We start from the raw sequence: 112,569 nt of genomic DNA, 5'->3' as shown, positions 1-112,569 counted from the left end.
ATCACGATCGATCACGTGCTGGTGGATCAGCGGGTCGGGGTGCGCGAGGTCAGCGTGCGCGACGTGCCGGGCACCGACCACCGGGCCGTGCTGGCCGAGCTCATCGTGCCCTGACCAGGGCCCTGGTGTTGTCCCAGCCTTCGAGGCCGGGGTCGAGGCGCTCGACGTCCTGGGGCGTGCGCAGGCGGTGCCAGCCCGGGGTGGTGGCGACCCTGCGCGGGCCTGGCGCCTGGGCGCGCAGCTCCTTGACCACGTCGTGCGCGTCGAGGTCGGGGTCCGCCCAGGCAGGTACCGGGAGCGCGCAGGCCATGGCCACGGCGCCGCCGTTCTCCGCCGGGCAGATCGTGATCTCCGCCCTGCCGAGCTCCCTGAACAGCTTGCCGATGAGCAGGGGCGGCATGTCGGGGGCGTCGGCGCTGACGACGGCGGCCTGATCGGCGTCGAGGCGGGTGAGGATGTGCCTGAGCGGCTCGTCCTCGGCGATGGTGATCACCTCGGTGCCGGGCCAGACGATGGTGTCAAGGCCGGGGACGCTGGTGATCAGGACAGGGGTGACGAGCTCCAGGCCCGCGACGATCTCGTACGTGTCCTCCGCCACCGCCTCCAGGAAGTCTCCCGGATCGACGCCGGGGGGCGCGGCCTGCGCCATGCTCTGTCGTACCAGGACCGCGGCGATGCGCGTCAACACTCCTCCGGTGCCATGTGGGCCGCGGCGGAGAATCCCTCCAGGAACCCGCGGGCCCGCTCCGCCTTCGGATACTGTTCTACCAGCGCCCAGAACTTGGCCCCGTGGCTGGGCACCAGCAGGTGCACGAGCTCGTGGATGATCACGTAGTTGATGACCCATTCGGGCAGGCCCTTGAGCCTGGTGGAGATGCGGATCGTGCCGGTCTCGGGGGTGCACGAGCCCCACCGGTGCTGCTGGTTGTCGACCCAGCGCACGCTGACGGGGTCGGGCTCGCCGTTCAGGTACTTCGCCGACAGCTCCTTGGCCCGCTCCAGCAGCGCCTCGTCGGTCGGCCTTCGTCGGCGCTCCTTGGCGGCCAGCCGATCCAGCATCCGGCTCACCCATTCATCCGCGTCTTCGCCGCTCAGCCAGGCGGGCAGGAGCACGATCGTCTTGTCGCCGTCGCGGTATGCGGACACCGTACGCCGGCGACGAGAACTGCGACGAACCTCGACTGTCTCGGGGGGCACATATGCACGGTAGCCGAGACTCGCGAAATTCCACAGAGGGTGGACGTTGTTTCTGCTGGTCAGATGATTAAGAGCCGGTGAATTTGGGCATGCGCCTTTCCCGATGCGCGGACAGGCCCTCGATCATGTCGGCGGAGGCCATGGTCACGGGCTGGGCCAAGGATTCCCACCTCAGAGCGGCTTCCAGGTCTTGATGGCCTTGGCCGAGGGCTACTTTGGTGAGCCTCGTGGCAATGGGAGCGTTCTGGGCGATCTTCGTGGCGATGCCGGTCACTTCCGACATTAGGTCATTTTTGGGGAAACTTTGATTTACTAGGCCTTTATCTGCCGCTTCCTTCCCGGACACAGTGCGGCCCGCCAGCAGCATCTCGCGGGCCAGACCCGGCGCCCTCCTCGGCAGCAGGTACGTGGCCGCCATGCCCGGGTGCAGGCCCAGGGACGTGAACGGGGCCAGCAGCTTGGCGTCGTCGGCGGCGTACACGAGGTCGCAGGCCAGCGCCACGCACAGGCCCGCTCCCACCGCCGGGCCGTTGACGGCGGCGACGGTGGGGATCTCGAGCTCCGTGATCATCAACCAGGTGCGGTAGAAGGCCAGCATGCGCTCGCGCAGCGGGGGCACGGCCTCGGCGCCACGCTCGCCGATCCACGACAGGTCGCCGCCGGAGGAGAAGGCGGTTCCCGCGCCCGTGACGATCAGGCAGCGGGCGTCCCGGTCGGTGGCCAGGCCGGTCATGGTCTCGCGCCATTCGGCCGTCATGGTGTCGGTCATGGCGTTGCGCATGTCGGGGCGGTTGAGGGTGATCAGTACGACTCCGTCGTCTTTGCGATCAACTGAGAGCTCGTTCATGCGGGGAAGCGTAACGTGGACTCCTTCGCCTTCACCTTCGCCGGACGCGGAGTTGACGATCAATGGTCCGGTAATCACGTCGGCGACCGCTGATTCCCCATATGACCGGGTGGATCCGTCCTCGCTGATCATTACTCCGTCCACAGGGGCGAGCCTCGTTTCCGAAGTTATCCACAGCCGCCGCGGAACCCGCTCGGGATCTTGCTCGGGCATGGAAGCCTTTCCCGCCATGAGGCCACGTGTGAAGCCCACCCTGCGGCACATCCTCCGCGACGAGCGCACCCTGCAACTCGGCACGCATCCCCTCCGCGCGGTCATGCTGAGCGGCCTGACCCAACCCGTCCGGGAGTGGGTCGAGGGCCTCGACGGCACCCGCGACCTGGAGACCGTCCTGCGCGAGGCGGCCCTCGCGGGTCTTGACGAGTTCCGCGCCCGTTCCCTGCTCGACCAGCTCGCCGCCCAGGGCGCGCTCCACGACGCCGCCACCGGCCCTGGCTCCCTCCGCGACCTCCCCCTGGCGGAGCGAGACCGTCTCAGACCCGAGCTCAACGCCCTCGATCTCGGCTCCACCGCCCCCGACGGCATGATCGCCCTCTTCGAGCGCCGCAGGAGGTCACGCGTGCGGGTCTACGGCGCCGGCCGCATCGGGGCCCAGGTCGTCGCCCTGCTCGCCGCCGCCGGCGTGGGCCACATCCGGGTCCTCGACCCGGACGAGACGCGGCCGCAGGACATCACCCCTGGCGGCCTCACCTGGGCGGAGGTGGGCATGCCCCGCGAGGCCGGCGCCGTGGCGGTCGCCAGACGGCTCACGTCGGCCGGCCTGCCGCCCCTGGAGACCGACGAGCCCACCGCGGCCGAGTACAGGGAGGCCCTCGACGCGGCCGGCGTCCTGCCTGACCCCCTCCCCAACCCCACTGACGGCCCCGACACGCCCGGCTCTCCCCGGACCTCCACACCCCTCCGTCCCACCCGGACCAACAGCAGGCCATCCACCAGAGCCACGGGAACGGCCACGACCAGCGCCACACCTCCCCGGCCCACCTCCCTCCCACGCGCCACCGGTGGCGATGCCCGCACCAGCACCCCTCCACGACGCGACGCGGGCAACGGCAGCACCAGCACCAGCACCAGCACCGCGCCAGGCAATGCGGGCACCGGCACTCCTTCGCGCGATACGGGCACCGGAGCCTCCTCCAGCCCTCAGGCCGCCACGTCGCCGCGGCCGCGGAGCACCGGGACCGTTCCCCCACCAAGCGCGCGCGCTGGCACCCCTCCGCAAAACGCGGGCGGCGCCTCCAGCGCCCAGCCCGCCGGCTTGGCCGCGCGGCCGGGCACAGGCGCCACGTCCCCACGAAGCGCCCGAACAGCATCCGCACAAAACGCGCGCACGGCATCCACACAAAGCGCCCGCACGGCATCCACACAGAGCGCCCGCACCACTGCTCCTCCACGCGACACCAGCGGCACCCGCCCTGCCAGCCCTTCACGTCATGCCGGCAGAGGTGTCCCCTCCAGCGCCCAGTCCGCCGAACAGCGTGGGGAGAGGGAGCGGGGCGGGGTGGAGGAGCGGTGCCGGCCGACCGTCAAGGCGGTGGCCGGTGGGTCGTTTCTCGGGGACAAGTCGGACCGGCCCGACCTCGTCATCCTGGCCCCGGTCGGCCCGCTGGACATGTTGCTGGTCAACGACCTCGACTCCCTGCGCATCCCTCACCTCCTGGCGTCCGCCTTCGAAGGGCACGGGACCGTGGGCCCGCTGGTCCTGCCGGGCGACACGGCGTGCCTGCACTGTCTCGATCTGACGCGGCGCGATCGCGACCCGTACTGGCCGATCGTCACGGCCCGGCTGGGCGGGTATCCGCCGGGCGAGATCGCCTGTGACGTCGCCCTCGCGACCGTCGTCGCGGCGCAGGTGGTAGGCCATGCGCTTGCCTTTCTCGACGGCAAGGAGCCCGCTGTGACCAACGGCACAATGGACGTAACCCCTGATTGGCGCTGGAAAAGGCGCTCCTGGAAGGCCCACCCCCAATGTCGTTGTATGCGAAACAATCCATATTCGCTAAGAATGGTCATGGCACCTGACCGCGACTGACGTGCTCAGAACGACCACGAAGGGGGGAAGCGGTATCTCGCAGAGGTTCCGCGCATCAGTGTGAGCGATCTTCCGCGCCGTGCTGTCACGCGTTCGGCCAAACTGGCCACCCTTCCACTCAGCTTCGCCGGTCGCGCCGCCCTTGGCCTGGGCAAGCGCATCGGGGGCAAGTCTGCGGAAATGGTGGCCCAGGAGGTCCAGCAGCGCACCGCCGAGCAGGTCTTCAAGGTGCTCGGCGAGCTCAAGGGCGGCGCCATGAAGCTGGGGCAGGCGCTGTCCATCTTCGAGGCGGCGCTGCCGCAGGAGATCGCCGGCCCCTATCGCGCCACGCTGACCAAGCTCCAGGAGTCCGCCCCGCCGCTGCCCGTGTCGACGGTGCACAAGGTTCTGGCGCAGCAGCTGGGTGACGGCTGGCGGGAGCACTTCCTGTCGTTCGACGACCAGCCGACGGCGGCGGCCTCGATCGGCCAGGTGCACAAGGCCGTGTGGCACGACGGCAGGGAGGTGGCCGTCAAGATCCAGTATCCGGGGGCGGGCAAGGCCCTGCTCGGCGACTTCTCCCAGCTCGCCCGGCTGGGCAAGCTGTTCGGCGCGCTGCTTCCGGGGCTCGACATGAAGGCCCTGCTGAGCGAGCTGCGCGAGCGGATCGCGGAGGAGCTCGACTACCTGCGGGAGGCCGAGGCCCAGCACGCCTTCGCCCTCGAGTTCCACGAGGATCCCGACTTCCACGTCCCCGACGTGGTGGCCGCCAACGAGATGGTGCTGGTCACCGAGTGGATGGAAGGCACGCCGCTGTCGCGCATCATCTCCGACGGCACCAAGGAGCAGCGCGACCACGCCGGCCTGCTCTTCGTGCGTTTCCTTTTCTGCTCCCCCGCCCGGGTGGGCATGCTCCACGCAGACCCGCACCCCGGCAACTTCCGCATGCTCGCCAACGGCAAGCTGGGCGTGCTCGACTTCGGCGCTGTCAACCGGCTGCCCGGCGGCTATCCCAAGGCCTTCGGCCAGCTCACCCGCATCTTCAATCAGGGCGACATGGAGACCGTCATGGCGGGCCTGCGCGAGGAGGGGTTCATCCGCCAGGACTTCGAGATCGACCCCGACGCGCTGCGTGCCTTCCTCGCCCCGTACGTGGAGCCGACGGCGGTGGAGGAGTTCACGTTCAGCCGGGAGTGGCTCCAGGCTCAGGCGGCCAGCGTCGCCGACCTCCGCCCCACCAACGTGGTCCGGCAGCTCAACCTGCCACCGTCGTACGTCCTCATCCACCGCGTCCACGCGGCGGGCGTCGGTGTGCTCTGCCAGCTCGGCACCACGGCGCGCTTCCGGGACGAGGTGATCCGCTGGGTGCCAGGCTTCGCCGACGACCCAGACGACCAGCCACTGCCGATCGGCTGACAAGCCAAGTGGCGCCCCGGCCGAACGGCCAACCCAGCCAAGCGGCCGAACGGCCAAGCGGGCTGGGCGGCCAAGCGGGCTGGGCGGCTGAACGCCTGAGCGGCCGAGCGGCGGCCGAGCGGCGGCCGAGCGACCGAACGACTGAACACCTGAGCGGGCCGAGCGACTGAACGGCTGAACACCTGAGCGGGCCGAGCGACTGAACGGCTGAACGGCTGAACGCCGCCCTGAGCGGCCGAGCGGCCGAGCGGCCGAGCGGCTGAACAACGATCGGCCCCCGCCCGCTGCGCGGATGGACAAACGGTCGACACCTGCTCGCTGCGCAGCCGGACAAACGGTCAACACCTCGCCCACCGAGTGGGTGGGCACCGGCCGGCCCCCTCACGCTGCACGACCAGCAGCACCCCGTCCAACGAACGAGTGGGCACCGGTCGGCACCCGCGCGCTGGGCGGCCGGACAACCGGTCGACGTCCGCCTGCTGAGCGAGTCGGCACCGACCGGCACCCGTACGTTGGGCAGCGGCGTGCGGGGAAACTCGGCGGCAGGGCCGGAGTTGGTGGAAGGTACTGTTGAGCGACAACTACACTGTGTAATTATACGCGTGCAAACCGTTACTCTCTCTTGGGAGGATGCAGATGCACCGATCCGCGCGCCTGTTGACGGCCGCTGCCCTGATCACCGTAGGGGTGTTCGCGACCTCCCCCGCTGCGAGCGCCGTCGTGGACCCGGTCCGCGCCGGGGAGTGCCTGGCCTCTCGTGCGGGTGAGGTGACGACCACGGTTGATCCGTCCCTCAAGGGCGTGCCTGTCGAGCTGAGCGCTGTGCGTTGTCTCACTTCTCCCTGAGTGCATGACGCCGTCATGGAGTGCGCGCTCTCGTGGTTCCTGTCGTGATCGCGAGTCGGCCGCACGCGTGATCGGCGGTTTGGCAGAGCTGTTCGCCGGCAGCGTCCCCATCAGGCTTTCGATCTTCCGCACGGGCCTCATGGGTGACAGGCGGTGGGCGGCTCGTTGGCTGGCTGGTAGGGCTCACGCTCGCACGTGTCCTACCAGCCAGCGCATTTTTCGCCGGCCGAGCTCGCCCTTGATCAGGTGAGGCCGGCGAGCAGGGCCCGGATGCCGTCGGTGAGGACGCGCTCGCCTTCCTCCGGCGAGTTCAGGAACCAGCCGGGCAGCGGGGTGCGGAGCGAGCAGGTGAGCTCGATGCTGACGAGGCCGTGGATCGTGGTCCACACGAGGTAGGCCGAGCGCTCCGGGTTCGAGGATCGGACGAGACCGGCTTGGGTGGCCGCCGTGGTGGCCTCGACGAGCAGGCCGAAGCAGCGGCGGAGAGCGTCGGTGCGTTGTTCCGGTGAAGGGTCGAAGTCGGGGAGCGGGCGCTCGAACATCAGCGCGTACAGGGCCGGGTCGGTCAGGGCGAACCGCCTGTAGCCGTACGCCACCGCCATGATCCTGGCCAGCGGGTCCGCGTGGCCGTTCAGGGAGCTGGTCATCGCCTCGTGGAGGAGGTGGGAGCCGTGCTCGTAGATGGCCTCCAGCAGGCCGGCTCGGCCGCCGAAGCAGGTGTAGATGCCCATGGTGGAGGTGGCGGCGGCGTCCGCGACGCGGCGGAGGGTCAGGTGGGGCGCGCCTTGTTCGCGCAGGATGCGCATGGCCGCGTCCAGGAGGTCCTGGCGCAGTGCGCCGAGTTCTTTCGGGGTGCTTACGGCTCTCGGCACCCTCTCACCATAGCGGGCGATAACGCGCATCATAACGAGCGTTATCGCCTAATGGACCGGGTGCGAAGTGGCTGGTGCCGGAGGGCGGACTTCCAGGATCGAGGGAAGGGGATTCGTCCATGAGTGTTCAACGGGTCGCGGCAGTGGCGGGGTTCGTCTGCGCTGGGCTGCTCGTCGTCAACGCCGCCCGGCGGGGCGGGGTGTTGCCCGAGACGGCGTTCACCCATGCCATCGCACCGTTCGCGGCGCTGACCGGCTTACTCGCGATCACCGGCATCTACCTGCTCGTCCGCGCCAACGCCGGGGCGCTCGGGCTCGTCGGGTACGTGCTCAACTCGGCCGGGCTGGCCGGGGCGTTCGCGGTCGAGTACACGCTGCACTTCGTCTTTCCCTACCTCGGGGGTGGCACCGTGAGCGGGCTGCTGGCCGGTGGGACCGGGCGGGCGTTTCTGGTCACGTCGGCCGTTCTGCTGGTGGGGGTGCTCACGTTCAGCGCGGCGGTGATCAGGAGCGGGGGCATGCCCGTGGTGGACGTGGTGCTCTACGCGGCGGGCATGGTGCCCGGGTCGCTGCGGAACCTGGTGCCGGAGCCGGTCTACCTGGCCGGGCTGGTGATGGCGGCGGTCGGGGTCGCGTGGATGGCGGTGCGGCTCTGGGGCGCGGAGGAGGAGCCGATGGTGGCGGTGGGCCGGCAACGAGGAGCGAGTCCCGCCGGCTGATGGCGCGGCAGGGTGCCGGGCTTCTCTGACGTGTTCGGCAGTCAGTCGCGTGCAACAGCCGACGCCATGAGGCACGGGCCATCGCGTGCAACAGCCGACGTCACGAGGCACGGGCCATCGCCTGCGACAACCCACGCCATGAGGCACGGGCCATCGCCTGCGACAACCCACGCCATGAGGCACGGGCCATCGCCTGCGACAACCCACGCCATGAAGCGGAGACTGTCGCGCGCGACAGCCCGGGCCGTGATGCGAGGGGCATCGGCCGCAACAGCCCGCGCCGTGAAGCAAGCGCCATCGCCAGCTACAGCTCACGTCGTTGGCGGGAAGCGGGCGCGTACGGCAGACCCCTTCGTGTGGCGGAGTCGGCGCGTTGTGCGACGGCGGCCCGGGCCGCGGGGTGTGTGGCGGGGACATGAGGGGAGGGGCAAGGGAAAGAGCCGGGCGCTGGTTGCGCCCGGCTCTCAGGAAGGATCTGGCCGGGAGATCCTGCGCCGGCGGCAGGATCTCCCGGGTCAGATCTGACGGCTCAAGGCCTGGCGAAGGCGGTCGTTCGCCCGCTTGACCTCCCGCCGCGCCCGCTGCACGCGCGAGACGCGCAGGATGAGGCGTTGCTCCTCCGCCTCTCGGTGGAGGGTTTGTATTCGGTCATTGACCAGGTCATGGATGAGATCCGGCACTGCTCTGCTCCTGCTCGGTCGAGTGATCATTCGCTTGTTCGCTTTCTGGTTCGTAGGTGCGGGATGGTGATGGTCAGGCAGCGACCGGGTGCTTACGAGGACGCCCACGCGGCCGCTTGCGGGGAACGACGGTCCCCCTGAGGATCAGCTCGCCGCCCCAGACCCCCCACGGCTCCTCGCGCTCGAGCGCGCGGGCCAGGCAGGCCTTCTGGATCGGGCAGCCGCCGCAGAGTGCCTTGGCGAACTCGACGTCCTCCGGCGACTCGGCGAACCACAGGTCAGGGTCGGTACGACAGGGGATCTTGGCTTCGTCGATCAGGTCCATGATCGTCTTCGCCCCCATCTGCTTTCTCCTTCGATCGATCTTTGATCTTTAGTCGGGCACCTCATAGGTGGTCGGAGGATCACGGACAAACAAGAAGGCCGCGGATCCTGTGTGCGGATCCGCGGCCTGGGGGGCTGCTGTTTGCCGGTCAGGTTATGACCGGAGCATCCCTCCAGGGTTGCGGACCGCACAGTCCACCCTTGGTGAGCTGGTTGGCCGGCAGTTCGATACGTCCCTTGTAGACAGGAGCGCCTTGCGCGGCGGCCACGCCGGCGTGGGCGTGCGCGTAGAAGGCGGCGGCCTGGCTACGGGCAGACTTCTCCTGCCGCAGCTTGGCTGGCCCATCGGCGAGCCTCACCGAGTCACGGCATGCGAAGGCGAGCCACTGCGTGGCCGACATCTGAATGCTGATCACCTGGACTCACCTCCACTCTCTGGGTCGTCGAACAGAGCTGTCCGACTCGCTTGACCATGACCCTAAACCGGGAACCCGGGAAGGGGCAACATATTTTCTACCTGCGATTTCGCCTATTTCGTGAGGCGAATCATGGCTTCCTGGACGACTGATACCACGAGGTCACCCGACGCGGTGTACATCTCACCCCGCGCGAGCCCCCGGGCCCCCGCCGACCACGGTGACTCCTGAGCATAGAGCAGCCAGTCGTCGGCCCTGAAGGGGCGGTGGAACCACATGGCGTGGTCGAGCGAGGCCCCCATGACGTTCGAGGCGCCCCAGGCCATGCCGTGGGCCAGCAGTATCGTGTCGACCAGCGTGAAGTCCGAGGCGTACGCGGCCAGCACCACGTGCAGGAGCGGGTCGTCGGGCAGGTCGGCGTGGTAGCGGAACCACACGTTCGTCTGCGGGCTGCGCAGCTCGGGGTTCTGGAACGCCTCCCACGTGAGCGGCGAGGCGTAGCGCGCGTCCACCGGCCGGGGGCGGGTGAACCACTCGCGCAGCTCCGGGTGGTCGCCGACGAGCTCGTACATCCGGTCCTGGAACGTCGGCAGCGTCTCCGGCTCGGGAACCGAGGGCATCACCGAGGCCTGGTGCGAGACCCCCTCCTCGAAGACGTGGAACGAGGCGGACATCGTGAAGATCGCCTTGCCGTGCTGGACGGCCACCACGCGCCGGGTGGTGAACGATCGCCCGTCACGCAGCCGCTCGACGTTGTAGACGATCGGGATGGACGGGTCGCCGGGGCGGATGAAGTAGGCGTGCAACGAGTGCACGTTCCGGTCCTTGGGGACCGTGCGGCCGGCCGCCACCAGGGCCTGCGCCGCCACCTGGCCGCCGAAGACACGCTGGATGCGCTCTTCCGGGCTCCTGCCGCGGAAGATGTCGAGCTCGATCTGCTCCAGGTCGAGCAGATCCAGGAGCTCCTTCAGCGCCGAGTTCACGTGTCCGTCCCCTTCGTGGTCACCGCTCCTCGGGACACGTTCCCCCTCATGGTTACCGGTCCCTGGGACAAGTTTGGCGTGTCGTCCATTCCACCCCATGAGGGGGGCTGGTTTGTCCGATGATGCCCTCGCCGGGTTTCGGCTCCGTTACGAACCCCGGCACAGGGACAGGACGGCCTCGCCGTACCGGTCGAGCTTGACCCTGCCGACCCCGGCGATCGACAGCAGCTCCTGCTCGGTGACCGGCGCGCGCTCGGCGATGGCCTGCAGCGTCACGTCGGTGAAGATGACGTACGGCGGCACCTTGCCCTCCTTGGCCGTGGCCGTGCGCCACGACTTCAGCCGTTCGAGCAGCGCCTCGTCGTAGTCGGCCGGGCAGGCCGAGCAGCGGCCCAGCTTCTGCTCGGCGGCGTTCACCAGCGTCTTCGCGCACACGCGGCAGCTCACCGGCGCGGCCACCTGGCGGCGCTCGCGGGCGGACGGCGCCATGCGCGGCGGGGACGAGGCGCGGCCGGTGAGCCCGTCGAGGAAGCGGGACGGGCGGCGGCTCTTGCGGCCTCCCGGCGCGCGGGCCAGGGCCCAGGAGATCGACAGGTGCTCCCTGGCACGCGTGATGCCGACGTAGAGCAGGCGGCGCTCCTCCTCGATCTGTTCGGGGGTCTCCGCGTAGATGATGGGCAGCATGCCGTCGGTGACCCCGACGAGGAAGACGGCGTCCCACTCCAGGCCCTTGGCGGCGTGCAGCGAGGCCAGCGTGACGCCCTCGACGGGCGGCGCGTGCTGCTCGGAGGCGCGGCGCTCCAGCTCGGCGACGTACGCGGGCAGGTCGGCCCCGTCCGCCGCCATGTCCTCGGCCAGGTCGGCCAGCGCCTTGAGCGACTCCCACTTCTCCCTGGCCTTGCCTCCGCCGGGAGGCGCGGGGGTCAGGCCGATGCCGCCCAGGATGTGGTGGACCTCGGAGGCGAGGGGCTCGCCGGAGGCGGAACGGGCCGCGCCGCGCAGCAGCACGACCGCCTGGCGGATCTCGGGGCGTTCGAAGAACCGCTCGGCGCCGCGCAACACGTATGGGATCTCCGCCTTGGTCAGGGCCTCCTCGTACGACTCCGACTGGGAGTTGACCCGGAACAGCACGGCGATCTCGCGCGACGGAACCCCCTTGTCGAGCAGCTTCCTGATGGCCCTGGCCACTCCGGCGGCCTCGGCGGGCTCGTCGTCGTACTCGGTGAAGGCCGGCTTGGGCCCGTCGGGCCGCTGGGCGACCAGCTCCAGGCGGTGCGGCGACCGGCCCTTGGCGATCACCAGGTTGGCCAGGTCGACGACCTGCGGGGTGGAGCGGTAGTCGCGGACGAGCTTGATGACGGAGGCGTTCGGATGCTCCACCCCGAACCCGGTCAGGTAGCGCGGGCTGGCGCCGGTGAAGGAGTAGATCGTCTGGTTGGGGTCGCCGACCACGCAGAGGTCGTCGCGGCCGCCGAGCCAGGTGTCGAGCAGCAGCTTCTGCAGCGGGTTGACGTCCTGGTACTCGTCGACCACGAAGTAGCGGTACTGCTGGCGGATCTGCGCCGCCACCTCCTGGTGCTCGGTCATCACGGCCGCGGTCAGCTCCAGGATGGTCTCGAAGTCGACGAGGTGGCGCTCGCGCCTGATCCGCTCGTAGGCCTCGTAGACGCGGCTGAGCTGCTCGGCCGGGATCGGTGGCGTGCGGTGGTACTTCGTGGCGGCCGCCACGTAGTCCTCCGGGCCGATCTGCGTGACCTTGGCCCACTCCACCTCGGAGGCGATGTCGCGCAGCTCCGAGCGCTCGGGGGTGAGCCGCAGGCTGCGGCACGCCTCACCCAGGACGGGCAGCTTGGACTCGATGACCGACGGAGCCGCGCCGCCGATCACGCGCGGCCAGAAGAAGGTGAGCTGGCGCAGCGCCGCGGCGTGGAACGTGCGGGCCTGCACCCCGGGCGCACCGAGCGCGCGCAGGCGCTGGCGCAGCTCTCCCGCCGCGCGCGTGGTGAACGTCACAGCCAGGACGCTCTGCGCGTCGACCACGCCGCTGCGCACCGCGTACGCGATGCGGTGGGTGATCGCCCTGGTCTTGCCCGTCCCCGCGCCGGCCAGCACGCACACCGGCCCGCGCACGGCCTCGGCGACAGCGCGCTGCTCGGGGTCGAGTCCGATCAGTACGTCGTCCGCGTCGTTCACCTGTGTATCCTCCCAGCCGCTGGCGGAGAACCACTTTATTCTGGCAACATGCGGGGCCGACGTATGTTCGTAAGCTAGTAGTCAACAAGATGCAAAGAACTGGTCTTTTCCCCCACAATGGGGCCCGACCATGTGCATGGGGGAAAGGAAGGCCGTGCGAACTGCGGTTTCCGTGAGCGCTCTGGCGCTCGCTGCCGTCGCGCTCACACCCGTCGCCGCGAGCGCGTCCATGGAGCCGGCCCCAGCTCCCACGGCGGACACCCCCGTAGACGCCGAGGGCACCAGCGGGTTGTCGGTGGAGACCGTCCAGTACGGCTCGCACAAGCGTCAGAGCATGGACATCTGGTGGACGCCCGACGGCCAGCAGCGGCCGGGGATCTTCCTCATTCACGGCGGCTGGTGGTCCAGCGGCGACAAGAAGTACATGAGGGAGATCACCCGCAGCTACGCCGAGCTGGGCTACACCGTCTTCAACCTCAACTACCGCCTGTCGGGCGACGCGGCGTGGCCCGCGCAGCGCACCGACGCGCTGGCCGCGATCGCCGCGGCGCGCAAGCACGCCGACCGGTACGCCTTCGACCCGAACAACTACGTGCTCATGGGTTTCTCCGCCGGCGGGCACATCGCGGCGGCCGTGGGCACGTACGGCGACGGCATCGGCGGGCTCAAGGGCGTGGTGGGGCTCTCGCCGATCATCTCGCCACTGCGCGCGTACTCCGACGGAGAGAAGGCCACCGACGCCAACAAGCGCAAGCTCCGCACGGCCGCGATCAAGCTGGCCGGCGGCTGCGCGCCCAAGGGCAAGTGCTCGCGGGTGTGGGCGAGCATGGAGGTGGCCTGGCACGCCAGCCGCAAGGACGCCCCGATGCTGACCATCCACTCCGAGAACGAGTTCGTGCCGCCGGTGCAGAGCCAGTTGCTCAAGCAGATGCTCGGGCAGGTGGGGGTTCAGGTGTCGGTGTTCACGCAGCCGGGCACCAACCACAGCTCGCCGCTCTACCGGGAGCCGGGCGTGGCCGAGCGGGTGCAGGCGTGGATCGCCGCCCGGATCGGGTAATCCGGGATTAGACGGGCACTGCGCGTTGTTGCACGGATCGCCTGTTTCCTGACCTTGGAGGGATGTCCCAAGATGGCGCTCACGGTCTACAGCACCACGTGGTGCGGCCCTTGTAAGCGGCTCAAGGCCCAGCTCACCCGCGAGGGCATCAGCTTCGACGACATCGACATCGAGCGTGACCCGTCGGCGGCGGAGTTCGTGATGAGCGTCAACAACGGCAACCAGGTCGTGCCGACCGTCGTGATCGAGACGCCCAAGGGGCGCGTCGTCCGGACGAACCCCTCCGCCCGCGAGGTCAAGGCTCTGCTCGAAGCCGCCTGAGGCTCACCAGTCGCCGGTCAGCTCGCCGCCGTACCAGGTCTCGATCAGGCGGCGGGCGATCGAGACGGGAGGCGGCAGGCGCAGCTCGCCCGACTCCAGCGCCCGCGCCAGCTCCTGCCTGGAGAACCAGCGCGCCTCGGCGATCTCCTCGGCGTCGGGGGTGAGCGTGGTGGTCACGGCCTCGGCGAAGAAGCCCAGCATGAGGCTGCGCGGGAACGGCCAGGGCTGGCTGCCGAGGTAGCGCGGGCTGGTGACGGCGATGCCGACCTCCTCGGCCACCTCGCGCACGACGGCCGCCTCCAGCGACTCCCCCGGTTCCACGAACCCCGCCAGGATCGACAGCCGCCCCTGCGGCCACTGCGGCCCGCGGGCCAGCAGGCAGCGGTCGGCCTCGTCGCGGACCAGCATGATCACGGCGGGGTCGACGCGCGGGAAGTGCTGGCTGGAGTCCTTCGGGCAGACCCGGATGTGACCGCCGGCCTGCACGTCGGTGCGCGAGCCGCAGCGGGGGCAGAACTCGTGGGTGGCGTGCCAGGCCTCCAGCGCGACGGCGTAGACCAGCAGGCCCGCGTCGCGGTCGCCGAGCAGGCCGCCGACCTGGCGCAGCCCGGCGGCCACCGGCTCGCCCTCGGGCGTGTCGCGCAGGGACATCGGGATCGTCACGCGGCCGTTGACGTCGCCCTTGGGCAGGCCGGGCAGCGGCGCGGCCACGGCGAAGTAGGCGACGCCCTCCTCGACCCCCAGGAGGTAGCGCTGCCCGGGGGGCGCGTCGGCGGGCGTGAACAGCACCGCCTGCACCTCGTCACCCACCCGCCGCACGAGCGTGTGACCGTTGTCGATGACCAGCACCTTGGTCGCGGGATCTGCCCAGGCCCGCTCCAGCCACCGATCGTCGGCGCGCAAGGCCGAGGATCGGTCGATGGTCCCCCGCGCAAGCAGTAGCGGGCCGATGAGTTGCTCTTCCGCGGTCTCCACTGGTGCCGCCCCCTCCTGAGTCCCCTGTCATCCTATGACCTCGCAGTTAGCCGGTGTTTACGGTATCCGCGCACCGTAGTGATCTCTGTGGGGCTAAGATTCGACGGTTAGGTTAGCCTTACCTGATTCTTCGGGGGTGCCTTCGCGTTGCGGCTCTACCTGACCGCGCTCAAACCAACCGATTCCGTGACGGACGGCTTCCTGCCGGCGGCGCGGGCGCTGGGGTGCGAGGTGACGATCCTCACCGACCGGCCGGAGCGACATCCGTCCGCGGTGCTGTGCGACGTACGGGACCCGCGCGCGCTGATCGACACGATCGAGCACCTCGGCAGGCCGGACGCGATCTTCTCCAACTCCGACCACCTGCAGACCGAGACCGCGCTGGCCGCCGCCTATTTCGGGCTGCCGGGCAAGGACTGGCGGGCGTGCGCGGCGGCGAAGAACAAGTTCCTGATGCGGCGCAGGCTGATGGAGGCGGGGGTCGAGCAGGTCTTCTCCGTACGGCTCGGGCCCGGCGATCCGGTGCCTACGCAGGTGCCGTACCCCGTGGTGCTCAAGCCCCGCGAGGGGGTGGCCAGCGAGGACGTCATGCTGGTCGAGAGCGGCCTGGAGCGGGCCGTGGCCGAGATCAGGCGGCGGCGGCCCGGCGAGGCGCTGGTCGTGGAGGAGTACCTCGAAGGGCCGCTGCGGACGCTGGAGACGCTGGGGGACGAGAGCGGGCCGCGGGTGCTCGGCGGGTTCGAGACGACGCTGGGGGCGTTGCCGTACTTCGTCGAGGAGCGGCTCGACTGGGCTCCTTCCGATGGGTCCCAGGAGCACGTGCTGGCGGCGTTGCGGGCGCTGGGGGTCGGGTTCGGGGCCTGTCACACCGAGTACGTGGTCACGACCGGCGGGCCGCGGATCGTCGAGGTGAACTACCGGGTGATCGGCGATCACTGCGACTTCCTCCTGGGGGACGTGCTCGGGGTGCCGGTGTTCGAGTGGATCCTGGGGGTGCATCTCGGGAGGTCGGTGCCCGCCGTTCCGGAGATTTCCCGATTCGGGGCTGCGGTCAGCGTGGTCGCGGATCGGGCCGGGGTGATCAAGAGCGCGCCCGGGCACGAGTCCGCGGTCCTGGACGACGTGCGGCTGTGGCACCGGCCGCTGCGGGCCGTGGGCGAGGTCGTCACCCTGACCCGGACCAATCGCGACTACCTCGGCGTGGTGCGGGCCGTCGGGCCCTCCCGGGAGCGGGTGGACGCCGCGGTCGAGGAGTTCCAGGCCGCGCGGCCGTGGGTGGTCGAATGAGGTCGCGGGAGGCCTACCTGGCCGCTCGCGTGCTGAATGCCCTGTTGCGCGAGGACTACGGCGGGGTGGCCTCCCGCGTCACCCGGACCAAGGACGGGGTGGGGCTGTCGCTCGCCGATGGGCGGTGGGTGCGGCTCTCTCCCGGGGTGTTGTTCCAGGACTTCGTGGTGGCCGCCGACGAGCGGCTGGGGCTGGAGCAGGTGCTGGAGACGCTGGTCGAGGTCTCGGCGCCGGAGGACTCCGAGGGGGTCGCGGCCTTCTTCGAGGAGTGTGTGGCCGCGCTGGCGGCGCTGGAGTTGTTCGACGAGCGGAAGGGCTCGGTGCCGGGGCCCTCGTACGAGATGCTGGCCGCCTCTGTGGATCACCCCGTCTATCCGACGTCCCGGGCTCGGGTGGGGTTGTCGGAGGCCGAGCTGGTGGCGTACGCGCCGGAGTTCGGGGGGTCGTTCGAGCTGCGGTGGGCGGCGGTTCCACGCCGTGCGCTCGCGCAGGGCTCCGCCGTGTGCCTTCCCGCCGACGCGGCGCCGCCGGATCAGGCGACCGGCCTCGCGAAGGCACGCGGCCTCGCGGAGGCCGATGAGGTGCTGTTTCCCGTGCATCCGCTGGCCGTGGACGAGGTGCGAAAGGTCGGCGGGGTGCGGCTGCTGGACGAGGCGGCCGTGACCGTGCGGCCGACGCTGTCCATGCGGACCGTCGAGGTCGGCCCGCGCCTGCATCTCAAGCTGCCGCTGCCCATCAGCACCCTGGGTGCCAGGAACCGGCGCTCGATCAAGCCCGGCACGCTCGCCGACGGCGCCAGGGCCGAACTGCTGCTGCGGGAGCTGGCCGGCCCCGACGTGGTGCTCGCCGACGAGCAGACGTACGCGGACGCCGGGCACGAGTACCTCGCCTGGATGGTGCGGCGGCTGCCCGAAGGGAAGATCGTGCCGGTCGCCGCGCTGGCCGCCCCCGGCGTGCTCGCCGAGCTGGGCGACGTGCTGCCCGGCTACCTGCGGTTGCTGCTGCGGTGGAACGTACGGCTGTTCGTCCGCTACGGCGTCGCGCTCGAGGCGCACCAGCAGAACCTGGCCCTGCTCTTCCAGGGCGACCGGCTCAAGCTGCTGGTCAAGGACAACGATGGGCTGCTGGCCTCCCCGTCGCGGCTGCGGGCCGCCGGGGTCGCGGTGCCGGAGTTCGCCGACGAGCGCATGCTGAACGACGACCCCCACGCCCTGGCCGACGTCTTCGTGACCATCACGCTGCACCTGGCGGCAGCCGCCGTGGCGTTCGGCGCGCTGCCGCACGACCGGGCCGCCGCGCTGCTGCGGGACACGCTGGCCGAGGCGCTCGACGAGTACGGCGACGACCCCATGGCCAGGCTCCTGCGCGCCAGGACGCTCGACGCGGCCCGGCTGACCGGCAAGTCCATGATCACCGCTGGCACGCTCGTCTCCAAGGAACGTTCCGGAGCGCGCGACGTCAACAAGTTCTACGGCACCAGCGGGCCGAACTACCTGAGGAGAGCCTGAACATGCACGGACTGGCCATCGACGCGCCTTCCGGCCCTGCCGAGCAGGCGACGCTGGCGGCCCTGCTGCGCTGCTGCGTGCGGGAGGTGGCCGGGCCGCGCGGGCTGGTGTGGCCGGCTCCGCCGTACCTGCTGCTGCGGGTGGCGGGCACGCTGCTGCGGGCGCGTACCCATGGCGGGGCGGCGCTGCGCTTCGACGGCCCGCCCGAGCGGCTGGAGGCCGGCGTGTGGCGGCCGCTGGCGGCCGACGAGCTGGTCCGGCTGGTCGAGACAGAGCTGCAGGAGCGGAACGGCCCGCAGGGGCAGAGCGGGCCGCAGGGGCAGAGAGGGCCGCAGGGGCAGAGAGGGCCGCAGGGGCGGAACGGGCCCCAGGGGCAGAACGGGTCGTCGGGGCAGAGCGGGCCGCAAGGGTACAACGGCGAGTTCGCCGAACAGGTGGCGGCCAGCAGGGACGCGGTGGCGGCCATCCTGCGGGCCAGGGCAGCGGCCGTGCCGCCCGCCGATCCGTGGCTGGCCTCGGAGCAGGCGCTGGTGTACGGGCACCCGTTCCATCCCAGCCCCAAGGCGCGGGGCGGGGACGGCTGGCTGGCGTACGCGCCCGAGGCGCACGCCCGCTTCCCCGTCAGGCTGCTCGGCGTGCCGGAGGACGCGCTGGCCGAGGGCGGTGACGCGTCGGCGCTGGACGCCATGGGGAGCGGGCCCGACGGTTACCGGGTGCTGCCGGCGCATCCGTGGCAGCTCCAGCTGCTGGGGCCGGTGCTCGGGAGCGAGCTGATCGACCTGGGCCCCGGGCCGGTGGTGGTGCCGACCTCGTCGGTGCGGACGGTGTACGTGCCGGAGGCGGAGGTCTGCCTGAAGTTCTCCCTGGACGTGCGGATCACCAACTGCGTACGCAAGAACGCCTGGTACGAGCTGGCCGGAGCCGTGGAGCTGACCGAGCGGCTCAGGCCGGTGTTCGCCGAGATCACGGTGAATCACCCCACGACCCGCTGGCTCCCCGAGCCGGGATACCGGTCGGTCGCGCTCGGCAGCAGGCTGCACGAGGGCCTGGGCGTGATCGTCAGGCGCAGCCCCTGGGCCGCCTGCTCCCCCGGTGTCACCCCGATCCTGGCCGGCGCCCTGGCACTCGACGCGAAGGCGCCCGACCCGGCCGCGTGGTGGCGCTCGTACGTGACGGTGGTCGCGCTGCCGGTCCTGGAGCTGTACTTCGCGCACGGCGTGGTGCTGGAGCCCCACCTGCAGAACGTCCTGGTCGGTCTGGACGGCGACGGCATGCCCGTGGAGGCCGTCTTCCGCGACCTGGAGGGCACCAAGCTCGTCGCGGGCCGCCACGACCTCGGCGGGCTGCACCCCGAGGTGGCGCGCGCGCTCACCTACGACGCCGAGCGCGGCTGGGCCCGCGTGGTCTACTGCCTGCTCGTCAACCACCTCACCGAGATCGCCGCCACGCTCGCGGGCACGGACGACCAGCTGCTGCGCGAGCTGTGGCGGAGCGCCAGGAGCCTGTTCGACCGGCAGGCGGCGGGCCTGGGGTGGCCGCTGCCGCTGTCGGACCTGCTGGCCGGCGCCCCGCTGCCCGCCAAGGCGAACCTGGGCGTGCGCTGGGCCAGGGCGGCCGACCGCGCCGCCGGTTACGTCCCGATCGCGAACCCGCTCGCATGATCGGCCGGCACGTCCTGACGGCCGCCGCGGCCCTCCCCGAGGTGCCCGCCTACCTGTACGACCTGCCCGCGCTGGACGAGCACGTCGCGTCCGTACGGCGCGCGCTGGGCGCCGTCGAGCTGTACTACGCGGTCAAGGCCAACCCCGACGCCGAGGTGCTGCGAGTGCTGGCCGGGCACGTGGACGGGTTCGAGGTGTCGTCGGCGGGCGAGCACGCGCACGTCACCGGCCTGTTCCCGGGCGCGCGGGTGGCGCTGGGCGGCCCCGGGAAGACCGACGCCGAGCTGCGCCTGCCGCACCACCGCATCCACGTCGAGTCCCCGAACGAGCTGCGCCGCCTGCTCGGCACCGGGCTGGAGGCGGACGTGCTGCTCCGGCTCAACCCCGACCTGCCGGTGCCGGGGGCGGCGCTGACGATGAGCGGGCCGTTCGGGATGGACGAGGACGGGGTGGCTCAGTGCCTGCCGCTGTTCGGCGACCGCGTACGGCTGCGCGGCCTGCACACCCACCTGGCCAGCGGGCTCGACGCGGAGCGGCTGCTCGGGCTGGCGCAGCGGTTGCTGGACAACGCCTACGAGGAGGTCAACCTCGGTGGCGGGATGGCGGTGTCGTACGAGTCGCCCGGGTCCCGCTTCGACTGGGAGGCGTACGGGAGGGGGCTGGCCGAGCTCGGCCGGGGCAGGCGGCTGCGGATCGAGCCGGGCCGGGCGCTGACCGTCTACTGCGGGTACTACGTGACCAGGGTCGTGGACGTGAAGCGGGTGCGCGGCCAGGCGTACGCGATCCTGCTGGGCGGCACCCACCACCTGCGTACGCCGGCGACCAAGGGGCACGACCAGCCGTTCACCGTCCTGCCGGCGGGCAGGCCGGACGTGGCGGACGAACCGGTCACGCTCGTCGGCCAGCTATGCACCCCGAAAGACGTTTTCGCCCGAAATATCGTGACCTCGGTGGGCGTGGGGGACACCGTGGTGTTCGAGATGGCCGGAGCCTACGCCTGGAACATCTCCCACCACGACTTCCTCATGCATCCGAAGCCGGCTTTCCACCATCTACGAGCCTGACGCTCTCGATCAGCGCCACCAGCCCGCCGGCGTCGAGCAGGTCGACCGGGCGCACGGTGCGGTTGGCGCGGACGTAGTGGAAGGCCGCCCCCACCTCCTCCAGCGGCACCTCCGCCAGGTGCGACCAGGCCAGCCGGTACGCGGCGAGCTGCACGGCGGCGGCCCTGGCGGCCTTCTTGCCCCTCGGCGGCTGCCCGGTCTTCCAGTCGACGACCTCGTAGCCGCCGCCGGCCCGCTCGAAGACGGCGTCCATGCGCCCGCGCACCAGCCGATCGGCGATCATGGTCTCGAACGGCACCTCCAGATCCACCGGCCGCCGGTCGGCCCACTCGCTCTGCTCGAACCGCTCCTGCAGCTCCGCCAGCCGCACATCGGCCTCTTCGAGCTCCTCGTCGTACAGCTCCAGGTCGTCGATCAGCCGCTGCTGGTCCCACCGCGTCTCCAGCCACTTGTGGAACGAGGTGCCCCGGCGGGCCAGCGGCGCGGGCTTGACCGGCACGGGGCGGCGGATCCTGCGGGCCAGCTCGCGCGGGTCCGCGGCCAGCGTGACGAGCGAGGACACGGTCAGCTTCATCGGCAGCTCGACCGTGGTCGCGGGCCTGCGCCGGTGCAGCTCCCGCTCGCGCAGCAGCAGGCCGGTGTCGCGCTGCCAGGCCCTCAGCCGCTCCTCCTCGTACGCCTTGATCGGCTCGTCCTCGTACGGCCCCAGCGTGCCCGCCAGCGCGTCCTCGACCAGGCGGGCGCCGTCGAGCACCGACTCGTAGCGCAGCCCCTCGGGCTCGACCGGCCAGGTGGCCGCGGCCGGCTCGGCCAGCAGCGGGTTCGTGGCGCCCTCTTCGAGGTCGTCCGCCCAGAACGAGATCCGGTCGGCGGTGTCGCGGATCTCCAGCAGGAAGTCGGACGGCTCCAGCGGCTTGGTCGCGCTGCCCCAGCGGTAGCCGGAGGCGATCAGGTGGTAGTGGGCGCGCGTCACGGCCACGTACGCGAGCCTGCGCTCCTCCATGAGGTCCCGCTCGCGGCAGTGCTCGTCGAAGGCCGCCAGCTCCTCCTTGCTCAGCCCGCCCAGCCGGGGCAGGTCGGCCGCGTCGCCGCGCAGCGCGTACGGGAGCTTGCGCGGGTTCTCCGTCCACCGGCTGTTCATCACCGGCGTGGCGGGGAAGATGCTGCCGGTCGCGATCGTCCCCTTCGAGCTCAGCAGCTGCGACAGGCCGGGCACCACCACGACCGGCCACTCCAGGCCCTTCGAGGCGTGCACGGTCATCAGCTTGACGCTGTTGCTCTCGCCGACCCGGCCCGCCTCCAGGCCGAACTCCTCGCTCTCCGCCGCCTGGAGGTAGGCCAGGAACGCCCCCAGCGTCGGATCCTCGGCATCGCCCGCGAACCTGGAGGCCGCGTCGAGGAACGCGTCGAGGTCGGCCCGCGCCGCGAACGCCCCCACCGTGCCGCTGCGCGCCGCCACCTCGATGTCCAGGCCGAGCCTGCGCTCCACCTCGCTGATCAGGTCGGGCAGCGGCTGCGCGGTGTGCGCGCGCAGCTGCCGCAGCTCCTGGGCGAGCGCCACCAGCCTGGTGCGGGCCAGCGGCGAGAACGGCTCCAGCCACTCCTCCCTGTCGGGCAGCTCGTCCAGCGCGTCCACCAGGCTGCCGCGCTCCTCGGCCAGGTCGGCCACCACCTGGTCGAGCGGGTCGTCCTCGCGGTGGCTCTGGCTCAGCTCGCGGGCCAGCGTGCGGGCGTGCTCGCCCAGCACCCGCAGGTCGGCCGGGCCGATCCGCCAGCGGGGCCCGGCCAGCAGCCTGGCCAGCGCGTCGCCCGCCGTGGCGTCGTACAGGACGCGGAGGGTGGCCACGATGTCGTTCACCTCGGGCACGGTCAGCAGGCCGCCCAGGCCCACCACCTCGACCGGGATGTCGCGCTCCTCCAGCGCCCTGCGGATCGCGGGGAACTGCGAGCGCTTGCGGGCCAGGATGGCGACGTCCTGGGGTTGCAGGGCGAGCGTCTTCTTGCGCTCCTTCTCGCCCCACGGCAGGCCGTCGGGGGCGGTCTCCTGGCCCAGGAGCCTGGCGATGCCCTCGGCGATCCACCTGGCCTCGTCCTCGGCGGTCTCGTGGAAGGCGCAGGTGACGCGGCCACGCTCGACCCGGTTCGGGCCGGGGACCAGCACAGGGACCTCGCGGGCCTCCATGCGCAGCGGGAGCTGGACGCGGGCGGCCACGTCGAGCACCCGGTCGCCGTTGCGGAAGCTGACGCTGAGCTGGCGGACCGGGGCCGGGTCGCCGGCGGCGGTGCGGAAGTCCGAGGGGAAGCGGCGCAGGTTGCCCGCCGAGGCGCCACGCCAGCCGTAGATCGACTGGCACGGGTCGCCCACGGCGGTGACCGGGTGGCCGCCGCCGTAGAGCGAGCGCAGCAGGACGAGCTGGGCGTGGCTGGTGTCCTGGTACTCGTCGAGCAGGACCACCGAGTAGCGGCCCCGCTCGATCTCGCCGACCTCCTTGTGGTTCGCGGCGATCCTGGCGGCCAGCGACATCTGGTCGCCGTAGTCGATGACCTCGCGGGCGCGCTTGAGCCGCTCGTACCGCTCCACCAGGGGCAGGAGCTGCTCCCTGGCCGAGTGCACGTTCAGCGGCTTGCGCTGGGCCAGGGTCGTCCTGCCGGGGAGCACGGCGTGCCTGGCCTCCAGCCACTCCCCCACGCGGCGCACGTCGGCGGGCGAGCGCAGGTGCTCCGACAGCTCTCCTGCCAGCTCCAGCAGCGCGGCCGTGACCGAGGGCGGGCCCAGCTCGATCCTGTCCATCGGCCCGTCGTACATCGCCACCACCCGCGAGGCGAGCTGCCACGACACGGCGGGCGTGACCAGGCGCATGGTGGGCTCCAGGCCCTCGCGCAGCGCGTGGTCGGTGACCAGGCGGGCGGCGTAGGCGTGGTAGGTGGACACGGTGGGCTCGTTGTCGAGCGCGCCCGGCTCGACCAGCCCGGCCTCGGCCAGGCCGTTGAGCCGCTCCCGCACCCTGGTGGCCAGCTCGGCGGCGGCCTTGCGGGTGAACGTCAGGCCCAGCACGTTCTCCGGCTTGACCAGGCCGTTGGCGACCAGCCAGACCACGCGGCCGGCCATGGTCTCGCTCTTGCCTGAGCCGGCGCCCGCCATGACGACCATCGGCTCCAGCGGGGCCTCGATGACCGTCGCCTGCTCGGGGGTGGGCGGGAGGATGCCGAGCTTGCCGGCGAGTTCGACGGGGGTCAGCACACCTGGCCCCCGTTGTCGTTGACCGGGCAGCTCGCCCTGGCCGCGCAGGTGCGGCAGCCGTCGTTGACCTTGGCCTGGAAGAACGGGCCGGACATGCCGGTCGCCACGGTGTCGACCAGGTCCTTGGCCCAGCCCGGGTCCTTGTCGTCGCCCAGCGCGCCCTGCGACTGCTCCAGCGCCTCGTTCTTGCCCGCCGCCTTGCCGAGCTGCACCAGCGCGGCGCCGCCCGGCTCCGTCATGCCGTGCCGGGCGAACGCGCCCAGCAGCGCGGCGAGCTGGTAGACGCCGAGCTGCGGATGGCGATCGAGGTCGCCCGCCTTGGGCTTGGAGCCGCCCGTCTTGAGGTCGATGATCACCGCGCGGTTGTCGGAGTCGCGCTCGACCCGGTCGACGCGGCCCTTGATCTGGACGCCTTCCGACACCATCGCCGTGAACGCCTCCTCCAGGGCCACCAGCTCGCGCGGGTTCTCCTTGTGCCAGCGCAGGAACTTGCCGATCATCTGCTCGGCCACCTGGCGCTGCTTGCGGTTGTACCAGACGCCGCCGAAGTCGAGGTCGTTCCAGATCTGGTCCAGGCGGTCGCCCAGCAGGTCCTCGCTGGGCAGGTCGGTGGCCGCCAGGACGGCCAGGGCGTGGATGATGTTGCCCAGGCCCTGGGCGGTGCTGGTGCCGGCCGCGCCGACCGCCGTCTCCAGCAACCAGCGCAGGCCGCACTTGGTGAAGCTCTCCACCGCCGACGGCGAGATGCTGACGACGCCGTCCGGCCAGCTCAGCGGGCGGTCGTCGGAGATCGGGGTGAGCGCGTACCAGTCGTTGGGGTGGGCGCCCTGCACCCCGGCGGCGGCCAGGCGGGCGAGCTGCCGCGCCGCCTCGTGCCGCACCCTGCGCGGCTTGGTCGGGTCGGTCACCGCGCTGCGCAGGTCGGCCACCAGGGCGGACATGTTCAGCCAGCGGGCCCGGTCGTCGACCGTGGCCGACTCCACCGCGCCCGGCAACAGCTCCGACAGGAACCTGGACGGGCGCTCGTCGGTGTCCTCGCCGCCCACGGCCGTGACCACCAGCCTGCGCCTGGCCCTGGTGGCGGCCACGTAGAAGAGCCTGCGCTCCTCTGCCAGCATCTTGGAGACCAGCGAGGTCTTGTTCGGCTCGCCGCCCTCGACCACGTCGATGAGGTCTTCCACGCCCAGCAGCGACCCGCGCAGGCGCAGGTCCGGCCAGACGCCCTCCTGGACGCCCGCCACGACCACGACGTCCCATTCGAGGCCCTTGGAGCGGTGGGCGGTCAGCACGCGCACGGCGTCGCCGTCGGGGGCGCGGTCGGCCAGCGTGTCGCCGGGGATCTCCTGGGCCGCCAGGTCGTCGAGGAACACCTCGGGCCCTGCCATGGGCATCCGGTCCACGAACCTGGCCGCGTGGTCGAACAGCGCCACCACGGCGTCGAGGTCGCGGTCGGCCTGCGCGCCCCTGGGGCCGCCCGACAGGCTCTGCTCGCTCCAGCGGGGGGCCAGGCCGCTCGCGTCCCAGATCGTCCACAGGAGGTCTTCGGCGGTGCCGTCCTGGTGCACGGCCTCGCGGGCGGCGGCCAGGAGTCGCGCCACCCGCTCGGCGGGCAGCGCGACGTGCGGCTCGACGCGGGTCAGCTCGCGGATGTCCTTGACCGCGGCGACCAGCAGCTCGCCGGACGAGCGTGCCTTGAACGGCAGCCCGTCGACCTCCTCGGCAGTCCCCGCCACCACGGGCTCGTCACCCTGGTCCTCCGCACGCTCGTCACCCTGGCCCTCCGCGCCCCCGTCGCCCTGGCCCTCCGCACGCTCGTCGCCCCGGTCTCCCGCGCGCTCGTCGCCCCGGTCTCCCGCGCGTTCGCCGCTCCGGCTCTCCGCATGCTCGTCGCCCCGGTCCTCCGCATGCTCGCCGGCCGTGTCCTCGTCCGGATCTCCCCGGCCGGCCGCCTCGCCGGCGGCCACGCCCATGGCCTCGTTCTCGGCGATCTTGAGTGCGCGGCGGAGGCGGCGTACGCCGATCATGTCGGTGCCGCCGAGCGGGCCCGTCAGCAGCTCCTCGGCGACGCCCTCGTCGAGCTGGGACGGATCCAGCGCCACCCGCAACATCGTGAGCAGCGGGCGCACGCCAGGCTCCTGCGCGATCGGCACCTCGTCGCCGGCGATCATCGTCGGCACGCCGGCGTTGGTCAGCGCCCGCCGCAGCAGCGGCACCTGCCGCCTGGCCGAGCGGACCAGCACCGCCATCCGGTGCCACGGCACCCCGTCGATCAGGTGGGCGCGGCGCAGCGTGTCGGCCACGATCGCGGCCTCCTGGCTGGTGCTGTCGGCCAGCAGCACGCGCACGTCGCCAGGGTCGGCGTCCGGCGGCGCGATGAGGTCGCGGTGGCCGTGCCGATGGTCGGGCCGATGGTCGGGCCGATGGTCGGGCCGATGGTCGGGCCAGTCGTCAGGGGTCTGGCCGGGCTCCTGCGTCGGCGCCGGGGCGACGGGCAGCTTGGCCGCCAGCCGGCGGGAGGCTTCCAGCAGGTCGGCCCCGCTCCTGCGGCACACGCGCAGCGCCAGCACCGGCGCCTCGCGGCCGTCGAGCGTCCTGAACCGCTCGGGGAACTTCATGATGCCCTGCACGTCGGCGCCCCTGAACCCGTAGATCGACTGGTCGGGATCGCCCACCGCGACCAGGTCGCGGCCGTCGCCGGCGAGCTGGGTCAGCAGCAGCTCCTGCGCCGGGTCGGTGTCCTGGTACTCGTCCACGAACACGACGTCGTGCGCCGCCCGCTCGCGCTCGCGGATCTCGGGCCTGGCCAGCAGCGCGGTGGCGGCGCCGACCAGCTCGGCGTAGTCGTAGGTCTCCTCGGGGGCCAGGTCGAACCTGTCCTGGTAACGCTCGGAGAAGCGCCCGGCCGCCGCCCAGTCGGCGCGCCCGTGCAGCCGGCCGAGGGCGATCAGCCGCTCGGCGTCGAGGCCGCGCTCGTTGGCACGGGACAGGAAGTCGCGCAGCTCCTCGGCGAAGCCGCGCGTCCTGAGCGGCTCGCGCAGCGACTGAGGCCAGTCGGGGGCGCCGATCTCCAGCTCGCCGTGGAGCAGCCGCCGGATCTCCAGGAGCTGCTCGGGGCCGGTGAGCAGGCGCGGCGGCGCCTTGCCCGCCAGCACGCACTCGCGGCGCAGCAGCGCGTACGCGTAGGAGTGGAAGGTCATGGCCAGCGGCGTGCGGGTGGTGCGGCGCAGGCGGCCGGTGACGCGGCGGCGCAGCTCCTCGGCGGCCTTGCGGCTGAAGGTGAGGATCAGCACGCGCTCGGGGTCGACGCCGCGCCGCTCGATCCTGTCGACCACGCTCTCCACGATCGTGGTCGTCTTGCCGGTGCCAGGACCTGCGAGAACGAGGAGGGGGCCGCTCCGGTGCCCGACCACGGCACGCTGATGCTCATCGAGCACAGGAGGCACATCGGGCCCCCCGCTGCCGCGCCGCACCAATCGCCAGGTCTGAGCACTCACAGCACTAGATTCCACCAGACCACAGGGGTAGATCGTGCCGACTTGCCCGGTCTCCCCTAGCGATCCGCCTACCGTATCGAGGCAAAAGTCAGATTTTCTTGCGACACGCCGGGCACTTTGTTCGCCACGAGCTTCACCCGTAGCGCGATATATCTTGACTTCTCAAGGACGCGACATATCGTGTCTGTCATGACAAAGGGCTACAGAGGCATCAGCATGGAGGGCCCGATCGCCCGCTGGTACGACACCAGCAACGGCAAGGCCGCCTCCCGCCACGACGAGCAGGTCGCCAAGGTACGGCAGTACGCCCCCAAGGGCTCCAGGATCCTGGAGGTGGCCCCCGGCCCCGGCTACCTGTCGATCGCCCTGGCCGGAACCGGCGACTACACGGTCACGGGGCTCGACATCAGCGAGACGTTCGTCGCGATCGCCCGGGGCAAGGCCCTCGACGCCGGCGTGCCGGTGGACTTCCGGCTCGGCAACGCCTCGGCCATGCCGTTCAACGACGACGCCTTCGACTTCCTCGCCTGCTTCGCCGCGTTCAAGAACTTCGCCGACCCGGCGGGGGCGCTGCGCGAGATGCGGCGGGTGCTGCGGCCCGGCGGGACCGGGCTGATCGTCGATCTGCGCAGGGACGTGTCCAAGCAGGCCGTCGAGGACGACGTGGCGCGGATGAGGATGGGCGTGGTGTCCAGGATGTTCACCAGGTTCGCGCTGCGGTCGTTCCTGCCGCGGCGGGCGTACACCAAGGCCGAGTTCGAGACGCTCGTCCCGGGGGCGGGCTTCGGCTCGTACGAGATCCGGCAGACGCCGCTGACCGTGGAGGTCGAGCTGCGCAAGTGACTTCGGCGATCCGGTCGCGTACGGAGTGTGGCGACTTGTAACGTAGGGTCAACGTTCCCTGTGCGGGGGGTTGATCGCATGCGCTGGCAGGTCCACTCCGAGAGGTCGGTCTACCACGACCCGTGGCTCGACGTGCGGATCGCGGACGTGGAGTTGCCCGACGGGCGCCATCTCGACCACCGCCTCATCCGTACGGCGCCGGGAGCGGGAGCCGTCGTCACCGACGAGAAGGACCGGGTGCTGCTGATCTGGCGGCATCGGTTCATCACCGACAGCTGGGGCTGGGAGATCCCGCTCGGGCAGGTGGACGAGGGCGAGATGCCGATGGCCGCGGCGGCGCGGGAGGTCGAGGAGGAGACCGGCTGGCGTCCGGGGGCCCTGCGGCCGCTGCTGGCGGTGCAGCCCGGCAACGGGTTCTCCGACGGGCTGAACCACATCTACCGGGCCGACTCCGCGACCCGCATCGGGGCGCCGTCCCACCCCTGGGAGGCGGAGCGGGTCGAGTGGGTGCCGCTCGCCCACGTCCGCAGGCTGATCGGCAACGGCGACGTCGTCTGCGGGACCAGCATCTCGGCGCTGCTGTACGCGTACGCCGAGAGCCTGCCGGACGACATCGTGCTCAAGACCTCGGACCTGAGCTTCCTGTACGAGTACGACCCCAAGAAGATCTACCCGCTGCCGGGAAACCTGCCCGACCTCTTCTGACCTCGCGGCGGCCCGCGAGGTCAGGAGAAGAGCCGGTCCACCACCCGGGCCGTGGCCTTGCCGTCGTCCCTGGGGGCGAACGTGGCGCGGAAGGCGTCGTAGCGGTCGGCGTGGGCCGCCGCGACCTCGTCGATCGAGCGCAGCGCCTCCACCACCTCGGCCGACGTCGACAGCAGCGGCCCGGGCGCCTGCTCGGGCAGGTCGATGTAGAGGCCGCGCTTCGACGAGTACTTCGCCAGGTCGTAGCCGTACAGGACGATCGGCTTGCCGGTGCAGGCGAAGTCGAACATGACCGAGGAGTAGTCGGTCACCAGGACGTCGGCCACCAGCAGCAGGTCGGCGATGTCGGGGTAGGTGGTGACGTCGCGGGCGATGTCGGGTACGGCGGGCATGGCCTGCATCGGGTGGGCGCGCACCAGGATCTCGTGGTCAGCGCCCAGCGCCTCGCGGGCCTTGGCGAGGTCCAGCTTGACCATGGCGTTCTTGCGGTCGTAGTCGCGCCACGTGGGCGCGTACAGCACCACGCGCTTGCCCGGCGCGAGGCCCAGCCGCTCGCGCACCGCCGCCGCGAGGGCGTCGCGGTCGGGCGAGTTGAGCACGTCGTTGCGGGGCAGGCCGCTCTCCAGGATCTCGCCCTTGTAGCCGAACGCCTTGCGCAGCACCGGCGTCGCCCAGGGCGACTGCGACAGCAGCAGGTCCCAGCCGCGCACCTCGGCCGCCTGGCGGTGCCAGATCGGCGGCCGGGGGTCGCGCTGCATGTGGGACTGGTCGTTGCCGATGAGCTTGGCGGGGGTGCCGTGCCAGGTCTGCAGCACCACCTGGTCCTCGCGCGCCCGGAACCAGGCGGGCAGGAAGGAGTTGGTGACGATGTGGCGGGAACGGGCCAGCGCCTCGTGGTGCTCGCGGCTGCCCGCCCGGACGACGGTGGCGCCGCCGGGCGGCACGAAGGCGCCGTCCTTGACGATCCAGATGTGCTCGCGGTCGTCGCCCCTGCGCAGCCGCTCCTCGTAGACGGCGCGGACGCTGTCGGAGTAGTGGCGGCCGTCGTTGACGACGTAGACGGTCGTGTCGCGCAGCGGCTCGGCCCGCTGGGCCGGGTAGAACACGCGGCGCAGGACGTGGGTGCCGGCGACGCCGCGCTCCTCGGCGGGCCTGGACTCCTCCACGGTGATCACCGGCACGTCGAAGCGGGTCGAGATCATGCGGAAGACGTGGCCGCCGAGCGTGCGCGGCTCCTCGTCGAGGCCGGCCAGGGCCGCGTGGTCCATGCGCAACGGGACGATCTCGCCTGACGGGTGGCGCAGCGACATGTTCCAGGTGCCGGAGGCCAGCGGCACGGGCTCGCCGAAGCGGTCCATGGACGCGGGCTCCACGCGTACGGAGAACTCCTCGCCGGAGCGCTCCATCGGCAGCAGGTACGACAGCCCCGACCGGTGGCGCAGCGTGAGCGTGCGCGGGCCGGGGGCGTCGGGGTAGTGGCCGCGCAGGAGCAGCGCCGGCCCCTCCCAGACCGCCGAGGTGATCACGGGGCGGATGCGGTGGGCGGAGACGACGACGCGGTCGCGGCGGTCGCCGAGCACGGTGATCTCGCGGTCGCCCACCGGCGTGCGGGTCTCGACCAGGTCGGCCAGCATGACGGAGGCCGCCGGGTCGCCCTTGGGCTCGACCCAGAGCCGCCGGCCGTCCTTCTCCTGGAGCAGGGCGGGCACGGCCAGGCCGACCACGACCTGGGTGCCGTCGCCGGACGGCGTGAACTCGGCGGCGATGCGGTGGCCGCCGAGCCGGGCGTGGCCCTTGGTGACCTGCCTGCCGGGCAGGAAGATCTTCAGCTCCAGCCGGTCGCCGTCGAGCGTCACGCCGGTCAGCTCGGCCCTGTTGGGCTGGAGCACGACCTGCAGCGCCCGGTCGGAGGTCCAGACGGGCCTGACCCACCAGCCGGGCTTCAGCTTGAGCCCGGCTGGCCGCTCGGGACGGCCGATCGAGGAGCCGCGCAGCAGGCCCGTGGCCCGCGCGCCCCGGCTCCAGAACACGATCTCGGCCCGCCACGTCGTGGCGTCGGGCACGGAGGGGCGGTGCCGCATGCGGCGGCGCACGCCGGACACCACGCCGCGCACGGCGCCGCGCCAGCGCAGCGGCCACGGGCTCAGCTCGGCGGCGAAGCCGGACCAGTCGTAGTTGCAGCCGGGCTCGCGCGCGCCGTGCGTGGCCTCGGGGGCCAGGACGCGGCGGGTGCGCAGGCGGATCGGCGGCAGCCAGCGCGGCCCGCGCAGCACCACCGTGGCCCGGTTGAACCTGCGGCTGCGCACCGACAGCCCCGCCAGGTAGGCGAAGCCGCTCACGCGCAGCTTCCCGCCGGCCCAGACGATGTCGTCGATGTGGGTGACCGGCACCAGGTCGGAGCGGCGCAGGCGGTAGAGGCCGGGCGGCAGCTCGTCGCGGAAGGGCAGGTCGGCGTACCAGCTCAGGCCCTTGCGGATGCGCTTGGACGGCTCGGCCGCCGCGGTGACCACCGTGGCGAGCGTCTCGCCCTCGACGAGTTCCTCGTCGGGACGGTGCTCGATCAGATGGCAGATGACGCGGCGGGCGACCGGCAGGTCGCGTTTGACGCGCGCGTCCACGCCCTTGAGGTACGGGCGCACGAGGTCGAGCATTTCCCGCCGCCGCGCCGCGCCACGCTTGACCGCGAGGTCGATGCGGGCCCCGAGTGGGCCGCTGAGCACCTCGCTGTCGAACGCCGCGTCGCGACCGCCGGGGCCGACCGCTCGCATGACCGCTTCGAGAGGCTCGCCACGATCGCAGAGATCCTGGACAGCCTTCAGGCGGTCGGCGAGCGAATCGCCGCCCTGGCTCTGGGCTGTGACGCCGGTTGCCATAGGGGAGGCACCGCCTTTCGGGCCGCCATCAGTGTTCTGCCCATGGTAATGGGAGTCACATGTCACAGAATCGCCGGTTTGACGAAACCGCAGGTCAGGAGGGTTACTGAAAATCGCCTGAACGCCCGTCCCAGCGAGCCAGGCGCATGTCCACCCGTTCGCCACGCAGCGGGGTGCCTTCCTCGCGCCAGTGGGCCAGGCATCGTCGCAGGTGGTCGGGGGCGGCGGCGGTGCCGTCCGCGTGGACGACGCGCCACCACGGCACGCCGCCTCCCCACGTGCTCATGACCTTGCCGACCTGGCGGGGGCCGCCCTCGCCGAGGTATTCGGCGATGTCGCCGTAGGCCATGACCTTGCCGGGCGGGATGCGTTCGACCAGGTCGAGCACCCGCTCGGCGAACGGGTTCACGGGCTCCATGCGGCGGGACCGGCGTCGATGATCTCCTCGAACTTGCCGATCTCGACCACGCCGCCGGCCGCCGAGACCTCGATGACTCCCTCGTTCAGCATGTACTCCTCGCCGTCCTCGCCCATCAGCCGGCCGCCGAGGGCGGTGGACAGGCGCAGGAGCTGGGCGACCTGCCAGTCGGAGCCCGGCTCGCCGACGAGCTGGCCCTGCCAGCGCGCCACGGCGTGCACGCCGCCCGCGTGGCCGATCACGATCTCCTCGGATCCGCGCAGCTCGAAACCGGCCGGCGCGATGGCCTTCGCGAGCTCCGCGAAGGCGAGTGGCGACTCACGCACCACCCGCAGCTCGTATCCCATGGAGCGGGACCATAGCGGATCTTCTCCCGCAACGAGAATCGGCTCGGCCGCCCCTCCTCGCGCTGGTCGAGGTCGCTCTTCTTCCCGCCAGCCGAGGTCACTCCTCCTTGCGCTGATTGAGCACGACGATCGCGCCGCAGAAGGCGACCAGCGCGACCAGCACCCCGCCGCCGTACAACCACAGCCGCAGCGGGTCGGCCCCCGGCCGCGTCGGCACGGGAGAGTCCTCGCCCTGCCCGAAGTGCTCCATGCCGGGCACGATACTGCGCTTGGCTCCGGTCAGCCGCTCGGCGGCGTTCAGGGCGGCGGCGGCGTCCACGACCCCGAAGCCGGTCTGGTCGTCGTACCCGGCGGCCGGCCGTCCCCTGGCGCTGGCCGCCAGGGCCTGCGCCACCTGCTCGGGCCGCAGGCTCGGGTAACGCGACTTGATCAGCGCGGCCACGCCCGCCACGAGCGCGGCGGCCGAGCTGGTGCCCTCCGACAGCTCGTAACCGCCTCCGCGCTTGACCACGGGCACCTCGACGCCGGGCGCGGAGACCAGCACGGAGAGGTTGTCGCTGCTGAACGTGGCCCGCCTGCCCTGCTTGTCGGTGGCCGCCACGCCGATGACGCCCGGATAGCCCGCGGGGAAGCTCCAGTAGGAGGTGCCCTTCTCCTTGGCGTACGGGGTCTGGCCGTCGTTGCCCACGGCGGCGACGAGCACGACGCCCTTGCCCAGCGCGTACGAGACGGCCTCGCGCTCCGACCGCAGCGGCCCGTAGGAGCCGATCGACATGCTGACGACCTGGGCGCCGTGGTTGGCGGCGTACCGGAGCGCGCGGGCGAGCGGGCTCTCGGCCACCGTTCCATCCCCCTCGACCGGCGGCACGGCGAACCCGGGCTCGTCGTCGATGACCATGGGCAGTGACAGGACGCGCGCGCCGGGCGCGACACCGATGAAGCCGTCGTCCTCGCCGGAGGCTGCGATGAGCCCGGCCATGGCGGTGCCGTGCCTGCCGGGCGGCAGCTCGCGCTCGATCGTGCCGGAGGTCATGTCGGGCCCGCTGTGCACGCGGCCCTTGAGCTCCTTGACCCCGGTGTCCACGGCGCTGTCGACGACGGCGACGGTGACGCCCTCGCCCTTGGTGACGGACCACGCCTGCTCGACGTTGAGCGCGTCGAGGACCCATTGCTGCTGGTCCCTGACGGGGTCGGCGGTGGTGGTTCCCGAGAACGCGAGTATCGCGGCCGCGAGCACGCGTACGGCGGTCAGCACACGTTCCCCTGGGTGCAGGGCGGCACCTTGGGCGGGTCCGCCAGGAAGTAGGCGATCTGGTTGCCGATGGACTTGGCGGCCGGCCACAGCTCGCTGTGCAGGATCTCCTCCGGCGGGATCGCGGCCCTGGTGCGCCCGTCGGCGTAGCCGCCCGTCGAGAACACGATGTACGGCCCCGCGCCCACCCAGCCGGTGCGCTGGCGCTGGTCGGGGCCGAAGCGTTCGCTCACCGTGCCGGGGAAGGCCACCGGCAGCACGCCCACGCGGTCGTCCTGGGTGAGCTCCTCGCCGGCCGAGATGCGCGACGCCTCGTCCTTAAGCACGGCCACGCCGACCGTGAACACGAAGGAGGCCGTCTGGTCCATGTACGTGGCCCGCAACATGGTGACGCAGCCGTGGCTCTGGAGAACCCCGGCCACGGCGGTGTCCGCGGCCTTGCCGCAGTCGGTCTCGGGAGCGATGCCGACCCGCCTGGCGTACTGCTGGGCGCGGTCCAGCCCGAGGTACTTCACCTCTTCGGGGAAGACCCCGGTGGCGGGCCACGCCTGCCAGCGGCGGGCGATCTCCTCCTGCTTGTACTGGTTCTGCTCGTCGGGCGTCAGCGGGCGCGAGCGCGTCTCGGCGAACAGGCCGACGGTGCCGAGCAGCACGACGACGGCCGAGACGCCGATGATGACGCCGAGCAGCGCCACGAAGATGCGGCGGTAACGGATGCCCTGCCGCAGGGTGAGCAGCTCCGCCCGTTCCCTGGCGGCCGTGCGCCTGCGCGAGTCCGCCGCCGGCCACGAGCGCACGCGTGACCGGCGGCCGGTGGGGGCGCCGAGCGGATTGCTCCGCTCCTGCGCGGCTTCTCCCCCGGCGCGCGGTAGCCCTGAGGTCGACCTACGTGCCTTCACCACCGCCTCGTTCCCGCATTCGCTTCGTGTCTATTTCGTCCCCCTAAGGGGCCGGATCATGCCCCTTGTGAGATGTGCGCCCGCCGTACGCGCCTGACCAGGATGAATATGACCGCCAGGGCGGCGAGCGCACCCGCGGCCGCTCCGCCCGCGACCGCCGTGTACGCCGTGATCCGCCCCTCGTCCCTGACGACGACCCGCACCGGGGCCGACGGGCCCCCGGTCACCGGCCGCGACGGGTCCTGGGCCTGGGCGCCGGTGGCGGTCTCGGTGTGGCGGGCCAGCCGGGACGCCTCGGTCAGCGCCCTGGCGGCGTTGACGACGCCGAAGCCGGTCGCGGTGTCGTAGCCGCCGGGCGGCCGGTCGGTGGCGCCGGCGGCCAGGGCGCGCGCCACGAGCGGTGGCGACATATCGGGATATCTCGCCTTGATGAGGGCGGCGACCCCCGACACCAGCGCGGTCGCCTGCGAGGTGCCCCTGCCGACCCAGTACTCGTCGCCGGGGCCCGCGCCCATGATGTCCACGCCGGGCGCGGCCACCAGCACCGAGGAGTTCCAGTTGGAGAACGAGGCCCGCCGCAGCCGCCGGTCGGTCGCCCCGACCGAGACCACCCCGGGGAACGCCGCCGGGTAGGAGTAGGGCGCGAAGTCGCCCTCGACCTGCCGGTCCCCCTCGTTGCCCGCGGCGGCGACGAGCACGACGCCCTTGGAGATGGCGTAGCGGACGGCCGCCCGCTCCTCCCTGGTCGCCAGCTCTTTGGAGATCGACATGTTGATCACGTCCGCCCCCTCGTCCACCGCGTAGCGGATGCCCCGGGCCACCACGTTCTCGAAGCGTTCGGCCGAGTTGAACGCGCGGAAACCCGGCTCCTCGTCCTCGAGAATGACCCTTACAGACAGTACGTCCGCATCGGGCGCGACGCCGATGATCCCCCGTTTTCTTCCGGGCCCGTGGCCGTGGCCGGCGATCAGCGAGGCCATGTACGTGCCGTGCAACCTGCTGGGAGGCGTGCCCGGCGGGTTCGCGCCCTCGGTGAAGTCCTTGCCCTCGCGTACCGAGCCGGCCAGATCGCGATGGCCGGGATCGACGCCGGAGTCGAGCACGGCCACCGTCACGCCGGCGCCCGTGCTGGACCGCCATGCCTGGGTCAACGCCAGCGTGCTGATCACCGCCTCCTGCCCGCCGCGTACGTCGTCGGCCCGCGCGGGAGGCGCCGTGAACAGCAGCACCCCGGTCACCGCGACCGCCACTCCACGCCTGCCCGCTTTCAGCACCGCCACTCCCGGGAGCCGCAGTCGGGCATCCTGGGCGTGCTCAGATCGGTCAGCACGCGCTCGGACAGCTCGGTGGCGAAGGCGAAGATGGCCGGCCGCTGCTCGCCCACGGCCTGCGCGGGCCTGCCGTCCACCTGCCCGGCCGTGGTCAGGACGAGGTACGGGCCCGCCTGCCGTACGGATCCCGCCTGCCGCACGGCGGGGGTGAACCGGTCGGACAGCGTGCCGCGGAAGGCCAGCGGGCGCAGGCCGGGAGCGGGTTTGCCGGTGTCGGCGAAGGCGGACTTGGCACGTACGGCGCCCAGCTCGTCGCGCAGGGCGACCACGCCGACGGTGACGAGCACGCCGCGCAGGGCGTCGACATACGTGGCCCGCAGCACGCCCCGGCAGCCCGCCTTGCGCAGGGCCTTGACCGCCTTGGTGTCCACGGAGTCGCCGCAGGAGGTGCGCGGCGAGATGCCGATCCTGCTGGCACGTTCCTGCCCGCCCTGCTCGGCGGAGTACGGCAATGTGGCGGGGAAGATACGGCCGGTGGGCCAGGTGCGCCAGCGGTCGGCGACCTCCCGCTCGGCCGCGGCCCGCAGTTCGGCCGCCGTGGGGCCGCGGGTCAGCTCCGTGCCCGCCGCGCTGCCCGCCACCCCGGCGGCCACCGCGCAGATCAGTGTCAGCGCGGAGGCCACCACGAGTGTCGGCCACGGGCGGGCGGAATTCACGGCATCGACCTTAACCGGGACGCCCCGGCGCAAACCCCTTAATAGCTGGGCAGACTCGGGTCGACGGTCTTGACCCAGCTCAGCACGCCGCCGCCGACGTGGACGGCGTCGGAGAAGCCGGCGTTCTTGACGACCGCGAGCGCCTCGGCGGAGCGGGCGCCGGACTTGCAGTGCAGCACGATCTTCTTGTCCTGCGGCAGCCTCTCCAGGGCGGAGCCGTTCAGGAACTCGCCCTTCGGGATCAGCGTGGCGCCGGGGATCGAGACGATCTCGAACTCGTTGGGCTCGCGGACGTCGACGACGTAGATGTTCTCGCCGCGGTCCATCATGCCCTTGAGCTCGAGCGCGGTGATCGTGGAGCCGCTGGCCGCCTCGGCGGCCTCGTCGGAGATCGCGCCGCAGAACGCCTCGTAGTCCTCGAGCAGCTCGGTGACCGTCGGGTTCTTGCCGCACAGCACGCACTCGGGGTCCTTGCGGACCTTGACGTCGCGGTACTTCATCTCCAGGGCGTCGTAGATCATCAGGCGGCCGACCAGCGGGTCGCCGATGCCCGTGAGCAGCTTGATGGCCTCGTTCACCTGGATCGAGCCGATCGAGGCGCACAGCACGCCGAGCACGCCGCCCTCGGCGCACGACGGCACCATGCCGGGAGGCGGGGGCTCCGGGTAGAGGCAGCGGTAGCACGGGCCGTGCTCGGCCCAGAAGACGCTCGCCTGACCGTCGAAGCGGTAGATCGAGCCCCAGACGTACGGCTTGCCGAGCAGCACGGCCGCGTCGTTCACCATGTAACGCGTGGCGAAGTTGTCGGTGCCGTCGACGATGAGGTCGTAGCCTGAGAAGATCTCCATGACGTTCTCGGTGGTCAGCGCCGTGTTGTGGATCACGACGTCGACCAGCGGGTTGATCTCACGGACCGACGCCGCGGCGCTCTCGGCCTTCAGCCTGCCCACGTCGGACTGGCCGTGGATGATCTGGCGCTGCAGGTTGGACTCATCGACCACGTCGAAGTCGATGATGCCGAGGGTGCCGACGCCCGCCGCCGCGAGGTACATCAGCGCGGGCGAGCCCAGGCCCCCGGCGCCCACACACAGCACCTTGGCGTTCTTCAGCCGCTTCTGCCCCGCCATGCCCACGTCGGGAATGATCAGGTGGCGGGAGTAGCGGCGCACTTCGTCGACGGTCAGCTCATCGGCCGGCTCGACCAGCGGTGGCAACGACACTTTTCTACGCTCCCGTTTCAGGGGGTCTTATCTCACAGTGAAACCTAGCTGGGTAGTGGGGCATTCCCCAATCGAGTCTCACCGATCAGACGGCGTGCTTCCGCCGCCACGACCTGCGGCATCTCCATCATCGCCACGTGCCCCGCCGTCGGCAGCAGCACGAGTCTGACCTGCCGGAACGTACGGTACGCCTTCCTGGCCATGGCCGGGCGGACCAGGCGGTCGTGGCGTCCGTGAATGATCAGGGTGCACGCCCGGACCTTCGACGCGTGGTCCCAGAGCGTGTGCTTGCGGCGGAAGTACTCGGCCACGATGCCGCGGGCCGAGGCGACCATGGCCCTTCCCGCGTACGGGAGGTCGTCGCGCCGGCGCTGCTCCTCGATGGCGTCGCGCAGGCGCTGCGGGTGCACGGCGTCCATGTTGGCCCAGACCACGGCCATGGAGGCGGTGATGCGCTGCTCGGCGGGGACCAGGGTCAGCCTGTCCGCCACCCACTCGCCCAGCAGGGGGATCGCGGCCGCGGCCACGCGGAGCGGGCCGTACCTGGGCAGCAGGTCGGGCAGGGCCGGCGAGACGAGCGTGAGCGTGCGGACCAGCTCCGGCCGGGTGGCGGCGACCTTGACGGCGATGGCGCCGCCGAGCGAGTTGCCGAACAGGTGGGCCGGACCCGTGTGCTCCAGCAGCTCGGTCACGGCCCTGGCGTGGCCCTCGACCGTGTAGTCGCCGTCGGCGGGCGCGGGCGAGTATCCGGCGCCCGGCAGGTCGAGGGCGTGGCCGGTGACCGTGTCCTTGAGCTCGTCCATGAGGTCGGTCCAGTTGGTGGCGGAACCTGCCAGCCCGTGCACGAACACCGCTTGCTCGGCGGGGCCGTCCGGGGTGGACCGAACGTGCACCGAGCCGATCATTCGTCCTGGCCAGTGAGGGATCGGCTCCGCGGTCATCGCATCTCCTCCTTGTCGCTCCTCGAACGTCCCTTCCCGTTCCATCAACGATAACCATCGTCCCCAGGCGAGGTCTGGATTCCGTACAGAGCGGTTACTTACCGGAGGTTTCTGGCAGCACGGGAGATACGTCTCAAGCGTGCACAGGGGGTACCGCCATGCTCACGTCCCGTATCGTCGCCGCCCTCGTGGCCGCGGTGCTCGCCGCAGGCGGGCTCGCGGCCGTGAGCATCCCCGCGCCGGCGAGCGCCGACGACCGCCCCGGGTGCACGTACCGCGTCGTGCGGGTGAAGACCCGGCTCAACATCCGGGTGGAGCCGGGAGGGCGGATCGTGGACAAGCTGTATCCGGGCGATCGTACGTGGGGAAGCTGCGCGAACTCCGGGAGGTGGCGGCGGATCCACGGGACGGAGATCGGCCGCAGCGGGTTCGCCTTCGGGCACTACCTGAAGAAGATCGGCAGGCGGTGACACCCCCGGTTCGGGATACGACATCCCAAGAATGGGGCAAATGCCGCACTTGATCGTTTATCGCCATCACTCCGGGAAATCAATACGACACTCAGCGTGACACGCCTCGCTCGGTCGCCCGTCACGGCGGCGAGCTGGCGATTTGTCACCGCACATGCGACAGGCATCACAGGGGGCGTTTCGATTTCGCCCCGGCATGGTGATGACCGCAGCCAATGACGGCGAGAATTCCGGCATTTCCTTTTCGCCTTCGAATTCTCCGCCGCGGCACCGCGCCGCCGCATGCGCGACACATCACCACCTTCACCACCACCGCCGGCAGCACATGGATACGGCCGGCGAGCTGCTCGTTGCCACGAGCCGTTCGCCATCCCATATGCGACACAATCGGACATATCCTCTCATTTCATTTGATAAATGTTTAATGCGAGCAATAAGATTGTTAATGCAGAGCAAAATGGAGTCGTATCTGTTTGCCCGTGCACCGCCCCGGAAATGTCTTTCGGTGGATGAGCCTTCAGCAGCCGTCCAAGATCTGTTTCCTGGCAATCCGGAAACGCCGAGAACGGGGCAATCGATCCTTTAGGGGGAAACACAATGCCCAAGCTCAAGAGTGTTATCGCAGGCCTCGCCATCAGCACGGCGCTGACCGGCGGCATGGTGGGCGCGGGCGCGGCGACGACCGCGGCCAGCGCGACCACCCAGTTCAGCACCGGCACGTCCCTTCGCACCGACGACGGCTGGGGCTGGGGGCGTCGTCACCACGGCCACCACCGCCGCCACCACAACCACCGCTGCGGCAGGGGCCACCACGGCGGCGGCGGCTGGGGCTGGGGCTGGGGCGGCCGGCGCCACCACCGTGGCCAGGTCTGCATCGTCATCCGCAACCACAACCACAACGACAACGGCGCCCGCCACCACCACGACAACAACAACAACGACAACAACAACGGCGGGCGCTGGTAAATGACCGTGCGTCAATGACGCAAGGAGTTCTCGGGGGCGGCCTGATTTACCGTCGCGGCTGGGCCTGAGGTTCATTTCTCCTCGTCTCCACGGCAACTTTGGTGAGGGCTCTCCCGGCATCAGCCGGGGGGCCCTCGCTGCGTCGCGTCCCGGTCCGGTCTCGGGCCGGGATTTCGGCGTCTGCCGGTGGTTCGGCGAGGCATGCTTTATGCGCCGGCCTTGCGTTGGGCAAAAACGGACAAATCCGGTTTGTCGCCCTTTAGGTGGGAAATATGCACAGTGCGGATGACTTGCTAGTCGTCATCCGTAACGGGGCAATCGAATCCTTTAGGGGGAAAACGCAATGCCCAAGCTCAAGAGTGTTATCGCAGGCCTCGCCATCAGCACCGCGCTGACCGGCGGTGTGGTGAGCGCGGGTGCCGCCACCACCGCGGCCAGCGCCGACGCCGCCACCCAGGTCAGCACCGGCGGCTCCGTCCTCGCAGGCAACCACTGCGGATGGGGCTGGCGCCGCTGCGGAGGCTGGGGCTGGGGGTGGAACCGCTGGAAGAGGTGGGGCCACCGGCACCACGGCCATGGCCGGATCAGGGTCGTCATCGTCAACAGGAACTACAACAACAACGGTCACCATCACCGTGGTCGGTGGTAGAACCCTTGGCTGACGAGCCCCGCCGTTGGGCGATGAGCTCGGGCCGTACGTAAGCGAGTGCCCGTGTTCGCCGGGAACCGACATCCGCCCTCTCACCAAGAACGGACGTCAAACCGGGGGACACGGGCACTTCGCGTGTCCGGGGTGAGTTTGGTTCGGGGGTGCGCGCTACGGGACTGTGCGCTACGGGCGTGTGCTCCTTGCGTGTGCGCCACGGGCGTGCCGGCGGCGGGCATACATACGCGTCGTGGGCGTACGCGCTGCGAGGGTGCGGGCAGCGGGAGTGCGGGCCCGCAGGAGAGCGAGCCACAGAAGTGAAGCCGCAGGAGAGCGAGCCACAGGAGAGCGCGTCGCAGCAGCGCCGGCCGCAGGAGAGCGAGCCGCAGCAGCGCGAGCCGCGGGAGAGCGCGCCGCGGGAGAGCGCGCCGCGGAAGTGCGCGCCGCGGAAGTGCGCGCCGCGGAAGTGCGCGCCGCGGAAGTGCGCGCCGCGGAAGTGCGCGCCGCGGAAGTGCGCGCCGCGGAAGTGCGTGCCGTGAGGGGGGCGCGCTGCAGGAGTGCGGGCCGGTGATGGGGGCCTCGGTGCATCACCGTGCGGTGGGCCACCCCGCACAGCTCGGCCCACCTGCGAAACCGCACCCAAGCCCCGACCCCACATGCCGTTCTTTGCCGGCCGCAAACCCGTCCCGCAAAAGGGCGGCAACGACATGACGAGGGCTCCCCGGTCGATACCGGAGAGCCCTCGCGGAAAGCGCCATGGAGGCGAGGAGAAATCCTGCGCCATTAACGCCCGGTCATATCAGTTGGTGGGCCTGTTGTCGTCCACACGACGCTCGTGCCGCGGCTCGTGGTGCGGGTTGCGGTTGTAGTTGTGGTTGTGGACCTTGATCTTCACCCTCATGCGGTGGTTGTGGTGACGCCGGTGGCCCCAGCCCCAACCGCAGCGGCGCCAGCCCCAACCGCAGTGGTTCCCGGCAAGGACGGAGGAACCGGTGCTGACCTGGGTGGCGGCGTCGGCGCTGGCCATGGTGGTGGCCGCGCCCACGCTCACCACGCCACCGGTCAGGGCCGTGCTGACGGCGAGGCCGGCGATAACACTTTTGAGCTTGGGCATTGCGTTTTCCCCCTAAAGGATCGATTGCCCCGTTCTCGCGTTTCCGGATTACCCGAAAACAGCTCCTGGACGGCTTCTGAAGAGTCATCCACAATGTGTCATTTCCGGCGGATGCCTGGGCAAACAGCCACGACTCCTTTTTGCTCTGCATTAAGAATCTTATTGCTTGCCTTAAAGATTTATCCAATGAAAAAGCACTACTTATCCGTATATGTCCCACTTCGCTGGGCCGACCCGCCGGAGGACATCGACCACGACACGGCGCTGCGCCGGTGGCAGGACGCCGACGCCCGGCTGCGTGCCCTGCTGATCCTCGACACGGACGCGGACACCGCCCACCCGTCCCACCGGGGTGGCCGTCGTCGGAGACATGCCGTGACCTCTCACGGGACGACCCGGTCCCCGGCCAGCGGGCGCATGAGGAGGCGGCCGTATCGAGGCACCTGGCGCTGCTGGAGCACGCGGCACACGAGTTCAGCCGTACGGTGCCGGGTCCGTACAAGCGCGCCCTCCGCCTGACACCGGCGACCGAGCCGGAAGCGGACCCGTGGCTGGAGGAGTGCTTCGACTGGCTGGAGCCGGGCGTGTGCTCCGGCCGCGGCCTGTTCTGTGGGCCTGAACGGCCGACCCGGGACTCTGGCCAACGCAAGGCTCAGACCAACCCAGGACTCGAACCGTCCCAGGACTCAGGCCGCCTCAGAACTCAGACCGCCTCAGAACTCAGACCGGCCCCAGAGCTCAGGCCGACCCACAGCTCAGGCCGACGCGAGACTCATGCCGACAAGGGACTCACGCCGACGAAGGGCTCAGGCGGACTTGCGGGCCTTGCGCTTGGGCGCGGCCTTCTCTTCTTCCTTGGCTTCCTTGTCGTCCTTGGCGTCCTTCGCCGACTTGCCCGCCGCCTTCTTCGGCTTGGCCGGCTCGCCACCGCGCTCCCGCTTGGCCGCCTCGACGCTCGCCCGCAGGGCCGCCATGAGGTCCACCGCCGGCCCGGCCTCCTCCTCCTCGCGGGCCGGGATGACCTCCCTGCCCGCCACCTTCGCCTCGATCACCTGCTGCAGCGCCTCGCGGTAGGTGTCGTGGTACTCGGCCGGGTCGAAGTCGGACTCCATGGTGGTGATCAGGGACTCGGCCATCTTGAGCTCCTGGGCGCGGACCTCGATGTCCTCCTCCAGGAACGCGAAGTCGGGCGTGCGGATCTCGTCCGGCCAGAGCATGGTCTCCAGGACGAACACCCCGTCCCTGACCCGCAGCGTGGCCAGCGACTCGCGCTGCCGCAGCGCCACCTTGACCACCGCGACCTGCCCGGAGCTCTCCAGCGCGTTGCGCAGCAGCACGTACGGCTTGGCGCCCTGCGCGTCGGGCTCCAGGTAGTACGACTTGGCGAAGTAGATGGGGTCGATCTGCTCGGCCGGCGTGAACTGCAGCACGTCGATCCTGCGGGACGAGCTCAGCGGCAGGTCCTCGAAGTCCTCGTCCGTGAGCACGACCATCTCGCCCGAGGCCAGCTCGTACCCCTTGGCGATGTCGGCGTAGGCCACCTCTTCGCCGTCCTGGGTGCACACCCGCTTGTAGCGGATCCGGCCGCCGTCCTCGCGGTGGACCTGGTGGAACGTCACGTCCTTCTGCTCGGTCGCCGAGTAGAGCTTGACCGGGATCGTGACCAGCCCGAAGGAGATCGCACCCTTCCAGATGCTGCGCATGGGTCACCCCTCAGCTCTCAACCGGCCCGGCAATGGGCACATACCCGTCATGGGGCAACCAATGCCATACCCAATCGAACCAATGCTTGCCGTACCTGGGGAACTGCCCTTCGATCGCGATCAGTACGGCCTCGAGGTCAAGTGGGACGGCATCCGCGCCCTCGTCCATCTTGACGGCGGGATGCGGGTGACGGGGAGGCATGGAGTCGAATACACGCGGAGATATCCGGAAATTTCTGGGTTCGGGCTGAAGAGCGCGATCATCGACGGCGAGGTCGTGGCCCTCGACCAGCACGGCCGGCCCAGCTTCGAACGGCTCCAGCAGCGCATGCACCTGACCGACCCAGAGCCGGTCATGCAGGAGCTGTACCCGATCACGTACATGCCGTTCGACCTGCTCTACCTCGACGGCACGCCGCTGTTCGAGCTGTCCTACCGCGACCGCAGGGCGCTGCTGGACGAGCTGGACATCGGCGCGCCGCCGTACTTCCCCGGCGAGTCCGACCTGCTCTCGGCCACGTACGAGCAGGGCCTCGAAGGCGTCATCGCCAAGCGCCTCGACTCCCACTACCGCCCGGGCGTCCGGTCACCCTGGTGGATCAAGGTCAAGAACCTGACCACGCGCGAGGTCGTGATCGGCGGCTGGAAACCCGGCAAGGGACGGCGCGCGGGCGGGGTCGGTTCGCTGGTCATGGGGGTGTTCACGGACGCGGGCCTGACGTACGTCGGGCACGTCGGCACGGGGTTCACCGACGCGGTGCTGGACGAGCTGTACCAGTTGCTGCGACCGCTGGAGATCCCGCGCAGCCCGTTCAGCAATGACGTCCCGTGGAGGAATCGGTGGGTTAGGCCGGATCTGGTCGGGGAGGTGGCCTACACGATGTGGACCGACGAACAACGGCTGCGGCACCCGGTGTGGCGCGGTCTGCGTCCCGACAGGCTCCCCGCGGAGGTGACGCTATGAAGGTGCCGGTCAAGGTGGACGGGCGCGAGCTGACCCTGAGCAACCTGGACAAGGTCCTCTACCCCGACTACGGCTTCACCAAGGCCGAGGTCATCGACTACTACAGCCGCATCGCGCCCGTGCTGCTGCCCCACCTGCGGGGCCGCCCCCTGACCGTCAAGCGTTACCCGAACGGCGTCACCGGCCAGTTCTTCTTCGAGAAGAACGCCCCCGAGCACACCCCCGGCTGGGTCAGACGGGTGAACCTGCCCGCCCCCGGCAGCACCAAGAACCGCGAGACCATCGACTTCGCCGTCGTGGACGACCTGCCCACGCTCGTCTACTACGCCAACCTGGCCGCCCTGGAGCTGCACGTGCCGCAGTGGCGCGTGGACGAGGACGGCCAGGCGCTGCCGCCTGACACGCTCGTGTTCGACCTCGACCCGGGAGCGCCCGCGACGATCGTCGAATGCACCCGGGTGGCGGTCATGCTGCGCGACGTGCTGAAACAGGAGGGCCTGAAGGCCCTGCCGAAGACCAGCGGGAGCAAGGGCATGCAGTTGTACGCGGACTGGGACTGCCGCGAGGAGCCGTCCGCGTACGCCAAAAGACTGGCCCAGCTCCTGGAGAAGGAGCATCCCGACCAGATCGTCAGCGTGATGACGAAGAAACTGCGGCCGGGCAAGGTGTTCATCGACTGGAGCCAGAACAACCCCGCCAAGACCACCGTCGCCCCCTATTCCCTGCGGGCCAGGGAGCAGCCGACGGTCTCGACCCCGCTGACGTGGAAGGAGGTCGAGAACTGTGAACACCCTGACGACCTGGTGTTCACCGCGCCGGACGCCCTCGCCAGAGTGGAGAAGCGCGGCGACCTTTTCGGCCGGGCGTAGGCTGGTTCCGTCGTACCGAGAGGGGGACTCGAACATGTCGGAGATGGACATACGCGGGGACGAAGGCCCCTACGCCGATGAGGAGGGGGAAAGGTCGATCGAGACGCCGGAGGCCGACGCCGCCGAGCAACACCGCGAGGTGCTCCAGAGCACGGGGCGACTGCGCCGCGAGCTGCCGCTGGACGTCGATCCGGCGGACGCGTCCGACCAGGACCGCGTGGTCGATCTCGACGACGACGACTACCGCTGAGCCGATCCGGTGCCGGTCCGGCGTCCACCCGACGCCGGGCCGGCACCGGCACGGCGCGACACCGGAGTGGCGTCGGCACGACATCGGTCCGATGCCGGTCCGATGCCGGTCCGGCGTTGGCTCGGCCTCGGCCCGATGCCGGAGTGGCCTCGGCTCAGCGCCGTTCCGATGCCGGTTCGCTACCGGGCCGGTGCCGGGCTCGGTGGCCGTGACCTGCGCGGAAGCGGCCCGTCGTCGGCGTCCGTCGCCGCCGCGTGACCTACCGGCACGTAGGATGTGCGCTGCGTGCGACGCAACCCACGAACAGCCCGCCTGAGAGACCAATGGAGACCCGCGTGACCGCAACCCCGGATGCCAAGCCCCGGGGCACCCGGCTGCCCCGACTGGCCCGACGCCGGCAGCTCCTGAGCGCCGCGCAGGAAGTGTTCGTGGAGAACGGCTATCACGCGGCCGCCATGGACGAGATCGCCGAGCGGGCCGGGGTCAGCAAGCCGGTGCTCTACCAGCACTTCCCCGGCAAGCTTGAGCTCTACCTGGCGCTGCTCGACCTCCACGTCGACGACATGGTCAACCGCTGCCGCGAGGCGCTGGCCTCCACCCACGAGAACAAGCTGCGCGTGCAGGCCACCTTCAGCGCGTTCTTCGACTTCGTCTCCAGCCAGGGCGAGGCGTTCCGCCTGGTGTTCGAGTCCGACCTGCGTAACGTCGCGCCGGTGCGGCAGCGGGTGGAGCGCTCGCTGCGCGAGTGCGCCGAGATGGTCAGCGAGCTCATCCAGGAGGACACCGGGTGCACCAGTGACGAGGCGCACCTGCTGGGGGTCGGGCTGGTGGGCATGGCCGAGGTGAGCGCCCGCTACTGGGTCACCACGCAGGGCTCGATCCCGAAGGACGCGGCCGAGCAGCTCATGGCCCGGCTGGCGTGGCGGGGCATCAGCGGTTTTCCGCGTACGGCATAACCCGTTCGCTGGGCGCGATCATTCGCCCCGTTCCAGGGTTCTACCCGCGACGATGGGTGTGAGCCAGCCCGTCGACTAGGGAGCCCACCATGGAAATCAAGATCGGCGTACGCTCCGTACACCGCGAACTCGTTGTCGAGACCGACCTCAGCGCCGAGCAGATCGAAGAGGAGCTCAGGAACGCCTTGTCGGTCGATCGCGGCGGTGTGTTCGCGATCACCGATGTGAAGGGCAGGCGGGTCGTGGTGCCGGTGGCCGCGCTCGGGTTCGTCGAGATCGGCGAGGACGAGTCCAGGCCGGTCGGATTCGGCGGCACGCTCTAACAGCTCAGCTGAGCCGGGGGGTACGGCTGTCCGCGCCGTACCCTTCACGAGCTCTGCCACGCCCCGACCCGGCCAGCCACGCCCCGCCCCGGCCTGTCGCGGCGGGCTCAGCTCCGGGGGCGAGGCCGCGTCAGGCGGCAGCCGCGGGGCCGCCGGTCCCTGAGGACGGCATCACACCTCGGATCGGTGGCCGGGCAGCGCGTGCTCTCCCTTCGCAGCACGGCGCGGGTGGTCCAGCGGTTCGGCCCACATCTTGTCGAAGAACTGCCGTAGCGGCGCGAGGCCCTCATGACGGCACGCTACAACCGCCGGCCTCCCCCGCGCCGCCCGATGGCAAGACCCGCCCAGATACCCACACAGATACCCCGCCCAGACGCCCCGCTCAGGGGCCGCCGCTCGGAGACAGCCGCTCAGGGGCCGCCGCTCGGAGACAGCCGCTCAAAGGCAGCCGTCCGATGGCAGGATCCGCTCAGAGGCCGCTGCTCAGAGGCCCATCGCCGCCATGCGCTTGTTGTGCGCCTCGGTCAGCTTGGCGAAAAGCCGGGAGATGTCCGTATGGCCCTCTTGCTGTGACTCCATCAGGAGCAGCGCGAGCTGCGGCCGCGCCGAGGCCACCTGCTGGCCCTGGCTGAGCGCCTCGCCGACCAGCCGCCGCGCCCACAGCGCCAGCCGCCCGGCCGCCGCCGGCTCGGCCTCGATCCCGGCCCTGACCCGCTCGACGGCGAACTGCGAGCGCTCCTCGTCCACCAGCACCTCGTCCACCAGCTTGACGATCGACGGGTCGAGCAGCCTGGCCGCCTCGCGGTAGAAGTCGAGCGCGATGCCGTCGCCCACGTACGTCTTGACCAGCGCCTGGAGCCAGTCCGTCGGCCTGGTCTGCGCGTGCCAGGCGTCCAGCGCGCCCACGAACGGCGTCATGGCCTCCCCGGGATCGGCCCCGAGCTCGGCCAGCCGGTCGCGCAGGAGGCGGAAATGGGCGTACTCGGTGACGGCCAGCTCGCTCAGCGCCGCCCTGTCGGCCAGGGAGGGCGCCAGGGTGGCCGCGTCCTCCGTCATGCGCGCGTACGCGCTGAGCTCCGCGTAGGCCAGCACACCGAGCAGGTCGACGACTCCAGGAGACTCCTTCATGGAAGGCAGCGTACTTCGGAGAATCTTCGGGAACATACGCAAGCTCGGTCAGCGTTGTGGTATCGAGTACACTGCTCTGTGAAAGTGCGACCGCACTGTGTAAATTCGGGGGAATCCCCCGATTACCCCCCGAATCCCCGGGTGCGCGGTCGCTGATGACGCGAGAGGGCTGGCTCTACCGCGAGGACCCACAAAACGGGGGCGTTTTCCGCCCGTCGGTCCCGGCAGGCCCGCCTTCATTTGAGACTGAGGCAGGCCACGCTGACGACTTTCCGAGACCTCGGAGTCACACCAGAGATCGCCGATGCCCTCGAGACCGAGGGTATCGTCACACCGTTCCCCATCCAGGAGATGGCGCTCCCGCTCGCGCTGAGCGGCCAGGACCTGATCGGCCAGGCGCGCACGGGCACGGGCAAGACCTACGCGTTCGGCATCGCGATGCTCCAGAGCATCGGCAAGCCGCGCAAGAACCGCAAGAAGCCCCGCGGGCTGGTCGTCGTGCCGACCCGCGAACTGGCCACGCAGGTCAGCGAGGACCTCGTGACCGCGGCGGGCAAGCTCGGCTCCCGGGTCCTGACCGTGTACGGCGGGCGCGCGTACGAGCCGCAGATCGAGGCGCTCAAGGCCGGGGTCGACGTCATCGTCGGCACCCCCGGCCGTCTGCTCGACCTGGTCAAGCAGAAGCACCTCGACCTGAGCCAGATCACCGCGCTCGTGCTCGACGAGGCCGACCGCATGCTCGACCTGGGCTTCCTGCCCGACATCGAGCGGATCTTCAAGCTGATCCCCGAGCAGCGGCAGACGATGTTGTTCTCGGCGACGATGCCGGGCGAGATCGTCGCGCTGTCGCGCAAGTACCTCAACCGGCCGACGCACGTACGCGCCGAGCACGAGAGCGGCGAGGGCGAGACCACGCCGCAGGTGCGCCAGATCGTGTGGCGCACGCACCGCATGGACAAGATCGAGATCCTCGGGCGGTTGCTGCAGGCCGACGGCCGCGGGCTCACCATGGTCTTCTGCGAGACCAAGCGGGCCTGCGACATGGTCGCCGAGCAGCTCGACACGCGTGGATTCGCGGTCGCGGCCGTCCACGGCGACCTCGGCCAGGGCCAGCGCGAGCAGGCGCTGCGGGCGTTCCGCAACGGCAAGATCGACGTGCTGGTGGCCACCGACGTGGCCGCCCGCGGCATCGACATCGACGACGTCACCCACGTGGTCAACTACGACTGCCCCACCGACGACAAGACCTACGTGCACCGCATCGGCCGTACCGGCCGGGCCGGGCGCACGGGCATCTCGGTCACGTTCGTGGAGTGGGAGGAGCTGACCCGCTGGAAGATGATCAACCAGATGCTCGGGCTCGACTTCGCCGAGCCCGAGGAGACCTACTCCACCTCGCCGCACGTCTACTCCGAGCTGAGCATCCCCGAGGGCACCAAGGGCGTGCTGCCGCACGCCGCCCGTTCGCGCGCAGGCCTGTCGGCCGAGCGCATCGAGGACCTCGGCGAGACCGGCCGGACCCGCACGCGTGGCGGGCGACGCCGTGACGAGCGCGAGGAGCGTCCCGCCCGTACGCCCCGCCAGCGCCGCCGCACCCGCGGCGGGAAGGAGCTGGCGGAGTCCGCACCTGTCGAGAGTCCGGAGGTCGAGCTCGTGGATGCCAAGACGGAGGAGACTCCGGCGATCTTCACCACGGACGAGATCCAGGCGGCCACCGAGCCCAAGCGCACCCGTACGCGTAGGGGCGCCGCCTCCTCCGCCATCGAGCAGGCGCTCGCCGACGCCCCCGAGGCGCCGGTCAAGCCCACCCGCTCGCGCCGCGCCGAGGAATCCGAGGAGGAGACCGTGGAGGCACCCGCCGCCATGCGCACCCGTACCCGCAAGGCTCCTGCCGAGGAGGTCGCGGAGGCGCCCGTCAAGCGCACCCGTACGCGCAGGACCGCGGCTCCCGCCGAGGTGGAGAGCGTCGAGACGGCCGTGGAGCCGTCCGCCGCGCCCGCCTCGCCGGAGCGCCAGGCGCCCGCCGTCGTGGAGCACCAGGCACCCGCCGTCACGGAGCGTCAGGCACCCGCGGCGCCGCCCGTCACGTCGTCGGTGCCCGAGACGAGCTTCTCGACGCCGCCCCCGCCGGTGCGCAGGGAGCCGGAGCGGATCATCCCGCCCAGCCCGTTCGCGGTGATCTTCCAGTCGCCGGACCTGGCCACGGACGACGATGACATCGCCCCGTCGGCGGCGACGGAGCGCAAGCAGCAGCGCCGCCAGCCCCGCAGCGGCGGTGGCGGTGGCGGTGGCGGCAACCGCCGCCGCATGGGCTGACCGTCCGGCGACGCCCGGCGCGCGTGGGCTGACACGCACCACGCGCGCGGGCGCAGGCACGTCCCAGCAGGCGCAGGCACGTCTCAGCGGCGCAGGCACGTCCAACGGGCGCAGGCACGTCCAACGGGCGCAAGCACGTCCAACGGCGCAGGCACGTCCAAGGGCGCGCACCCACACCGGGGTGCGCGCCCTTCACATGTGCCGGGCCGGCGAGGCGGTGGCCATCACGCCGTCGTGACGCGCATGATCGGCCGGGCCGGCGAGCGGCGCTCGACCTCCTCGAACCCCGCCTCCTCGAACAGCGACCGCCACCCGTGGTACAGCTCATCGGCCGGCAGCCGCTTCTCCGAGTCCTTCGGGTACCCCTCGACCACCCGCGCCCCCTGCGAGGCCGCGTACGAGACGGCCCCGTCGAGCAGGGCGGCCGGCACGCCCTGCCCGCGCCCCTCGCGCCGCACGTAGAAGCACGTCACCGACCACACCCCGGCCTCCCCCTGCGAGGCCGGCCGGGCGACACGCGACCGGAGGAGCCGTGCGTGCTCCTCACGCGGCGCCACAGCGCACCAGCCCACCGGTGTGCCCGAAAGGTAGGCCAGCACCCCAGGAGCCCGCTCAGCGCCGTCCACGAGCCTCTGGAGGCGCTCCCTGCGCCCGTCGGGCGGGGTGGCGCGGAATTCCGGTCCGGAGAGCCGGAACCACATGCACCAGCACCCGGAATAGGCCCCCTGCGGCCCGAAGACCATCCGCACGTCGTCCCACGAGGTGGCGGGCCGGATCTCGAGATCGCGCATACCTCACAACTCCTCAGAACTCGCACCAGCGTAGTGGACATGCCGGTGTCGAGGCGCTGACCTCTGGGTATTGTTGCCCCACGTGAGTACGCCGCGATTCCTCGACCTGCCTCCTGGCGTCACACCGCAGAAGATCGAGACGCCACAGGGCACGTTCGCGGCCCTGGAGGCCATTCCGGTCAGCGGTGTGGTTGAGCGCTGGCCCGCGCTCCTGGTCCCCGGTCTGACGGGCAGCAAGGAAGACTTCATCGCGGTCCTGATGACCCTGGCCCAGTCGGGCCGCCGGGTGGTGGCGATCGACCTGCGCGGCCAGTACGAGACACCGGGCCCCGACGACCCCGCCTCCTACACGTGCGCCGCGCTCGGGGCCGACGTCGACGTGCTCTCCCAGGTCATCGGCGCCGGCGACCCCGTTCATCTGGTGGGTCACTCGTTCGGCGGGCTCGTGGGCAGGGAGGCGGTGATCGACGGGCGCACGCGCTTCGCCTCGTTCACGCTGATGGGCTCGGGCCCCGCGGCGATCGAGGGCAGGCGGGCCCGCAACGGCAGGAAGATCATGGACGAGGTGCCGTCGCTGGGCCTGGAGGCCGTCTGGCAGGCCAGGTTCGAGCCCGAGGCGCTGGCGCAGGACGTGCCCGACGAGATCCTGGAGTTCCTGCACAAGCGCCTGCTGGCCAACTCGCCGACGGGCCTGTCGTGCATGGCCGAGCAGGTGCTGACCATGCACGACCGCACCGACGAGCTGCGCGAGATCGAGGTTCCCACGCTCGTCCTGTACGGCGAGCACGACGACGGCTGGCCCCCGGAGCTGCAGTCGGAGATGGCCGCACGGCTCGGGGCCGAGTGCGTGGTCGTGCCGGGCGCGGTCCACTCCCCCTCCGTCGAGGCGCCGGAGACGACCGCGGCGGCCCTGGTCAGGTTCTGGAACGCGGCGGAGCAGCACTTCTTGGACATCAGGTCCAATGCGGTGTAACCATGTACTTACTATGGAAGACATCGTCGTCCAGCCGCCGCAGAGCGCGACCTGGCAGGTGCACCTCGACCGTTCGATGTGGGTGGGCGGGGTGCGCGGCCTCATGCTGCAGGCACTCCACCCGCTGGCCATGCTGGGTGTCTGGCAGAACTCCAACTTCCAGGAGGACCCGTTCGGCCGGCTGCGCCGCACCGCCGACTTCGTGGGGCGGGTGACGTTCGGCAGCCCGCGGGAGGCCGACGAGATCGGCAGGCGAGTGCGGGGCATCCACAAGGCGCTGCGCGTCCACGATCCCGAGACCGGCAGGACGCATCGGGTGGACGATCCCGAGCTGCTGCTGTGGGTGCACTGCGCGGAGGTGTCGTCGTACCTGGAGGTGGCCAGGCGCGGCGGGCTGCGGCTCAGCGAGCGCCAGGCCGACCGCTACCTGTACGAGCAGCGCAAGAGCGCCACCTACGTCGGCCTGCACCTCGACGACGTGCCCGGCTCGTGCGCCGAGATGGACGCCTGCTTCAAGCAGATGCGCCCCGCCCTGCGTGTGACGCCGGAGGCGGCCTCGACCGTGCGGTTCCTGCTGTGGCCGCGGCTGCCGCGCGAGCTGCGCATGTTGTCGCCGGGCAAGCCGGCGTGGTTCCCGTTCGGCGCGCTGTGCTACTACACGCTGCCCGGCTGGGCCAAGCGGATGTACGCCGCGCTGCCCGAGGTGCCCCAGGCCACGGTCACGGCCGCGCTGAAGGCGTTCAGGCTGGGCCTGAACTCGCTGCCCGAGCCCGTGCACGACCGGGCCTTCATGCCCGCCACCAGGCAGATGTTGCGGGCGTCCAGGGAGCGGCTGGGGGCGGCGGGCTACGACGTCGGCAAGGGGCTCAAGGGCCTGACCGATCCGCGCCGCTGGCCGCGCCGGGCCGCCTGACGGGCAGCGGCGCGGCGGCCACGACGAGCCCGGCCACCACCGCCGATGACCGACCCCTACGGCCGATGACTGCTATTCGGCCAGGCCGTCCCAAGGCTGGCGTTCGGGACCGGCGGCCAGGCCCTCGGGGCAGTGGCGGCGGAAGTCGCACCAGGAGCAGATCGGCCCCGGGCTGGGCGCGAACAGCTTGTCGACGTCGGCGGGCACCTCGGCGGGGCCGATCGTCTGCCGCTCACCGGGTGGCCGGCGCGGCCCGGACCGCTCGCCCACGGCGGCCCGGTAGCGGTCGTCCGCCTCCGACGCCTCCATGGCGACCTCTTCGGCGCGGCTCAGGTGACGGGCCAGGGACTCCTCGGTGTGCCGCCACTCGACGATCTCGCCGGTGGGCAGGTGGTGCAGCTCGACCGTGCGGCACGGGGTGCGCATCATGCTGGAGGCCGCGACGGCGTAGACGGCCAGGGCCAGCGAGGAGCGGGCGTCGTCCTGCGTGAGCGGGCGGCGGCCGGTCTTGTAGTCGACCACGACCAACTCGTCGCCGCGCCGGTCGAGCCGGTCGATGCGGCCGGACAGGGCGATGACCTTGGTCCGCGTGGCGACCGTGCGCTCGACGCCGACCGGGTCGTCGGACGGATCCAAAGTCGCGACATATCCGGACACGAGGTCGCGGGCCCGGCCCAGCCAGCGTCCCGACTGTTCGGCGTCCCTGAACCCCTCGGTGATCCACCCGTTCGTGAGGAGGATGGCCGCCGTCAGCGGGGTCCTGCGGTCGTACGGCTCCCGCCACCAGCCCGCCAGCGCGTTGTGCACGCTCGCGCCCACGCTGTTGTGCGCCCAGGCGGGCCCCTTGGACGGCTGCGGCCGGTCGAGGTAGGTGAACCGGTAGCGGCGGCGGCAGTCGAGCCAGGTGTTCAACCGCGACGGCGTGCACGAGTAGAGCCGCCGCGGCATCCCGTCCAGCGGTAGCTGGCCCTGCACGGTCACCTAGTCGTCGCCCAGCTTGATCCCGGAGATCCTCGTGCCGTCGGTCAGCGGGCCCTCGCTCTCGGCCTCGGTGTCGACGCGGGTCAGCGAGCCCGAGACCCAGTCGTCGAAGTGCGGCTCCAGGTCGCCGATCGTGACCTCGTCGCCGTGCGCGGCCAGCACCCGCGTGTCGCCGGGCAGCGTGAACAGCCGCCCGCCGATCGAGGTGAGCTGGTCGGCCAGGGCCGGGTACTCGCCGCCCAGCTTGCCGGGGCCGTCGGCCTGCAGGGCCTTGCCGGTGAACACGGCCCCGAGCGCCTCGCAGTAGAGCGACACGCCGCCGGGCGTGACGCCGGGCGTCTCCATGACGTCGAGCTGGACGTCGGCCACGCCGAAGATGCCGTCGTCCTCCATGTCGATGTCGGGCCAGGTCTCGCGCCAGGTCTCCCGCCACAGGGGCTTGTCCTTGGGGTGCAGGGCGACGACGGCCTCGTCCCTGCTGGCCACCTCGATGGCGGCGGCCACGTGGTCGGGCAGGCCCGCCGTGCAGATGACGGCAAGCACCTCCCGCTCGCCCACCTGCTCCAGGATCTTGTCGGCGTCACGCGAGGCGTCGATGACGATCACCTCGTCGTCGTCACCCACGATCCAGGTGTTGTTCTCGACCTTGTGCTCGGTGCCGTCGATGTCGACGACCCCTTCGGTCACCACTCGCTCGATACGCGCTGTCACGCTTCCGAACTCTAGTCCGTTCCTCTGACAGCGCGAATCGCTAATCTTCGAGTCTGCGGGAAAAGGCCCCGAACGGCACGTCCAGCTCGTGGTCACGGGCGTCGAGCAGCGACAGCTCGGCCAGCGCGATCACGCATCCGGCATCGGCCGGCCAGGCGATCGCCCACAGCCAGTTGCCCATCGCCTCGCCCGCGTAGACGGCCCGGTCGTCCTGGCCGTCCACGCACCACAGCGCGGTGGGATGGCCCAGCACGGCGATCTTCGCGTTCGGCGGGCCCGAGTCGAACCCCTCGCCGGGGTCGGGCCCGCCGAGCCCGGCGAACGCGGCGCCCAGCCCGATGCCCGGTTCCTCGGCGATGATCATCAGATCCGCCGGCCCCTCCATCAGCGACGGCCCGGTCAGCGCGACCAGGCTGGCGCGCGCGCCGGTGCGCTGGTCGCCGACCTCGCCGAAGCCGGTCACCAGCCAGCCGGCGGGCAACGGCCAGGGCAGCCACACGGGCACGACTGAGCTCTTGCGTATCGCCTCAAGCGCGGTGCTGGACGGCGGCCACGGAGGCTGATACGGCAGGACATCGCCGTGCGTGTCACATCGAAACGCACTCGACCAGGCGCTCGGCCCGTGAAGCGGGCCAAAGCACCGGGGACAGGTTGGAGCCGCTCTCACAACTACCCACGGTGCTTTCTCCGGCACGGCCACGTCAAGGCCGATCCCCGTTATCCCGTCGTAATCTTGGTCATGTGCGCGTAAATTGTGTGGGCGCGATCATCTTCGACGCCGCTGACCGGCTGCTTCTCGTCAAGCGCGGCCACCCGCCCGGCATGGGGTCGTGGTCCGTTCCCGGCGGGCGGCTGGAGCCGGGTGAGAGCGACGAGGCGGGGGTGCGGCGGGAGGTGCTGGAGGAGACCGGGCTGCGCGTGGAGGTGGGCCGGCTGGCCGGCGCGGTGGACCGGCCGGGCCCGGGCGGGGTCACGTACGTGATCCGCGACTACCTCGCCACCGTGTCCGCAGGCACGCCCGTCGCCGGGGACGACGCGGCGGACGTGCGCTGGTGCGACCGCGCCGACCTGGAGCGGCTGCCGCTGTCGGAGGGCCTGCTGGCGGCCCTGACCGAGTGGGACGTGCTCCCCGGGCGGTAGCCTCACCTGCTCGACGTCAGGCTGGACGTCCACAGGATCAGATGGTCGGCGCTGTACGTCGTGGACCGGCCGAGCGCCACGACCTCCGCCCCGTCCACGGCCACCGCCGACAACCACTGCGTCCCCTGGCCCGCCAGGCGGTCCTTGGTGAGCGCCATGCGGTTCCACGACAGCCCGTCCTGCGACGTCCAGGCCGCGCTGTCGCCCTCGCCCGGCACGCCGTGCCAGCCGACCGCCACCAGCCCCTCCCGCGCCGCGGCCAGGTCGTACACCGCCGCCGCCCGGTCGGCGGGCAGCCAGGCCGTCTCCCAGCTCTCGCCTCCGTCGTCCGAGACGGCGGCGAACGCGCGCCGCGCCCCGTTCGTCAGGGCCGTGCCGATGGCTACGAGCTTGCCCTGGTAAGCGGTGATCCGCCGGAGCCCGGCCGAGGTGGCGTCCGGCGGGGACACGCTCTTGCGCGCGGCCCAGTTCACGCCGTCCGCCGAGTGCCAGACCACGGTGCGCTCCTGGTCGGCGTTGCCGGAGCCGCCCACGGCCACGTACCCGTCGCCGCTCGCGATCGCGTCGTGCACGCGCACGCCCGCGCCGCCCTGCGGCAGCTTGTTGGAGCGGGTGTACTTGCGCATGTCCGGCGTGAACCACATGGCGGCGCCGACCGTGCCCGCCTGGTCCTTCGACTGCCCGGCCAGCACGTAACCCTCCTTGCCCGCGGTCACCACGTCGGTGCGCAGGTAGGGGTGGTCCGGCCGGCGGGCCAGGTCGCCGGTGACGTCGACCCGCTTCCAGCTCTCGCCGTCGGTGGAGGTGACGAGGAGGGGGTCGGTGACGCCGACGTTCGGCTCGGTGCCGCCGACCGCCAGCCAGCCGCGGCCACCGTACGCGACGTCCTCGAGCGTCTGCCTGCCGGTGCCGCCCAGGCTCATCGACTTCCAGCTCTGCCAGTTCCTGATCGTCCACAGGCCGGCGTCACCCGAGGCGGAGCCGACGGCCACGTACCGGCCGCCATGGCTGGCCAGCGCGTTCGTCTCGCGGGCGACCCTGGTCAGACCTGCCACCTCGCCGAGTTGCACGCGCGAGGCGTCGCCGCGCGGGGGCGCGGCCATGAGCACGAGCTGGTTGTCGACGTCGGAGGCCGCGCGGTCGCCGCCGGCGAACAGGGTGCCGCCGTCGGAGATCGTGAACCCGCGCAGCGTCGCACCCGTCAGGTTGCCGAGATCCGCCCGTTTCGTCCACGAACGTCCGTCCGTGGTGGTCAGCACCGTGTACGTGCCCATCCCGCCCGGGCTGATCGCGGCCACGCCCGACGGGTAGGAGATCACCGACTCCACGCCGACGCTCTCGGGGGCGAGGCCGCCGATGGAGCCGCACTGCGACCACTGCGCCCCGGTCGGCGAGCAGTAGACGCGCACGTCGCCCTCGACCGTACGCCGCCGCGTCGGCACCAGCACGAACCGCTTGGGCAGCACCGCCACCGTCCCCGCGCGGGGGTCGGTGGCCTCGGGGAGCTGGAAGCCGGTCGCCTGCCAGTCACGCCCGCCGTTGGCCGAGCGCAGCACCCGCGATCCCTCGCCGTCCGCGGGTACTCCGATGGCCACGACCGTGTCGCCCTTGGCCACCACGGCCCTGAGCTCCCGTACTCCCAGCTCCCTCGTCTCGACGCGCTCCCAGGCCCGGCCCTCGTCCGAGCGCCAGGCCGCCGGCCACGTGCCGCCGTCGTCTCCCGTCGTACGCCCGACGGCGACGAACCCGGAGCCGGTCCGCGCGATGTCCTCGATCCGGTCACCGGCGCGGAACGCGGCCAGCCCCGACGCCTCCACGGCCGTCCAGTTGTAGCCGTCGGCGCTGGTCCACAGGCCGCGCTCGCCGGTGCTCTCGTCACCGCCGCTGGCCAGCCATCTGCCCTCGCCGCCGACCACCCGCCGCACGATGGCAGTGGACGCGCCGTTGACCTGGCCGAGCCGCCAGGTCTTGCCGCCGTCCGGGGAGAACAGGAAGAGCGGGCGCGGGGTGGGGCTGGTCGTGTCGCTGCCGACGGCCACCACGGCGCGGCCCACCGAGGTCATGTCGTTGAGCTTCTGGTCGGTGCCGACGCCGGCGGCGGGGATCGTGAACAGCTCGTCCCCCGAACGTCCGGTGCCCGCCTCCAGGCGCAGGGCGGCGGCCTCGTCGTTCCACTGCCAGACGAGGACGCCGGTGGCCACCAGGACGGCCGCGGCGACGGTCAGGACGATCGGGATGGCCCTGGTGCCGCGGCGGGCGGGGCTGGACCTGCGCACGGCGGCGGGGGCCGGGCCCCGGTGGTGCCGGCCGCCGGAGCCCGGCGCGCTCGCGGGGCCGCTCGCGACCAGCAGGTCCGGCCTGGTGGGACGGCCTCCGGGAGGCCGCCCGACGCGCCGCACCTCGGTCTCGTCCTGCTCCTGCCGGCCGCCGGGCTCGCCACGGTCCTCCTCGGCCGCCTGGCCGGCCTCGCCGGCCGGCACGGGATACACCAGCCGGTACGGCGGTGTGCGGTCCCGCCGCTCCCCGTTGCCCGCCGGGGCCTCCTGGTGAGGCGTCCCGGCGCCAGGCGCCACCGCGTCACCCTCGGGGCGCGGCCGGGGCACCTGTGGAGCGTCCCCGTGCGTCGCGCCGGCGTCGGGCCGGGGTGGAGGCACGTCACCCGCGTGCGGCGGCGGCCCGGCGTCAGTGCGGGGCCGGGGCACGTCGCCGGCATGCGGCGCGGTGTCGGGACGGGACGGGGGCACGTCCCCGGCATGCGGCACGGTGTCAGGACGGGACGGGGGCACGTCCCCGGCATGCGGCGCGGTGTCGGGGCCGGACGGGGGCACGTCGCCCGCGTGCGGCTGCGGCCCCGCGTCAGCGCGGGGGCTCTCGGCCGCGCCCTCCGGGGGCGCGGCGGGGGCGCCCGTCCGGGACGCGGCCGCGTCGGGCCGGGAGCCGCCGGAAGCGTCCGGCTGCGGCGTGGCGGCATCCGGGCGGAGCGGGCCGCCCGCGACCAGCTTGTCGGGCCGGTTGACGATGCGGCGGCGCCGGCGCGGCTCGTCCTCGGGCTCCGCCGTCGGCGAGGTGTACGGCCTGCGCCCCTTGGGCAGCTCCTGCGGCTCGTCGTCGGGGATGGGAGCGGCGAACGGCGGCATGCCCCAGGGCGAGGTCAGCGGTAAGCCCCTGGCCCGGTCGTCGGTGGGGCCGGGCGGTGAATGGCTGATCCTGGGCTCTTGCGAGGGGGAATGGGGTTCGGACGCGCCCTCGGAGCGAGGGTCGTCGTCTTCTGGCGGTCGCCGTGGCGGTTCGCTGGGGCCGGAGGCCACGCGCCGTACCTCCTAGTCGAGCTCGTCGTACAGGCAGATCAAGGCCGCGTTCGCGGACCGTTCCAGGGCGGCGCGGAGGGGCCCGTGCCGTCCCGACAGCATCCAGACCAGCATGACTCGGCCGGAATTACGAGACCTCTCTAGCGAGATTCCCCACACCTCGCGCCGGATTTATTCCGAAATAGTCCTAATTGACTGCTTTTTGGCTAGATACATCACACCAAACGCATACACCCCGAGCTGCACCACGGTACCCGCCAACGCCTGCCACGGTACCGGCACTTTCGCCTGATCCAGCGCGTCCTCCAGGTCACCCGCAGCCGCGCTGATCCCGAAGGCCACCACGTTGTTCACCACGTGCAGCGCGATCGGCGCCTCCAGCCCGCCCGTCCGCACCGCCAGCCAGGCCATCACCACCCCGAACGCGAACACGTCCACCAGCCCCGCCCAGGAGTACCCGTGCAGCGACGCGAACAGCGCGGACCCGATGAGGATGCCCCAGACGGGGTTGCGCACGTGCGCCCCGACGGCCTGCATGAACCAGCCGCGGAAGACGTACTCCTCGGCCGCGGCCTGGAACGGCACCAGCAGCACGATCACGATGATCAGCGGCAGGAAGGCCGACCACCCGGCCCACCCGAACATGCCCGCGTCCAGGCCGGAGACCGACAGGGCCAGATACTGCGCCCCCTGCCCGAGCGCCAGCGCCAGCACGGCCAGCGCCGCGCACCGCGCCATCCAGGACCAGCGCAGGCGTCCCACCACCGACGAGAGCGTCCCCGGGCGGCGCCGCTGGACGAGCGCCGCCGTGCCCTGCACGAGCAGCAGCACGGGCGCGATGGACAGCAGCGTCATCGTCAGCCCGTACGCGGTGCCCCGCGGCACCCCCGTCTCGGGGTCCACGGCCTCGGGCAGGCCGAGGAGCTCCGTCCCCAGCATGAACGCGACGACGACCACGACGCCGATCGCCAGGAACCCGGCGCCGACGATCAGCGTGCCGACGATCGCCCGCCACGGACGGACGCCGGGGATCGCGGCGAGATGGTCGAACCGGGCCCCGCGAGGGACGGCCACGAACCAGGGGGGCGCCTGCTGCGGGTACGGATACCCCGCTGCCTGAGTGCCGTACGGAAATGGGGACCCCGGATTTTCCTGCATATCTCCATTCTGTCCACTTGATGCGCATTAGTTCACAGACGGTCCGCCGTTTTAGGCGGATGCTCAGAGTCGTAGGCAATTCGACCCTGGGAGCAGTCCATGTCAAGGCTGGGACCTGTCATCACCCTCGCGGCGGGCGCAGTGCTCGCCCTGGGGCTCGGTGTCGCCAGCACCATCGCGACACCCGCGGCCGAGCAAACGGCCGCCGGCACCGCTGCCGAAGCACCCCCCGCCGAGGAGAACACCGCGGCGCCGTCCCCCTCCCCCTCGCGGACGGCGGCCAAGAAGATCGCCAAGGCCGACTACGGCGGCCGGGTGAAGGGCAACGGCGCCCTCATCGCCATCTCCATCAGGAACGGCAAGGCCATCGGCTACTTCTGCGACGGCAAGACCGAGGCCTGGTTCAAGGGCTCGGAGTCCGACGGCGAGCTCCAGCTCAAGGGCGTGGCGAACGCCGGCTCCAAGGTGACGGCCGAACTGGGCGGCGGCCGCGCCGAGGGCTGGGTCGCCGTCGGCGGCAAGAAGTGGGACTTCACGGCCCCCACGGTGGTCAAGCCGTCGGGCCTGTACCGGGCCACCGCGATCGTCAGAGGGGCCAGGCTGCGCGCCGGCTGGATCATGATCAAGAACCCGAACGGCGGCTACTACCAGGTGGGCGCCGCCTTCGCCGGGGAGGAGCAGCTCGACATCCCGCAGCTCGACAGCGAGCAGCCCACCGCCCCCGTCACCGTGGACGGCACCACGGTCAACCCCGAGGACGTCGACGGCTTCATCGAGGAGATGCAATGACCGCCATCCACCAGCAGCGCCGCTCCCCCAGCGCGACCTCGTTACTGGTGCCGCTGCTCGTCGGCGGCCTCGTGGTGCTCGCGCTCGGCGTCTACGGGCGGGTGCACACGCCGAGCGGGTTCGCCGTCGGCGTGGCGGGCTTCTCCGCGGCGCTGCCGATGAAGGTGTGGCTGACCACCGGCGCGTTCGTGCTGGCGATCGTGCAGGTGGTCTCGGCCCTGTCGATGTGGGGCAAGCTCGGGATCACGATCCCGCTCGCCGTGCACCGCTGGTCGGGCCGGCTGGCGTTCGTGCTCACGATCCCGGTCGCCTTCCACTGCCTGTACGCCCTCGGCCTGCAGTACGACGTTCCGCGCGTGCTCGCGCACTCGCTGCTCGGCTGCTTCTTCTACGGCGTGTTCACCGCGAAGATGCTGGCCCTGCCCAAGCGCGACACGCCGGGCTGGACGCTGCCGGTGCTCGGCGGGCTGACGTTCACGGCGCTCGTGGGTCTCTGGCTGACCTCGTCGTTCTGGTTCTTCACCGCCATCGGCTTCAAGGTGTGAACCTCTTCGTACGGCTCAGCCCGGCCGCCCGCCCCTTGGCGGCCACGACGAGCGCCATCTTCCTGGAGGCCTCGTCGATCATCTCGTCGCCCAGCATGACCGCGCCGCGCTTCTCGACGGTGGTGTAGTACTCGTACGCCTCCAAGATGAGCTCGGCGTGGTCGTAGTCCTCCTGCGACGGCGAGAACACCTCGTTGGCGGCGTCCACCTGCGCCGGATGCAGCACCCACTTGCCGTCGAACCCCAGCGCCGCCGCCCGCTGCGCGACCCGGCGGAAGCCCTCGACGTCCTTGATCTGCAGGTAGGGCCCGTCGATCACCTGCAGGTCGTGCATCCTGGCCGCCATGAGGAGCCGCATGAGGATGTAGTGGTAGGCGTCGCCCTCGACGTAGCCGGGCGGCTGCTCGCCGACGACGAGCGTGCGCATGTTGATGGAGGCCATGAAGTCGGCGGGGCCGAACACGAGCGTCTCCAGCCGCTTGGACGACCCGGCGATGGCGTCGGCGTTCACCAGGCCGCGGGCGTTCTCGATCTGCGCCTCGATGCCGATGCGGCCCACCTCGTAGCCCATGGTCTTCTCGATCTGCGTGAGCAGCGTGTCGAGCCAGACGACCTCGGTCGGGTCCTGCACCTTGGGCAGCATGAGGCAGTCGAGGAACGCCCCCGCGCCTTCGACGATCTCGATCACGTCGCGGTACGTCCACTGCGTCGTCAGGTCGTTCACCCTGACCACGCGGGTCTTGCCCGACCAGTCGCCCTCGCGCAGGGCGGCGACGACGTTGCCCCGCGCCTCCTCCTTGGCCAGCGGCGCGACGGAGTCCTCCAGGTCGAGGAAGACCTCGTCGACGGGCAGGGTCTGAGCCTTCTCCAGGAACCGGGGGTTGCTGCCTGGCACGGCGAGCACAGAACGTCGTGAGCGCATGCGCACACGCTACTGGTCGCCGGTGAAGCCGTTTGCATGCCCTGGAGACGACCTCGTGGCGGCGGCGGTTCGCCGGTTACAGTCACATCTGTGAGCGACAACAAGACGGCCATCGAGGAGGGCGCCAAGAAGTCCGGCATCCTCTGGCTCACCCTCGACCGTCCTCGCCTGGCCTGGCACGCCTGGCACGACGGCGCGATCTACCTCGTGACGGGGGGCGAGGAGCAGCGGCTGCCCGGGCTCGACGCGCTCGACCGGGTGCACGTCACGCTGCGCAGCAAGGACAACGGGGCCAGGCTGGTGGAGTTCGAGGCCGCCGTGTCGGCCGTCGACCAGGCCGCGGCGGCCGACGCCGTGGCGGTGCTGGCCAAGGAGCGGCTCAACGCCCGCGACAGCGAGCACCTCACCGAGCGCTGGGCCCGCGAGTCCACCGTCTGGCGGCTCACCCCGGAGCGGTGACCGCCTCCGGCTCCCCGACGACCTCCGGCTGAGCGCTGGAGGTGGCGGTCTGGGCGAGCAGCGCGCCCGACAGCACGAGCAGGCCGCCCAGGATCTGGAACGCCCCGAGCGTCTCGCCGACCAGCGCCCAGGCCACGATGGCGCCGCCGATGACCTCCAGCGACGCCACGGTGGCGCCCACCGCGGCCGACAGCCGCCGCACGGCGTTGACGCCCAGGATGTACGCGATCACGGTGGCGATCAGCACCATCCACAGGTACGCGCCCAGCACCGGCAGCCGCTGGCCGCCCTCCGGCGCGGCGGTGACCGTGAAGGCCTCCCACGGGATGTTCCACGGCCGGGCGAACGGGATCAGCACCAGGGCCGCCCCCGCCATGCCCCAGGCGATCAGGCCGAGGGGGTCGATGTCGTCGCCGAAGCTATCGTTCATCAGGAAATATCCGGCGCAACACGCCCCGGCCAGCAGCCCCAGCAGCAGCCCCAGCGCGTCCAGGCGCAGGCCCTGCCACGCCTCGACGACGATCCCGAGGCCCACGACCGCGACGACGGCGCCCACGTACGCGGCGCGCGCGAGCCGTACCTTGCGGATGATCCGCACCCAGGCCACCACCATCACCGGCGCCATGAACTCCAGCAGCAACGCGATCCCCACCGGCAGCCGCGTGATCGCCACGAAGTACAGCGCCTGCACGCCGGCCACCGCCATCACCGCGTACAGCGCGAAGAACGGCAGCCTGGAGCCGGGGATCCGCAGCGCGCGCGGCCTGAACACGGCCAGCACCGCCAGGAGCAGCAGCCCCGCGCCGGCCATCCGCGTCCACACGGCCTCGATCGGCGCCAGCCCGGCGGCGATGAGGTACTTGGCCATGGGCCCCGAGAACGCGAAACAGCACGAGGACACGAACGCGAGCATCAGCCCCGCATACCTCATCGCACACCACCCACCACGTAATCACCGTTCAGCGGGTTTGATACTGACATGCCGGACATCCTAGGTGCAACGGGATACGAGCGCCTCCGGGGCGGGCGGGACGGCGCTGTTAGCCTGGCAGGGTGAAGATCTTCGTGGCCCGGCTTCCCGGGACCCCGGTCTTCGACCCGGCCGGCGACCAGATAGGCCGGGTCAGAGACGTCGTGGTCGGGCTGCGCATCGGCCGGCGCCCCCGGGTGCACGGCTTCGTGGTGGAGGTGCAGCCGCGCCGCCGGGTGTTCATGCCGATCACCCGGGTCCGCCGCATCGAGGCCGGCTCCGTGGTGTTCACCGGGCGGCTCAACATGCGCAGGTTCGAGCAGCGCGCCTCCGAGACGCTGGTCATCGGCCAGATGCTCGACCTCACCGTACGCGTCGGCGACGAGCCCATGACGGTGTACGACGTGGGCATGGAGGAGCTGAAGCCGTCCAACTGGGAGATCACCAAGGTCGCCGTCTACAAGGGCAGGCGGCGCGAGCCACGCACGGTCGACTGGGGAGAGGTGTCGGGGTTCGACACGCTGCAGAAGGACCAGGGGGCCGCCGGGCTGATCGCCGCGTTCGAGTCGCTGCGCGCCGCCGACATGGCCAGCGCGCTGCACGACCTGCCCACCAAGCGGCGCATCGAGATCGCCCGCGCGCTGCACGACGACCGGCTGGCCGACGTGCTGGAGGAGCTGCCGCCCGACGACCAGATCGGCATCCTGGGCACGCTGGAGCCCGAGCGGGCCGCCGACGTGCTGGAGGAGATGGGGCCCGACGACGCCGCCGACCTGCTGCACGACCTGCCCGAGGAGCAGGCGGCCGAGCTGCTGGCGCTGATGGAGCCCGGGGAGGCGGCGCCGGTGCGGCGGCTGCTGACGTACCCGGAGACCAGCGCAGGCGGCGTGATGACGAACGAGCCGGTGATCCTGCCGCCCACCGCCACCGTCGCCGAGGCGCTGGCGCACATCAGGCAGCAGGACCTGACGCCCGCCGTGGCCTGCCAGGTCTACGTCACCAGGCCGCCGACCGAGACGCCGACGGGGAAGTACCTCGGGGTGACGCACTTCCAGCGGCTGCTGCGCGAGCCTCCGTCCACGCTGCTCGGCAGCGTGCTCGACCCCTCGATCGACCCCATCAGGCCGGACTTCACGCTCCGGCAGGTGACCTACTACCTGGCCAACTACAACCTCGTCGCCGCCCCCGTCGTGGACGAGCTGGGCCGTCTCGTCGGCGCCGTGACGGTGGACGACGTGCTGGACCACATGCTGCCCGAGGACTGGCGCGAGCGGGCGGACGACCGTGACGACCTGCTGACGGAGCACCGGCGCGAGGGAGCCGACGACCGTGACGACTGACCGCCTCGACCAGCCCAGGGACCTGCGCCGCACGCTGCGCCCGCACTACGACCCCGAGGCGTTCGGCCGCCTGTCGGAGCGGATCGCCCGCTTCCTCGGCACCGCCCGGTTCCTCGTCTACATGACCGTCTTCGTCGCGGTCTGGGTCATCTGGAACGCCGTCGCGCCGGAAGGCTGGAAGTTCGACCCGTACCCGTTCATCTTCCTCACGCTGATGCTCTCGCTGCAGGCCAGCTATGCCGCGCCGCTGATCCTGCTGGCCCAGAACCGGCAGGACGACCGCGACCGCATCCAGTACGAGCAGGATCGCGAGGCCGCCGAGCGCAACCAGGCCGAGATCGAGTACCTGACCCGCGAGATCGCGGGCCTGCGCCTGGCGCTGAACGAGGTGGCCACCCGCGACTACCTGCGCGCCGAGCTGGGCAGGCTGCTGGAGGAGCTCAAGGAGAGCGGTCAGGAGGCGGGGCGCTGAGCTCGTCGCCGAGTTTGGCGAGCATGTGGCGCACCTGCGCGATCTCCCCCGCGTCCAGCATGTCGAGGAACTGCCTCCTGATGCCGCGCAGGTAGGTCGGCGTCGCCTCGGCCAGCCGGGCCGCGCCGCGGTCGCTCAGCACCGCGTACAGGCCGCGGGCGTCGTCGGCGCACGCCTCGCGCGCCACCAGGCCGTCGCGCTGGAGCCGGTCGATGAGCCTGGTCAGGCCGCTGCGCGAGAGCAGGACGCGGTCGGCCAGGTCGTTCATCCGCAGCCGCCTGCGCGGGGCCTCGGCGAGCTGCATGAGCACCTCGTACGAGGCCAGCGGCAGGTCGTGCGCGACGAGCAGCTCACTCTCCAGATGGCGGGTGACGCGCACCTGGGCTCGTTGCAACATGCGCCAGACCGCCAGTTCCTCAGCGGTCAGGCCCTCGTCGCGCAGAAGAGTCACGGAGTAACCTTAGACGTTGTTGCACAGACATCTAACAGTGCGGATTAACCCAGCGCGGGCTTCGGTTCATACCATGGAGGGGCATCCTCGCTGGCGTCCTGCGCCTGTCCCACATAGACCGACTAAGGAGGGACGGCACTCCCTCGTGCCGAGACTTCGATGGCACCAACCCAGGAACTGGTGACGGCGGCCCTGTCCACCGTCATCGACCCCGAGATCCGTCGCCCGATCACGGACCTCGACATGGTCAAGAACATCGAGATCGCTCCCGACGGGGCGGTGCGCGTAGGCGTGTACCTCACCGTGGCCGGATGTCCGATGAAGGACACGATCAGCCGCGATGTCACTACCGCCGTCTCCAAGGTCGAAGGTGTGACCGCCGTCCAGATCGAACTCGACGTCATGAGCGCCGAGCAGCGCAAGACGCTGCAGACCAAGCTGCGCGGCGACCGCGGGCCGGAGAAGGAGATCCCGTTCAACCAGCCGGGCTCGCTGACCCGCGTGTTCGCGGTGGCCAGCGGCAAGGGCGGGGTGGGCAAGTCGTCCGTCACGGTCAACCTCGCCGCCGCCATGGCCGCCAGTGGCCTCAAGGTCGGCATCGTCGACGCCGACATCTACGGTCACAGCATCCCTCGCATGCTGGGCGCCGCCGAGCGGCCCACCAAGGTCGAGGACATGATCATGCCGCCGGTGGCCCACGACATCAAGGTCATCTCGGTGGGGATGTTCAAGCCGCCGGGCAACACGCCGGTGGTCTGGCGCGGGCCCATGCTCGACCGGGCGCTCCACCAGTTCCTGGCCGACGTCTACTGGGGCGACCTCGACGTGCTCCTGCTCGACCTGCCCCCGGGCACGGGCGACATCGCCATCTCGGTGGCCCAGCGGCTGCCGGGGGCGGAGATCCTCGTCGTGACCACGCCGCAGATGGCCGCCGCCGAGGTGGCCGAGCGGGCCGGTTCGATCGCCGCCCAGACCCACCAGCAGATAGCCGGCGTCATCGAGAACATGGCGTGGCTGCCCTGCCCCCACTGCGACGAGCGCATCGCCGTCTTCGGCGAGGGCGGCGGCCAGACGGTGGCCGACGCGCTGACCCGTACGCTGGGGGCACGCGTCCCGCTGCTCGGCCAGGTGCCGATCGACATGCGGCTGCGCGAGGGCGGTGACGAGGGCAAGCCGCTGGTCCTCACCGACCCCGACTCGCCGGCCGCCGCCGAGCTCAAGAAGATCGCGGACGGCCTGAGCAAGCGCTCCTCCAGCCTGAAGGGCCTCCAGCTCGGCCTCGCCCCGCGCCGCTGACCGTCCAGTCCTCGCCCTGAGCCCTCTCCGTCGCCTCCCGGCTTCGGAGGGGGCTCTTTCATGCTCTCTGTACGGCGATGTACGGCTTTGTCAGGTCGCTTCGGAGTCGTAGGGCGGCAGTTCCCCGAAACCGAGCTCATCGACCGGCTCAGCCCCGTACGGAGCCGACGCGGCGACCGGCTCCAGCTCGGGCCGCTTGTTGTCGTTCCAGTCGTCCTCTAGGTCGTCGAGGAGGTGCTTGCGGACGAAGTTACGCGGGTTGAGGTCGGCGGGGTCGAAGTTCTGGAACTCCGGGCCCAGGCCCGCACGCAGGTCGTCACGCGCGTTGTTGGCCATCCGGCGCAGGTTGCGCAGCGTCTTACCCGCCTGCGCGGCGGCCTGCGGCAGTCTTTCTGGACCGAAGACGAGCAGCGCGATCACGATCAGCGCGCCGACCTCCATCCACCCGAGTCCGAACACCGTGAGCTCCTACCGCAGTCAAACCTCTCCGAGGACAACCCCGGCCTATCCACAGACTAAGGGCTCCATCGGGTAGGTCGGTCGTCTCCTCCGGGTCATATCATCCACCCGCCCCTCCCGAACACCCCCCGGTGCGTCGGCCCAGGACGACAGCGCAGGGCACGCGACACACGACGCCCCAGCAGGCGTCGCGACACGGGACGGCACGGCGACGCGGCGGCACGGCACGGCACTGCGGCACAGCGGCACGGCACTGCGACGCGGCGGCACGGCACGGCGGCACGGCGGCACGGCACGGCGGCACGGCGGCACGGCACGGCGGCACGGCACGGCGGCACGGCACGGCGGCACGGCACGGCGGCACGGCACTGCGGCGCAGGGCGGGAGGACGTGACGTGGGCCAAGCCGCGACGGGCCGTCACCCAGCGCCGGGTCGGCGAGACGTTGTACGGTGCAGCTCGGCGCAACGCGCACGGCGCCCAACCCGACCATGCGCCACCGACCGACGCTCCATGACGGACCAACCACGCACGAGCGCGGGGCGCAGGGTGCGGCGCGGGAGCGCGGCGCAGGGCGGCGCGGGGCGCAGCGCAGGGCGAGGCGCAGAGCAGGGCATGGAGCGCGGGATCGGGCGCGGGACAAGGCGCAAGGCGTCCGGCCCGGCCGTGCGTGGCCGGCCTCCTGGGCCCGGAAAGCAACCGCGCCGCTGCAGGGCCCGGGAGCCCGCTGCGGCGCGGTCAGGAAGGAAGGAAGGCGGTCGGTGTCAGGAGGGTGAGGGGGTGGGCTCGTCCTCGGCGACCACCGTGAGCGTGGCGTTGCGTTCCTGCCCCGCCCGCTGGTACTTGATGTTGATCTTCGAGCCGGGCGTCTTGCTCCGGATCAGGGCGATCAGCTCGTTCCCGTCCTGCAGGGCCAGCCCGTCGATCTCCAGGATCACGTCACCGGCCTGCAGCCCCGCCTGGTCGGCAGGCCCGCCCTTGGTGACCGGCTGCTGCCCGCCGGCGGGCTCCGAGGCGATGCGGACGCCCTGACCCCGGTAGTCCTTGTCGAGCACGATGCCGATCTTGGGTCGCTTGGCCTTGCCCGTCGTGATCAGCTCTTCGGCCACCCGCCGCGTCTGGTTGACCGGGATCGCGAAGCCGAGGCCGATGCTGCCGCTCTGGCTGCTCATCGAACGCCCCAGCGTGGCGATGGCCGAGTTCACGCCCACGACCTCGCCCCTGCCGTTCACCAGCGGGCCGCCGGAGTTGCCCGGGTTGATGGCGGCGTCGGTCTGGATCGCGCTGATGTAGGCCGGCTCCTCCGAGCTGGTGCCCGTCTCGTCGCCGGCGATGACCGGGCGGTTGAGCGAGCTGACGATGCCGGTCGTGACCGTGCCGGTCAGGCCCAGCGGGGAGCCGATCGCGATGACCGGGTCTCCGACCACCACCTGATCGGAGTTGCCGAGGGTGATCTCCGGCGTGCCGAACGTCTCCTCCGGCTTGACCACCGCCAGGTCCGAGCCCGGGTCGCGGCCGACGATGCGGGCCGTGGTGGTCTTGCGGTTGTTGAACACGATCCGGATCTCGCCGCCGTTGGCGGCCAGCGCGACCACGTGGTTGTTCGTGACCACGTAACCGTTCTTGATCAGGAAGCCGGACCCGGACGCGCCCTCGGTGTTGCTGCCGTTGCCGACCTCCAGCGAGACGACGCTGGGCAGTACCCGCGCGGCCACGCCCGCCACCGAGTCGGGCTCGCGGTTGGTGGCTCCGGTCGGGAGCGGGCCGAGGCTGTAGGAGGGGTCGTTGGCGCCGCTGGGCTTGGTCAGCAGGTACGTGCTCACGCTGCCGACCACCGAGGCCAGCAGGGCGATGACCACGGCCATGGAGATCAGGAAGCCGGTGCCCGGGCCTCGCCTGGCGGCGCCGGCACCGCCAGGAGGTGGTGGCGCCCAGCCGGGGCCCATCCCGAGTGGCTGGCGGGGAGGCGGCGGCTGGGCCGGCCCGCCGTAAGTGGGCGAACCGCCGAACGGGGGCCCCTCGTAGGAACGGGCGCCGCCGTCCGGCGAGCCGAAGAACGGGCTGTCGTAGGCGCGCGTGCCGTTGTCGGGCCGCGCGCCGCCCTCGGGGGGGCCGAAGGAAGGGCTGTCGTAGGAGCGGGTCGTCGCGTCGGGCGGCCCGAAGGAGGGCCCGTCGCCGATCCGGTTACCGCCGTCGGGCGGTCCGAAGGAAGGACCCTCGCCACCCCGGCTGCCGCCGTCCGGGGAGCCGAAGGAGGGCCGGCTGCCGCCGTCGGGCGGGCCGAACGAGGGCGCGCCGTACTGGGGCCCGGTCTGGGGCCCGGTCTGGGGGCCGGTCTGGGGGCCGGTCTGGGCGCGGTTGTCCTGGCCGGGACCGGGCGTGCCGTAGGAGGAGCCGTTCGAGGGCGAGGCGTCACCGTGCGAGGGGCCGTACGAGGGTCCGTAGGACGGTTCGTACGAGCGCGACTCGTACGGCGGCGAGCCATAGGCCTCGGGACGCCCGGAGGGGTCGCCCCACGTGGTGCCGAACGAGGCAGGCGGCTCCGGCCGCCTGCCTTCCTGTCCGGGCCTGTCGTCAGCGGGTAGGAAGTCCGGCCGCCCCTGTGGCTCGGGGGAGTCCGACGGCGTGCGTCCCTCGGTGGACCGCGTCTCGTCGGTCATCTAAGTCTCACCACTCCTTGGCTCGGCCACCGCAATCCTCGCTCTTGCGGCATACGAGGGCTATAAAGGTTTTGTCAGGACTTGCTTGTGACAATTCCCGAACCCAGATCGTATGCCCCGCGCGCCGCCGACTACGCCAACCGTTTGCTCCCCGGCATGACCCGGTCAAGGCGTGGCGGTCGAAGAGCCGTTCGTAGGCGTAGTACGGGCCTGCTGCTGGAACAGTTCAACCGGCGGGGCCGGATTGTTCTGGCCGATGCCGGTGGTCGCGAAGAAGGTGCCGATCGCCACGGCCGCCGAGACCACCCCGACCGCCACGTACGCCGAACGCCTCCTACCACCGCGGCCAGGACCCGAGGCTCCACCAGTGGCGGCCCTGCGCGGGCGGTTGTCCAGGGGCGCGATGGTGTGCGGCCCGGGGATGGGCACCCCCCCGAACGTACGCGTGGGGAAAGGGCGCTCCCTCGGCGGCAGCGGCCCGCCCGGCTCCGCCATCCGGAGCAGCGACATGGTCAGGTCCGCCGGCATGGCGGGGGTCTCGAGCGAGCGCAGGCGCGACTTCAGCGCCCGCACCGACTCGACCTCGCGCCTGCAGTCAGCACAGAAAGTCAGGTGCGCGAGCGCGCGCTCGCGCTCGGTGTGGTTGAGCTCTCCGTCTACCAGCGCGGAAACACGCTCTCCAAGATGGGACATATCAGACTTCCTCCCCACGGATCACGGTCGGGGGGAGTTGAGAATTACGGGGGGCTCGATGGTCGAGCGCCTCCCGCAACTGCGCCCGGCCACGGTGAATACGGCTTCGGACCGTACCCAGCTTGACGCCGAGCGTGGCCGCGATCTCCTCGTAAGACAGGCCCTCGATGTCGCACAGCACGATCGCGGCCCGGAACTCGGGGGCGAGCGCGTCGAGGGCGGCCTGGATGTCGGGCTCCAGGTGGGCGTCGTCGAACGCCTGCGCCGGAGACGGCTCACGACCGCGCAGCCGCTCGGCCGCGTCGTCGGCGAGCCCCTCGAACCTGATGCGCTGCTTGCGCCGCGCCATGTCGAGGAACAGGTTGGTCGTGATCCGGTGCAGCCACCCCTCGAACGTGCCGGGGGTGTAGCTCGACAGCGACCTGAAAACCCGGACAAAGACCTCCTGCGTGAGGTCTTCGGCATCGTGGACATTGCCGGTCAGCCGGTACGCCAGCCGATACACGCGTGCGGAGTGCGTCCGCACGACCTCCTCCCACGTCGGAGGAGTCCAATCAGACGACACGGGACTATCGGTCTGGTGGTCGCTTTCGTCCACCAGAACTCCTCTCTCTGGGACCACCGCTACCGTCATAGTGCCTGGTTTCGTCCCTTCGTGCGCACTGCCTGCCTTCCGGACCGGCAAAGCCCGTTTAAACCTGCAACGCCTTAGGTCCCTCCTGAGTTCCCGTCCTGCCGTGTCTCCCCTAGGCTGCGATCGGTGCCTATCTCGCGGACCAATCGCACGAAAGTGGGGGGAGGAGGCCGATGACCACTCCGGTGGAGGCCACTCTGGCCTATGCGGAGCAGTTCCATCACGAGGATGAGATCCTGCACGCGGCGCGGCAGCGCGGGCTGGAGATGGGTGCGACGCCCGTCCTTCCCGGGGCCGGGGCGGCGCTGTGTTTCCTCGCGACCGCCGTCAACGCCAAGTCCGTCGTCGAGATCGGCACGGGCTGCGGGGTCTCAGGGCTGTGGCTGCTGCGCGGCATGCGTACGGACGGGACGCTGACGAGCGTGGACGTCGAGCCCGAGCACCAGCGGCTGGCCAGGCAGGCGTTCACGGAGGCCGGCTTCTCCGGCAGCCGGGTGCGGCTGATCTCCGGCCGGGGGCTCGACGTACTGCCGCGGCTGTCCGACGGCGGCTACGACATGGTGTTCGCCGACGGCGCCAAGCACGAGTACGCCGACTACCTGGCCGAGGCGGTCCGCCTGCTGCGCGTGGGCGGCATCGTGGCCTTCGACAACATGTTGTGGCACAACCGCGTGGCCGACCCCGCGCAGCGCGACCCGGAGACGGTGACGCTGCGCGAGGTGGGCAAGCTGGTGCAGTCGGACGAGCGGCTGCGCTCGGTGCTGATGCCGCTGGGCGACGGCCTGCTGGCCGCCCTCAAGATCAGCGACTAGCCGCGGCGCGGCTGCCCCTCTCCAGCACGAGCCCCGAGCGGCCGCTCCAGAGCGCTAGCCCCGGGTCAGCCACTCCAGGAGCAGCCGTACGCCGAAGCCCGTGGCGCCCTTGCTCAGCACGCCCTCGTCCGCCGTGCTGCGCCCGACACCGGCGATGTCGAGGTGCGCCCACGGCCGCTCGCCCGCGAACTCCCGCAGGAACAGCGCCGCGGTGATCGAGCCCGCCCCGAACGTGGACCCGGACTCGACGTTGGCCAGATCGGCGATCGACGACTCCAGCGCGGGCGTGTAGTCCTCGATCAGCGGCATCCGCCACAGCCGGTCGTCGGCGGCCTGCCCCGCCTCCACGAGCTGCTTGGCCAGCACGTCGTCGGAGGCGTAGACGGCGCCGACGTGCGGCCCGAGCGCCACCGTGATCGCCCCGGTGAGCGTGGCGATGTCCACGACCGTGTCGGGGTCGAGCTCGGCGTCGGCGTAGGCGAGCGCGTCGGCCAGCACCAGGCGGCCCTCGGCGTCGGTGTTGAGCACCTCGACCGTGCGCCCGCCGTAGTGCGTGATCACGTCGCTGGGCCGCTGGGAGGTGCCCGAGGGCATGTTCTCGGCCGCCGCGATCAGGCCGGTGACGCGTACGGGCGCCTTCAGCGCGGCCAGCGCGCCGAGCACGGCGATGACGACGGCCCCGCCGGCCATGTCGGTCTTCTGGAACTTCATGTTGGCCGTCGGCTTGAGCGACAGCCCGCCCGAGTCGAACGTGATGCCCTTGCCCACCAGCACGACGTGCCGGTCAGCCGGCTCCTCGGGCGTGTAGGAGAGCTGGATGAGCCGGGGCGGGCTGGCCGAGCCCCTGCCGACGGCGAGGATGCCGCCGAACCCATCGGCCCGCAGCCGCTCCTCGTCCCACACCTTGACCGGCAGGCCGCTCTCGGCGGCCCGCTCGGCCAGCCAGGCGGGGTTCTTGACGGAGGAGGGCGTGTTGGCCAGGTCGCGGGCGAGCGCCACCGCCCGCGCCACGGTCTCCGCGCGCCGCACCTGCTCCTCGTCCGCCCCGGAGAACGCCAGCGCGCGCACGGGCTTCTTGCCGGCACCGCCGATCCTGAACGTGTACGCGGCCAGCAGCGCCGCCTCCACGAACGGCGTGACGTCGCCGTCGGGCGTCACCACGGTCAGCGTGTCGCGGCCCTTGGCCTTCCTGGTCAGCCCCGCGGCCGCGGTGCGCAGGGCCTTGGGCGAGCCGTCGCCCACGCCGTACAGCAGGATCCGGCCCACGCCGCCGGCCCGTGCCACCGGAACCTCGACGATCTCGCCCGCCGCGCCCTTGGCCTCGTAGTGGGCCAGCAGGTCGGACACCGGCAGGGGCAGCTCGACCCCCGGGTCGAGGTCTGAGGCGTAGGGCACGGCCAGCAGCTCGGCGTCGTCGGGAACGTCGGCGACCACCGTCGCAGTGGTCTCAATCGGCACGGAAAATCTCTCCTCGAACGTCAGCGACCCTGGCGCCGCTCTACGCCAGGGTCGTGGAACAAGTTGTGTCTCTCGGGAGCGCTCAGCCGACGACGTTCTTCAACGCCTCGCCGAGCGCCTTCGCCTCGTCGGCGGAGATCTCCACGACGAGCCGGCCGCCACCCTCCAGGGGGACCCGCATGACAATGCCGCGCCCTTCCTTGGTGACCTCGAGCGGACCATCGCCGGTCCGCGGCTTCATCGCCGCCATGCGTGCATCCCTTCCTGCCTTGGGCTCCCGCGGCCCGCGATTTCCGACCTCCCGAGGGGGTGGTCGGCGCATTCACGTCTTCTGTGATGTCCTATTCTCCCGCATCGAGAGCCCTCATGGGTAACGATCTCCTCCCAGAATGCGTTGTCGAGGCGTGCGATGACGTCCAAACTGGACTTCGTGCACGCTCGCGCCGCTCTGTTCGACCTCTACGGAGACCACCTGCGCTCGCGCGGTGGCCAGGCGTCCGTCGCCGCGCTCGTCCGGCTGATGAAACCCCTGGACATCGCCGCTCCAGCGGTCCGCACGGCGGTTTCGCGCATGGTCCGGCAGGGGTGGCTGCGGCCGCTGCGGCTCCCTCAGGGGGCGGGCTACGGGCTGACTCCCAAGTGTGTCAGGCGGCTGGATGAGGCCGCGTTGAGAATTTACCGAGCCGGGACACTCACCTGGCACGGCCGCTGGCACGTGATCGTCTTCGAGCCGGTGAAGGAGCGCCCGCGCCGGGAGCGGCTGCGGGCCGACCTGACGTTCCTGGGGTACGCGTCGCTGTCGGAGACCACCTGGATCGGCCCGCGCTCGTCGATCGAGCTGGACAACCTGCTCGAAGGCGAGGGGGTGCGGGCCGACAGGTTCGACGCGGCGCTGGAGGGCGACCCGCGCGAGCTCGTCGCCAGGGCCTGGGATCTGGCCGCCATCGGCGAGGCGTACGAGCACTGGCACGCCGAAGCTGTCACGCTGATCAGCACGCTGCCCGAAGGAGCCCCGCCCGACCAGGTGTTCGCCACGCGCAGCCGGCTCGTGCACGGCTGGCGCAACTTCCTGTTCCGCGACCCCGGCCTGCCGCCCGAGCTGCTGCCCGCGGGCTGGCCGGGCGAGAAGGCCAGGGCGTACTTCGAGCAGGAGGCCGCCAGGCTGCTGCCCGCGGCCGCCGCGTTCGTCGACAAGGAGTTGTGACGTGATCCGCTACGACCTGGCAGACGCCGTCGCCACCATCACGCTCGACCGCCCCGACGCCATGAACTCGCTGACCGTCGAGGTCAAGCGGGCCCTGCTCGACGCGCTGCGGCGGGCCGCCGGCGACCGCGGCGTGCGTGCCGTGCTGCTCACCGGCTCGGGGCGGGCCTTCTGCGCGGGCCAGGACCTGCGCGAGCACGCCGCGAACCTGGAGGCGGGCCGCGGGCTGGCGGGCACGGTGCGCGAGCACTACAACCCCATCGTGGAGCTGATCGCCACGATGCCGAAGCCGGTGGTGGCCGCGGTCAACGGCGTGGCGGCGGGCGCGGGCGCGTCGCTGGCCTTCGCCTGCGACCTGCGGGTGGCCTCCGACCGCGCCAAGTTCGCGCTGGCGTTCGCCGGCATCGGCCTGGCGCCCGACTCGGGCGCGTCGTGGACGCTGCAGCGCCTGGTCGGCGCGGGCCGCGCCGCGGAGCTGATGCTGCTCGGCGAGCCGCTCGACGCGACCCGCGCGCTGGAGCTGGGCCTGGTCACCCGCGTGGTCCCGGCGGGCGACGTGCTGAAGGCCGCCCACGAGCTCGCCGTACGCCTGGCGAGCGGCCCCACCCTGGCCTACGCCGCCACGAAGCGGGCCCTGGCCTACGCCGCGACGCACGCGCTGCCCGACGCGCTGGCCATGGAGGCCGACATGCAGGACAGCTGCGCCGCGACCAGCGATCACCTGAACGCCACCAGAGCCTTCCTCGCGAAAGAGATGCCGACCTTCAACGCCGAGTAACTGATCGACCACGCTCCCATGGGCCAAGCTGGCGGCATGCGCTCTTCCGACGCCTCGCGATCGCCTGCCGAGCACGACTTCGAGGCACTACGCACGACCGCCGTGACCCTCCTCACCGGCGGGGACCTCGACATCGCCGACCCGGTCCACGCCCGGCCGCTGGCCGCGCTGAGCGAGCGGGCGGCCACCTGGCTGGCCCAGATGGTGCCCGGCCTGATCTGGCCCGACCTCCCGCTCGAAGGCCGGCCAGGGCACGTGACGGGCAGCTACGGGCGGCTGCGCGCCATCGCGACCGCCTGGGCCACGCCGGGCACCGCCCAGCACGGCGACGACGCCGTGGCGGCGAAGGTGATCGAGGCACTCGACCTGCTGTACGAGCGGCACTACAACGAGCGGCTGCCCGAGACCGGCAACTGGTGGTTCTGGGAGATCGGCACGCCCGCCGAGCTGAGCCGCGCATGCGTGCTGCTCGGCGACCGGCTCGACCCGGCCCGGCTGGCGGCCTACCTCGGGGCGATCGACCGGTTCTGCCCGGACGCCGACCGCCGCGCCGGCTGGCCGGACGCCAGCGAGAGCGGCGCCAACCGGGCCGACAAGGCCGCGATCGTCGCCTTCCGCGGCGTGGCGGGGCGCCGCGCGGACAAGCTGGCGCTGGCCCGCGACGGGCTCTCGGACGTACGCGACGGCGGGCGGCACAGCGTGTTCGGCTACGTCGACTCGGGCGACGGCTTCCACCGCGACGGCTCGTTCATCCAGCACGCCGTGGTGGCCTACACGGGCTCGTACGGGCTCTCCCTGCTCATCGCGGTCGCCGAGACCGTGGCGCTGCTGCACGGCTCGCCCTGGGAGATCTCCGACCCGGGGCGGCAGGTGGTGCTGGACGCCGTGGAACGCTCCTTCGCGCCGTTCATCCACGACGGGCTGCTCATGGACACCGTCAGGGGCCGGGCGGCCAGCAGGCAGGCGTTCCCCGACAGCGTGGCGGGCCACGGGGCCACCGGGGCGGTGCTGCTGCTGGCGCGCAGCGCGCCCGAGCCGTACCGGAGCCGGTTCAGGGAGCTGGCCAAGGGCTGGATCGAGCGTGGCAAGGCGCTGCCCTACCTGGAGCACGCGAGCGTGGCGGAGACCCGGCGGGCGGTCGAGGTGCTGGACGACAAGACGATCGAGGCAGCGACCGGGCCCGACGGGCACTTCGTGTTCCCCTCGATGGACCGGGTCGTGCACCGGCGGCCGGGGTGGGCGGTGGCGATCAGCATGTCGTCGCAGCGGACCGCCGCGTACGAGGCGATCAACGGCGAGAACCGGCACGGCTGGTACACCGGAGACGGCATGACCTACCTCTACACCGGCGACCAGGGCCACTACGGGCGGGACTTCTGGCCGACGGTGAACCCGTACCGGCTGCCGGGGATCACGGTGGACCCGCGCGAGCGCGAGGACCTCGACTTCCGCGTGCACCGGCCGCCCAGCGCGTGGGCGGGCGGGGTGGTGCTCGACGGCCTGTACGGCGTCAGCGCCATGGAGCTGGTCGGCGACGGGGTGAGCCTGCGGGCGCGCAAGTCGTGGTTCTGCCTCGAATCGGCCGTGGTGGCGCTGGGCAGCGGCATCTCCAGCTCCGACGGCCGGGCGATCGAGACCGTGATCGAGAACCGCGCCACCACCGCCGAGCCGCACCTCGGCGACGGCTGGGCGCACCTGCCGGGGACGGGCGGCTACGTGTTCGAGGGCGCCAGGACGCTCGTGGAGACGCGTACGGGCCGCTGGCGCGACATCAACACGGGCGACGACACCGCGGGCGCCTTCGAGGCTGTCACGCGCCGCTACGTGACGTTCTGGCTGGACCATGGCGTGGACCCGCTGGACGCCCGCTACGCGTACGTGCTGCTGCCCAACGCCACCCGCGAGCGGACCCGCTCCTACCGTGGCGCCCGTCCCGCGCGGGTGCTGTCCAACACGCCCGAGTTGCAGGCGGTGGAGACGCGGGCGCTGTTCGGGGCCACGTTCTGGAGCCCGGGCAGCGCGTGGATCGTGAGCGTGGACCAGCCGTGCCTGGTGATGGTGCGCCGGGCGAGCCGGCGGCTCGTGCTGGCCGTGGCCGACCCGGCCAGGACGGCGGACGTCATCACGGTCACGCTGGATCACGCGGTGGGCGGGATCGTCCGCGCCGACGACACGGTCACGGTGCGGACCGGCAAGAGACCCGTCATCGTGGTGAGAACCGGCGGGTCGCTGGGGCGCTCCCACAGCGTGGAGCTCACCGACTACGGGCCACGCAGTCCTCGAGATGGTCGTTGACCAGGCCGATGGCCTGCATCAGCGCGTAGGCCGTGGTCGGGCCGACGAACCGGAAGCCGCGCTTCTTCAGCTCCTTGGCCAGCGCCTTCGAGCCGGGCGTGACGGCGGGCACGTCGGCCATCGTCCTCGGCACCGGCGCGCCGGGGTCGGCGTGCCGCCACACCAGCTCCGACAGGCCGCCGGGCAGGTCGAGCGCGGCCCTGGCGTTGGCGATCGCCGCCTCGATCTTGGCCCGGTTGCGGATGATGCCGGCGTCGCCGAGCAGGCGCTCGACGTCCTGCTCGGTGTACGCGGCCACCTTCGGGATCGAGAAGCGGTCGAAGGCGGCGCGGAAGTTCTCCCGCTTGCGCAGGATCGTCAGCCACGACAGGCCGGACTGGAACGCCTCCAGCGACACCCGCTCGAAGACCGCGTCGTCGCCCCTGACCGGGCGGCCCCACTCCTCGTCGTGGTAGGCCAGGTACATGGGGTCGGCCATGCCCGCCCAGGTGCAGCGGATCGGCTCGGTCACGGGCGCTCGTCACCCTCCTTGGCGGCCGAGATCTTGGGCTTCTCCCCGTCCGCCGCCTTCGACGCGTCCTGGCCCTCCCCCTCGGCTTCCGGCGTGTCTTCCGTCTCGGGCTCGCCCTCGGCCCTCGCCTCTCCGGCGGGCGGGTCGGCGGTCTCGCCCGCGACCTTGCCGTTGGGCGCCTGCTCGGCGTCGCCGGGCTGCGGCACGCGCCACTCCGGCTCCTCCGGCAGGTGCGCCAGCTCCGCGCCGCCGTCCCAGTCGACCGAGGCGCCGCTGGCCGACACCGGGTCGCCCGAGTCGGGCAGCTCGCGCGGCGTGGCGGGGGCCTCGGGCTCGTGCTCGGTGCGCGGCCCCGCCCCGGGCGAGGCGTAGATCTCCTGCCGCGCGTGCAGGCGGCTGGACAGCAGCTCGGAGACGCGCTGCTCCAGCACCGCGATCCGGGTGTCACGCGCGCTGATGGCGCCGGCGGCGCGGCGCAGGGTCTCGTCGACGCTCTGCGTGTGGTAGCCGACCAGGTTGACCGGCAGTTGCAGCGCCATGAAGTCGACCGCCGTGAGATGACCGGCCTCGGGCAGGTCGAGCGGCGGCACGTCGGGCGGGAACTCGGTCAGCTCACCGCCCCTGCCCAGGGAGACCAGGACCACGCAGGCCAAGATGGCGATGGCGGCGATGGCGAGTATGACCAGCACATTGGCATCGTACTCACACGGTGGGCCACATTCTGCGCTCCACCGCAAGTCGTGCATTCCGCGCGTACCGCCGGAGAACGGCTCCTGCCCAGGTCAGCCGGTCGCCTCGCCCAGCTCGGCGACGCTGGGCCGGACCGGCTGCGCGCGCGATTCGAGCGCGGCGAACGCCTCGTCGACGGTGGAGGTCCAGGAGATCGCGTCGAAGACGTCGGGACGGGTGAAACCCTCGTCGTACATGCCCTCGACGAGCTTCCTGAGCGGGCCGTACAGGCCCCACGGGTCGAGAAGCACCAGCGGACGGTCGTGGATGCCGAGCACCCGCGCCGTCCAGATCTCGAAGAGCTCCTCCAGCGTCCCGATGCCGCCCGGCAGCACGAGGAAGGCGTCGGAGCGGGCGTCCATGACGCCCTTGCGCTCGCGCATGTCCTCGGTGACGATCAGCTCGTCCGACTCCTCGTCGGCCACCTCCATGTCCACCAGGACCTGCGGGATCACCCCGACCGTGCGGCCGCCGGCGGCGCGGGCCGCCGCGGTGACGGCACCCATGCACGAGACCGAGCCGCCGCCGCTCACCAGCGTGTGGCCGCGCTTGGCGAGCTCGGTGCCCACGCTCGCGGCCAGCTCGATGTACTTCTTGTCGATGGCCAGGCTGGAGGCGCAGAAGACGCAGATGTTCACGTCGTCAAACCCTATTGGGGCTCGGCGGTCTGGGCCGCGGTGGCCTCCGCCTCGTCCTCGCGCTGCTTGGGCCTGGCCAGATCGGCGTCCGCGATGAGGTGTACGGCCTCGCTGACGTCGTCGGTGACGCTGATCAGGTCGAGGTCCTGCGGCGCGATCTTCCCGGTGCTCAGCAGCGAACCCTTGATCCAGTCGAGCAGCCCGCCCCAGAACTCCGAGCCCATCAGCACCACGGGGAACGAGGTGACCTTGCGGGTCTGCACCAGCGTGAGCGCCTCGAACAGCTCGTCCAGCGTGCCGAAGCCGCCGGGCAGGGCGATGAAGCCGCAGGAGTACTTGACGAACATCGTCTTGCGCACGAAGAAGTAGCGGAACTCGATGCCCAGGTCGACGTAGTCGTTCATGCGCTGCTCGAAGGGCAGCTCGATGCCCAGCCCGACCGACACCGCGCCCTCGACGTCGCGCGCGCCCCGGTTCACCGACTCCATGACGCCCGGCCCGCCGCCGGTGATCACGGCGTAGCCGGCCTCGGCCAGCGACCGGCCGAGCGCCCGGCCCATCTCGTATTCGGGCGAGTCGGGCGCGGTACGGGCGGAGCCGAAGACGGTGACGGCCTGCGGCAGCTCGGCGAGCTGGCCGAAGCCTTCGACGAACTCCGACTGGATGCGCAGCACCCGCCACGGGTCCATGTGCACCCAGTCGGACGGCCCCTGGCGGGCCAGCAGGCGCTGGTCGTGGGTGGAGCTGGGGACGAGGCTCCCCCTGACGACGGCCTGCCCCTGGCGGCGTTCCCGACGATTGTGTTCCATGTGGATCACGCTAGCCCCTCTCTCGGACGGCCGTTTCGCGCCCGTCCTCCTGCCCCTCCGAGTGCCTAGACTGCCCCCTGAGGGCGAATCCGCAGGTAGCACGGGTAGAACAGCGGCCTAAAAAATCTTGAAAGAAGCGTGGAACCGAATTTCGACTCCCTCGCGTCTAACCGCATGAGGGTGCTGCTCGGGACTGAAAGTGGTCTTCCCCGCCAAATGGCCGGCGAGGAAGGCCACTTTCATTTTGTCAGCCAGTCGAGCATCGCCCGCTCGCTGTCCACGATCTTCGGCAGCGACACGTACTCGCCCTGCTGGTGCGCGAGATTCGGGTCTCCGGGGCCGTAGTTGACGGCGGGGACTCCCAGCGCGGAGAAGCGGGCGACGTCCGTCCAGCCCAGCTTGGCGCGCGGCGTGCCGCCGACGGCCGCGGTGAAGGCCGCCGCCACCGGATGCGTCAGCCCCGGCCTGGCCGCGGGCGCGGCGTCCACGACGCTCACCGCGAACCCGTCGAACACCTCGCGTACGTGCTCCTCGGCGTCCTCGATCGACAGGTCGGGCGCGAAGCGGTAGTTGACCGTCACCACGCACAGGTCGGGGATGACGTTGCCGGCGACCCCGCCGACCACGCCGACCGCGTTCAGCCCCTCGTGGTACTCCAGGCCGTCGACCACCGGCCGCCGCGGCTCGTACGCGTTCAGCCTGGCCAGCACCGGCTCGATCCCGTGGATGGCGTTGACCCCGAACCACGAGCGCGCGCTGTGGGCCCGCTTGCCGGTCACCGTGACCTCGGCGCGCAGCGTGCCCTGGCAGCCGCCCTCGATCACGCCGTCCGTGGGCTCCATCAGGACCGCGAAGTCGGCCGCCAGCCATCCGGGATGGTCCCTGGCGACCCTGGTCAGGCCGTTGCGCTCGGCCTCGACCTCCTCGCAGTCGTAGAAGACGTAGGTGACGTCCTTGTCGGGCGCGGGCACGGTGGCGGCCAGCTTGAGCGCGACGGCCACGCCGGCCTTCATGTCGGAGGTGCCGCACCCGTACAGCAGGTCGCCCTCGACCCTGCTGGGCAGGTTGCCCGCGGTGGGGACGGTGTCGAGGTGGCCCGCGATCAGCACGCGCTCGGAGTGCCCCTGCTCGGTGCGGGCCACCACCGTCTCGCCCGACCGGGTCACCTTGAGGTGCGGCAGCGCCGACAGCGCCCGCTCGACCTCGTCGGCCAGCGCCCGCTCAGCGCCGCTCACCGACTCGATGTCCACGATCGCGGCGGTCAGGTCGCGTACGTCCTGGGTCAGGTCCAGCATCAGGTGTTCACCCCATGTGCGCGCAGCGTCTCGTTGATCGCCGCCTTGTCGTGCCGCCGCCCCGGCTCCAGCCGCTTGATCACCAGCACGCACGGCAGGCCGAACGTGCCTCCGGGGAACTCCTTCATCCGCGTGCCCGTCACGGCCACGCACCACGGGGGGATCTGCCCGCGGGCCAGCTCCTCACCCGTCTCGGTGTCGATCACCGGCATGGACGCGGACAGGATCGTGCCCGCGCCGACCACCGCGCCCTGCCCGACCCTGGCGCCGTCGACGACCATCGACCGGCTGCCGATCAGCACGTCGTCCTCGATCACGACGGGCACGGCGTTGGGCGGCTCCAGCACGCCGCCGATGCCCACGCCGCCGGACAGGTGCACGTTCTTGCCGATCTGGGCGCACGAGCCGACCGTGGCCCAGGTGTCCACCATCGTGCCCGCGTCCACGTACGCGCCGATGTTCGTGAACGACGGCATGAGCACCACGCCCGGCGCCAGGTAGGAGCCCCAGCGCGCGATCGCCCCCGGCACCACCCGCACGCCGTCGAACGAGCTCTTCAGCGGATGCCGGTCATGGTGCTGGAAGTCGCCCACCTGCGAGCGAGCCAGGCCCAGCACCTTGAAGCTGAGCAGGATGGCGCGTTTGGCCCGCTCGTCCACGACCACCTCGTCGCCCACCACCCGGGCGACCCTGGCCTCGCCCTTGTCGAGCAGGTCGACCGCGCCGACCACCAGGTGACGCGCCTCGGCGTCGGCGGGCGACAGCTCCGAGCGGCGCTCCCACAACTCGTCCACCACGGAGGGGAGCGGTGACGAGGTGCTCACTTGACTCATGGCCACGGAGCTTATCCGGCCGGGTAGGTTTTTCAGGGTGCGCCTGCGCTTCTCACGTGGAGTCATCACCATCGCGATCATCGTCGTCGTGCTCGCCGTGGGCGTCTCCGCCGGTCTCTACTGGGTGCTCAAGAGGGTGCCTCAGCTCGCCGAGCCGCAGGACGCGTTCTGCTCCGTGACGACCCCCGACGGAGTGCGTTCCCTGCTGCCCGAGCAGGCGCAGATCGCCGCCACCATCGCGGCCGTCGCGGCGCGCCGCCGGCTGCCCGAGCGGGCCGTGGTCATCGCCTACGCCACGGCGATGCAGGAGTCGAAGATCCAGAACCTCGACTGGGGCGACCGCGACTCGGTCGGGGTTTTCCAGCAGCGCGAGTCGCAGGGCTGGGGCAGCAAGAAGCAGCTCATGGACCCGGTCTACGCCACGAACAAGTTCTTCGCCGCGCTGGTCAAGGTGAAGAACTACCGGAAGATCCCGCTGGCGGAGGCGGCGCAGGCCGTGCAGCGCTCGGCGGGGGGCTACGCGTACGCGCCGCACGAGACCGAGGCGAAGATCCTCGCCGCCGCCTTCACCGGCCGGGTGCCGAAGGCCGTGCACTGCTGGTACCCCTCGGACAAGACGCCCGCACCGCGGCCGCGCACGGCCGAGGCCCGCAAGCAGCTCGCCAGGGCGATGGGCAGCACGGCGATCACCACGAGGAAGCGCGGGTGGCTGGTGGCCGCGTGGTCGGTCGCCCACGCCGAGACGTACGCGCTCAGGAAGGTGAACTACGACGGCGCCACCTGGGTCAACGACTTCGAGACCGACGGCTGGCAGCAGAGCGGCTCGGCCGGCGCGCGCAGGGTGGAGCTGGCGTAGCCCGGGTCAGGAGGCGCGGCGCACGATGGAGATGGAGCCCGGCGGGAGCGGCTGGGCGTAGCTCGCGGTCCAGGAGCCGCCCTGGATGCGCTCGAAGGACAGCAGCCGCCCGTCGGAGGCCCGGTAGTCGGCGAAGTCCAGCAGCCCCCGGTCGGGGTTGCCCGTGTCGCCCTCGCTGCGGAAGGCGGCCGTGCCCCGGTCCATCGGGAAGAACTCCACGCCCTCCATGATGATCATGCTCTTGGCCGGCACCATGCCCTGGGTGGGCACCTCGTTCCAGAGCTGCACCTCCAGGTGCGGCGGGTCCCCCGCGCGCACCTCGACCGAGAGCCACTGGAAGCGCCGCGAGGCGTCACGCAGCAGGAACTCGGTCCACTGGTGCCCCTGCCAGGAGATGTGCATGGCGCCGAGCACGCGGGCAGGAGCTCCGAGCACTTCGATCCGGTCACCGATCCGGATCGTGCGAGGGTCGGTGTAGTCGGTGCCGACATGGCCAGGGGCGCTCACCGGCGCGGCCAGCGGGGTCTCGATCGCGGCGACCTCTGCAGGCGGCGCGCTCGTACGGCGGCCCTTCCTGTCTTGCCGCAACGTGGCCCAGAAGGCCCCGAGCAGCAGCAGGACGGTGGCGATGCTCAGCCCGAGTACGACCATGGAGGTCATGCTCATCGATCAGCTCGCTCCACTCGCGGTCTGCCTCGGCGTTAGCCCTTATTCAATGTATGCGGGACGAGCCGGCGGGTCCGGCTCGCTATGACGGGCGATCCTACTGGAGGCGGCGCACCGCCGCACCGATCCGTTCGTCGGTGGCGGTGACGGCGATGCGGATGTGCCGCCCACCTGCCGATCCGTAGAACTCACCCGGTGCGACCAAAATCCCGATTTCGGAAAGCTTGCCTACCTGATCCCAGGCGCTCTGCCCGTTCGACGCCCAGAAGTACAGGCCCGCCGTCGAGTGGTCGATGCTCCACCCGGCCTTCTCCAGCGCGGGGCGCAGCACGGCGCGGCGGGCGGCGTACAGCTCGCGCTGCCGGTCGGCGTGCTCGTCGTCGGAGAGCGCGACCGTCATGGCCGCCTGTACGGGCTGGGGCATCAGCATGCCCGCGTGCTTGCGCGTCTCCAGCAGCCGCTTGACCAGGGCGGGGTCGCCGGTCACGAACCCGGCGCGGTAGCCGGCCAGGTTGGAGCGCTTGGAGAGCGAGTGGACGGCGAGCAGCCCCTCGTGGGAGCCGCCGCAGACGTCGGGGTGCAGGATCGAGACCGGGCGCTCCTCCCAGCCGAGCTCGATGTAGCACTCGTCGGAGGCGACGACGGCGCCGCGCTCGCGGGCCCAGGCCACGACCTTGCGCAGGTGCTCGGCGGGCAGCACCCGGCCCGTGGGGTTGCCGGGCGAGTTGACCCAGATGAGGTCCACCGGCTCGGGGCCGAGCGCGAGCGTGCTGTCGGAGGCCGTGCCGACCGCCCCCGCCAGGCGCGCGCCCACGTCGTAGGTGGGGTAGGCCAGCTCGGGGAAGACCACCCGCTTGGCGCCCAGGTACGTGGGCAGCCAGGCGACGAACTCCTTGGAGCCGATCAGCGGCAGCACGTCCTGCTGGTCGACCGTGACGCCGTGCCTGCGGCCCAGCCACCCGGCGGCGGCCTCACGCAGCGCCTTGGTGCCGTGGGTGAAGGGGTAGCCGGGGCTGTCGGCCGCCTGCGCGAGCGCGTCCTGGACGAGCCGGGGCACGGGGTCGACGGGCGTGCCGATCGACAGATCGACGATGCCGTCGGGATGTGCCAGCGCGCGCTCCTTGTACGGCTCCAGCCGGTCCCAGGGGAAGTCAGGCAGCTTGTTCACGATTCTCCAGGGTGTCGCGTTGCCGTACGTCAGGCGCGCACGCCGCGCGAACGGGGCGCATCCACTTCCGCCGGATGCCCCCGTGCACGGCGTTGACGGGACTCTTAGTGGTCCTCGCCCTGCGGCGGCAGGGCCGCCACGACCGGATGGTCCTTGTCGATCTTGCCGACCTTGGAGGCCCCCCCGGGCGAGCCGAGGTCTTCGAAGAAGTCCACGTTCGCCTTGTAGAAGTCCTTCCACTGCTCGGGAAGGTCGTCCTCGTAGAAGATCGCCTCGACGGGGCACACAGGCTCGCACGCGCCGCAGTCCACGCACTCGTCGGGGTGGATGTAAAGCATGCGCTCGCCCTCGTAGATGCAATCGACGGGGCACTCCTCGATGCACGCCTTGTCCAGGACGTCCACGCAAGGCTGCGCGATGACGTAGGTCACCTCGAGCTCCTTCTTCTCCAGCACCATGGCATGACTCTGACCGCGGTTTGCTACGCCCTAGTATTGCCGTGCTTGCCAGCTGGCCGAAACGGAGGGTGGCAAACTCGTGGTCGCACGCCTCGTGATCGCCATCACAAGTCAGGACATAGGAGCACGGATCACCACCCGGAGACGGGTTCCCGGCGGGTTTCGCGATGCCGTGGGAATCCTCGTGTCGTGGGCGGACGGGGTGCTCGAAGTTCGCAAAAAGGACGGCACGGTGGTGACGATCCCCGAGGAGAGCCTGGTGGCCGCCAGAGTCGTTCCGGCCGCGCCTCCTCGACCTGGGCGAATGCAACAGTAAGTATTCGTTGTGTGACTGTACGTACCTGCGCCGCCGCAGCAGCCATCCTCGCCAGCGCCGGATGCGGCGCGTCGTCCACCGACTCCACCACCACGGAGAGCAAGAACCTGCCGCCGGTCAACGCCCAGGCCGGCTCGCTGAAGGCGGGCTTCGGCACCATGGAGCGCCTGGCCGAGACCGCCAGGCGCGAGGGCGAGCTGAACGTGATCGCCCTGCCCCGCGACTGGGTCAACTACGGCGAGATCATCGACACCTTCGCCGACAAGTACGACATCAAGGTCAACCAGCTCGAACCGGGGGCGAGCAGCGCGCGGCAACTGGAGATCGCCTCCAAGCTCAAGCCCGACGTCTTCGACCTGACCATGGACGTGGCCGTCTCGGGCGCCGACCACTTCGCCCCGTACAAGGTGCAGGGCTGGCAGGACCTGCCCGACCACGTCAAGGACCCGTCCGGCGCCTGGTACGCCGCCTACGGCGGCTACATGTCCATCGGGTACGACCCGCGCGCGGTCAAGCCGCCGGCCACCTTCGCCGACCTGCTCAAGCCCGGCCACCGGGTCGCGCTCGACGGCGACCCCCTGCGCGCGGCGGCGGCGTTCGACGGCGTCATGGCGGCCTCGCTGCGCGCCGGGGTGCCGCGGCCCGAGCAGGGCGTGGCGCTGTTCGCCAAGCTCAAGCAGGAGGGGCGGCTCACCGAGCCGGCCAAGGCCAACGTGATCGTCGCCTGGGACCACCTGAACGCCGCCCGCGGCGCCAGCCACCCCGACGCCTGGAAGGTCACGATCCCGCGCGACTCCGCCCTCGGCGGCTACCACGTGCAGGCCATCAACAAGGCGGCCCCGCACCCGGCGGCGGCCCGGCTGTGGCAGGAGTTCCTGTTCTCCGACGAGGGCCAGAACCTGCTGCAGAAGGGCTTCGCCCGGCCGGCGCGCGGCGAGGCGATGCTCATGAAGGGCACGCTCGACACCGAGCAGGCCGCGAAACTGCCCAAGCCCCCCGGCCCTCCCGTGCTCATGACGATTCCGCAGGCCGACGCCGCGAAGGCGTACCTGAAGAGGGAATGGGCAAAGAGCGTGGGATGAGTCCGAAGTGACTTGATATGTCGCAGGGACGATCAGGCTCTAAAGTGAACAGACAGCACGGCCACGGGGGCCCGATGTCTGATCGAATGTGAGCTGATCGTCTTGCGATACGACACACCGAGCTTGGAGCGGTGGAACAGTCGCGCCTACGACAGCAGCTTCGGCTACGTCTCCACGCAGGGCGCGCCACTGGTCGACCTGCTGGACCCGCGGCCCGGCGAGCGCGTGCTCGACCTCGGTTGCGGCACCGGGGTGCTGACCGCGCAGATCGCGTTCAGGGGCGCCGAGGTCCTCGGGATCGACGGCTCCGCGGCGATGATCGAGAAGGCGCTCGCCCAGTATCCGGGCATGGACTTCATCATCGGCGACGGGCACGACTTCACGGTCGTGGATCCGTACGACGCGGTGTTCTCCAACGCCGCGCTGCACTGGATGAGCCGTGATCCCGGCGCCGTGATCGCCAGCGTCCGCGAGGCACTCATGCCTGGCGGGCGCTTCGTCGCCGAGATGGGCGGCGCCGGCAACTGCGCCGAGCTGACCACCGCGATGCTGACCGCCTGGCGCGAGTACGGCCTGCGCGAGCCCGAGCTGCCGTGGTACTTTCCCACGCCTGCCGAGTACGCCCGCCGCCTCGAGCAGGAGGGGTTCGTGGTCAGGTTGCTCGAATACTTCGACCGGCCGACTCCCCTGGACGAGTGCCCCGGCGGGGCCGCCGACTGGGTGCGCATGTTCGCCGCCTCGGTGCTCGAAGGGCTTCCCCCCGAGATCGTGGAGCCCCTGCTCCGGCGCGTGAACGAGCTGGCCGCGCCCGCGCTTCGCAGGGAGAGTGGCTGGATGGCCGACTACGTGCGTCTACGCTTTGCCGCTGTTCGGCGTTGATGCGTCGAGCATGATGCGTAGGGCTGATTTGCCGGACTATGGTCTGTTCCGTGGGCGGCGAGATTATGGCTGCACCGCTGCGGCGGCGTGAGGGGCTGGTGAACGGAACGGGATGAACTTCTGCCTGAGCGACCTCGTACCACCGTTGAGGTGGAGCGACTCGTCGACGATCACGCTACTCACCGGGCAGCCGGACCTGCCGGATGCGTGGTGGCGCAGTTTGCCCATGCCGCTCGTGCTGGCGGCGATCGGCCCCGAGTCCCTGGGCGAGCTGCTGACGGAGATCGCCCTTGAGCACTGGCCCGCGGCGGCGGTGGGCGACGTCCTGCCGGCGCTGCACGTCCTGGACCCGGAGGAGGCAGACGAGCCCGCCGTCGCGATCGCGCTCGACCGCGCCGGGTCGTGGGCCGGGCTGCTCGCGCTGACCAGCCGGGAGCTGGTGGACCAGCCCTTCATCCAGGCGCGGCCGGTGCTGAACACGCTGTTCTCCGCCGTCCTGGTACGTCTGGCGCACCCGCACGGCGAGGACGCGCCCAAGCACGTCACCGGCCGTCCGGCGGAGTCCTTCGCCCCCGCGCCGGCCGGCTACGGGCCGGACGCCCACGAGCCCGTGGAGCAGGCGCCGCCCGCGCCCGAGCCCGGCGAGCCCGCCGAACCCGCCGGGCATGCGGCCGTCGCGCCCGTGCCCGTCGCGCCCATGCCCGTCGCGTCCGAGCCCGTCGCCCACGAGCCGGGGGGCGTCGCCGAGCACGCGTACGTCGCCGACGAGGCTGAGTCGCCCGCTGCGGCCCCGGAGCGAGAGGAGGCGGCCGAGGAGGAGGTCTCCGAGCCGGTCGCCGCGCAGCACGCCGCTGAGGGCGTCGAGGAGCGCGATGACGCTCCGGAGGCTGCCGAGGAGCCCGTGCAGCGGGTGCAGGAGGCTTACCCGGCCGAGGCCCAGCCCGTCGACGAGCATGTCGTCGAGGCCGAGCCCGTCGCCGAGCCCGCCGTAGAGGCCGCGCCCGCCGTGGAGGGGCAGCCCGTCGCGGAGGCCGAGCCCGTCGCGGAGGCTGAGCCCGCCGCCGAGCCCGCCGTAGAGGCCGCGCCCGCCGTAGAGGGGGAGCCCGGCGCCGGACGCGCCGCCGAGGGCGCCTACGCCGGCGATGCCCTCGACGCCGATTACGGCGAGCCCCGTGAGGCCGCTGCGCATCACGAGAGCGCCACGCTGGACGAGGAGGCGCCGGAAGAGGTCGAGCGGGTCCTCGACGCCGACGCGGAGCCGGCGGCCGACGAGGCCCGCGAGCCGGAGCCCGAACCGGTGCTGGACGCCGCCGACGAGCCCGCCCCCGAGCCGGCGATCCAGGAGGCCGAGGCGCTCCAGGCCGAAGCACTCCAGGCCGAGGCGGCGCACGAGCCGGAGCCCGGCGCCGAGCACGCACCCCACGCCGAACATGAGGCCGGACACGACGCCGGGCACGAGGCCGATGGGCGGGAGCGTCCGCTGCCCGAGCTCATCGAGGCCGCGTTCGCCGGGCTCGACGACAAGAGCTGGGCGGTGGCCCAGAACCGGGTCTTCACCGACGAGCCCTCGGCCGTGGACCAGCTCGCCAAGCTGTTCGCCGTCCCCCCGGCCGAGATCTCCGCCACCGAGGACGAGCTGCGCGCCCGCCTGGACCGCTGGCTGGCCAGCGACGAGGCGGCCCCGTACCGGGCGCACCTGGACGAGCTGGCCAGGACCCTGGGCCCGGCGGCCCCCAAGGAACAGCTCATCGACGCGGCCGACTGGCACACGGTGGAGATCCAGGCGCTGGAGGTCCCCGCGTGGCAGTTCGTGCTGGCCACGCTGGCCCCGCCGCCACCTCCTCCCCCGCCGCAACCGGAGCTCCCATCGCAGCCGGAGCTCCCGCCGCCGCCACTGCCGCAGCGCAAGCCGTACCAGCAGCAGCCGCCGCCTCCGGTGGAGCTGGTGCCTTCGGCGTTCGGCCCGGTCGGGATCACGCCGCCGCCCCCGGGGCCGCCGCAGTTCCAGGCGTTCACCCCGGCACTCCAGCCGGTGCAGGAGGCCAACGGCGAGCAGGACAAGCCGTACCAGCCGCTGAAGGACGTCTCCCAGACGCAGCGCTGCTTCAGGCAGCCCGACGGCCGCTGGTGGCTGCGCATCGACGTCACGGCCGAGCAGCTCGCGGGCGGTGAGTGCGTGCTGCCGACGGGGTTCGCCTCGTACTTGGGGCTGTCGCCGGGCGAGAGCAGGACGGTCAGGAGCGCCGCGGGCGAGCTGGCCATGGTCTGGCACGGCAAGCCGAGCCTCCAGAGCATCGAGCGGCTGCTGGTGGACGTGGGCGCCCGGGAGGGCGGCCACCTGTTCCTGACGCTGTCGGACGAGGGGGTGCTGCGGGCCAGGCACCTCCCGGTCGCCGCCCAGGGGGCCGAGAAGATCACCAAGGCGCTGCGCCTGGTGGGGTACACGGCCCCGGGAGGCACCCGGGACCAGGCCGCCAGGGTGATCGCCACCAGGATCGGCATGACGGGGCCCGTCGCCCTGCCCGACCTGCTCAACAGGCTCCGCGAACGCGGGGATCGCGATCTGCTCGAGCTCCTGGACTGAGCCGGGTGCCGCGGCTCGCGATCGGCCCTGAGTTTCCCAGGGAGCTCAGCGCACTGGCCCAGCCGGTGCGCAGGGACGCCGTGGTCGCGCTGCGCCGGTTCCTGCTGAACGTGTCGGGCGCCCCGCACCCGGAGAGGGTCAGGGGCGCCAGGGACCCGCGGGTGGCGACCCTGCGGCTGACCGAGGGCCATCGCGGGGTGGTGGTGCGGCAGCGGGACGTGTACTGGCTGCGTACGCTGCTGCCCGATCCCGACGCCTGGTCGTACGCCCGCCGCCACCGCTACGGCGTCAACCCGGCGATCGGCGTCGTGGAGGAGTGGGACGCCGAGGCGCTGGAGCGGGTGGAGCCCGCGTTACGCAGGTCTGCCAGGTCCTCCCGGCTGTTCGCGCCGATCTGCGACGGCGATCTGCTCGGGCTGGGCCTGGACCTCGAGGCGCTGCCGCTGTTCCGCCTGATCACCACCGAGGCCGACGTGGCCGCGCTGGAGCCGTTCCTGCCGCCCACCCAGTACGTCCCGCTGGCGGTGCTGGCCAGGGGCGGCTCGCTGTCGGAGGCCTGGCGGGAGCTGAACGCCTGGCGCGCCACCGAGCAGGAGCCGGGCCCGATCGACCCCGAGGACCTGTACGCGGCGCTGCGGCGCAGCCCGGACCGGGCGGCGTTCGTCTCCGACAAGGTCGCGCTGGACCGGGTGCTGGAGGCGCCGGGCTGGTGCACGTTCCTGTACCCGCCGCAGCACCGGCTGGCGAGGGCGGCCAGGTTCGAGCACCCGGTGCTGGTCGTGGGTGGCGCGGGCACCGGCAAGACTGTGGTCGCGCTGCACCGGGCGGCCCATCTGGCGGCGCGGGGGGCGGGCCCTGTGCTGCTGGTGACGTTCTCGCAGAGCCTGGCCGACGAGCTGTCGGCGAAGCTGGACCTGCTGATCGAGGACGAGGTGGTGCGCAAGCGGGTCGAGGTGGACAACGCCGAACGCCTGGCCGTCCGCATCGTGGCCGGCGCGGAGGGCCGCCGTCCGGCGCTGGTGGGCCCCGGGGCGCGCTCGCTGGCCCAGCTGACGGAGGACGCGCTCAGGTTGCTGTCGATCTCGACAGGTGATCTGCTCGACGATGTGGATCCGGGGCGCAAGCCGTACCGTCACATGGTTGTGGACGAGGCACAGGACATCAGCCCGGCGCAGTGGCGGCTGCTGAGGGCGGCCGTGCCGCGGGCGCGGGACGACCTGTTCATCGTCGGCGACCCGCACCAGCGCGTCACCGACACGAAGGTGGCGCTCGGCGCGGTGGGCATCCCCGCCGTCCAGCACTCGCTCGACCGCTCCCACCGGCTGACCCAGGAGCTGCTCTCCTTCGCCGTACGCCTGCGCGGCGGCAGCCCCTCGCCCGGCCTGGTCAAGGGCGTGACCGACCTGTCGGCCTTCAGCGCGAGCCGGCACGGTGAGCGGCCGGTCGTCAGGGCGTACGACTCGCCTGAGGCGGAGCTGGCCGGGCTGCGCGGCACGATCGACGCGTGGCTGGCGGACGGCGTGCCCGCCGGCGAGATCGCCGTCGCGGCCCGCGACCAGCGGTTCGTCCGCGCCGCCAAGCGCGCGCTGACCGGCCTGGACGTGCGGGCGTCGACCTTCCAGCAGCTGAAGGGGCTCGAGTTCGAGCGGGTGGCGCTCATCGGGGTGGCGGAGGGCGTGGTGCCCGGGCCGCCACCGGACGAGCCTTACGCGCGGGCTCGTGCCCTGCAACGCGAACGGAGCATACTGTTCGTCGCCTGCACCCGGGCGCGCTCGATGCTCTATATCTCCCATTCCGGAAGAGGCAGCCCGTTTTTACCCCTCTGATCACATAGTCTGAACTGCGGATATCTTCCCTTTGCCGGTTGGACCTCAATGAACCTCAGCCTGAGCGACCTCGCGCCACCCCTGCGCTGGACCTCCCCTGGTCAGATAGCGCCGATCGTGGAGGAGCCCCAGCTGCCCGAGGCCTGGTGGCAGGCGATCCCCCTCGACCGCGCGTGCGCCATCGTCGGCACGCAGACCGTCGCGGGCCACCTGGCCGACCTGGCCGTGGCCTGCTGGGGGCACCTCATGCTCGGCGACATCCTGCCGCTGCTGCGCTTCTCCGACCCCGCCGAGGCCGAGCGGTCGCCGGAGACGCTGGGCAAGGACGTGGTGCAGAAGCTGTTCAGCGGCGTGTTCGAGCGGCTGCTCGAGCCCGCTCCCGAGCCGGTGCCCGGGCCGTCCAGGCCGGACAGGCCGCTGCCCGAGCTGATCGACGAGCTGTTCGGCGCGCTGGACGACCGGCAGCGGGCCATCGCCCGCGACCGGCTGTACGCCACGCAGCGGGCCACGCTGGACGAGCTGGCGCAGCGGTTCTCGGTGACGCGGGAGCGGATCAGGCAGATCGAGCGCGACCTGCGCGACCACGTGGAGGCCTGGCTGAGCAGGCCGGAGGCCGCCGCCCTGGTCGCGCACGTGGCCTGGCTGCGCGGCCGGCTGGGCTCCGCGGCGCCGGCCGACGACCTGCAGGCCACCGTGCCGTGGCACCGCACCGAGCTGCGCACGCTGGGGATCCCGGCGTGGCGGTTCGTGCGCACGCTGCTGACCGGCTACGAGCAGGCCGACGGCTGGCTCGTGGCCGGCGGGGCCGACGAGCTGAGGGAGAAGACGCGCCAGCTCTTCGCCGACGGGCCGCACCCGCTCGGCGAGGCCGTGTCCATGGTCTCCCAGCTCGGCGTGCGCGAGGACGTCGCCGAGCGGTGGATCCTGGCCGTGCCGCAGCTACGGGTGCTGGGCCAGCACGTGGTGCCGTGGCCGCGCAGCATCAACGAGAAGGCCGAGGCGGTGCTGGCGGTGGCGGGCTCGCCGCTGTCGCCCGAGGAGATCCAGGAGCGCATCGGCGAGGACTACAGCCTGGTCGGCATCCGCAACCAGCTCACCGCCGACGAGCGCTTCCGCCGGGTCGACCGCAACAAGTACGGGCTGACCAGGTGGGGCGGCGACGAGTACCTGGGGATCAGGGAGATGATCGCCAGGGAGATCGAGCGGGCCGGCGGCGAGGCCTCGGTGAGCACCATCGTGGCGAACCTGACCTCCCGCTACGACGTGAGCGAGAGCTCGGTGCGCGCGTACTCGGGCGGGCCCGGGTTCGAGCGCACGCAGCGGGGCTGGATCAGGGTGGCGGGCACCGCTCCCGGCGGCGAGGCGGAGCCGTACCAGCCGCGCAAGGACGTCTCGGAGACGCGCCGCAGCTTCCGCTCCCGCGACGGCCGCTGGTGGCACCGCGTGGACGTCAACGCCGAGCACCTGCGCGGGTCCGGGTCGCCGCTGCCGACGGGGTTCGCGGCGTACCTGGGGATGGCGCCGGGCGGGCAGCTCACGGCCTCCGCGCCGTCCGGCGACGTGGTGATCAGCTGGCACAACCAGCCCACGATGGGCTCGATCCGCAACGTGCTGTCGGAGTACAAGGCGCAGGAGGGCGACCACGTCTTCCTGACCGTGTCCGACGGCGGCGAGCTGCTGACCCGCTACCTGCCGGCCGCGCCCGTCAACATGCCGCCCATCAACCGGGCGCTCTACCTGTTCGGCTACACCGCGCCCGTCAGCTCGGAGATGGAGGGCCTGCGGCTGATCGGGGCCAGGATCGGGCTGTCCGACACGGCCACCCGCGAGGAGATCCTGGCCAGGCTGCGCGAGCGCGGCGACAGGGACATCCTCGGTTTCCTGGGCGGATGACGCCGGGCTAAGCTCGGGAGATGTTGCGGATCTACGACACGCGCGCCAGGCAGGTCGAGGAGATCGCCGCCGGGCGCGCGGTGCGGATGTACACGTGCGGGCCCACGGTCTATCGCCACGCGCACGTGGGCAACCTGCGTACGTACCTGCTGTCCGACCTGATCAGGCGGGTCCTGGAGCGGCGGCGGGTGCGGGTCGTGGCCTGTCAGAACATCACCGACGTCGGCCATCTCGTCGACGACGCCGCCGACGAGGGCGAGGACAAGGTCCTGGCGCAGGCGCGGGCCGAGAGCCGCTCGCCGCTGGAGCTGGCGCGCCACTACGAGGAGGCGTTCAAGGCCGACACGGCCGCGCTGAACCTCCGGCCGCCCGAGCACATGCCGAGGGCCAGCGAGACCGTCGACCTAATGGTCGAGCTGATCGCCAAGCTGATCGAGCAGGGGCACGCCTACGCCGTGCCCGACGGGTCGGTGTTCTTCGACGTACGGACGTTCCCCTCCTACGGGGAGATCTCCGGCAACCGGCTCGACGCGCTCAAGCCCGCCCACCGCATCGAGACCGTCGATCCGCGCAAGCGTTTCCACGCCGACTGGGCCCTGTGGAAGCCCGGCGAGGGCGAGCTGACCTGGGAGACGCCGTGGGGGCGGGGCTTCCCCGGCTGGCACGTGGAGTGCTCGGCCATGTCGCTGCGCTTTCTCGGGCCGCGCTTCGAGATCCACACCGCCGGGATCGACCTGCGCTTCCCGCACCACGAGGACGAGCGGGCGCAGTCGAACTCGGCGACCGGCCACGAGGTGGTGGATCACTGGGTGCACGGCGAGCACCTGCTCTTCGACGGGCAGAAGATGGCCAAGTCCACGGGGAACGTGGTGCTGCTTGCGGACGTGGTGGCGGCCGGGCTCGACCCACTGGCCGTACGCATGGCGTTCCTGGAGCACCGCTACCGCCAGCAGATGAACCTCACGTGGGACACGCTGAAGGCCGCCGACCGCACGGTGCGCAGGTGGCGCTCGCGGGTGGCCGTGTGGGCCGAGTCGGTCAGCGCGCCCCTGTCGCAGGCGCACGTCGAGCGGGCGGAGGCGGCCTTCGACGACGACCTCGACACTCCGGCGGCGCTGCGGGTCCTGCGGGAGCTGGAGCGGGACGAGTCGGTGGCGCCGGGGGCGAAGCTCGAGACGTTCCTGCATCTGGACCAGGTGCTGGGGCTCGATCTGTCCATCGACATCGGCAAGCCCAGGGTGCTGCCGCCCGGCGCCGCCGAGCTGCTGGAGGCGCGGGAGCGGGCACGCGAGTCGAAGGACTGGGCCGGCTCCGATCGCCTGCGCGATGAGCTGGCCGAGCTCGGTGTGCGCGTCTCCGACACCTCGGAGGGGCAGACGTGGATGGTCTGAAGCGTCCGGAGGAGTGATCAAGAACTGCCAGACTTGATGCCAGTTCGGCATGAAGGAGGTGGCGGTGAGACCCTTTGCGTGGATGCCGCGGCCATTGCGGTGGTCCGCTCGGGTGTTGACCGTTCTTCTCGCGCTGGTTCTGGTGCTGGCAGGGGTCGTCGTCTACACGGTGCGGAAGTCGTTCCCGCAGGTGGACGGGTCGCTCCGGCTCCCGGGCCTGACCGGGAACGTAGAGATTTATCGGGATAAGTCGGGGATCCCCCACATTTATGCCGATAGCGCCGCGGACCTGTTCATGGCCCAGGGCTTCGTCCACGCCCAGGACCGCTTCTTCGAGATGGACTTCCGCCGCCACATGACCGCCGGGCGCCTCTCGGAGCTCTTCGGCGCCTCCACCCTCGACAACGACAAGGCCCTGCGCACCATGGGCTGGCGCAGGGTGGCCGAGCAGGAGGTGCCGGAGCTGGCCCAGGAGACGCAGGGCTACCTCGACGCATACGCCAACGGGGTCAACGCCTGGCTCAGCGCCAACCCGAACGCCTCCGACCGCAGCCTCGAGTACTCCATCCTGAAGCTCCAGGGCGGCGGCGGCACGCCGGAGAAGTGGACGCCGGTCGACTCCGTGGCCTGGCTGAAGGCGATGGCGTGGGACCTGCGCTCCAACGTCGAGGACGAGATCGACCGCGCCCTGGCGCTGACCAAGCTGCCCAGGGAGCGGGTCGAGCAGCTCTACCCCGGCTACCCCTACGACCGGCACCTCCCGATCGTCAACGAGGGCGCCCTCCTCCAGCGCCGCTTCGACCAGCAGGCCGAGCCGCGGCTGCGCGGCAACCGGGCGCTGGCGGGCGCGGCCCGCATGCTGGAGGACGTGCCGAGCACCATGGGCGCCGCCGACCGGTCCGGCCTCGGCTCGAACTCGTGGGTGATCTCCGGCGAGTACACCGCCGGCGGCAAGCCGCTGCTGGCCAACGACCCGCACCTGTCGGCGCAACTGCCGTCCGTCTGGTACCAGGCCGGGCTGCACTGCCGGAAGATCACGGAGGCGTGCCCGTACGACGTGACCGGGTTCACGTTCTCGGGCGTGCCCGGCGTGATCATCGGGCACACCGACAAGATCGCCTGGGGCTTCACGAACCTGGGCGCCGACGTGGCCGACCTCTTCCTGGAGCAGGTGGACGGCGACACGTACCTGTACGAGGGCTCGCGGCTGCCGCTCGAGACCCGGGAGGAGAAGATCAAGGTGGCCGGGGGCAAGACGGTCACGCTCACCGTCAGAAGCACCCGGCACGGCCCGCTGATCAACGAGGTCATCCCCACCGCCCGGCCGAGCGGGGAGGCCAACGCGGTGGCCCTGCAGTGGACGGCGCTGACGCCCGGCAGGACGGCCGACGCGATCTTCGCGCTGAACAGGGCCGGCGACTGGCAGGAGTTCAAGGCGGCCGCGTCCCTGTTCGACGTCCCCTCGCAGAACCTCATCTACGCCGACACCTCCGGCAAGATCGGCTACCAGACCCCCGGCCGCATCCCCGTGCGCCAGACCGGCGACGGCACCTGGCCGGTCCCCGGCTGGAGCGGCGTGTACGACTGGAACCCCGCCCCCATCCCCTACGACCAGCTCCCCTCGGTCGAGGACCCGGCGGACGGCTTCATCGTCACCGCCAACAACGCCGTCATCGATCCCGAGCGGTACAAGCCGCTGCTCGCCAAGGACTGGTCGTACGGCTACCGCTCGGAACGCATCCGCACCCTGATCAAGGAGGCCCTCAAGAAGGGCCCGATCGACGCGGCCACCATGTCCGAGATCCAGCAGGACACCCACAACGGCTTCGCCGATACGCTCGTCCCCGCCCTGATGCGGGTGGACCTGGCGGGCCCGTCGGTCCAGGCGCGGGACCTGCTCAAGACGTGGGACGGCGAGCAGGGCACGGGCTCGGCCGCCGCCGCGTACTTCAACGCCGTCTGGCGCCACGTGCTCACGCTGACGTTCGACGACGACCTGCCGGAGTCGGCCCGCCCCACGGGAGGGGACCGCTGGTACGAGGTCGTCAGGCGGCTGCTGGAGGCCCCGGAGGACCCGTTCTGGGACGACACCACCACCAAGAACCTCACCGAGACCCGCGACGACATCCTCCGCCAGGCCCTGGCCTCGGCGCACCAGGAGCTCGCCGACCGGCTCGGGACGGACGTCAAGGCGTGGCGCTGGGGCGACCTGCACCAGCTCGAACTGGTCAACGGGTCGCTCGGCACCTCGGGCATCGCGCCGGTGGAGGCCCTGTTCAACCGCGGGCCGCTGCCGGTGGGCGGGGGCAAGGACGCGGTGAACGCCACGGGTTGGAACGTTCAGAGCGGCTACACGATCACCGCCGTGCCGTCGATGCGGATGGTCGTCGACCTGTCGGACCTGGACAAGTCCCGGTGGATCAACCTGACGGGAGCCTCCGGGCACGCCTTCCACGCCAACTACTGGGATCAGGCCGAGGCGTGGGCGCGGGGCGACCTGCTGCCGATGTGGTCCAAGCCGGAATCGGTGAAGAAAGCCGCAGTTCACACGCTGAAACTGACTCCCTGACGCCGGGCGCCGCTCCTCGCGGAGGGGTGGCGCCCTTTACAGAGCGTGTCAATCAGGAGCCCCTGATTCGCCGCCACCACAGGTGCTTGTGCGGATATCCGCCGTCGTCCAAACCGGCCAGGCGCTCGAAAACGTTGTACGAAGCCTGGTGACCGCAGACGACCACCGAGGCGAGCATGGCCAGCAGGTAGAGCGGCAACATCGGCAGCCCGAGGCACCAGGCCCACTGCGTGGCGTGCCGTCCCTCGTGCAGGATGAGCCGCTCGTCCAGCGCATCTCTCCTGGTCAGGACCACGTTCCCGACCGTGAACGCCCCCGCGACAGGGAAGCGGTAGCGGTAGCCGAAGGCCAGGACGAGCCCGTCAGGGCCGGGCTGCCTGGACGCGCCGCCCACGATCGCGATCAGCAGGCCGAGCGGTGTGGAGAGATTCACGTAGTTCACCGCGCGCCGGAACCGGAAGCGCCTGTTCATGCGTCTGAGTCTTGACCAATCTTGACAAGTCGGAATAATGATCCCCGTCCTGAAATCTCCCACAAGAGCAGGATTATGAGATTCTCCACCCTGGGCGCGCTGCTCGGCACCGTCGCACTGGCAGGAGCCGGCGGAGTCGCGATCACCCAGACGTCAGCGGCCGATTCCCTACGATTCACCGACACTCCTCTCAACGCGCAGGTGGCGTTAGCCGGCGACCCATCGACGTCGCCGCCCCCCACGACGTCGCCGACCCCGACCGAGACCACGAGCCCGACGGCGTCACCCACCCCTACCGACGGGGAGTACACCGCCGAGACGCGGGTGGTCAAGAGAAGAGGCGTTTCCTACCTGAACGTCTCGATCACCTATGAAGGGGCGGCGCTCTTCAACGTCGAACAGCGAGTGTGCAAGAGGAGAGCGTGTAAGACCGCGAGCGTGGACCTCACGGTCGTCGGAGGCGACGGAAGCGCCACCACCCGGCTGGGCCGGGGCACGTACAAGAAGCGAGGGCAGGCCGGCGTCAGCATGGCGCCCCTGCCGACCGTCACCGTCCGCGAGACGGTCACGGTGACCGAACCAGGTCCCACGGTCACCGTCACCGAGCCCGGCCCGACGGTCACGGAGACGTTCACCTGTCAGCCGTACGTCGAGCCGACGGACACCCTTCCGCCCTCGGAGGAGCCGACCGTCCCCGTCCCCCCGACGGCGACGGTGACGCCCACCGTCACGGACACCCCGACGCCGACACCGACCGTTACCGAAACCCCGACCTCGACACCGACCGAAACCCCCACTGTGACCCCACCCACGGAATCCCCGACGGACACCGTGTCCCCCACGGTCAGTCCCACGATCAGCCCCACGGGGATCCCGACCTGCCCGCCGCCGTCGGAGCCGCCGGCCGAGCTGCCCACGGACAGCCCGACGCCGACCGACACCGGCGCCCCGACCGACACCAGCGTGCCCACTGACACCGCGACGACCTCGCCGTCGGAGTCGGTCAGCGCTCCCGCCGCCCAGTAGGGCCGCGGACACCTTGCTCGGGCCAGGCACCGTGTGCCTGGCCCGGCTCGTTCACAGGGACTTGTAGCGGCCCTCGTGGTAGAGCAGCGGCGCCCCGTCCGACGGCGTGCCCAGCGCCGTCACCGCGCCCACCACGATCGAGTGGTCGCCGCCGTCGTGCACCGCCGTGGTCGCGCACTCCACCGTGGCGATGGCCCCGTCGAACAGCGCCACCCCCGACTCCCCCCGGTGGTGGGGCCACCTGGAGATCTGCCCGTTCAGCGGCCTGCCCCGGTGGGCGAAGAAGCGCGAGGCGTCCTCCATGGAGGCCGGCAGCACCGACACGCCCCACAACCCGGCCTCCATCACGGCGTCGTGGAAGCGCGCCACCTTCTCGGCGCAGAACAGCACGAGCAGGGGGTCGAGGGAGACGGAGGTGAAGGAGTTGATCGTCATCGCGTGATCGTCGTCGCCCAGCCTGGTCGTCACGATCGCGACTCCGGTGGCGAAGCGGCCGACGACCTTGCGGTACGATCCCGGGTCCACGTGCCGCTCGATGGAATGCACCTAGCTACTTTATGCCTCTACGTCTGTTTTTTCGGAGGGGTACCCCCGCAAGAGCCATGATCCCCCTCCCGACGTGGGCGAAAGCAGATAGGCCACGACGAGGCCTAGCAATCCCCCGTACAGGTAGACGTAACCGGGCGGACCGGACGCGATCACCAGGTCCCCCATCCCCAGCTCCAGCGTGAACGGCATGGTCACCAGCAGCCAGCCGAGCGCCGTCGCCATGGCCCCGAGCCTGGCGCGCATCAGCTTGCCCGCCCCCAGGCACACCCCGAACAGCGCCAGCACCCAGACGATCGCCGACGCCGGGATCACACCGACCTGCCACGTGGGATGCGTGAAGCCGCCCACGACGGCCATGACGACCCCGAGCACGAACAGCATGCCGTACGCCGCCCCGCCCAGCGCCGACTCGGCCTGGCTGCGATGTTCCATGTCGAATGAGGTTAGTGGATGCCCGCGAAGAGATCGTTCTCGCGGTTGTGCGGCTCACCGAGGCCTCCCGCGTCGACCGGCGGCCCGGGCACCGCGGGGCCGGGGACGCCGATGGCCAGCGTGTAGTGCTCGACGGCCAGCACCTCCTGGCCGATGTTGTTCGACAGCGCGTACCAGGGGGCCTGGACGCTGATCTGGGTGGCGTGCGCGCGCAGCGCCTCCAGCTTGTTGCCGATCCAGGGGCGGGCGTCGATCTCGGTGGTGATGTCCTCGTCGGGGCTGCCGAACGGCATGTCGTCGACGTTCTCCGTCAGGAAGTCGACGTTCGCCTCGCGCAGCGCCTCGGCCGCGCGCCGCATGACGGACCTGGCGACGGCCGTGTGGTAGAACTTCGCGATCTGCCAGGGCTCGCCCTCGCCGAAGTCCGGCTTCGCCGCCAGCTCGAACGCCCTGCGCGAAACCCGATGCGCCTGGATGTGGTCGGGGTGGCCGTAGAAGCCGTTGGCGTCGTAGGTGACCAGGACCTGCGGGCGTACCTCACGGATGACCTTGACCAGCTCCCCCGCCGCCTCGTCGAGGTCGGCGCCCCAGAACGCGCGCGGGTGGTCGTTGGAGGCCACGCCCATCATGCCGGAGTCGCGCCAGCGGCCCGGCTCGCCGAGGAAGCGGTGGTCCTCGACGCCCAGCGCCTGGCAGGCCGCCGCCAGCTCGCCGATCCGGTACGGGCCCAGCGCGTCGCCCCTATCGGCCGCCAGGTGCGCGAGGTCGCCGGGGATGATCTCCCCCTCCTCGCCGAGCGTGCAGGTCACCAGCGTGACATGGGCGCCTTCCGCGACGTACTTGGCCATGGTCGCGCCGGTGCCGATCGACTCGTCGTCCGGATGGGCGTGCACGAGCAGGAGCCGTCGATCAGTCATGCCCACGAGCGTAGCAATGGCAGGATTGACGCCATGAGCGAGAGCTTCCCGCGCCTGTCAGCCAGGACCCGACGGTTCACCCTGGGGGTCCCCCGCAGCTTCACGATCTCCCCGGACGGCGGCCGGGTGGTGTTCCTGCGGACGAAGTCGGGCACCGATCCGGTGACCTGCCTGTGGGAGCTCGACACCGAGACCCACGTCGAGCGGCTGGTGGTCGATCCGCGCACGCTCCACGCCGACGAGGAGGACCTGCCGCCGGAGGAGCGCGCCCGGCGCGAGCGCAGCCGCGAGGCCGCGGGCGGCGTGGTCGCCTACGCCACCGACACCGCGCTGACCAGGGCGTGCTTCGCGCTGTCCGGCGGGCTGCACGTGGCCGAGCTGCCGAGCGGGCAGGCGCGCACGCTGTACACGCCGGGCCGGGTCATCGACCCCCGCCTGTCGCCCGACGGGCGGCACGTCGCCTACGTCTCCGACGGCGCCCTGCGGGTGCAGTCCCTGGACACGGGCGACGACCGCCCGCTGGCCTCGCCGGAGTCGGAGACGGTGACGTACGGGCTGGCCGAGTTCATCGCCGCCGAGGAGATGGACCGCATGCGCGGTTACTGGTGGTCGCCCACCAGCGACGCGCTCCTGGTCGAGCGGGCCGACGAGGCTCCCGTGCGGGTGTGGCACATCGCCGACCCGGCCAACCCCGACCGCACGCCGGTGGCCCAGCGCTACCCGGCCGCGGGCACGCCCAACGCCCGCACCGAGCTGTTCGTGCTGGGGCTCGACGGGTCGCGGGTCACGGTGCCGTACGAGGAGGAGTACCTCGTCACGGCGGCGTGGTACTCCCACGCGCTGTCGATCGTGACACTGACCCGCGACCAGCGGACGATGCGGCTGTTCTCGGTCGATCCGGCGACCGGCGCGTCCACCCTCGTGCGCGAGGACACGGACCCGGCGTGGATCGACATCGTCGGCGGCGTGCCCGCGCACCTCGACGACGGCTCGCTGGTGTGGGTGGCCAACTCCGAAGGCGGGCATCGGCTGTTCGTCGGCGACCGCGCGGTCACCCCGCCGACGCTGCAGGTGCGCGCCGTGCTCGACGTCGACCACGACAGCGTGCTGTTCAGCGCGAGCGGCGATCCGACCGAGATCCACCTGTGGACGTGGGACGGGCACTCGCTGCTGCCCGTCTCGACCCGTTCCGGGGTGTTCTCCGGGCGGATGGCGGGCGGGGTCGGCGTGCTGAGCGAGCAGAGCCTCGACGACGAGGGCGTCTCCACCACGGTCGTCCGCCGCGACGGCATGGCCGTCCCGATCCCGTCGTTCGCCGAGCGCCCCGGCCTCGACCTGCGCGTCTCGCTCGGCCGCTCCGGCAGCCGCGAACTGGCCACCGCCGTGGTGCTGCCCACGTGGTACGAGCAGGGGTCGGGCAAGCTGCCGGTGCTGATGGACCCGTACGGCGGGCCGCACGCGCAGCGGGTGCTCAACCGGCGCGGCGCGTTCCTGGAGAGCCAGTGGTTCGCCGAGCAGGGCTTCGCCGTCATCGTGGCCGACGGCCGCGGCACCCCGGGCAGGGGCACCGAGTGGGAGCGCGCCGTGCTCGGCGACCTGGCGACCCCCGCCCTGGAGGACCAGATCGACGCGCTGCACGGCGTGGCCGAGCAGTATCCCGACGCCCTCGACCTGACGCGGGTGGCCATCCGCGGCTGGTCGTTCGGCGGCTTCCTGGCGGCGCTCGCGGTGCTGCGCCGCCCCGACGTGTTCCACGCCGCCGTGGCGGGGGCGCCGGTGACGGACTGGCGGCTGTACGACACGTGCTACACCGAGCGGTATCTGGGCGATCCCGAGCAGCAGCCGGACGCGTACGAGAAGTCGTCGCTGTTCGCGGACGCGGCCAAGCTGGAGCGCCCGCTGCTCCTCATCCACGGCCTGGCCGACGACAACGTCGTGGCCGCCCACACCCTGCGGCTGTCCTCGGCCCTGCTCGCGGCCGGGCGGCAGCACAGCGTGCTGCCGTTGTCGGGGGTGACGCACATGACGCCGCAGGAGGTCGTGGCGGAGAACCTGCTGCTGCTGCAGGTGGACTTCCTGAAGAAGTCGCTGGGCTGATCCCGGCGGGCATCGGGGCGGGGAGGGGCGCGCGGGCGTGACGGCATCCGTCCGCCGGCGCCTCCGCCCGGTGAGGCGAAGCCCAGAGCCCCCCGATCTCCGACCGCCCCGTAGGCTCCCAGCCGACCCGCCCCACCACCCACCACCCACCACGGCCGGTTACGCCACCGCCCGCCGCGACCCCGCCACCACCGGTCACGCCACCGCTCGCCGCGACCCCGCCACGGCCGGTTACGCCACCGCTCGCCGCGACCCCGCCACCACGGGTCACGCCACCGCTCGCCGCACCCCCCGCCAGCGCGGACCGCGCCGCCACCTGCCGCTCCGCAGGCTCCCGCCCACCCGCCACCCCGCAGACTCCCAGCCCGGCCCTGCCCCCAGCCGCCCCGTAGGCTCGCCCACCCGCCGCCAACCGTCCCACTAGCTTCCAACCACCCGCCATCAACCGCCTCGCAGACCATCCCGCCACGTGGTGGAAGGGCCCGTCCGGTCCGACGCCCGTACGCGCAGGCGAACCGTCCGCCCTCTTCCTCCGGCCGTGCACATCCCACCGGCGGCGGACCCGCTCTCGCGCCTGAATCGAGCTACGGTCCATCAACCCGTGGTCCGATATCCCTCCCCGAAGACCAAACCCTGGTCCGACGCGCCCCGCCCACCCGCTCCGGCATCGTGAACGCCATGCTGAAGCCCCTCGCCCTGACCCTCGCCCTGCTCGGCACAGCCCTACAGCCCTGGCAGGCGACGCCCCCCACCACCAGTAGCAACAACAGCAGCAGCGGCAGCGCACTCAGCTGGCGCCCATGCCCCAACGACAACGACACCGGCATGGAATGCGCCGACCTCCAGGTCCCCGCCGACTGGCAGAAGCCGAAAGGCCGCGAGATCACCCTCAAGCTCGGCCGCCTGAAAGCCACCGGCGCCTCGAAGGGCTCGGTCCTGATCTCCTACGGCGGCCCTGGCGCCCCGGGCATCGCCACGACCCGATCCCTGCAGAGCTGGTGGACCGACCTGCGCAAGAGCATGGACATCGTCACGTGGGACACCCGCGGCTACGGCAGCGACCAGTTCCAGGGCCTCAGCACGGGACTGCCGTGCACGTGGACCCGCATCCCCATCGCCGACCTCCCGCGCGACGACGCCGACTTCGGCCGCCTGTCCGACACCAACCGCGGCTACGCCGAGGCGTGCCGCCTGAAGGACCCGGAGCTGTTCGCCAACATGAGCTCGGCCGACCACGCCAGAGACATGGAGGCGATCAGGAAGGCGCTGGGTGACGGCAAGCTCAACTACTACGGCGCCTCCTACGCGGGCTTCTACGGCCAGGACTACGCCCGCCTCTTCCCCGGCAACATCCGCACGATGGTCCTGGACGGCACGTGGAACCACAGCACCGCCGACTGGCAACGCGAGCTCGATGCGATGGCCACCACGAACGAGCAGTCCATGCGGCGCTTCTTCACCTGGTGCGCCACCAACGGCTGCAAGGACGTGCCCGCCCTCTGGCGCAAGCTGATCACCCGGGCGACCGGCACCCCCGTTCCCACCAAGACCCCGAATGTCGCCTACAAGGCCGGCGACCTCCAGTCCTTCGCCCTGGGCCTGGCGCGCCAGGGCGCCGCGGCCTGGCCCAAGCTGGCCACCGCGATCCGCAAGGCGAGCGAGGGCGACGCCTCCGACTTCGTCCCGGCCAGGGGCGCCCGCTACCCCGACCAGGCGACCCCGGTCACGGAATGCACCGACTGGCCCCGCTTCACCAGCCTCAAGCAGCTGACCACCACGATCGCCCGGCTCCGCAAGCTCGCCCCCAACGCCGGCGCCGCCAACACGTTCGCCACGAACACCCTCAACTGCATCGGCTGGCCCGTCCCCGTCACCAACCCGCCGGCGGCCCTTCCGGACAACCTCCCCCCGCTGCTCGCCGCAGGCGCGTGGGGTGAGTCGGACGCAACGGAACGCGTCCTCGCCCAGGTCCCGGGCAGCGTCACGATCCACCACGACGGCCCCGGCCACACGCTCTACGGCATGAACACCTGCGCCCGCGACCACATCAACCGCTACCTCACAGACCGCACCCTGCCCCCCACCAAGACCCGCTGCTGATTCAGCAGCATCCCTTGACGCCCACATCTTCATAGTCTAACTCTAGTAACCATCACTAGAGAGCAACTCTAGTAACTAACGAGAGGTGCGCGTCATGCTCAACATCGCCAACACGCAACAAGCCGAGGCCTGGAACGGATGGGAAGGCCAGCTCTGGGCCGACAACCCGGACTACTACAACGGCATGCTCGACGGCTTCAACGAGGCGCTCTTCGCCGCAGCCGCGATCCAGGCGGACGACCAGGTGCTGGACGTCGGATGCGGCACCGGCCGCACCACACTGCTGGCGGCCGGCAGGGCGTCACGAGGCACCGCCCTGGGCATTGACCTGTCGGCCCCCATGCTGGAGCGAGCCCGCGCCGACGCCGCCGCCCAAGGCGTGCCCAACGCCGTCTTCGAGCAGGGCGACGCGCAGGTCCACGCCTTCGGCGACGGCAAGTACGACGTGGCCATCAGCCGTGGCGGCGTGATGTTCTTCGCCGACCTCGTCGCCGGCTTCGCCAACATCGCCCGCGCCCTGCGCCCCGGCGGCCGACTGGCCATCATCACCTCGGTCCCGGGGTCCCCGGACAGCGACTACTCCCGCGCCACGGCCGCCCTCCGCGACCACATGCGGCGACCGTCCCCCGCCGCCCAGGGCATGATGTCCATGACCGACCCGGCCCGCATCGACCAGGTGCTGACCGACGCCGGCTTCACCGACATCGACATGACCATCGTCGAAGCCATGGAAAACCTCGGCCGCGACGCCACCGAGGCGGCCACCCACATCTGCGCCATGGGCCCGGTCCGCTTCAACCTCTCCCACCTCGACGAACCGACCATCGCCACCCTCCGCGACGCGGTCCGCGACGGGCTACGCCCCCACGAAACCCCGGACGGCGTACAGCTCCGCGGAAAGGTACGCCTGACCACCGCCACCCACCCCTGACCGACGGAGATAAACCCCGGCGGCGGGGAACAACCCCCGCCGCCACCCCGGATCCCCCAGCCCTCCAACCCGTCAATCGAAGACTCCAGACGGTCCAGCCGTGCACTCGGCGGGTGAAGGTGCCGGGGGCGGGGCCGGGCTGCCGTGCCAGTGGCTCCAGAACGCCGCGAACGAACCCCCTTCGCCGCGCACGAGCAGTCCGCCACGCGCAAACACTTCACCGTGGCCAGCACTTCACCGCCGCAAAGCGCTCCACCCCACTCAAGCGCTCCACCGAACGCAACGTTCCATCGCACCCAGGCACTCCACCACGCACGAACGCACGCCATCCAGCCCTTGGATGGACTGGCTCGTTCAGCGCAGGGCCCTCTGGAGGAGATCCTGGAGGATGATCTGCTCCTGCGAGGAGAACCCCGCCATGGGCGAGCCCTCCATGAGGATCTCCAGCAGCCGCTCGCGCAGGGCACTCCCCTCGGAGGTCAGGACGAGTTGCTTGGCCCGGCGGTCGCTCGGGTGAGGGCGTCGCTCGACGAGCCCCTGCTCCTCCAGCCGGTCGATGACAAACGTGGCGTTCGACGGCTCACACCCCATCCGGCCGGCCAGCTCCCGCATGGTGAGGGGGCCGCTGAGCTCGCGTAGCGCGGTCGCTTGAGGGGCGGTCAGGTTCAGCGTGACCGCTCGCTCCCTGACGTGCTGCTCGATCTGCCGGGACAGCGCGCTGACGAGCCCGCAGAGGTTCCGCTCGGCAAGAGCCTGAGCTTCGGCAGCCGCACTCCGGACCTCAACGGCACTCCGGACCTCAACGGCGCCCTGGACCTCAGTGCGGGCCTCGGCGGCACCATGCACTTCAGTGACGCTCCCGGCCTTGGCAGCGCCCTCGACCTCAGTGGCGCTTCGGGCCTCGGCAGCGCGCCCAGCGTCGGCAGGGCCGCCGATCCCAACGGCGCCCCCGGTCTTGGCCGCCGGATTCCTGGCCTCAGCCGTGCTCATGGCCTCAGCGGTGCGTCCAGCAAAATCCGCGCTTCCGCCTTCGCGCGTGACCTCCGCCCCGGCGGCACCCATGGCTGTGCCGGCGGTACCCGTGGCTGTGCCGGCGGTACCCGTGGCTGTGCCGGCGGTACCCGTGGCTGTGCCGGCGGTACCCGTGGCTGTGCCGGCGGTGCCCGTGACCGTGCCGGCGGTGCCCGTGACCGTGCCGGCGGTGCCCGTGACCGTGCCGGCGGTGCCCGTGGCCGTGCCGGCGGTGCCCGTCCCGTGAGCGATCGGCCCCCCAGGAGCGATTTTCTCCTCGGTCTCGGTGCCTGAACCATCGATGGACGTCATACCGGGCACGATACCTCAAGTCGTTACATTTGCAGCTTGAATAGTTCTAGTTGTAAGTTTCTGGCCATGAGCAACTTTGATGAGCGTTTGCGCCGTACGTCACCCATCCGTTCACTCCAGCTCGGAGACCTCAAGATCAGCTATGTGCCCGACGGAGTGGTGGCGCTCAAGCCGTACGGCTGGCTCCCCTCCGCGACGGAGCAGGACTGGCAGGACAACGCCGCCTACCTCGACGACGGGGGAAACCTGGTGGCCACGATCGGCGGGCTGCTCGTCGAGCAGGGCGAGCGGGCCCTGATGATCGACGCGGGCGTGGGCCCGGTGTCCCTGCCCGACGATCCGGGCAACGAGAAGGTCGGTGCTCTGCGTGGCGGCGACCTGCTCGACAATCTCGCCAAGCTGGGTCGTACGCCGGAGGACATCGAGGCGGTGGCGATCACCCACCTCCACCCCGACCACCTGGGCTGGGCCCACCACATCGCCCCCGGCAGTGACCGGCCGGCCTTCGCCCGGTCCGCGTACCTGTTCGGCGAGCCGGAGTGGACGCAGCGGCACCTGAGCGCCGTCAATGACATCACCGAGGAGATGCTCGCGACGATGGAGCCGCAGGCCCGCACCGTTGCCGACGGTGAGGAGGTCTTTCCGGGTGTGCGGGCCATGTTCACGCCTGGGCACACGGTCGGGCATGTCAGCTACACGATCTCGTCCGGCGGCCAGCGCATGATCGTCTTCGGTGACGCGCTGCACTCCGCGGTGCAGATCCGCCATCCGGAGTGGTCGGCCGGCGTCGACGTGGACTCCGTGGAGTCGGCCGTGCACCGGCGCCGGCTGGTCAAGGAGCTGCAGGAGCCGGACACGATCGGCTTCGGCGGGCACTTCGCCGACGTCGTCTTCGGCCGCGTCCACAACACCGCCGACGGCCCGACCTGGCACCCTGTGGCCTGAGGCAGCCACAGCCACAGCCACGACACACCATCGCGCGCATCCATCCATCTCCCTTGGGGGCGATCTCAACGCAGGACGCGGGCACCGGCGTTGGGACGGCGGTTCAGGGGTGGCGGTATGAGGATGACAGTGTGCGGCGCCCGATATGGCGGGCGGCAGCGTGGGGCGCCGACGTGGCGGCTGCAGCGCGGCGGGGGCTGCAGCGCGGCGGGGGCTGCAGCGCGGCGGACGGCGCCGACGTGGGGTGCCGGCCCGGGGGCGCCGGCGCGGCGAGGCCATCGGCACGGCGGGGCGCCGGCGTGGGGAGCGCCGACCCGGGGGGCGGCAGCGCGGCGGGGCGGCAGCGCGGCGGGGGCGCCATCGTGGGAGGCGCCGACGTGGGGAGCACCGACGTGGGGGCGTCGGCGTTGGGGCGTCGGCGTTGGGGCGTCGGCGTTGGGGCGTCGGCGTTGGGGCGTCGGCATGGCGGGGCACCGACGTGGGGGCACCGACGTGGGGGCACCGACGTGGGGGCACCGACGTGGGGGCGTTGACGTGGGGGCGTTGACGTGGGGGCGTCGGCGTGGGAGGGGCAGCGGGGCGGGGGCGGGGCCGCCGGGGTCAGGAGAGTGCGAGGCCGATGGCCAGGACCGCGAGGAGGGAGCCCATGGTGAGGCGTTGCAGGCGGAGCCAGGAGGGACGCGCCGCCAGGAAGCCGGCGATGCCGCCCGCGGCCACGACGATCGAGAGGTTGACCAGGAGGGCGACCGCCACCTGCACGCAGCCCAGGATGACCCCCTGGAGCAGCACGTTCCCCCGGTCGAGGTCGATGAACTGCGGGATGACCGAGACGTACAGGAGGGCGATCTTCGGGTTGAGCAGGTTGGTCATCAGCCCCATGAGGAAGAGCCTGCGCGGGGAGTCGGGCGGTACCTCCCGCGCGGCGAACACCGACACCCCGCCCGGCTTGAGCGTCTTCCAGGCCAGCCACAGCAGGTACATCGCCCCCGCGATCCGGATGACGGTCAGGAGCCCGGGGAAGGCGGAGAACAACACGGCCAGCCCGAGGTTCGCCCCCACCAGGTAGACGAGGAAGCCCGCCGCGACCCCGGCGAGGGAGATGATCCCGGCTCGCCGGCCCTGGCTGGTGCTGCGGGACACGAGGTACATCATGTTCGGCCCCGGGGACAGCACCATGCCGAGCGCCACCAACACCACGCCGAGCACCGCACTCTGTTCGACCATGACAGCGAAGCTATCGACGACGCAATCTCAGTACAATAGTTACAATTGCACTCGGATCAATGTCATGGTTGGATCGCGAGGTATGGAGGACTACCGGCGCATCGCGGACTCCATCGCCGCGGACATCACGGCAGGGCGGCTGCGCCCGGGTGACCGGCTGCCGCCGCAGCGGGTCTTCGCGCGGCGCCACGGCATCGCCGATTCCACCGCCGCCCGCGTCTACAGGGAGCTGACCGGTCGCGGGCTGACCGTCGGGGAGGTCGGCCGGGGCACGTTCGTCCGGGCCGCCGCCCCGCAGCCCGGGCCGGCGCTGGTCGAGCCCACGGGCAGCAGGATCGATCTCGAGCTCAACTACCCCGTCGTCCCCGAGCAGTCCAAGCTGCTCGCCGACGGCATCGGCCCGCTGCTGCGTGCCGACGTGCTGGAGGCGTCCATGCGGCCGGTCGGCGCGGCGGGCACCCCGCCGGCGCGACGCGTGGTCGCCGACCTGCTGGCGCGCGGAGAGTGGCGCCCGGAGCCGGATCGGCTGCTGTTCGCGGGCAACGGCCGGCAGGCGATCGCGGCGGCCATCGCCGCGCTGGTTCCCGCGGGCGCGCGGCTCGGCGTGGAGGAGCTCACCTACCCGGTGCTCAAGGGGCTCGCGGCGCGGGGCGGGGTCACGCTCGTCCCGCTGCGGGTGGACGAGGCGGGGCTGGATCCGGCGGCGGTCGAGGCCGCCGCGCGCAAGGCCCCGCTCAAGGCGATCTACGTGCAGCCGACGTTGCACAACCCGCTGTCGATCAGCATGCCCGCGGAGCGCAGGGCCGAGCTCGCCGGCGTGCTCGCGCGCCTGGACGTGCCCGCGATCGAGGACTCCATCTGGTCCTTCCTCCGCGACGACCTGCCTCCGCTGGCCGCCTTCGCGCCGGAGCGCACGGTCCTCGTCGACAGCCTGTCCAAGCGGCTCGCGCCGGGCCTGTCGCTCGGTTTCGCCGTCGTGCCCGGCCCCGCCGTCCCCCGCGTGGCGACGGCGCTGCGCTCGGGCGGGTGGACGCCGATGCGGTTCGCGCTGGAGGCGGCGACCCGCTGGCTGACGGACGACACCGCGCAGTCCGTGGGCCGCGCCAAGCAGCGGGACGCGTCCATGCGCCAGGAGATCGCCGCCCGCTGCCTGGCCGGCTTCGCCGTCCGCAGCGACCCGCGCTCCTACTACTGCTGGTGGGAACTGCCGCCGCCCTGGCGGGCCGACACGTTCGTGGCGACCGCCGCCCGGTACGGCATCGCCGTCACCCCCGCCGCCGCCTTCGCCGTCAGCCCCAACAGCGCTCCGAACGCCGTCCGGCTCGGCCTGGCCTCCCCCTCGCCGGACACCCTGTCCCGCGCCTTGACGACCCTCGCCGACCTCGCCCGATCCGCACCGGACGATCTGGTCGCCGAGTAGCGGCACCCAGCGCCCCAGCTGCCCTAGTTGTCCTAGTCGTCGATTGAAGGTGCCGGACGC

105 protein-coding genes (2 of these 105 running past the window's edge) are annotated in these 112,569 nt (G+C 71.4%); 48 read left to right on the top strand and 57 right to left on the bottom strand.

Translation table 11 applies throughout. The annotated features are described in order from the left end of the window. On the top strand, positions 1 to 114 hold the end of the coding sequence (locus tag AB0I79_RS26080) for an endonuclease/exonuclease/phosphatase family protein (RefSeq protein ID WP_357877389.1). It extends 873 nt beyond the left edge of the window; 114 of the gene's 987 nt are visible here — the last part of the coding sequence; its start codon lies off the left edge, out of view; its stop codon occupies positions 112 to 114. On the opposite strand, the gene AB0I79_RS26075 is transcribed toward AB0I79_RS26080, so the two are convergent. The 3 genes from AB0I79_RS26075 to AB0I79_RS26065 form a co-directional block, all read right to left on the bottom strand. Further along, entirely contained in the window at positions 101 to 685 is a 585-nt protein-coding gene (locus AB0I79_RS26075; protein WP_357877386.1) for a hypothetical protein, read from the bottom strand. The genes AB0I79_RS26080 and AB0I79_RS26075 overlap by 14 nt on opposite strands. Then, a complete protein-coding gene (locus tag AB0I79_RS26070) occupies positions 682 to 1,197 on the bottom strand; it encodes a M48 family metallopeptidase (RefSeq protein ID WP_357877383.1) in 516 nt (171 codons plus the stop codon). The genes AB0I79_RS26075 and AB0I79_RS26070 overlap by 4 nt, the downstream gene beginning before the upstream one ends. Before the next feature lie 67 nt (positions 1,198 to 1,264). Beyond that, a complete protein-coding gene (locus AB0I79_RS26065; RefSeq protein ID WP_357877380.1) occupies positions 1,265 to 2,176 on the bottom strand; it encodes an enoyl-CoA hydratase-related protein in 912 nt (303 codons plus the stop codon). Between the two features lie 97 nt (positions 2,177 to 2,273). Between AB0I79_RS26065 and AB0I79_RS26060 the strand changes: the two genes are divergently transcribed. Both AB0I79_RS26060 and AB0I79_RS26055 read left to right on the top strand, forming a co-directional pair. Continuing rightward, positions 2,274 to 4,133, top strand: a complete 1,860-nt coding sequence (locus AB0I79_RS26060; protein ID WP_357877377.1) for a ThiF family adenylyltransferase — start codon at positions 2,274 to 2,276, stop codon at positions 4,131 to 4,133. Positions 4,134 to 4,193: 60 nt separating this feature from the next. Next, positions 4,194 to 5,528, top strand: coding sequence for an AarF/UbiB family protein (locus AB0I79_RS26055; protein ID WP_357877374.1), 1,335 nt, complete (start codon positions 4,194 to 4,196; stop codon positions 5,526 to 5,528). Positions 5,529 to 6,616: 1,088 nt separating this feature from the next. Here AB0I79_RS26055 and AB0I79_RS26050 read toward each other — a convergent pair. Beyond that, positions 6,617 to 7,246, bottom strand: coding sequence for a TetR/AcrR family transcriptional regulator (locus AB0I79_RS26050; RefSeq protein ID WP_357877371.1), 630 nt, complete (start codon positions 7,244 to 7,246; stop codon positions 6,617 to 6,619). Between the two features lie 119 nt (positions 7,247 to 7,365). On the opposite strand from AB0I79_RS26050, the gene AB0I79_RS26045 reads away from it, so the two are divergent. Beyond that, positions 7,366 to 7,965: a hypothetical protein gene (locus tag AB0I79_RS26045; protein WP_357877368.1), complete on the top strand. Its 600-nt coding sequence runs from the start codon at positions 7,366 to 7,368 to the stop codon at positions 7,963 to 7,965. 515 nt (positions 7,966 to 8,480) lie between these two features. Here AB0I79_RS26045 and AB0I79_RS26040 read toward each other — a convergent pair. The 5 genes from AB0I79_RS26040 to AB0I79_RS26020 form a co-directional block, all read right to left on the bottom strand. After that, positions 8,481 to 8,645: a hypothetical protein gene (locus tag AB0I79_RS26040; protein WP_357877365.1), complete on the bottom strand. Its 165-nt coding sequence runs from the start codon at positions 8,643 to 8,645 to the stop codon at positions 8,481 to 8,483. A gap of 73 nt (positions 8,646 to 8,718) precedes the next feature. After that, positions 8,719 to 8,988, bottom strand: a complete 270-nt coding sequence (locus AB0I79_RS26035) for a WhiB family transcriptional regulator (RefSeq protein ID WP_103964555.1) — start codon at positions 8,986 to 8,988, stop codon at positions 8,719 to 8,721. Between the two features lie 130 nt (positions 8,989 to 9,118). Next, on the bottom strand, positions 9,119 to 9,385 hold the full coding sequence (locus AB0I79_RS26030) for a hypothetical protein (protein WP_357877362.1): 267 nt from the start codon (positions 9,383 to 9,385) through the stop codon (positions 9,119 to 9,121). A 113-nt stretch (positions 9,386 to 9,498) separates the two neighbouring features. Beyond that, positions 9,499 to 10,368, bottom strand: coding sequence for an acyl-CoA thioesterase II (gene tesB, locus AB0I79_RS26025; RefSeq protein ID WP_357877359.1), 870 nt, complete (start codon positions 10,366 to 10,368; stop codon positions 9,499 to 9,501). A 147-nt stretch (positions 10,369 to 10,515) separates the two neighbouring features. Further along, positions 10,516 to 12,561, bottom strand: a complete 2,046-nt coding sequence (locus AB0I79_RS26020; RefSeq protein WP_357877356.1) for an ATP-dependent DNA helicase UvrD2 — start codon at positions 12,559 to 12,561, stop codon at positions 10,516 to 10,518. 154 nt (positions 12,562 to 12,715) lie between these two features. Here AB0I79_RS26020 and AB0I79_RS26015 point away from each other — a divergent pair, with 154 nt between their 5' ends. Together AB0I79_RS26015 and AB0I79_RS26010 are read left to right on the top strand one after the other, a co-directional pair. Beyond that, a complete protein-coding gene (locus tag AB0I79_RS26015) occupies positions 12,716 to 13,618 on the top strand; it encodes an alpha/beta hydrolase (RefSeq protein WP_357877353.1) in 903 nt (300 codons plus the stop codon). Between the two features lie 72 nt (positions 13,619 to 13,690). Then, the gene (locus AB0I79_RS26010) at positions 13,691 to 13,939 is read left to right on the top strand and encodes a mycoredoxin (protein WP_357877350.1); all 249 of its coding nucleotides are present in this window, start codon (positions 13,691 to 13,693) and stop codon (positions 13,937 to 13,939) included. 3 nt (positions 13,940 to 13,942) lie between these two features. Here AB0I79_RS26010 and nudC read toward each other — a convergent pair whose 3' ends face one another. Next, positions 13,943 to 14,914 (bottom strand): NAD(+) diphosphatase, encoded by a 972-nt coding sequence (nudC, locus tag AB0I79_RS26005; protein WP_357877347.1) that lies wholly within the window; start codon positions 14,912 to 14,914, stop codon positions 13,943 to 13,945. Positions 14,915 to 15,061: 147 nt separating this feature from the next. Between nudC and AB0I79_RS26000 the strand changes: the two genes are divergently transcribed. From AB0I79_RS26000 to AB0I79_RS25985, 4 genes are read left to right on the top strand one after another with little or no spacing between them, the layout of a single operon-like run. Next, positions 15,062 to 16,201, top strand: a complete 1,140-nt coding sequence (locus tag AB0I79_RS26000; protein WP_357877344.1) for a siderophore biosynthesis protein — start codon at positions 15,062 to 15,064, stop codon at positions 16,199 to 16,201. Continuing rightward, positions 16,198 to 17,709: an IucA/IucC family protein gene (locus tag AB0I79_RS25995; RefSeq protein ID WP_357877341.1), complete on the top strand. Its 1,512-nt coding sequence runs from the start codon at positions 16,198 to 16,200 to the stop codon at positions 17,707 to 17,709. Before AB0I79_RS26000 ends, AB0I79_RS25995 begins: the two co-directional genes overlap by 4 nt. A gap of 2 nt (positions 17,710 to 17,711) precedes the next feature. Next, positions 17,712 to 19,370 carry an IucA/IucC family protein gene (locus tag AB0I79_RS25990; RefSeq protein ID WP_357877338.1) on the top strand — a complete coding sequence of 553 codons (1,659 nt, stop codon included), beginning with the start codon at positions 17,712 to 17,714 and terminating at the stop codon, positions 19,368 to 19,370. Beyond that, a complete protein-coding gene (locus tag AB0I79_RS25985) occupies positions 19,367 to 20,434 on the top strand; it encodes a type III PLP-dependent enzyme (protein ID WP_357877335.1) in 1,068 nt (355 codons plus the stop codon). The genes AB0I79_RS25990 and AB0I79_RS25985 overlap by 4 nt, the downstream gene beginning before the upstream one ends. Here the strand turns inward: AB0I79_RS25985 and AB0I79_RS25980 are convergent. Both AB0I79_RS25980 and AB0I79_RS25975 read right to left on the bottom strand, forming a co-directional pair. Next, positions 20,394 to 23,675 carry an ATP-dependent DNA helicase gene (locus tag AB0I79_RS25980; RefSeq protein ID WP_357877332.1) on the bottom strand — a complete coding sequence of 1,094 codons (3,282 nt, stop codon included), beginning with the start codon at positions 23,673 to 23,675 and terminating at the stop codon, positions 20,394 to 20,396. The two genes, AB0I79_RS25985 and AB0I79_RS25980, sit on opposite strands and share 41 nt — an antisense overlap. Continuing rightward, positions 23,669 to 27,109: a UvrD-helicase domain-containing protein gene (locus tag AB0I79_RS25975; protein ID WP_357877329.1), complete on the bottom strand. Its 3,441-nt coding sequence runs from the start codon at positions 27,107 to 27,109 to the stop codon at positions 23,669 to 23,671. Before AB0I79_RS25975 ends, AB0I79_RS25980 begins: the two co-directional genes overlap by 7 nt. Positions 27,110 to 27,358: 249 nt before the next feature. Between AB0I79_RS25975 and AB0I79_RS25970 the strand changes: the two genes are divergently transcribed. Together AB0I79_RS25970 and AB0I79_RS25965 are read left to right on the top strand one after the other, a co-directional pair. Then, positions 27,359 to 28,012, top strand: a complete 654-nt coding sequence (locus tag AB0I79_RS25970; RefSeq protein WP_357877326.1) for a class I SAM-dependent methyltransferase — start codon at positions 27,359 to 27,361, stop codon at positions 28,010 to 28,012. A gap of 78 nt (positions 28,013 to 28,090) precedes the next feature. Then, positions 28,091 to 28,717, top strand: a complete 627-nt coding sequence (locus tag AB0I79_RS25965; protein ID WP_357877323.1) for an NUDIX domain-containing protein — start codon at positions 28,091 to 28,093, stop codon at positions 28,715 to 28,717. 20 nt (positions 28,718 to 28,737) lie between these two features. Here the strand turns inward: AB0I79_RS25965 and AB0I79_RS25960 are convergent, their stop codons facing one another. From AB0I79_RS25960 to AB0I79_RS25920, 9 genes are all read right to left on the bottom strand, one after another. Further along, entirely contained in the window at positions 28,738 to 31,485 is a 2,748-nt protein-coding gene (locus AB0I79_RS25960; RefSeq protein WP_357877320.1) for a CDP-glycerol glycerophosphotransferase family protein, read from the bottom strand. Between the two features lie 208 nt (positions 31,486 to 31,693). Next, positions 31,694 to 32,008 carry an MGMT family protein gene (locus tag AB0I79_RS25955; RefSeq protein WP_357877317.1) on the bottom strand — a complete coding sequence of 105 codons (315 nt, stop codon included), beginning with the start codon at positions 32,006 to 32,008 and terminating at the stop codon, positions 31,694 to 31,696. Then, complete coding sequence (locus tag AB0I79_RS25950) at positions 31,996 to 32,355, bottom strand: hypothetical protein (RefSeq protein ID WP_357877314.1); 360 nt, start codon at positions 32,353 to 32,355, stop codon at positions 31,996 to 31,998. The genes AB0I79_RS25955 and AB0I79_RS25950 overlap by 13 nt, the downstream gene beginning before the upstream one ends. A 97-nt stretch (positions 32,356 to 32,452) precedes the next feature. Next, positions 32,453 to 33,610, bottom strand: coding sequence for a S8 family serine peptidase (locus AB0I79_RS25945; protein WP_357877311.1), 1,158 nt, complete (start codon positions 33,608 to 33,610; stop codon positions 32,453 to 32,455). Next, positions 33,604 to 34,506 (bottom strand): hypothetical protein, encoded by a 903-nt coding sequence (locus tag AB0I79_RS25940; RefSeq protein ID WP_357877308.1) that lies wholly within the window; start codon positions 34,504 to 34,506, stop codon positions 33,604 to 33,606. The genes AB0I79_RS25945 and AB0I79_RS25940 overlap by 7 nt, the downstream gene beginning before the upstream one ends. Positions 34,507 to 34,562: 56 nt before the next feature. Further along, on the bottom strand, positions 34,563 to 35,780 hold the full coding sequence (locus AB0I79_RS25935) for a S8 family serine peptidase (RefSeq protein WP_357877305.1): 1,218 nt from the start codon (positions 35,778 to 35,780) through the stop codon (positions 34,563 to 34,565). Next, positions 35,774 to 36,493 carry a hypothetical protein gene (locus tag AB0I79_RS25930; RefSeq protein WP_357877302.1) on the bottom strand — a complete coding sequence of 240 codons (720 nt, stop codon included), beginning with the start codon at positions 36,491 to 36,493 and terminating at the stop codon, positions 35,774 to 35,776. Before AB0I79_RS25930 ends, AB0I79_RS25935 begins: the two co-directional genes overlap by 7 nt. 38 nt (positions 36,494 to 36,531) lie before the next feature. Next, on the bottom strand, positions 36,532 to 37,713 hold the full coding sequence (gene moeZ / locus AB0I79_RS25925) for an adenylyltransferase/sulfurtransferase MoeZ (protein WP_357877299.1): 1,182 nt from the start codon (positions 37,711 to 37,713) through the stop codon (positions 36,532 to 36,534). A gap of 44 nt (positions 37,714 to 37,757) precedes the next feature. After that, positions 37,758 to 38,606: an alpha/beta hydrolase gene (locus AB0I79_RS25920; RefSeq protein ID WP_357877296.1), complete on the bottom strand. Its 849-nt coding sequence runs from the start codon at positions 38,604 to 38,606 to the stop codon at positions 37,758 to 37,760. Between the two features lie 206 nt (positions 38,607 to 38,812). Here AB0I79_RS25920 and AB0I79_RS25915 point away from each other — a divergent pair, with 206 nt between their 5' ends. Further along, on the top strand, positions 38,813 to 39,124 hold the full coding sequence (locus AB0I79_RS25915) for a hypothetical protein (RefSeq protein WP_357877293.1): 312 nt from the start codon (positions 38,813 to 38,815) through the stop codon (positions 39,122 to 39,124). A 166-nt stretch (positions 39,125 to 39,290) separates the two neighbouring features. Here the strand turns inward: AB0I79_RS25915 and AB0I79_RS25910 are convergent, their stop codons facing one another. After that, positions 39,291 to 39,500 (bottom strand): hypothetical protein, encoded by a 210-nt coding sequence (locus AB0I79_RS25910; RefSeq protein ID WP_357877290.1) that lies wholly within the window; start codon positions 39,498 to 39,500, stop codon positions 39,291 to 39,293. 221 nt (positions 39,501 to 39,721) lie between these two features. Between AB0I79_RS25910 and AB0I79_RS25905 the strand changes: the two genes are divergently transcribed. Together AB0I79_RS25905 and AB0I79_RS25900 are read left to right on the top strand one after the other, a co-directional pair. After that, complete coding sequence (locus tag AB0I79_RS25905) at positions 39,722 to 40,090, top strand: hypothetical protein (protein WP_357877287.1); 369 nt, start codon at positions 39,722 to 39,724, stop codon at positions 40,088 to 40,090. 343 nt (positions 40,091 to 40,433) lie between these two features. Further along, entirely contained in the window at positions 40,434 to 40,739 is a 306-nt protein-coding gene (locus tag AB0I79_RS25900; RefSeq protein WP_185100954.1) for a hypothetical protein, read from the top strand. Here the strand turns inward: AB0I79_RS25900 and AB0I79_RS25895 are convergent. The 3 genes from AB0I79_RS25895 to AB0I79_RS25885 all read right to left on the bottom strand — a co-directional run bounded on the left by AB0I79_RS25895 (position 40,690) and on the right by AB0I79_RS25885 (position 43,553). Then, the gene (locus AB0I79_RS25895; RefSeq protein WP_357877448.1) at positions 40,690 to 41,394 is read right to left on the bottom strand and encodes a pentapeptide repeat-containing protein; all 705 of its coding nucleotides are present in this window, start codon (positions 41,392 to 41,394) and stop codon (positions 40,690 to 40,692) included. The two genes, AB0I79_RS25900 and AB0I79_RS25895, sit on opposite strands and share 50 nt — an antisense overlap. Positions 41,395 to 41,535: 141 nt before the next feature. Beyond that, positions 41,536 to 41,850, bottom strand: coding sequence for a hypothetical protein (locus AB0I79_RS25890; RefSeq protein WP_357877284.1), 315 nt, complete (start codon positions 41,848 to 41,850; stop codon positions 41,536 to 41,538). 806 nt (positions 41,851 to 42,656) lie between these two features. After that, a complete protein-coding gene (locus tag AB0I79_RS25885; protein ID WP_357877281.1) occupies positions 42,657 to 43,553 on the bottom strand; it encodes a Ku protein in 897 nt (298 codons plus the stop codon). Between the two features lie 82 nt (positions 43,554 to 43,635). Between AB0I79_RS25885 and ligD (AB0I79_RS25880) the strand changes: the two genes are divergently transcribed. The 5 genes from ligD (AB0I79_RS25880) to AB0I79_RS25860 all read left to right on the top strand — a co-directional run bounded on the left by ligD (AB0I79_RS25880) (position 43,636) and on the right by AB0I79_RS25860 (position 46,915). Then, the gene (gene ligD / locus AB0I79_RS25880; protein ID WP_357877278.1) at positions 43,636 to 44,517 is read left to right on the top strand and encodes a non-homologous end-joining DNA ligase; all 882 of its coding nucleotides are present in this window, start codon (positions 43,636 to 43,638) and stop codon (positions 44,515 to 44,517) included. Then, positions 44,514 to 45,386 (top strand): non-homologous end-joining DNA ligase, encoded by an 873-nt coding sequence (gene ligD / locus AB0I79_RS25875; protein ID WP_357877275.1) that lies wholly within the window; start codon positions 44,514 to 44,516, stop codon positions 45,384 to 45,386. The genes ligD (AB0I79_RS25880) and ligD (AB0I79_RS25875) overlap by 4 nt, the downstream gene beginning before the upstream one ends. Before the next feature lie 43 nt (positions 45,387 to 45,429). Next, the gene (locus AB0I79_RS25870; RefSeq protein ID WP_357877272.1) at positions 45,430 to 45,636 is read left to right on the top strand and encodes a hypothetical protein; all 207 of its coding nucleotides are present in this window, start codon (positions 45,430 to 45,432) and stop codon (positions 45,634 to 45,636) included. Positions 45,637 to 45,971: 335 nt separating this feature from the next. Further along, positions 45,972 to 46,592, top strand: a complete 621-nt coding sequence (locus AB0I79_RS25865; protein ID WP_185100948.1) for a TetR/AcrR family transcriptional regulator — start codon at positions 45,972 to 45,974, stop codon at positions 46,590 to 46,592. Between the two features lie 89 nt (positions 46,593 to 46,681). Further along, positions 46,682 to 46,915, top strand: a complete 234-nt coding sequence (locus AB0I79_RS25860) for a DUF3107 domain-containing protein (protein ID WP_357877269.1) — start codon at positions 46,682 to 46,684, stop codon at positions 46,913 to 46,915. A 483-nt stretch (positions 46,916 to 47,398) separates the two neighbouring features. On the opposite strand, the gene AB0I79_RS25855 is transcribed toward AB0I79_RS25860, so the two are convergent. Then, a complete protein-coding gene (locus AB0I79_RS25855; protein WP_357877266.1) occupies positions 47,399 to 48,043 on the bottom strand; it encodes a ferritin-like fold-containing protein in 645 nt (214 codons plus the stop codon). A 351-nt stretch (positions 48,044 to 48,394) separates the two neighbouring features. Here AB0I79_RS25855 and AB0I79_RS25850 point away from each other — a divergent pair, with 351 nt between their 5' ends. Next, positions 48,395 to 50,359, top strand: coding sequence for a DEAD/DEAH box helicase (locus tag AB0I79_RS25850; RefSeq protein WP_357877263.1), 1,965 nt, complete (start codon positions 48,395 to 48,397; stop codon positions 50,357 to 50,359). A gap of 224 nt (positions 50,360 to 50,583) precedes the next feature. Here AB0I79_RS25850 and AB0I79_RS25845 read toward each other — a convergent pair whose 3' ends face one another. Then, the gene (locus tag AB0I79_RS25845; RefSeq protein ID WP_357877260.1) at positions 50,584 to 51,150 is read right to left on the bottom strand and encodes a GNAT family N-acetyltransferase; all 567 of its coding nucleotides are present in this window, start codon (positions 51,148 to 51,150) and stop codon (positions 50,584 to 50,586) included. 82 nt (positions 51,151 to 51,232) lie between these two features. Here AB0I79_RS25845 and AB0I79_RS25840 point away from each other — a divergent pair, with 82 nt between their 5' ends. After that, the gene (locus tag AB0I79_RS25840; RefSeq protein WP_357877257.1) at positions 51,233 to 52,123 is read left to right on the top strand and encodes an alpha/beta hydrolase; all 891 of its coding nucleotides are present in this window, start codon (positions 51,233 to 51,235) and stop codon (positions 52,121 to 52,123) included. A 13-nt stretch (positions 52,124 to 52,136) separates the two neighbouring features. Beyond that, positions 52,137 to 53,036 carry an oxygenase MpaB family protein gene (locus AB0I79_RS25835; protein WP_357877254.1) on the top strand — a complete coding sequence of 300 codons (900 nt, stop codon included), beginning with the start codon at positions 52,137 to 52,139 and terminating at the stop codon, positions 53,034 to 53,036. A gap of 72 nt (positions 53,037 to 53,108) precedes the next feature. On the opposite strand, the gene AB0I79_RS25830 is transcribed toward AB0I79_RS25835, so the two are convergent. Genes AB0I79_RS25830 through AB0I79_RS25820 form a run of 3 tightly spaced genes read right to left on the bottom strand, consistent with a single transcriptional unit; the run spans position 53,109 to position 55,395 of the window. Next, positions 53,109 to 54,017: a PD-(D/E)XK nuclease family protein gene (locus AB0I79_RS25830; RefSeq protein WP_357877251.1), complete on the bottom strand. Its 909-nt coding sequence runs from the start codon at positions 54,015 to 54,017 to the stop codon at positions 53,109 to 53,111. Next, positions 54,018 to 54,728 carry an MBL fold metallo-hydrolase gene (locus AB0I79_RS25825; RefSeq protein WP_357877248.1) on the bottom strand — a complete coding sequence of 237 codons (711 nt, stop codon included), beginning with the start codon at positions 54,726 to 54,728 and terminating at the stop codon, positions 54,018 to 54,020. Positions 54,729 to 54,768: 40 nt separating this feature from the next. Continuing rightward, positions 54,769 to 55,395, bottom strand: a complete 627-nt coding sequence (locus AB0I79_RS25820) for a DUF6758 family protein (RefSeq protein ID WP_357877445.1) — start codon at positions 55,393 to 55,395, stop codon at positions 54,769 to 54,771. A 74-nt stretch (positions 55,396 to 55,469) separates the two neighbouring features. Between AB0I79_RS25820 and AB0I79_RS25815 the strand changes: the two genes are divergently transcribed. Beyond that, the gene (locus AB0I79_RS25815; protein ID WP_357877245.1) at positions 55,470 to 55,868 is read left to right on the top strand and encodes an NUDIX domain-containing protein; all 399 of its coding nucleotides are present in this window, start codon (positions 55,470 to 55,472) and stop codon (positions 55,866 to 55,868) included. Positions 55,869 to 55,870: 2 nt separating this feature from the next. Here AB0I79_RS25815 and AB0I79_RS25810 read toward each other — a convergent pair whose 3' ends face one another. Then, complete coding sequence (locus AB0I79_RS25810) at positions 55,871 to 59,005, bottom strand: hypothetical protein (RefSeq protein ID WP_357877242.1); 3,135 nt, start codon at positions 59,003 to 59,005, stop codon at positions 55,871 to 55,873. Between the two features lie 342 nt (positions 59,006 to 59,347). After that, complete coding sequence (locus tag AB0I79_RS25805) at positions 59,348 to 60,334, bottom strand: CPBP family intramembrane glutamic endopeptidase (RefSeq protein WP_357877239.1); 987 nt, start codon at positions 60,332 to 60,334, stop codon at positions 59,348 to 59,350. Positions 60,335 to 60,433: 99 nt separating this feature from the next. Here AB0I79_RS25805 and AB0I79_RS25800 point away from each other — a divergent pair, with 99 nt between their 5' ends. Both AB0I79_RS25800 and AB0I79_RS25795 read left to right on the top strand, forming a co-directional pair. After that, positions 60,434 to 61,123, top strand: a complete 690-nt coding sequence (locus AB0I79_RS25800) for a hypothetical protein (RefSeq protein WP_357877236.1) — start codon at positions 60,434 to 60,436, stop codon at positions 61,121 to 61,123. After that, positions 61,120 to 61,668: a DUF6529 family protein gene (locus tag AB0I79_RS25795; protein WP_357877233.1), complete on the top strand. Its 549-nt coding sequence runs from the start codon at positions 61,120 to 61,122 to the stop codon at positions 61,666 to 61,668. The genes AB0I79_RS25800 and AB0I79_RS25795 overlap by 4 nt, the downstream gene beginning before the upstream one ends. On the opposite strand, the gene AB0I79_RS25790 is transcribed toward AB0I79_RS25795, so the two are convergent. After that, entirely contained in the window at positions 61,658 to 62,590 is a 933-nt protein-coding gene (locus AB0I79_RS25790; RefSeq protein ID WP_357877230.1) for a CoA ester lyase, read from the bottom strand. The two genes, AB0I79_RS25795 and AB0I79_RS25790, sit on opposite strands and share 11 nt — an antisense overlap. 90 nt (positions 62,591 to 62,680) lie before the next feature. Here AB0I79_RS25790 and AB0I79_RS25785 point away from each other — a divergent pair, with 90 nt between their 5' ends. Continuing rightward, entirely contained in the window at positions 62,681 to 63,049 is a 369-nt protein-coding gene (locus tag AB0I79_RS25785; protein WP_357877227.1) for a hypothetical protein, read from the top strand. Here the strand turns inward: AB0I79_RS25785 and AB0I79_RS25780 are convergent. Beyond that, positions 63,033 to 63,962 carry an EamA family transporter gene (locus tag AB0I79_RS25780; protein ID WP_357877225.1) on the bottom strand — a complete coding sequence of 310 codons (930 nt, stop codon included), beginning with the start codon at positions 63,960 to 63,962 and terminating at the stop codon, positions 63,033 to 63,035. The genes AB0I79_RS25785 and AB0I79_RS25780 overlap by 17 nt on opposite strands. 140 nt (positions 63,963 to 64,102) lie before the next feature. Here AB0I79_RS25780 and AB0I79_RS25775 point away from each other — a divergent pair, with 140 nt between their 5' ends. Both AB0I79_RS25775 and AB0I79_RS25770 read left to right on the top strand, forming a co-directional pair. After that, on the top strand, positions 64,103 to 65,359 hold the full coding sequence (locus AB0I79_RS25775; protein ID WP_357877222.1) for a CBS domain-containing protein: 1,257 nt from the start codon (positions 64,103 to 64,105) through the stop codon (positions 65,357 to 65,359). Continuing rightward, positions 65,349 to 65,831, top strand: a complete 483-nt coding sequence (locus AB0I79_RS25770) for a DUF1003 domain-containing protein (protein WP_357877219.1) — start codon at positions 65,349 to 65,351, stop codon at positions 65,829 to 65,831. The genes AB0I79_RS25775 and AB0I79_RS25770 overlap by 11 nt, the downstream gene beginning before the upstream one ends. Here AB0I79_RS25770 and AB0I79_RS25765 read toward each other — a convergent pair. After that, complete coding sequence (locus AB0I79_RS25765) at positions 65,800 to 66,282, bottom strand: MarR family transcriptional regulator (protein ID WP_357877216.1); 483 nt, start codon at positions 66,280 to 66,282, stop codon at positions 65,800 to 65,802. The two genes, AB0I79_RS25770 and AB0I79_RS25765, sit on opposite strands and share 32 nt — an antisense overlap. Positions 66,283 to 66,441: 159 nt before the next feature. Here AB0I79_RS25765 and AB0I79_RS25760 point away from each other — a divergent pair, with 159 nt between their 5' ends. Continuing rightward, positions 66,442 to 67,578, top strand: coding sequence for a P-loop NTPase (locus AB0I79_RS25760; RefSeq protein WP_357877213.1), 1,137 nt, complete (start codon positions 66,442 to 66,444; stop codon positions 67,576 to 67,578). A 90-nt stretch (positions 67,579 to 67,668) separates the two neighbouring features. Here the strand turns inward: AB0I79_RS25760 and AB0I79_RS25755 are convergent, their stop codons facing one another. The 4 genes from AB0I79_RS25755 to sigE form a co-directional block, all read right to left on the bottom strand. Then, positions 67,669 to 68,037, bottom strand: coding sequence for a sec-independent translocase (locus tag AB0I79_RS25755; protein ID WP_357877210.1), 369 nt, complete (start codon positions 68,035 to 68,037; stop codon positions 67,669 to 67,671). Between the two features lie 763 nt (positions 68,038 to 68,800). Beyond that, a complete protein-coding gene (locus AB0I79_RS25750) occupies positions 68,801 to 70,696 on the bottom strand; it encodes a trypsin-like peptidase domain-containing protein (RefSeq protein WP_357877207.1) in 1,896 nt (631 codons plus the stop codon). Positions 70,697 to 70,861: 165 nt separating this feature from the next. Then, positions 70,862 to 71,389, bottom strand: a complete 528-nt coding sequence (locus AB0I79_RS25745) for a zf-HC2 domain-containing protein (RefSeq protein WP_357877204.1) — start codon at positions 71,387 to 71,389, stop codon at positions 70,862 to 70,864. A gap of 1 nt (position 71,390) precedes the next feature. Beyond that, on the bottom strand, positions 71,391 to 72,023 hold the full coding sequence (sigE, locus tag AB0I79_RS25740) for an RNA polymerase sigma factor SigE (protein ID WP_357877201.1): 633 nt from the start codon (positions 72,021 to 72,023) through the stop codon (positions 71,391 to 71,393). Positions 72,024 to 72,196: 173 nt separating this feature from the next. Here sigE and AB0I79_RS25735 point away from each other — a divergent pair, with 173 nt between their 5' ends. Further along, complete coding sequence (locus AB0I79_RS25735; RefSeq protein WP_357877198.1) at positions 72,197 to 72,835, top strand: O-methyltransferase; 639 nt, start codon at positions 72,197 to 72,199, stop codon at positions 72,833 to 72,835. Between the two features lie 54 nt (positions 72,836 to 72,889). On the opposite strand, the gene AB0I79_RS25730 is transcribed toward AB0I79_RS25735, so the two are convergent. Both AB0I79_RS25730 and AB0I79_RS25725 read right to left on the bottom strand, forming a co-directional pair. Continuing rightward, a complete protein-coding gene (locus AB0I79_RS25730) occupies positions 72,890 to 74,293 on the bottom strand; it encodes a leucyl aminopeptidase (protein WP_357877195.1) in 1,404 nt (467 codons plus the stop codon). Positions 74,294 to 74,375: 82 nt separating this feature from the next. Next, positions 74,376 to 74,543 carry a DUF3117 domain-containing protein gene (locus tag AB0I79_RS25725; RefSeq protein WP_020545024.1) on the bottom strand — a complete coding sequence of 56 codons (168 nt, stop codon included), beginning with the start codon at positions 74,541 to 74,543 and terminating at the stop codon, positions 74,376 to 74,378. A gap of 159 nt (positions 74,544 to 74,702) precedes the next feature. Here AB0I79_RS25725 and AB0I79_RS25720 point away from each other — a divergent pair, with 159 nt between their 5' ends. Genes AB0I79_RS25720 through AB0I79_RS25710 form a run of 3 tightly spaced genes read left to right on the top strand, consistent with a single transcriptional unit; the run spans position 74,703 to position 78,570 of the window. Beyond that, positions 74,703 to 75,497 carry a PaaX family transcriptional regulator C-terminal domain-containing protein gene (locus AB0I79_RS25720; protein ID WP_357877192.1) on the top strand — a complete coding sequence of 265 codons (795 nt, stop codon included), beginning with the start codon at positions 74,703 to 74,705 and terminating at the stop codon, positions 75,495 to 75,497. A gap of 1 nt (position 75,498) precedes the next feature. Further along, positions 75,499 to 76,275 (top strand): enoyl-CoA hydratase-related protein, encoded by a 777-nt coding sequence (locus AB0I79_RS25715; RefSeq protein ID WP_357877189.1) that lies wholly within the window; start codon positions 75,499 to 75,501, stop codon positions 76,273 to 76,275. A 36-nt stretch (positions 76,276 to 76,311) separates the two neighbouring features. After that, the gene (locus AB0I79_RS25710; protein ID WP_357877186.1) at positions 76,312 to 78,570 is read left to right on the top strand and encodes a polysaccharide lyase 8 family protein; all 2,259 of its coding nucleotides are present in this window, start codon (positions 76,312 to 76,314) and stop codon (positions 78,568 to 78,570) included. Here AB0I79_RS25710 and AB0I79_RS25705 read toward each other — a convergent pair. From AB0I79_RS25705 to AB0I79_RS25680, 6 genes are all read right to left on the bottom strand, one after another. Beyond that, positions 78,530 to 79,048: a DNA-3-methyladenine glycosylase I gene (locus tag AB0I79_RS25705; protein ID WP_357877442.1), complete on the bottom strand. Its 519-nt coding sequence runs from the start codon at positions 79,046 to 79,048 to the stop codon at positions 78,530 to 78,532. The genes AB0I79_RS25710 and AB0I79_RS25705 overlap by 41 nt on opposite strands. 29 nt (positions 79,049 to 79,077) lie before the next feature. Next, positions 79,078 to 79,770: a hypothetical protein gene (locus tag AB0I79_RS25700; protein ID WP_357877183.1), complete on the bottom strand. Its 693-nt coding sequence runs from the start codon at positions 79,768 to 79,770 to the stop codon at positions 79,078 to 79,080. A gap of 93 nt (positions 79,771 to 79,863) precedes the next feature. Continuing rightward, entirely contained in the window at positions 79,864 to 80,448 is a 585-nt protein-coding gene (locus AB0I79_RS25695) for a TIGR00730 family Rossman fold protein (protein WP_357877180.1), read from the bottom strand. A gap of 11 nt (positions 80,449 to 80,459) precedes the next feature. Then, entirely contained in the window at positions 80,460 to 81,257 is a 798-nt protein-coding gene (locus AB0I79_RS25690; protein WP_357877177.1) for a TIGR00730 family Rossman fold protein, read from the bottom strand. Between the two features lie 239 nt (positions 81,258 to 81,496). Beyond that, positions 81,497 to 82,552, bottom strand: coding sequence for a succinyl-diaminopimelate desuccinylase (dapE, locus tag AB0I79_RS25685; RefSeq protein ID WP_357877174.1), 1,056 nt, complete (start codon positions 82,550 to 82,552; stop codon positions 81,497 to 81,499). Then, positions 82,552 to 83,385: a 2,3,4,5-tetrahydropyridine-2,6-dicarboxylate N-succinyltransferase gene (locus AB0I79_RS25680; protein ID WP_357877171.1), complete on the bottom strand. Its 834-nt coding sequence runs from the start codon at positions 83,383 to 83,385 to the stop codon at positions 82,552 to 82,554. Before AB0I79_RS25680 ends, dapE begins: the two co-directional genes overlap by 1 nt. Positions 83,386 to 83,422: 37 nt before the next feature. Between AB0I79_RS25680 and AB0I79_RS25675 the strand changes: the two genes are divergently transcribed. Next, positions 83,423 to 84,241: a hypothetical protein gene (locus tag AB0I79_RS25675; protein WP_357877168.1), complete on the top strand. Its 819-nt coding sequence runs from the start codon at positions 83,423 to 83,425 to the stop codon at positions 84,239 to 84,241. A gap of 6 nt (positions 84,242 to 84,247) precedes the next feature. On the opposite strand, the gene AB0I79_RS25670 is transcribed toward AB0I79_RS25675, so the two are convergent. The 3 genes from AB0I79_RS25670 to fdxA all read right to left on the bottom strand — a co-directional run bounded on the left by AB0I79_RS25670 (position 84,248) and on the right by fdxA (position 86,506). Then, complete coding sequence (locus AB0I79_RS25670) at positions 84,248 to 84,907, bottom strand: DUF4178 domain-containing protein (protein ID WP_357877165.1); 660 nt, start codon at positions 84,905 to 84,907, stop codon at positions 84,248 to 84,250. A 97-nt stretch (positions 84,908 to 85,004) separates the two neighbouring features. Then, a complete protein-coding gene (dapC, locus tag AB0I79_RS25665) occupies positions 85,005 to 86,075 on the bottom strand; it encodes a succinyldiaminopimelate transaminase (protein WP_357877162.1) in 1,071 nt (356 codons plus the stop codon). Positions 86,076 to 86,179: 104 nt separating this feature from the next. Then, entirely contained in the window at positions 86,180 to 86,506 is a 327-nt protein-coding gene (gene fdxA, locus AB0I79_RS25660; protein WP_080047500.1) for a ferredoxin, read from the bottom strand. A gap of 354 nt (positions 86,507 to 86,860) precedes the next feature. Between fdxA and AB0I79_RS25655 the strand changes: the two genes are divergently transcribed. From AB0I79_RS25655 to AB0I79_RS25625, 7 genes are all read left to right on the top strand, one after another. Then, positions 86,861 to 87,931, top strand: a complete 1,071-nt coding sequence (locus tag AB0I79_RS25655) for an ABC transporter substrate-binding protein (protein ID WP_357877159.1) — start codon at positions 86,861 to 86,863, stop codon at positions 87,929 to 87,931. 102 nt (positions 87,932 to 88,033) lie between these two features. Continuing rightward, complete coding sequence (locus AB0I79_RS25650; protein ID WP_357877156.1) at positions 88,034 to 88,810, top strand: methyltransferase domain-containing protein; 777 nt, start codon at positions 88,034 to 88,036, stop codon at positions 88,808 to 88,810. Between the two features lie 226 nt (positions 88,811 to 89,036). Then, on the top strand, positions 89,037 to 91,394 hold the full coding sequence (locus tag AB0I79_RS25645; RefSeq protein ID WP_357877153.1) for a hypothetical protein: 2,358 nt from the start codon (positions 89,037 to 89,039) through the stop codon (positions 91,392 to 91,394). Between the two features lie 5 nt (positions 91,395 to 91,399). Beyond that, complete coding sequence (locus tag AB0I79_RS25640) at positions 91,400 to 93,220, top strand: UvrD-helicase domain-containing protein (RefSeq protein WP_357877150.1); 1,821 nt, start codon at positions 91,400 to 91,402, stop codon at positions 93,218 to 93,220. A 48-nt stretch (positions 93,221 to 93,268) separates the two neighbouring features. Further along, positions 93,269 to 95,113, top strand: coding sequence for a sigma factor-like helix-turn-helix DNA-binding protein (locus AB0I79_RS25635; protein ID WP_357877147.1), 1,845 nt, complete (start codon positions 93,269 to 93,271; stop codon positions 95,111 to 95,113). A 20-nt stretch (positions 95,114 to 95,133) separates the two neighbouring features. Beyond that, positions 95,134 to 96,504: a cysteine--tRNA ligase gene (gene cysS, locus AB0I79_RS25630; protein ID WP_357877144.1), complete on the top strand. Its 1,371-nt coding sequence runs from the start codon at positions 95,134 to 95,136 to the stop codon at positions 96,502 to 96,504. A gap of 82 nt (positions 96,505 to 96,586) precedes the next feature. Further along, positions 96,587 to 99,073: a penicillin acylase family protein gene (locus AB0I79_RS25625; protein WP_357877439.1), complete on the top strand. Its 2,487-nt coding sequence runs from the start codon at positions 96,587 to 96,589 to the stop codon at positions 99,071 to 99,073. Between the two features lie 52 nt (positions 99,074 to 99,125). On the opposite strand, the gene AB0I79_RS25620 is transcribed toward AB0I79_RS25625, so the two are convergent. Then, positions 99,126 to 99,545, bottom strand: coding sequence for a hypothetical protein (locus AB0I79_RS25620; protein ID WP_357877142.1), 420 nt, complete (start codon positions 99,543 to 99,545; stop codon positions 99,126 to 99,128). A gap of 75 nt (positions 99,546 to 99,620) precedes the next feature. Between AB0I79_RS25620 and AB0I79_RS25615 the strand changes: the two genes are divergently transcribed. Then, positions 99,621 to 100,571, top strand: a complete 951-nt coding sequence (locus tag AB0I79_RS25615; protein ID WP_357877139.1) for a hypothetical protein — start codon at positions 99,621 to 99,623, stop codon at positions 100,569 to 100,571. 51 nt (positions 100,572 to 100,622) lie between these two features. Here the strand turns inward: AB0I79_RS25615 and AB0I79_RS25610 are convergent, their stop codons facing one another. Genes AB0I79_RS25610 through mshB form a run of 3 tightly spaced genes read right to left on the bottom strand, consistent with a single transcriptional unit; the run spans position 100,623 to position 102,469 of the window. Next, positions 100,623 to 101,117, bottom strand: coding sequence for a flavin reductase family protein (locus AB0I79_RS25610; RefSeq protein ID WP_357877136.1), 495 nt, complete (start codon positions 101,115 to 101,117; stop codon positions 100,623 to 100,625). A 9-nt stretch (positions 101,118 to 101,126) separates the two neighbouring features. Then, positions 101,127 to 101,552 (bottom strand): DUF6113 family protein, encoded by a 426-nt coding sequence (locus tag AB0I79_RS25605; RefSeq protein WP_357877132.1) that lies wholly within the window; start codon positions 101,550 to 101,552, stop codon positions 101,127 to 101,129. Between the two features lie 11 nt (positions 101,553 to 101,563). After that, positions 101,564 to 102,469: an N-acetyl-1-D-myo-inositol-2-amino-2-deoxy-alpha-D-glucopyranoside deacetylase gene (mshB, locus tag AB0I79_RS25600; protein ID WP_357877129.1), complete on the bottom strand. Its 906-nt coding sequence runs from the start codon at positions 102,467 to 102,469 to the stop codon at positions 101,564 to 101,566. 33 nt (positions 102,470 to 102,502) lie between these two features. On the opposite strand from mshB, the gene AB0I79_RS25595 reads away from it, so the two are divergent. The 3 genes from AB0I79_RS25595 (at position 102,503) to AB0I79_RS25585 (ending at position 107,597) form a co-directional block, all read left to right on the top strand. Then, positions 102,503 to 104,566 (top strand): prolyl oligopeptidase family serine peptidase, encoded by a 2,064-nt coding sequence (locus AB0I79_RS25595; protein ID WP_357877126.1) that lies wholly within the window; start codon positions 102,503 to 102,505, stop codon positions 104,564 to 104,566. Positions 104,567 to 105,244: 678 nt separating this feature from the next. Beyond that, positions 105,245 to 106,666: an alpha/beta fold hydrolase gene (locus AB0I79_RS25590; protein WP_357877123.1), complete on the top strand. Its 1,422-nt coding sequence runs from the start codon at positions 105,245 to 105,247 to the stop codon at positions 106,664 to 106,666. 94 nt (positions 106,667 to 106,760) lie between these two features. After that, positions 106,761 to 107,597 (top strand): class I SAM-dependent methyltransferase, encoded by an 837-nt coding sequence (locus AB0I79_RS25585; protein ID WP_357877120.1) that lies wholly within the window; start codon positions 106,761 to 106,763, stop codon positions 107,595 to 107,597. A 354-nt stretch (positions 107,598 to 107,951) separates the two neighbouring features. On the opposite strand, the gene AB0I79_RS25580 is transcribed toward AB0I79_RS25585, so the two are convergent. Then, positions 107,952 to 108,920, bottom strand: a complete 969-nt coding sequence (locus AB0I79_RS25580) for a MarR family transcriptional regulator (RefSeq protein ID WP_357877117.1) — start codon at positions 108,918 to 108,920, stop codon at positions 107,952 to 107,954. A 66-nt stretch (positions 108,921 to 108,986) separates the two neighbouring features. Between AB0I79_RS25580 and AB0I79_RS25575 the strand changes: the two genes are divergently transcribed. Next, positions 108,987 to 109,865, top strand: coding sequence for an MBL fold metallo-hydrolase (locus AB0I79_RS25575; protein ID WP_357877114.1), 879 nt, complete (start codon positions 108,987 to 108,989; stop codon positions 109,863 to 109,865). A 600-nt stretch (positions 109,866 to 110,465) separates the two neighbouring features. Here AB0I79_RS25575 and AB0I79_RS25570 read toward each other — a convergent pair. Next, a complete protein-coding gene (locus AB0I79_RS25570) occupies positions 110,466 to 111,089 on the bottom strand; it encodes a LysE family translocator (protein WP_357877111.1) in 624 nt (207 codons plus the stop codon). 82 nt (positions 111,090 to 111,171) lie between these two features. On the opposite strand from AB0I79_RS25570, the gene AB0I79_RS25565 reads away from it, so the two are divergent. Further along, positions 111,172 to 112,509: a PLP-dependent aminotransferase family protein gene (locus tag AB0I79_RS25565; RefSeq protein ID WP_357877108.1), complete on the top strand. Its 1,338-nt coding sequence runs from the start codon at positions 111,172 to 111,174 to the stop codon at positions 112,507 to 112,509. A 32-nt stretch (positions 112,510 to 112,541) separates the two neighbouring features. Here the strand turns inward: AB0I79_RS25565 and AB0I79_RS25560 are convergent, their stop codons facing one another. Beyond that, positions 112,542 to 112,569: the 3' end of an ABC transporter ATP-binding protein gene (locus AB0I79_RS25560; RefSeq protein WP_357877105.1), read on the bottom strand. The gene runs 1,745 nt beyond the window's last position; 28 of the gene's 1,773 nt are visible here — the last part of the coding sequence; its start codon lies beyond the right edge, outside the window; it ends in the stop codon at positions 112,542 to 112,544.

The sequence above is a fragment of the Nonomuraea sp. NPDC050202 genome (assembly GCF_040656115.1).
Taxonomy (GTDB): Bacteria; Actinomycetota; Actinomycetes; order Streptosporangiales; family Streptosporangiaceae; genus Nonomuraea.
This window is presented reverse-complemented; position numbering and strand designations above follow the sequence as displayed.

What these genes read in the sequence shown, in the direction of transcription:
- AB0I79_RS26065 (WP_357877380.1), bottom strand. Translation starts at nt 2,176, where the DNA reads ATGATCAGCGAGGACGGATCCACCCGGTCATATGGGGAATCAGCGGTC.
- AB0I79_RS26060 (WP_357877377.1), top strand. Translation starts at nt 2,274, where the DNA reads ATGAGGCCACGTGTGAAGCCCACCCTGCGGCACATCCTCCGCGACGAG.
- AB0I79_RS26045 (WP_357877368.1), top strand. Translation starts at nt 7,366, where the DNA reads ATGAGTGTTCAACGGGTCGCGGCAGTGGCGGGGTTCGTCTGCGCTGGG.
- AB0I79_RS26035 (WP_103964555.1), bottom strand. Translation starts at nt 8,988, where the DNA reads ATGGGGGCGAAGACGATCATGGACCTGATCGACGAAGCCAAGATCCCC.
- AB0I79_RS26010 (WP_357877350.1), top strand. Translation starts at nt 13,691, where the DNA reads ATGGCGCTCACGGTCTACAGCACCACGTGGTGCGGCCCTTGTAAGCGG.
- AB0I79_RS25995 (WP_357877341.1), top strand. Translation starts at nt 16,198, where the DNA reads ATGAGGTCGCGGGAGGCCTACCTGGCCGCTCGCGTGCTGAATGCCCTG.
- AB0I79_RS25990 (WP_357877338.1), top strand. Translation starts at nt 17,712, where the DNA reads ATGCACGGACTGGCCATCGACGCGCCTTCCGGCCCTGCCGAGCAGGCG.
- AB0I79_RS25985 (WP_357877335.1), top strand. Translation starts at nt 19,367, where the DNA reads ATGATCGGCCGGCACGTCCTGACGGCCGCCGCGGCCCTCCCCGAGGTG.
- AB0I79_RS25970 (WP_357877326.1), top strand. Translation starts at nt 27,359, where the DNA reads ATGACAAAGGGCTACAGAGGCATCAGCATGGAGGGCCCGATCGCCCGC.
- AB0I79_RS25965 (WP_357877323.1), top strand. Translation starts at nt 28,091, where the DNA reads ATGCGCTGGCAGGTCCACTCCGAGAGGTCGGTCTACCACGACCCGTGG.
- AB0I79_RS25960 (WP_357877320.1), bottom strand. Translation starts at nt 31,485, where the DNA reads ATGCGAGCGGTCGGCCCCGGCGGTCGCGACGCGGCGTTCGACAGCGAG.
- AB0I79_RS25955 (WP_357877317.1), bottom strand. Translation starts at nt 32,008, where the DNA reads ATGGAGCCCGTGAACCCGTTCGCCGAGCGGGTGCTCGACCTGGTCGAA.
- AB0I79_RS25950 (WP_357877314.1), bottom strand. Translation starts at nt 32,355, where the DNA reads ATGGGATACGAGCTGCGGGTGGTGCGTGAGTCGCCACTCGCCTTCGCG.
- AB0I79_RS25915 (WP_357877293.1), top strand. Translation starts at nt 38,813, where the DNA reads ATGCTCACGTCCCGTATCGTCGCCGCCCTCGTGGCCGCGGTGCTCGCC.
- AB0I79_RS25910 (WP_357877290.1), bottom strand. Translation starts at nt 39,500, where the DNA reads ATGGGATGGCGAACGGCTCGTGGCAACGAGCAGCTCGCCGGCCGTATC.
- AB0I79_RS25905 (WP_357877287.1), top strand. Translation starts at nt 39,722, where the DNA reads ATGCCCAAGCTCAAGAGTGTTATCGCAGGCCTCGCCATCAGCACGGCG.
- AB0I79_RS25900 (WP_185100954.1), top strand. Translation starts at nt 40,434, where the DNA reads ATGCCCAAGCTCAAGAGTGTTATCGCAGGCCTCGCCATCAGCACCGCG.
- AB0I79_RS25895 (WP_357877448.1), bottom strand. Translation starts at nt 41,394, where the DNA reads ATGTGGGGTCGGGGCTTGGGTGCGGTTTCGCAGGTGGGCCGAGCTGTG.
- AB0I79_RS25890 (WP_357877284.1), bottom strand. Translation starts at nt 41,850, where the DNA reads ATGCCCAAGCTCAAAAGTGTTATCGCCGGCCTCGCCGTCAGCACGGCC.
- AB0I79_RS25885 (WP_357877281.1), bottom strand. Translation starts at nt 43,553, where the DNA reads ATGCGCAGCATCTGGAAGGGTGCGATCTCCTTCGGGCTGGTCACGATC.
- ligD (WP_357877278.1), top strand. Translation starts at nt 43,636, where the DNA reads ATGCTTGCCGTACCTGGGGAACTGCCCTTCGATCGCGATCAGTACGGC.
- ligD (WP_357877275.1), top strand. Translation starts at nt 44,514, where the DNA reads ATGAAGGTGCCGGTCAAGGTGGACGGGCGCGAGCTGACCCTGAGCAAC.
- AB0I79_RS25870 (WP_357877272.1), top strand. Translation starts at nt 45,430, where the DNA reads ATGGACATACGCGGGGACGAAGGCCCCTACGCCGATGAGGAGGGGGAA.
- AB0I79_RS25860 (WP_357877269.1), top strand. Translation starts at nt 46,682, where the DNA reads ATGGAAATCAAGATCGGCGTACGCTCCGTACACCGCGAACTCGTTGTC.
- AB0I79_RS25855 (WP_357877266.1), bottom strand. Translation starts at nt 48,043, where the DNA reads ATGAAGGAGTCTCCTGGAGTCGTCGACCTGCTCGGTGTGCTGGCCTAC.
- AB0I79_RS25850 (WP_357877263.1), top strand. Translation starts at nt 48,395, where the DNA reads ATGGCGCTCCCGCTCGCGCTGAGCGGCCAGGACCTGATCGGCCAGGCG.
- AB0I79_RS25845 (WP_357877260.1), bottom strand. Translation starts at nt 51,150, where the DNA reads ATGCGCGATCTCGAGATCCGGCCCGCCACCTCGTGGGACGACGTGCGG.
- AB0I79_RS25835 (WP_357877254.1), top strand. Translation starts at nt 52,137, where the DNA reads ATGGAAGACATCGTCGTCCAGCCGCCGCAGAGCGCGACCTGGCAGGTG.
- AB0I79_RS25810 (WP_357877242.1), bottom strand. Translation starts at nt 59,005, where the DNA reads ATGCCGCCGTTCGCCGCTCCCATCCCCGACGACGAGCCGCAGGAGCTG.
- AB0I79_RS25805 (WP_357877239.1), bottom strand. Translation starts at nt 60,334, where the DNA reads ATGCAGGAAAATCCGGGGTCCCCATTTCCGTACGGCACTCAGGCAGCG.
- AB0I79_RS25800 (WP_357877236.1), top strand. Translation starts at nt 60,434, where the DNA reads ATGTCAAGGCTGGGACCTGTCATCACCCTCGCGGCGGGCGCAGTGCTC.
- AB0I79_RS25795 (WP_357877233.1), top strand. Translation starts at nt 61,120, where the DNA reads ATGACCGCCATCCACCAGCAGCGCCGCTCCCCCAGCGCGACCTCGTTA.
- AB0I79_RS25790 (WP_357877230.1), bottom strand. Translation starts at nt 62,590, where the DNA reads ATGCGCTCACGACGTTCTGTGCTCGCCGTGCCAGGCAGCAACCCCCGG.
- AB0I79_RS25780 (WP_357877225.1), bottom strand. Translation starts at nt 63,962, where the DNA reads ATGCTCGCGTTCGTGTCCTCGTGCTGTTTCGCGTTCTCGGGGCCCATG.
- AB0I79_RS25760 (WP_357877213.1), top strand. Translation starts at nt 66,442, where the DNA reads ATGGCACCAACCCAGGAACTGGTGACGGCGGCCCTGTCCACCGTCATC.
- AB0I79_RS25750 (WP_357877207.1), bottom strand. Translation starts at nt 70,696, where the DNA reads ATGACCGACGAGACGCGGTCCACCGAGGGACGCACGCCGTCGGACTCC.
- AB0I79_RS25745 (WP_357877204.1), bottom strand. Translation starts at nt 71,389, where the DNA reads ATGTCCCATCTTGGAGAGCGTGTTTCCGCGCTGGTAGACGGAGAGCTC.
- sigE (WP_357877201.1), bottom strand. Translation starts at nt 72,023, where the DNA reads ATGACGGTAGCGGTGGTCCCAGAGAGAGGAGTTCTGGTGGACGAAAGC.
- AB0I79_RS25735 (WP_357877198.1), top strand. Translation starts at nt 72,197, where the DNA reads ATGACCACTCCGGTGGAGGCCACTCTGGCCTATGCGGAGCAGTTCCAT.
- AB0I79_RS25725 (WP_020545024.1), bottom strand. Translation starts at nt 74,543, where the DNA reads ATGGCGGCGATGAAGCCGCGGACCGGCGATGGTCCGCTCGAGGTCACC.
- AB0I79_RS25720 (WP_357877192.1), top strand. Translation starts at nt 74,703, where the DNA reads ATGACGTCCAAACTGGACTTCGTGCACGCTCGCGCCGCTCTGTTCGAC.
- AB0I79_RS25710 (WP_357877186.1), top strand. Translation starts at nt 76,312, where the DNA reads ATGCGCTCTTCCGACGCCTCGCGATCGCCTGCCGAGCACGACTTCGAG.
- AB0I79_RS25705 (WP_357877442.1), bottom strand. Translation starts at nt 79,048, where the DNA reads ATGGCCGACCCCATGTACCTGGCCTACCACGACGAGGAGTGGGGCCGC.
- AB0I79_RS25690 (WP_357877177.1), bottom strand. Translation starts at nt 81,257, where the DNA reads ATGGAACACAATCGTCGGGAACGCCGCCAGGGGCAGGCCGTCGTCAGG.
- dapE (WP_357877174.1), bottom strand. Translation starts at nt 82,552, where the DNA reads ATGCTGGACCTGACCCAGGACGTACGCGACCTGACCGCCGCGATCGTG.
- AB0I79_RS25680 (WP_357877171.1), bottom strand. Translation starts at nt 83,385, where the DNA reads ATGAGTCAAGTGAGCACCTCGTCACCGCTCCCCTCCGTGGTGGACGAG.
- AB0I79_RS25670 (WP_357877165.1), bottom strand. Translation starts at nt 84,907, where the DNA reads ATGAGCATGACCTCCATGGTCGTACTCGGGCTGAGCATCGCCACCGTC.
- AB0I79_RS25645 (WP_357877153.1), top strand. Translation starts at nt 89,037, where the DNA reads ATGCCGCTCGTGCTGGCGGCGATCGGCCCCGAGTCCCTGGGCGAGCTG.
- AB0I79_RS25635 (WP_357877147.1), top strand. Translation starts at nt 93,269, where the DNA reads ATGAACCTCAGCCTGAGCGACCTCGCGCCACCCCTGCGCTGGACCTCC.
- cysS (WP_357877144.1), top strand. Translation starts at nt 95,134, where the DNA reads ATGTTGCGGATCTACGACACGCGCGCCAGGCAGGTCGAGGAGATCGCC.
- AB0I79_RS25625 (WP_357877439.1), top strand. Translation starts at nt 96,587, where the DNA reads ATGCCGCGGCCATTGCGGTGGTCCGCTCGGGTGTTGACCGTTCTTCTC.
- AB0I79_RS25620 (WP_357877142.1), bottom strand. Translation starts at nt 99,545, where the DNA reads ATGAACAGGCGCTTCCGGTTCCGGCGCGCGGTGAACTACGTGAATCTC.
- AB0I79_RS25615 (WP_357877139.1), top strand. Translation starts at nt 99,621, where the DNA reads ATGAGATTCTCCACCCTGGGCGCGCTGCTCGGCACCGTCGCACTGGCA.
- AB0I79_RS25605 (WP_357877132.1), bottom strand. Translation starts at nt 101,552, where the DNA reads ATGGAACATCGCAGCCAGGCCGAGTCGGCGCTGGGCGGGGCGGCGTAC.
- mshB (WP_357877129.1), bottom strand. Translation starts at nt 102,469, where the DNA reads ATGACTGATCGACGGCTCCTGCTCGTGCACGCCCATCCGGACGACGAG.
- AB0I79_RS25595 (WP_357877126.1), top strand. Translation starts at nt 102,503, where the DNA reads ATGAGCGAGAGCTTCCCGCGCCTGTCAGCCAGGACCCGACGGTTCACC.
- AB0I79_RS25590 (WP_357877123.1), top strand. Translation starts at nt 105,245, where the DNA reads ATGCTGAAGCCCCTCGCCCTGACCCTCGCCCTGCTCGGCACAGCCCTA.
- AB0I79_RS25585 (WP_357877120.1), top strand. Translation starts at nt 106,761, where the DNA reads ATGCTCAACATCGCCAACACGCAACAAGCCGAGGCCTGGAACGGATGG.
- AB0I79_RS25580 (WP_357877117.1), bottom strand. Translation starts at nt 108,920, where the DNA reads ATGACGTCCATCGATGGTTCAGGCACCGAGACCGAGGAGAAAATCGCT.
- AB0I79_RS25575 (WP_357877114.1), top strand. Translation starts at nt 108,987, where the DNA reads ATGAGCAACTTTGATGAGCGTTTGCGCCGTACGTCACCCATCCGTTCA.
- AB0I79_RS25570 (WP_357877111.1), bottom strand. Translation starts at nt 111,089, where the DNA reads ATGGTCGAACAGAGTGCGGTGCTCGGCGTGGTGTTGGTGGCGCTCGGC.
- AB0I79_RS25565 (WP_357877108.1), top strand. Translation starts at nt 111,172, where the DNA reads ATGGAGGACTACCGGCGCATCGCGGACTCCATCGCCGCGGACATCACG.